A 104035-nucleotide genomic window follows, 5' to 3' on the forward strand; every position below is an offset into this window, starting at 1 on the left:
TGGTGGCCACGATCCTGATTCCTTTTCAGGTGGTGATGATTCCGCTGTATCTGCTGATGGTTCAGTTGGGGTTGCGTAACACCCTGCTGGCCTTGGTGATCCCCCAGGCGGCCACCGCTTTTGGCCTTTATCTCCTGCGCCAAAGCTTTCTTGGCGTTCCCAAGGAACTCGAGGAGGCGGCACGGATCGACGGTTGCAGTCGCTTGGGGGAATGGTGGAACGTGATGATCCCGGCTGCCAAAGCTGATCTCATCACCCTGGCGATGTTTGTCTTCATCGGCACTTGGAGTGATTTTCTCTGGCCTCTGGTGATTCTTGACGACCCATCGCTTTACACACTCCCTTTGGGGCTGCAGCAGCTGTCCAGCAGCTTTTCACTGGATTGGCGGATCGTTGCGGCCGGATCGGTGGTGTCAATCCTTCCGGTTCTATTGCTGTTCGTGCTGTTGCAGCGCTTCATCCTGCCCAATGCCAGCGGGGATGCTGTGAAGGGATGAGTTGATGGACGTGCGCATGGCCGCAAAGGCATCCATGCGTTCCTGCATCAAGCCCATCTGTTGGCTGAGCAGGTCGCTGTGGGCATGGTCTGGTGTTTGTTGCTCCAGCTGATGGATCCGTTCTTGCAGCGCATGGATGCGTTGATCCTGCTGTTGCAATCCCTTCAGCAGCGTTACGACGAGAACACTCACAAGAGCGAGGCTGCCGCAGCTGATCAGTTTCAACAGCATTCGACCTCCCGAATCAGGCTGATGCTGACTTGAATGGGATGTTCCAACAAGAGCTGCTCTGATGTCTCTCGACGATCTGGATCAATTTCTGAACCTTCGGGACAGCGATCCTGGACTGGCCCAGGCCTTGGCACAGCCCATGGATCTTGAGCAGTTTCTTGCACTCGCTGCCGAGCGCGGATACGTCTTGACCGAGGCGGATGTCTTTGCGGCACAGCAGCGTGAACATCGCGTCAGAACAGCTGCGGAGCTTCAGCAGGATCAGGCCTCGGAATCGCGTCGCCTCCGCAATTTCATCAACGGCTGACCACCAACGCTTCACTTTTCATTGATCGAGTTTCACGACGTCCGGTGTTTCGCCGTGCACTTCTCCAATCCAGCGGGCGTGGGTGACGGCACCATCGTGGGTGTGGAAAATCCAGGCCTTGTCCAGGGATGGCTGCCGCTCGATGTGTTGATCAACGGCATTGACGCCGAGGTAACCGCCGGCTGAGGAGGACCGCAGCACGTAGCGCTCGGCGTACTTGGTGTGCATTAGCTGAGAGGGGGCTCTAATTGATCGCTAGCGGTGCGTTCTTGCAGCCTGCTTCGATCTGCGGAATTACTTTTCTTTTCCCTCCTGGAGAGTTAATAGGGTTTGTTGTTGCCAGGCCAGCCCGACCGGTGCTGCAAACCGGCTCTGATGACCGCCGTCACGGAACCAGGGATCGCTGAGAGCCGTGATCTTCAGTTCGTCCGTGTTGAGATCCCAGGTGTTTTGGAGGTAGCTGCGGAGTAGTTCCGTCTCAGGGGGATCGGGCTGTTGCCAGTGCACCACGGCCAATTGCCCCGGTCGTGACTGGAGAATGGCCAGACGGTGGTTCGGGTGGCCGTCGTTGGCGGGCTGCACGGATTCCTGAAGCTGCTCCTCGCAGACGTAAAGACGCAGTGGGACATTGCTGTCAGGTTGGGGAAGTGGATATTTGTTGAGATACAGGGCACGAGCTTTCTGAAACGCTGCCCCCGGGGCCTTGGCCATCAAGCTGTTGTAGGCCTGCTGCAGCTGCTCACTCATGTCGTTGCCGCCATGTTGCTGGCTCCAGTGTGTGGATGATTCGGGGCCATGAACATGGGAGAATGGTGACACTTCCGGGATTGGATCGCGATGGCCAAACATCGCTCCCGCTACCGGTTGGTTGGCCTTGACGGTCAGCCTCATCCGGTGCTCGATGCCCCTTACGAAACGTTGGAACTGGCCCTCGCCGAGGCCAGTGATTGGTGCACTGGACAAGGGGCTCGATGTTCGATGGGACAGCAGGGAATTGCAGTTGAAGTGCGAACCGACAGCGGTAGTTGGCGCACCATTGACTATCCGGTCAGCTGCTTGAGCCAATCCAGCGTGATGGTGGATTGATGTGGGTCAGTGTTGACCTCTGCGTTGTGCCGATCGGCGTTGGCGTCAGTCTTTCCCCGTACATCGCCGCCTGTGAACGCGTGATTGCTGCCACGGGCCTTAAGCATCAGCTGGGTCCCAATGGCACCGCGATCGAAGGCCCCTGGGAGGAGGTCATGGCTTGTGTGCGTGCTTGTCACGTTGAGTTGCACAGCATGGGGGCTCCACGGCTCTACACAACGCTCAAGCTCAACACCCGCACCGATCGGCAGCAGTCGTTCTCCGAGAAGGTCGCTTCCGTTGAGAACCTCCTCAGTGATTGAAAATCTATAGATCTTTGGTGGGTTTCGGCTCGACTTGAGTCGCTTTTGGGATCAATGAGATTGTTTAGCGCTGCTCTGCCCCATGCGTCGAGGTTTCGGGGGGGTGTTGTTGGCTCTGCTGGTCATGAACCTGACGGGAGGAGCCGTTCAGGCGTCAACGTGGGATCGCATCGCCAGTTACCTGCGGCTGCTGCAGCGGGCGGGCGTGAATGCGCTGGTGGCGCCTGACTGTCCTGCGGGCTTGCTGGGGGCCTTTCATGAGGGCAAGCAGGCCCTCTTGATGTGTGGCAATAACCTTCCCGACGATCCATCGGTTGTTTGGGTCGTTCTGGCCCACGAATCAGCCCATGTCATGCAGTCGTGCAAAGGCGGAAACTTGATGCCCGCGCCGTTGCTTGCCAAAAACATGGCGGAGGCCCGCCGTCTTGAGCCGGATACTTTTCACGAGTTGCAGCTGTATCACACGAGTCAGCATCACGTTGAGGCGGAAGCCCGGCTGGTTCAGGCTCTGCCGCCTACCCAGGTGGTGGCCTTGTTTGAAAAACACTGCGCCACTCGACTCTCCCCTTGAAGCTGCTGATGCTCGACCCTTGGCTGATGGTGGTCGACAAGCCCGCCGGCCTGCTGACGCAACCGGGCCTCGGGCCTGATCAACAGGACTCCGTGATCACCCGATTGCAGCGCAAGGAGCATGGTCTGCGATTGGTCCACCGCTTGGATCGCGACACCTCGGGTGTGCTGCTTCTGGCCAGGAGTGCCGATGCCCTACGACGGCTCAGTGCCCTATTTGCCGAACGTCGGATCAACAAGCTGTACCAGGCGGATGTTGAGGGGGAGCTCCTTGGCCGCGGCTGCATTGCTAGCCCCTTGGCACGACTGTCACGCCAACCCCCGCGCTACGGCCGCCATCCCGAGGGACGTCTGGCGCTAACCCTTTGGAAAGTCTGCGCTGCTTGTGCCCACGGCACGCGGATCTGGCTGCGCCCGCTCACGGGGCGCTCCCATCAGCTGCGGGCCCATTTGGCCGAGCTCGGACACCCCATCGTTGGTGATCCGATCTATGGGGATGCCGCTCGTTCGTTCCGCTTGCATTTGCATTCCCAGGCCTTGAGCTTTCGGCATCCCTTCACCCACCGACGCGTTCGTTTGATCTCGCAGGAGGTTCCCTTTGCAACTGAGTTCTGAACTCGTTGGCTACGTTGCCGCGGGCTTGACGACGGTCAGCTTCTTTCCGCAGGCCATCAAGACGCTGCGCAGTGGTGACACCAAGTCCATCTCTTTGGGCATGTATGGCCTATTCACCAGTGGCGTTGCGCTTTGGTCGCTGTACGGCTTGCTGGTCAAGGATGGCCCTGTGCTGGTTGCCAACCTGATCACCCTGGTTCCGGCTGCCGTTGTGCTGCAGCGCAAGATTGTTGGATGCCGATGAAGGAGCAGCCGATCAACGTCGCGCTGGAATCGGATAGGGAATGCGGCGGTGGCGCATCCGTCGCCACACCTGTACGAAGGCACGGATCACCAATTCCACTTCGCTGCGGTTGAGGCTGCTTTTGCGCAGTTGTCCATCCCGCTGTCGTGACTCCACGATTCGCCGCACCGTATCCACTGCCTGCGCATCAGAGGTGTCGGGAGGAAGGGATCGCAGGGCTGCCTCACATCCGTCAGCCAGCATCAAAATTGCTGTTTCCTTGGAGCGAGGTTCGGGGCCTTTGTACCGAAAGCGGCGTTCCTCAACCGCTGCACCGCGCTCCTTGGCCTTGTGAAAGAAGTACCCCATTTTCAAGGTTCCCTGATGTTCAGGGATGAAATCGGCGATAGGCCTGGGTAGGCGGTGGCGCCGCGCCAGCTTCAGACCCTCATCCACGTGGGCTTGAAGAACCGCCGCGCTCGCCTGGGGGTCGTCGAGCGCGTCATGGGGATTGGGGCCGTCTTTCTGGTTCTCGATGAACCAGTCAGGAGCATGCAGTTTGCCGACATCGTGATACAGCGAGCCGGTCCGGATCAGATCCACGTCAGCACCGATGGCGCGCGCCCCTTCCTCCGCGAGTCCGCAGATCATCAGGGTGTGTTCAAACGTTCCAGGGGCTTCGCAGGAAAGGCGGCGGAGCAGGGGACGTTCTTGATCCGCCAGTTCAAGCAGCCGCGCCCGGGTGAGCAGTCCAAAGGATCCCTCGAGAATGGGGATCAGCAGCAGGCTGAACATCAGGAGAATCCCGAGCAGCAAGGCGTCGGTGGCCAATTCATCAAGGCTGGGATTCAGGCTTCCCCAGAGCCGCAGACCGGTGAAGGGCTGTAGTTGCAGCAGCAGCCACTGGCCAACAAGGGCGCCGATCGGCAGCAGCACCGTTAATTGCAGGAGCTGTCCGCGGCTGCGTTGACGGCCCGCGATCAAGGCGCCAGCTGCAGCGACCGTTGCTGCCACAAGAAGACGACCATCTCCCAGACCCTGCACGGGTTCAGGCCAGAGCAGAGCGGCTACACCCATCCAGACCAAACCGCAGCCGGTACCGAGACCTTCAGCCAGCACCAGGGTGGGTGGCACCAGAACGGCGAGCGGGCTCACGGTTCCCTTGAACCAGAGTTTGGCGACCTGCACCAGGAGAAGAAGTCCCACCGCCAGCAGGGCATGGCGGACCTCCAGGCCAGGCCGTTCTCGCCGCATCACTAACAGCATTGCTGCGCAGCCAGCAGCAGCTTCCACGAACCGCTGAAACCAAATCAAAGGTTGGGGTTCGCGGCGCACGCGGCCGAAATAATCGAGCACGTCGTAGGCCTGGGGACTGATCGGTTCGCCTTTGCGGGTGATCAGATCTCCCTTGCGCACTTGGATCGTCGGGATGGCCTGTTTGGTTAGCTGCTCTTCGATCAGCTGTTTACTCAGGTTCGGGTCGGTGCGCAGGTTGCTGCTCCCGCGCAGGGTGCTGGTCAGCACCTTGGCGGCTAGGGATCTGGACGCCGGCTCCTGCAGTGCGACAGCCTTCAGTTGAAGGTCGGCGGCCCGGCGCAATTGCTCAACGGCCAGATTGCTGACCAGTCCTTGGCTGAGCATCCGATTGGCAGTGCTTCGCACCGCGACATCCCAGGCGAGATGCTCCTGTTCGCTGCGTTGTTCCAGCCACTTCTGCTCCGGCTCGGACAGGTTGACCGGCCCGATTCGGGCTCCCGAACCGGTGTTGGTGACCTCCTGCAGCTGAAGCAGTTGCTGCTCCAGGCGTTGTTTAAGTCGTTGGTTCTGGTCTTGATCGATGACCTGGACCACTGATCGCGCCACCAGAGAGGCGCGCTGCTGCTCAAGGGCGGTGTTGTCCTGAACCAGGACATCTTTCGGCGCGATGGCGTCAAATGGTGCCAGCGATCCCGGCTGGAGTTCTGGTTTGATCAGCCAAGGCAGGCTTGAGACGGCCGCCACAGATAGGCACAACAGCAGAACGATGAGGGTTTGCAAGCGCGTCCAGCGCAGCAGTCGGCTCCCTGGGCCCTCGAGCCGCAGCCAGTTCCTCCTGAGGCTGCTTAGCCGTGGAACGCGAACCAAAAAGGACCCCGTAGCGGCTTCACGCTAGCTCTCTCCAGAGGGCATGCTGGACGCAGTGGACTGAGATGCCATGGCCCTGCGTTTGGATGGCAAGGTGCTGGCAAGGGATGTGGAGCGTCGTCTTCAATCCCTGATCGAACAGCGTCTGGCTGAGGTGGGGCGACCGCCAGGGTTAGCGGTGCTGCGTGTCGGAGATGATCCGGCCAGTGCTGTCTACGTCGCCAACAAAGAAAAGGCTTGTGCTCGGATTGGTGTGGCCAGCTTTGGCGATCACCTCCCCGGCGACACTCCTGCTGCGGACGTGCTTCAGACCATTGAACGGTTGAATGCCAACCCGGAGGTGGATGGGATCCTGCTCCAGCTTCCGCTTCCTGGAGGCCTTGATGAGGGGCCGCTGCTGATGGCCATTGATCCCGAGAAGGATGCAGATGGTCTACATACGCTCAATCTCGGCCGGCTGCTTAAGGGGGAACCGGGCCCGCGCAGCTGCACCCCCGCAGGAGTGATGGCGTTGCTGCGCAGCAATGGAATCGACCCGGCGGGCAAGCGCGCTGTGGTGATCGGTCGAAGCATTCTTGTCGGACAACCGATGGCCTTGATGCTTCAGGCGGCCAACGCGACCGTCACCATTGCCCATTCCCGCACGGCAGATCTGGCGGCGCACTCCCAGGAGGCTGAGATTCTGGTTGTGGCGGCAGGGCGTCCCCAGTTCATCGGGGCAGACCACGTGCGGCCGGGTGCGGCTGTGGTGGATGTCGGTATTCACCGCAAGCCTGAAGGCGGTCTATGCGGTGATGTTCGCGCTGATGAAATCGAGTCGATCGCCGGTGCGATCTCACCTGTTCCAGGAGGTGTCGGACCGATGACGGTCACGATGCTTCTGGTCAACACCGTGGTCGCCTGGTGCAGACGCCACAACATTGACCATGATTTGGACGATCTCGTGCCCTGATCGATTCAATGGCGCTGCACTGGCTGTTTCCAACACCCGTTCTGCAGGCGGATCTTGAACCGGATGTAGCCACGGCCGCAGCCATGCAGCAACAGCTTGAGCAGTTCGACGCGCAGGTGTATCAGCACCCTGAGTTCAGCGATCGCAACAACCTCACGGGAGATTTGTTAGGCCACGCCGGCCTGGATCAATTGCATCGTATGGATGCATTCCAGTGGCTGAACGCTCAGTTGTCTGTTCACGTGTCGGACTATCTCCGTGCGCTCCTGGGGAACGATCACGGCCTTGTGGCGCACATCCAAAAGGCCTGGCCCGTGGTTTGTGCCAGAGATGGCGGAACAATTGATCTGCACAGCCATCGCAATGCTCAGTTGAGTGCGGTGTTTTATGTGTTGGCAGATCCGGCAAACGAGAGTGGGGAGCTTGAATTTGAGGCTCCCGATGATTACTTCAGCCATGTGATGGCGATTCCCTATCGCGATGCCGCCGTCTCCGGTGGTGTTTTTGCGCCGACGCCCCACCGACTGTTGTTGTTCCCTTCGGATCTTCGGCATCGGGTGCTCCCCTATGAAGGGGCAGGACCCCGCTATTCGGTCTCCTATGACCTGGCCATCACCACGGCGCCAGGGAAGGGACGCGAGATGCGAACACCCCACCCCATGGATTGGGTCCCACTCGGCATCAAGGACTCGGCCTGAGAGAATCCCGCCAGCCAGGGTCCACCCATGAGCGCCGAGTTTGATTTCAAGGCCTATCTCGGCAAGGCCAAACAGCGGGTGGAAACGGCACTTGATGGATCCCTAGGTCCTGAGAGGCCGGAGTCCTTAAGGGAAGCAATGCGGTATTCGCTGCTTGCCGGTGGAAAGCGGTTGCGTCCAATTCTTTGCCTCGCCGCCTGCGAGTTGGCCGGGGGGGACGCATCGCAGGCTCTGCCGACGGCGGTGGCGCTTGAAATGATCCACACCATGTCGCTAATCCATGACGACCTGCCGGCCATGGATGACGATGACTTGCGGCGTGGTCGTCCCACCAATCACAAGGTCTACGGCGAAGCCGTTGCCATCCTTGCGGGTGATGCACTGCTGACCCGAGCCTTTGAAATGGTGGCTCTGCGCAGTCCGGATGTTCCTGCTGAGCGTCTGCTCAAGGTTGTGGGAGAACTGTCGTTGGTGGCCGGTGCGCCAGGTCTGGTGGGCGGCCAGGTGGTGGATCTGGAAAGCGAAGGAAAGGAGGTGGATCTTGAAACCCTCGAATACATCCACCTCCACAAAACAGGAGCCCTGTTGAGCGCTTGTGTCATTACTGGGGCCATGATTGGCGGCGCCGATGATGCGCTGATCAAGGCCCTCCGCATCTACGCGAGGGGGATCGGCTTGGCGTTCCAGATCATTGACGACATTCTCGACATCACCGCCAGCAGCGAGGTGTTGGGCAAAACCGCCGGCAAAGATCTCATCGCCGATAAGACCACCTATCCCAAGCTTCTGGGGTTAGAAGAATCCCGCCACAGGGCTGACGCGTTGGTCAATGAAGCGAAAGAAGCCCTCCAGCCTTGGGCCGAGAAGGCGGTTCCCTTGCTCGCATTGGCCGACTTCATCACCAGCCGCGACCGATGATCGAAGCCATTTCCTCCCACGCTGTTGTGCGGGAGATGTTCGACAACAGTGCGCTGACCTGGGGTTTGATGGCCTGCGGTGTGGCTCAGTTGTCCAAACTGTTCCTCGAGTTGCTGCTGCACCGCCGTTGGCGTCCGGCGGTGCTGATTGAAACCGGTGGCATGCCTTCCAGCCACTCCGCCCTGGTCACAGGGACGGCGGCGTGTGTTGGATGGACCCTTGGCTTTGATCACCCCCTGTTCGCCCTCGCGGCGATGGTGGCGTTTGTCGTGATGTACGACGCCAGCGGCATTCGTCGCGCTGCCGGGTTGACGGCGGAACGGGTCAACGGCCTGCCTGATTCGCTTTGGCCGGAGCCCCATGCGAAGCCGCTTAAGGAAAGCCTGGGCCACAGTCGGCTGCAGGTGCTGGTGGGCAGCCTGATGGGCCCCGCTATCGCCTTGCCCGGCTTGGTGTATTTGGGATCACCGCTCCATCTGGTAGCCCTTCTTGGAGCGGGGCTGGGGTGACCGCAGCCGCCGAGCTCACCGCTGATCAGCAGGCGGCGGCAGATGCCTTTGCGGCCTGGCTCAATCAGCCGGTTGATGGCACGCCGTTTGTGCTCAGTGGTTTTGCCGGCAGCGGCAAGACCTTCCTCTCGATGCGGCTGTTAAGGCAGGTGGAAGCCAGCGGATTGTGTTGGACCGTTGTGGCGCCGACCCACAAAGCGGTTGGCGTTTTACGCCAGGCGCTGGAGTTGGAGGGTCTCCAACCCACCTGGTATCCCTCCACCATCCATCGTTTGTTGCGGCTGAAGCTCAAGCGATCCGCTGACTCTGAACTCTGCGAACCCACAGAGCAGACGGCCATGGCCCTGGAGAACCTTGGTTTGGTGCTGATTGACGAAGCTTCCATGGTCGACAGCACCCTGCTGGGCATTGCCCTCCAGTGCGCCCATCCGTTCAAGACCCGTCTGGTGTTCGTTGGCGACCCCGCCCAGTTGCCACCGGTGGGAGAGGAGAACAGCCCCGTTTTTGCGATGCAACGGTCTTGTTCCGCCACGTTGACCGAGGTGGTTCGTCATCAAGGACCTGTGCTCCAGCTGGCCTCTGGTCTCCGGGAGGGTCGCTTGCCCTGCCAGATGCCGCCGCTGATGCCTCCGATTCGATCACCGCAGGGCCAGGTGTGCAGCTTGATCCAACGCGAGTGGCTGGATCAGGCCCGGCGTGCCTTGCGGGAGGCTTCGGTGCAAGACAACCCCGACGCCGCACGCATCCTCTGCTACACAAACCGCACCTTGGATCGTTTGGTGCCCCATGCGCGCCGTGCCATCCACGGGGAGATGGCGGATCAGATGCCGGTACTGCCGGGTGAGGTGCTGATCAGTCGTACTGCGGTGATGGCACCGGCCTCAAGGGATGGTGAAGAGGCCGGTGAAGAACCCGACATGGTGTTGGGCTCCAACCGCGAAGTGACTGTGCGTGACATCAAGCCGGAAGCCTGTGATCTGGCGGATTTCGGCCTGTCGTCAGCCGACGGTTCCGTGCCTGTGATCGAGACGCTGTCTGCGACAGTGAATGCCGGGGATCTGGAACTCACCCTGCGCCTGCAGCCTCCGATCGGGAGTTCCGGTCGTCAGGAGCTTGATGCTGTGATGCACCGCCTGCGCAAGCAGGCCCGTGATGCCGGTAAAAAAAACGGGCGAGCAATCTGGCGTCAGTACTTTTTGATTCGCGATGCTTTCGCTTCACTGGGGCCGGCGGCGGTGCTCACGGTCCACCGCAGTCAGGGCAGCAGTTTCGGAGACGTCTTTGTCGCTCCTGATGTGTTTCGGGCTGATCCTTCGATTCGTCAGCAGCTCTGTTACGTCGCTGTGTCCCGTGCTCGCACGGGGGTCTGGTTGCTCGGGGGGGAGACGTCGTCTGACCTGCGCGCCTCGTGGCAGCGCGAATTCGACAACGCGAGAGAACCCAAATGAATCAGCTCATCATCAGCCCACTGAGGCCCTGCCAGCCCAGATAGGCCCCTAGCCCGAAACTCAGGCTTCCAACTACTAGTTCCCCGCGTCGGAGAAGGGCTGCTTTGCCGTTTTGCAGAAGCGGCAGGACCCGCTGACGTCCGGCTAACACAGCCAAAAATGGAATCAAAAGCAGGGCACTGGCCGCGGCGCTGAACCCTGCGCTGCAGGCAATTTCTTCACGCAAAGGCAACTGTGCGGCGAGAATCACGGCTGCGCTCTTGGCGAACAGCAGCAGGTCGTCGGGACTGATGACTTCTGTGACGCTGCTGATCAGTAACAGCAAGGGAAGTGGCATTGCCGCAAAGCGATCCACGGCACCGCTCCAGGACGGGGCTTCTCCGTTTTCCAGCACGCCTCGAACCAGTTCACGCCCGCCCAGGGCGATTAAGGCTCCTCCGCCAATCAGATCCAGGCCTGTCCGGTGGTCGGATCCCTGGGTCATGTCCAGGAGTAGTCCATGTCCAAGAGTCAGCAGCCCGATAACTGCAAGGGCGCTGGTCAGCAGCCATCCACCCAGAAACAAGCCACCTCGCCGCAGTGGCGACGCACCGAGCAGTAGCAGCATCATCAGAACGATATGAATGGGGGAGAGTGCCACGCCAAGCCCGTAGGTCAGCAGCTCCGTCCAGATCCTGGGTTCTGCCATTCAGGCCTGCAGAGTTGTCGGGCAATTCCAGCGCTGAATGGCCCGGATGTCGCGTTCCCATCCCAGGATGCTCACGGAGGCTGTCCCTAAAGGCAGCAGTTGGCCGCCGCAGGTTCCCAGGCCCAGCCATGTTCCAGCTAGTGCCCTGAGGATGTGGCCATGGGCGAACAAGGCAACATCCCCTGCTCCTGGAACGGCTAGCGCTGTGCGGATCGCTCTTTCACAGCGAGCCTCAACTTGCTGAGCGTCCTCTCCCCCAGGGCAGCCATGGCTCCATACGGTCCAGTCCGGCACGGTTTTGCGGATCGTGGTGGTTGTGACCCCTTCATAGTCGCCGTAATTCCACTCGATGATGTCGTCGCAGATCTGCATCTGGTCGCCAAGACCAGCTAGTTCACAGGTTCGTCTGGCCCGTTGGAGGGGAGAACTAAACACGGCTGCGAAGGGCTGTTGACCGAGGATCGGAGAGAGGGCACTGGCCTCGGCTTCCCCCTCGGGCAGGAGTGGCAGATCTGTGCAGCCGGTGTGCCGACCGTTCAGTGCCCACTCTGTTGCTCCATGGCGCAACAACCAGAGCTGGCGTGACATCAGCTTGATCGCAGCGTGGCCCGCTCAGGTTGGGCAGTGTTGGCCGACAAGTCAGCAGCCTGCATCACAGCTTCAGGATCAGGGCAGCCAGGCCAATACTTATCCCTAGGCTCACAACGCCGAGAATGGCTCTCCAGAAGGCTTTGTCTTTGGTGTCAAGGAAGTTGCTCAAGGAACGCCAGGTTCATAGTCGTCAGTTTTGCCACCTGTTAGCAGGTAAGGAAAGGTGCGATTGATCGGGCGGTGCAGCGACCGCAGTGTTTTGTTGTAGTGAACGTTGGCCACAACGCTGTAGCGGCGCCCCAGAATCAGTGCACGGTCTAAATCGGCTTCACAGCTGCGGATGTCGGTGTGTACTTCGCGTGCCTGATCTGACACCGGTTCAGCAGCAGGAATCAACGCCGAAAACTGTCCTTCCCTGTGCCTCCAGCTCTGACAGGCCTCGAGGGCCTCTGTCGCTGAATCGAACACCTGCTTCGTCGTCTCCCGTCGCGTGCTCATCGCCTCCATGCCGAGCAGGGGCAGTGCTGTGATCAAGAGGACAAATCCGAAGCGGAGCATGCGTCAGGCGCGAAGGTCCTGCTTCAGCCGTAGCTAGGTGGGCTGAGCGTGGCAGCGTCCTTCCCAATGTTTTCGCTTGTACGTTTCAGTACCGCACTTCGAACCAGTCATCGCCTGTGACAGGGAGCTGGCTTGGTTTCACCCGAAGCACTCGCGCGCCCGGAGGTCCGACCTCACACCAGGCCCGAAGTTCAGACAAGGCGAGTGGTGGGCCTTCGGCTTGCACTTCGACACTGCCATCGCTTTGGTTGCGAACCCATCCGCTGATCCCAAGATCCAGGGCGCGCCGACTGCAGCTGGCGCGGAATCCCACCCGTTGGACGCGTCCCTCGATCACCCAGCGCCAGCGTTCGACGAACAGTTGGATCCGTTGGTGTTGCTGGCGGCTGACAAATCGTTTGGCGATCGCTTCTCCCCGGCTTCGAGCGCGGCGCGCCATCGGGAGCAAATCGTCGTAGAGCTGGCCCAGTGCAGGTGTACCCAGCTCGCGTGAACCGTCTGATCGACCCATCCTTCCGAATGTCGATGGACTTTCCATCCCTCAATGTCCCACAGCACTGATCGGTCGGAGGGCTGCCGATTGGTGTGCAGCTCCCAACGGTGAAATTCGTGACCAACGAGCTTTTGACCGTTTTGAACGACAGGGCTGTCCCGCCTAGCCTGCAGGCGGCGGTAGCCCACTTGCAGCCGGCCACGCTGGGCCTTGAACGGAAGAATGCCCGTCATGTTGTGCCCGTTGCCATTGAGGTCCTGAAGCCTCTGTCCGAGCACGAGCATTCCACCGCATTCGGCGTAGACCGGCCGATGCTGCACGAACTGTCGAAGAGATCTCAGGCTTTGTTCGCAGCCGCTGAGTTGGGCTGCATGCTGCTCTGGGAAGCCGCCCGGCAAGATCAGCCCCTTGGCTTCGGCAGGGATGGGCGCATCGGCAAGGGGACTCCAACGGAGCACGGGCATGCCCATCTGCTCCAGCAGTTCAAAGGTTTCCTGGTACCGGAAGTGAAAGGCAGCATCACTGGCAAGAGCCACAGGAAGGGGTTGCCCCTTCACCGCTGGGATGTCGGCCAGAGGGTGCGGCCCTTGGCGGGGTGCCAGAAGCAAGGGCTCCAGGCGTTCCATGTTCAGATGCTCGCTGGCCAGAGCGGCCCAGGCTTGGCGTCGTTGTTCGGGAGCTTCCACTTCATGGGCAGGGGCCAAACCGAGATGACGGCCCGGTAGTGCAAGGGCCTCGGTGCGCGGTAGACAGCCCAGCAAGGGCACCTGCATGCGGTCAAGGACCTCGCCGAGGAGCTCCCGGTGCCTGGGGCTGCTGACTTTGTTCAGTACCACTCCGGCGATTGCCAGGTTGGGATCGTGATCGCGGAATCCGCGAACGAGGGCGCCGAGGGAGGCGGCCTGCCCCCCGGCATCTAGCACCAGCACCACCGGCAAGCCCAGCAGGCGGGCCACGTCGGCGGTGCTTCCCGTTTCACTGCTGCCGATGCCGTCGAACAGGCCCATCACTCCCTCCACGAGGGTTAGGTCAGCGACTCCGCCGTAACCGTGAAATGCCTGCCGAACCCAGTCTTCCCCGCACAAATTGAGATCGAGGTTGCGACAGGCCTGACCGGAGGCTTGGCTCAGCAGCTGGGCATCGAGATAGTCCGGTCCAACCTTGAACGGTTGGATCCGTCGTCCGTTCTGATACGCCCAGCTCAACAGCGTCAGGCTCAGCAGGGTCTTGCCGCTGCCACTGGCTGGTGCAGCAATGACGGCGGCCATGGCTTAAACGCGGCTCAGCCCAGCAGCCTGGCAGCTAATGGTGCAGCAGCGGCCAGGAGGGGGTTGGTGCTGTCGTGACCGCCGCCGAGCAGTCGGGCGACATCCATTTCCGGGGTGTCGTGCTGAACGGGAACAACTTCTTCATGCAGCTCGAGGTTGGCCATGCCGCCGCCTTCCAAACGCATGCACCCCCCGGATTCAGCGCAGAGAATCACACAAACGCCTTGCCCGTTCTCCGGCTCAGCAATCAGTCGAAGCCCCACCATCTGTCCCGCATGCACATTGGGCTGGCCCGTCGGTACAGCCATCAGTTGAAAGCGCACCTCCGTGTCATCGGAACGCTTGAACAGGGCTGATGTGCCGTCGTCGGTCGCGGCAGACGAGACCAACGTCCAGCCGAGCCGATCGGCGATCCAGGCGGCAAGCAGCAGCCCTTGGGCGGGATGATGCCCCTCGACATCGATGTCCAGGCGCGTGATGTGGATTAAGGCATCACGTTGTTGCGGCGGGTCAAACACCATGGCGAGGGTCTCGCGCCAGCTGCGCAATCGCAGCCAGTTGAGATCGTTCACCGCCTGGCCGTTCTCCACGCGGGAGCGCAGCAGGTCAAGGCACTGATGCGGATCACCCATCGCTGTATCGATGATCAGACGACGGGGCGCGCTGGTCAGCCGCTGCATCAGGTCCGGCGCTTCGTCCATGCATCCGTTCCACCAGACCCAGGCCGGCATCGATGACGGCAGCAGCGGTTCGAGAATTGACAGTCCCTCATTGAGGGCGCCATGGCCGCCCCGCAGAACCACAACATCCCCACACGCGGTGGTGCCTCCCCCTTCTTCAGGCAGCGGGCAGTAGGCGGCCACGAGTGTTTCCAACGACTGCTCCGCATCAATCGTTGGTGCCAGGGTGATCAGGCGACGAGGCATCAGTGCACTCAGGGCCGGATCGATGTACTGCCCACGCAGGTCTTCTGCGCTGGCCTGTCCCCCAAAATCAGCCACCGCCTTCACCACGGACCCATCGAGGGGAGGTGTGCTGAGGGGGAGGTCGGCATCCATCACCGCCTGGCGACCCGCAGCGATCAAGGGGGCGGACTGCTGTCCGGTGATGGGCCCAGGCAGGCGGCCACTGCGGATCAATTGCTGCTCGGCCCAGGCGGGTTGCCAGATCAGCAGACAGAAGGTGTTCGCACCGGTGCCCGTGCTGCCCTGCTGCTCGGGGGACCAGAGTTGCTCGAGGTAGTGGGGTACCTCCGCAGGTGCCAGTTCAAGCGGGGTTTGCAGGGTGAGCTGAGGGGACATCGTGACGGAGCAGCAAGGAGTGGAGCGGGACGTGGAGAGCTGAGAAACAGGGCAGCTATGGGCGTCGCCAGAGCAGTCCGTCTTTCGCCAGTAGGGCATCCGCTGCGGCAGGCCCCCAGGTGCGTGATTCGTAGGGATGGACTGGCAGCTGCCAGGGGCTGTCTTCAATCAGCTCCAGCAGAGGGGTGTAGAGACGCCAAGCGGCTTCCACTTCATCGCTGCGGGTGAAAAGGGTGGGGTCGCTGAGCATGGCGTCAGCGAGGAGCCGCACATAGCCTTCATCGGAGGGTTCTCCGAACGATTCGTCATAGGAGAATTCCATGTCGATGGGGCGACTTCGCATCCCAGACCCTGGTGATTTCACTTCGAAGCGGAATTCAGCACCTTCATCCGGCTGGATGCGCAGGATTAGTTGATTGGCGGTGGGCCCTCCGGTGGCAGCATCAAATAGATGCACTGGCGCCTCGCGGAAGGTGAGCACCACTTCACTCATGCGCTTGGCCAGGCGTTTGCCGGTGCGCACATAGAACGGAACGCCCTGCCAACGCCAATTGTCGATGAACAGTTTCATCGCCACGTAGGTCTCGGTGGTGCTGTTGGGATCCACACCGGGTTCATGGCGGTAACCAGCCAGGGGTGATTCCGCTGAACCACCGGGACCGTACTGGCCGCGGATGCAGCAGTTCCAGGGCTCGAGCTCGTCAGCGAGGCGGGCGGACTGGAGCACCTTGGCTTTTTCGTTGCGGATGGCTTCCGGATCAAAGCGACCTGGAGGTTCCATGGCGGTGATCGCCAGCATCTGCGTCAAGTGGTTCTGCACCATGTCCCTCAGGGCACCTGCCGATTCGTAGTACCCGGCGCGCTCCTCCACCCCGACGGTTTCAGCTGCGGTGATCTGAACACTGGAGATGTAATTGCGGTTCCAGATCGGCTCGAAGATCGTGTTGGCAAAGCGCAGAACCATGATGTTCTGGACGGTTTCTTTGCCCAGGTAATGGTCGATGCGAAAGATCTGGTTCTCCTGCCCACAGGTCTGGACCACACGGTTGAGGGCCTGGGCACTGCCGTAGTCACGACCAAATGGTTTCTCGATCACCACCCGGCTGCGTTTGGGATCTTTCAACAGGCCTGCGTCGGCGAGTGAGCGGCAGCCACTGCCGTAAAACTTGGGCGACACAGAGAGGTAAAACGTGCGATTACCGCGGGTGGCGCACTGTTGATCGATCTGCTCGAGCCGTCCGCTGAGCCGAACAACATCCTCAGGTTGTTGAAGGTCGACGGGCTCGTAGAAGAGTTTGCCGACGAATTGCTCCCAGGCCTGCGGGTCGTCCTTGATGGTGCTGGAGAGCGCTTCCGCCATTTTTCCGCGGAAGTCCTCATCGCTCCACGGCCGTCGAGCACAGCCCAGAAGGGCAAACTCACTGGGAAGTCGCCGTTGCTTGAACAGCTCGAAAAGGGCTGGAACAAGTTTGCGGTGGGTCAGATCCCCGCTTGCTCCGAAAATCACCAGACACTGCGGCGCGATCACGCGCTCTTGTCGCAGTCCAACCCGTAGCGGGTTCGTCATCGTGGCGACCATGGAGCGTCCAGGCTTCTGACGCTGGTTTAGGCACGGAACAGCCAACAGACACGGACTTGCTGCTTTGTTTCCGTGTTGGTTTCAGCGTTTGTTCCCAACCCCAAAAAAAAGTCCACCCCTAAGGGTGGACCGGAAACGATGAGCGGGTGATCGCTCAATAGGTTTCAACATGCCAGCGGTCGGCCTTCTTGAGTTGAGGACGGAGTTCGGCCCAATCCAGACCCTTGGCGGCCGCGGCGGCGGTCATGGCTTCGTCGATGCCCGGCTCCATGCCGCGCAGACCACACATATAAACGTGGGTCTTGGGATCTTCGATCATGGCGAAGATCTCTTCGGCGTGCTCCAGAACACGGTCCTGGATGTACATCCGGCCGCCCTTGGCGTTCTGCTCTTCCCGACTGATCGCCTTGGTGTAGCGGAAGTTGTCGGGGTATTCCTTCTCGTAGTGGAGGAAATCCTCGTCATAGAGAAGGTTGGCTGTTTTGGGCGCGCCCATGAACAGCCAGGCTTTGCCGCGGAACTTCCACCCGTTGGTGTCTTGTTCGCGGGGCTCGAACATGCGGCGGAGATAGGTGCGCATCGGGGCGATGCCTGTGCCCGTCGCCAGCATGATCACGTTGGCCTCTTCATCGTCAGGCAGGAGCATCTCCTTGCCAACCGGTCCAGTGATTTTCACCTTGGTGCCGGGTTCGATGTCGCAGAGATAAGTGGAGCAGACCCCGTAGATCTGTTCGCCGGCATCGTTCTTATACTCGAGCTGGCGGACGCACAGGGAGACGGTGTTGCCCTCGAGGTTGTCGCCGTGGCGTGTGCTTGCGATGGAGTACAGCCGCAGCTTGTGAGGTTTTCCTTTGGCGTCTTCACCCTCGGGAATGATGCCGATGCTCTGGCCTTCGATGTACTTCAGCTGAGGATCACCACCCGCGAGATCAAAGGTGATGTGCTGAACACGACCGATCGCACCGTCCTTAAGCAGGGAGTAGTTCTCGGTCACCGTTCCCATGAACGGTGTTTTGGGTTTGTATGTGTTGACCGGTACGTCGGCGTGGGGCTTTTTCTTCGGGGCGCTTGACGTCACGGCTTTCTTAGCGGGTTTTTTGGCGGTTTTTTGGGCAGGTGCCGGGGTGGCGGCAACGGGAGCGGCTGAATGCTCTACTTCCACACCATTCACCGAAACGATTTTGGCGCCGCTGGCCCCCAATCGCTTGAAAAGTGCGGAAAACTGGTTCATAGCAACGGTGTAGGTCTGAACCACCGACGCTTGTGAGCCGACCTGGGGACCACTTGCCACAACAGTGAACAGAACCTCATTGCAATGTTCTGTTGCTGCATTGGACACCCGCATTGAAATTACCTGCTTTTTGTGGCGCGACTATAGGCGTGGCCTTCGATTTCACACAAAATGGTTGCTCTTTGGAACAGAATTCGATGTGATTCAGGCGACCTCCTTAAGATCCCCAAGTTCGGTCTCTCGCTTCGGCGCCTCTTTTGGTTCTCCCCCAGACAATGTTTGGACGTGGGCTTCAAACCTCCAGCGATTCAGCGACTGCGATTGAGCAGACCATGGAGCGGCTGCCCCAGGGTGCGCGTCGTCTCGCTGCGGAACTGAAATCTTCGATGCCTGTTCAGCTCCTCTGGGATGTGCTGACGGATTACGAGAATTTGTCCCGGTTTATCCCCAACCTCAGTTCCAGTGAGCTGATCCAGCGCGAAGGCCAGACGGTACGGCTTCAGCAGGTGGGCAGTCAGCAGCTTCTGGGGCTTCGGTTCTCAGCCCAGGTTCAGTTGGAGTTGACGGAGTATCGCCAGGACGGACTGCTGCAGTTCCGCATGGTGAAAGGTGATTTCAGGCGGTTCGAAGGTTCGTGGCAGATCCGTCAACGGCCAGACGGCAGCTCACTGCTCTACGAGCTGACAGTTCAAGGCTGCCTAGGCATGCCGATTGGTTTGATTGAAGAGCGTCTGCGCGATGATCTTTCCAGCAATCTGAGCGCTGTGGTGCAGGAAGCGCACCGAAGAAACTGCTGAAGTCGCTGCTCAACTCATCGCGAATTGAATTCGCGATGTTGTCTATACCCCCAAGGGGATTCGAACCCCTGTCGCCTCCGTGAAAGGGAGGTGTCCTAGGCCTCTAGACGATGGGGGCGAGGCCGTGATGAGCGAGCAGTCTGTGCTCCTGATCACTTGTGAACACTAGGGCTTGGTCGGACCCTCCGTCAAGACAGCCTGTCCCCATTCGACACCTTGTCCTTGCCAGATCGGCACCGTGAAGGTGAAGCAGGCTCCTTCTCCAGGGTCTGAGACAACCCAGATCTTGCCGCCGTGCACTTCGACGATGCGGCGGCAGACCGCCAGACCCACGCCGTACCCGGTGGTTTGGTCGGAGGTTTGCGGTAAACGAACCCGATCCAGAAAAATCCGCTGTTGTTCCGCTTCCGGAATACCGGGACCACTGTCACAAACACTGACCTCCACTCGCTGGCTGGTGCGGTGCAGCATGGTGAGCGAGATGTGCCCTCCGTCCCCGGTGTACTTCAGGGCATTTTCCAGGAGATTCAGGAGCACCTGACGCATGCGGCGTTGGTCGGCAAAGACCTTGGGAAGATCAGCGGGGATATCAGTTTGTATTTCGACGTTTCGGCCCAACCACAATTTTTCGAGCTCGAGAATGACCTCGGCAGAAACGCTGGCAAGGTCGAGCCGTTGCGGGTTGAAAAGCGTTTCCCAACGGGTGGTTCCCACTTCGAGCAAATCCTTTGACAGTGCCTCCATCTCCTGCAGGCGGCGGGTGATCACATCCTGAAAGCGATCCATGTCGATCTGTCCCAAGCGCTGGCTTTGCAGGGCTAACGCCGCTGCGGTGAGCGGTGTCCGCAGTTCATGGGCCACCATGCGCAACAAGCGTTCCTGGGCATGAACGCGATCGATCAGCGTCTCGTTCTCTTGACGCAGCACCAAGAGTTGATCCTCGAGTTGGAGTTCCTTTTGGGTCCGACTCCCATCAAGTTCCGTGGGTCTGAGGCTGAGGCCGAGACCGCTTACCACCCCATCCTGTTTCCAGCGCGGCACCCACCCTTTGAGTTGCTGAAGGATGTTGCTTCCTGCAAAAACCTGTTTCGGGTTTGGAGCAAGTTTGATGAGGGCTGGCGTCACCACAAGGCGATGCAGTTCCAGAAGTTCGGGTTGGTGCGAGGGATCAGCGACCTGCAGGGTGACTTCGAAGCCCAGGTCTTCCCGTTCCAGAAACTGCACCACGGAACGAAGATCCTGGCCAGACAGGTGGTGTCGCGCTGCGACCAGCAATAGCTTCAACGGCTGATGGGTCTTGGGACCGTCCTTCACCACGCGGACTCAAGACCACAAAAACCGATGCTTACCTTATGGGTTTTTGACTGAACCGCCATCAGAGCTAAGACGATGGAGAACACTCCATGGCGTCATCGACGCGGTCCATGTCGCTTTTTTCCGCGCAAAACCGTGTTCCTCTGACCGCTCCCGGCGGAGTGGCTGTCCAGCCGACGATTCAGGTCGACAGCAGCCTGCGTCGCTGGTTCAACCGCAATTTGGGGGTCTGGCGTTCCAGACGGCAATACACCTTCAGTGACGACCAGGTGCTGCATTTGGATATGAACCTCAAGATGGAGGCCTTCGCCCACCCCGAGGCCGGCGAGAGTCGGTACCGATTTAGCTGGTGGTCCGACCAGGAGGACCAGCATTCCGACGAATTTTTTGCACGGAAGCCTTGGTTTGAGCGCACTGGGGTGATGGAGGCCACGCTCTGGGGCCATCAGCTCCAACGAAGTCGTGGTTATCTCACTGGAGACCCTGTGAGAACCAGGATCCGGCAAGTGGATGAGCACGAAACCATCCTCGAATCCCACTATCAGCAATGGGACATCCTTGAGCACATTCGGCTTGTGGATCAGGACCGCTACCGCTATCGCGCCATTTACAGCTGGGAGAACGGTGATCTCTCAATCGTTGAGCACCATCACGAGATTCGACTTTCCGATTCCCTGCCGCCGATCGAGGACGAATAGAGGGATTCGTTCTGCTGTTGTCCCAGTTCAACAACCGCGCCCAACCCTCGTGAAGCCTTTGCTTGGGCGGTAAGTTGCAAAAAAGTGAGCCGTCCGAGAACTAAGGTGATTCGTCGTTCGTTAGCCACCGCTGCACTGTTGATGGCAGCTCCGTTGCTGTTTCCAGCCACGGCTCAGGCTCAGGCGTCAAAGGCCAAGCCCACCCCTGCTACGGCCATGGAAGTCAATACGTATGGGGTGATGTCGATCGCCACCTTCTGTGAGGCGAGGGCCCAGAAGATCGATTTCAGCAAGTCTCTTGCGGTTGCTCTTGCCGCTCAGTTGCATGTGATCTACGGCAAGCATGGCGGTCTGCTCCCCGGCTCCAAGACTCCTTTGCCTGAGAAGCAGTTCCTTAATAATGCTGGCTTTATGGTCGTAGGCGGCGCTTTGAAGTTCTGTCCTAAATCAGTTCCTGCCGCAGAGAAAGCACGCTTTGAGAAAGCAGCCGCGTCCTTGAAGCCCGCCAAGAAATAGGAAGAGCTTCTCTCCCGTTCTTGAAGTGACAAATATCTCGATTTGCTTGGCTATGAAAGATTCCGATCTTTGGATTAGTCGATAATATTTAGTTCTATCATTCGTGGCTTAAAGGCTCAGCTTTTGGTTTAAGAGCCTCAGTTGTGGGTTCTGTCCGTCAGGATTGTTGTGTCCTTGTGTCGTTAGCCCATGACTGCAGCTGCTTCGATTCGTTTAGCGGACTACACGCCATGGGCCTTTGATCTTCCCGACATCGCTCTTGATGTGAATATCCAGAGCGACCATGTCGTTGTTAACTCCAGGCTCAGCCTTCAACCGCGTCATTCCAGTGAGCCCCTCGTGTTGTGCGGCGTCGATCTGGACATCGAATCCCTCGCGATCGACCAGACGCCTTTGAAGCCTAAGGATTACAGCTTCGCTGACGGACTTCTGACCATCCCAGATGTTCCGACTCAGCCTTTTGTGCTGGAGACCTGCTGCCGTTTGGATCCTTACTCCAACAGCTCTCTCGAGGGGTTGTATGCCAGCGGTGGTCTCCTAAGCACTCAGTGCGAGGCCGAAGGATTTCGACGCATCAGCCTGCATCCTGATCGTCCGGATGTGCTCAGTCGTTGGAGGGTGCGGATTGAGGCCAGCTGCAGCAGTTGTCCTGTGCTGCTCAGCAATGGCAATGCAATAGAGACCGAGCGCGTTGGCGCTGATCGTCATGCTGTGACCTGGGACGATCCTTACCCCAAGCCCTCTTACCTGTTCGCCCTGGTGGCCGGAGACCTGAGGGAGATTCGTGATCAGTACACAACGACGTCGGGCCGGCAGGTCACCCTGAGATTGCATGTTGAGGAGGGGGATGAACCCTTCACGGCCCATGCCATGGCGTCGCTGAAGCGATCCATGGCATGGGATGAATCTGTTTATAACCTCGAATACGACCTTGATGAGTACAACATCGTTGCAGTGCGTCACTTCAACATGGGCGCAATGGAAAATAAGAGTCTGAATATCTTCAATTCAAAGCTTGTTCTCGCCGATGCGGTGACTGCAACCGATGCCGAGCTCGAACGAATCGAAAGCGTCATTGCGCACGAATATTTTCATAATTGGAGTGGGAATCGCATTACATGCAGGGATTGGTTTCAGCTCTCACTTAAAGAAGGTCTAACGGTTTTTCGTGATCAATGTTTTACTGCAGATTTGCATTCTGAAGCGGTTAAGCGCATCGAGGATGTTGCCATGTTGCGTAATACCCAATTTCGGGAGGATGCAGGCCCCACAGCGCATCCCGTGAAGCCATCGGAATACCAGGCGATCGATAACTTCTACACAACAACCATTTACGAAAAGGGCGCGGAATTGATCCGCATGCTGCGCACCTTGCTTGGGCCTGAGCGTTTCATGAAGGGAATGCAGGTGTACGTGGAACGTTTTGATGGCACGGCCGCCACAACTGAGGACTTTGTCCAGGCGATCGCCGATGGGGCGACCAGCCAGGGAGAACCCCTGGGATTTGATCTGGAGCGGTTTCAGCGCTGGTATCACCAGGCTGGAACACCGGAACTCAGGATCGACCGGCGCTGGAATTCCTCACTTGGCCAGTTGACCGTCGACTTGCACCAGACGACGCCCCCCACGCCGGGACAAGCTGAAAAACTGCCGCTTGTGTTGCCGATCGCCATCGCGCTGGTCGGAGATCAGGGCCGTGTTGGTGAGGAAGAGCTGCTTGTGATGGAGGGTGAGCAAGCCAGCATCACCCTGCAGGGCCAGCCCGGTGACAACGCCCCTGCCCTATCAGTGCTGAGGCGGTTCTCGGCGCCGGTCCATGTGCGTTTGGACCAGTCGCTGGAGGAGTGTTTGCAGCTGTTGTCTTCCGATGATGACCCCTTCTGCCGTTGGGATGCGGCTCAGCGTTTGGCACGTCAGGTGCTTCTGGCACGGGCTGAAAACCAGCCGAAACGTGCCGTGGAGGAGGCTCTGATTGAGGCTCTGGATCAGAGGATCTCCGCTTACGACGGTGGTGATGGCATGGACCTGGCGGCGCTGCTTTCACTTCCAGGAATGGCGGAACTGGAGGCATTGCAATCGCCAGTGGACCCCCTTTCGCTGGATCAGGCGTTCCGGGAGTGGACCCAAGAGATGGGTGTTCGATTGCAGTCGTCCCTGCGACGACTCCTGGACTTGACGCGGGCTGACTGGGCCATGGCTTGGCCAGCCGGTCAGGGCGGCCGTGCACTGACGGCTTTGGCTTGGCGCTGGCTTGCAGCTGCTGGGGACGCAATGGTTCAGGCTGAGGCACTGGCGGCGGTCTCCGGGCCTTCGATGACCCTCGCGCGGGGAGCACTGCGCGCGTTGCTTCCGCTCGACAGTGCTGAGCGTGAGCAGGCGCTGGCCTTGTTTTACGACCGTTGGAAGGACAAACCCGTGATCCTTGACGCTTGGTTTGCGATGGAAGCGTCAGCCCCCAGGTCGAATGCTCTGGAGCGGGTTCAGCAGCTTTTGGAGCACCCACGCTTCGATCCGCTCGCTCCTAATTCCTTGCGCGCCGTCCTGGGCGGATTCACGGCCAATGTGCAGGCATTTCATGCCGCCGATGGCAGTGGCTATCGGTTCATGGCTGAGCAAATCGCAGCGGTTGATTCCCGGAATCCGATCACAGCTTCACGGATGGCCAAGGTGTTCAGCCGCTGCAACAGTTACGGATCCGGCCGTCAGAAGGTGATGCGTCAGGCCATCGAACAGCTGGCATCAGAGCCCCTATCTGCAAACACGGCCGAGGTTGTTCAGTTGCTCATGACGTGATCACCACGAGCACGATGATCGCCAGCAGCAGGATGACCAGCCAGAACTTTCTGTTGCTGCGCCGACTGCTCAGAGGCGTTGGGCGCGTGGCACGGCTCCCTGCCGCAAGACCGCAGTTCTGACAGACCAGCCGTCCGGCCATGGATCGATCGGCACGAAACCGACGGCTTCCGCAGTTCTGGCAGACGGTGACGGCCAAGGTCTCTCAATCATCGTTCCACCAGCTTGCCTGGCACCAGTTAGTCCCGTTCCCAGCCTTCGCAGCCTGCTTTGGAGCGCTGGCGCTTTGTGCGTCGATAGCTCTCGTTCTGTTGGGCAAGAGCTTCGCTCGCAACAGCAACAGCCTTGCTGTCACTGCTTTCAGCGATGATCGCTCGATTGATTGCCATGGCGTTGCCCAGGCGATTCAGCACCTGATCCATCAGCTGGCACTCATCGAATGCGGCGCGTCCCGTGGCCGGTACTCCAAGCAGCAGCAAGGCCCAACACAGAGCAAGCAAGCCTTTCATTGATCTGCTCAGGGGCTGTAAGTGATGGTGCACTGATAGCGGCTGCTAAATCCCACATCAATGCTTTTGCAGGTTGTGTCGGTGATCGTTGCCCCTTGTGGGACCACGCGCATGGCCTCTGCGGTGGCGAATTGCTCTGAGGGGCCCTGGGCTGTGGCCCGATTCCCTCCTGCGAGAGCCGTGGAGCCCCAAAGGATTGTGGCCATCAACAGAGCCGTATGTCGCATGACGGGAGTCAGAAGTGATGTCTTCGGTTTACACAAAACGCGTTTGTGCGACAGCGGTGGTGGCATTAGCAACGGCCACGGCACCAGCGCTGACCCTGATGTCTCGGTTCACTTTTGGATTCCGCGTCCCGATTCACTTTGGGGACTGGCGGTGGGGGCAGAAGCGCTGCTGGCTGGATAGGAAGACGTCGCGATCCCCATGCCGCGTCAAAGGGAACCACCACGAGGGGAATCGGTTCCGCACTCCGCACCGGCAAGACCAATGCCCATGACGCGACAAGAGCTGTGATCAGAAATCTCATCACACCATCTTTGCTGATGCTTGATCTTCTTGCCGTAGTTTCTGCTGCCCCATTAGGGCTCAGGCCGGCGGCGACAGGGCAGGGGTGGAACCTGAGCTTGTTCAGTCCTTGGAATAGGAGACGCCGCGATAAGTCAGAACAACGGAATTGCGAACCGAATTGACTTGATCAGCTCGATAGGATTTACCCATGTATTTGAGTTGGATTGTTGGCCTGATAGTTGCTTTCTCTGACTTTGCATATTTGTTGCCCAAGAAGGTGAGTTCCATGGCTTAGTAGGGAGTGAATAAAATGTTTTCAAGTTCTACATCGTTGCTGTAGGCCCGCAAGGTTCCACTGGATACTTCATTCTTTAGCCATTGTTAAAATGACCTCGGCTTGATACAGGCGCCGTCGTCTGGCCTTGGCCTGACAGGGGAAAGCGTCTATTGCTTGTTATCGACTGTCGTCTGAGTTGTCGTGAAGGGCGCGAAGTATTAGCGATTATTTCTCTTTGCTGCACCGTTGACATGCAGAAATTCTGTCTTTGTGATGCTCTGGCAATGTTAGCCGAAAAGGGTCAACATCAAATTCATAACCACATGTGCATCTTGCGTGAAATCTCAGTTTTTTTGATTTTGTGAGTCGTTTTAAGAGGGTGATCTCTCCATAGATTTGCTCTGGTTTGAACCGATCAAGCTTGATACGTTCTTCGTGTGCATTTTTGATTCGTGCCTTGTGCAGTGCGTTGCGCACTGAGTTTTCACTGCCTTTGCCAAGGATCTTGGGGATCTGGAGAATCGATCGACCTTCCTTCAGATACAGACGCTTGATCTCCTCGATCTCTGCACTGGTGAAGCCAGACTTTTTGCCCACCTGCTTTCTCCCTTTGGTTTGATTCTCTCAGGGCGTGCGCAAGGCAAGGTCTTATGGAACCCTTCCGCCCAATCTGATGACTAGAGATCTGGATTGAGCCGGATGACCTGAAAGCCATCGGGCGCTGGTCGCTGCTCTGACTCCTTGTCAATGAGAGGTCTTGGAGTCAGGCCAGCATGATTCACTGAAGGCGAGTTAAGCCACAACATTGCTGCGGCTCATATGGTCGCTGCTTTCGCCTCAACGGAACAGCATTGAACCCATAGCCGGGTGATGGTGTTGTTGGAGGATCCACACCTCCATCCATTGGCCCCTGCATGGTCATTGGGCGCTGAGTGTCAGCGATCTTTCCCACGCCGACACCGCATGCACAGCCTGGCTCCTCTTTTGAAGGGGAGGAGTCAGATCAGCGTTTCTCAACGGTGGTGAGCAACTCTTCCAGCCTGTTTTAAGCATTTGGGTTCTTTCTGAGAGCATATGGCCGAATCATTTCCCCATTTCCGTTTTAAAGCCAGCTGTTGCTCAGGGCTCACTAGCTAACCTTTACCGATCAGCTCCGGGCAGTATGACCCGGGAGCATCAAGCATTGAAATAAACATCAGCTCTTTAGTTGAGCTCTTCAAAATCGACCCAATGAATGCAATCGACAGGACAGGTGTCAATCGCTTCCTGGATTCGATCCATTGAATCTCCGTCTTGGCGATTCGCACGACAGCGACCTGTTTCTGGAACCATTACAAAAGTATTGGAGGCTACATGTGCGCAATAACGGCAGCCAATGCAGTCAACTTCCTCAACCCAAACTGCTTGGTCGCGAAGTTCTCCGCCTAAAGATGGTTCGGATCCTGTACGAAGCTGCCCAGGATGTGATAAAAAAGCTGCATCAACCGGACTTTTTTGTGTGTACATCTGTATCAAGCTTCCATAAAAATTTCAGCGAATCGTAAACATTTGGCTGAAGATTAAAAGCACTAAGTAAAGGCTTCCAGCGCCACCAACAATTAAGAAAAGAAGCCAAAGCTTGAGAAGACGACCCTTTGGCTTTTCGTAAATCAGACGGGATACCGTCATTGGACGACTGATTTTATTGAAAGCATCTATAGACAACATCAACCCATCACGAATCAAGCGCTCGCGCCAACTCTCTCCGTAGCGAGGCAGGCGCTGATAGATGGGCATCTCACCCTGAGAACGGCCTGGCAAGGTTCGATTAACTTGTTCAGGTATCTCATCATTGCCAAATCTCTCAAAATACTCAGGAGAGGCAAGAACAGCATCAACAAATCCTGAAAATCCTTGCTCAGCAATAACAATAGACCAAGACCTCTTTTCATCTGACCCATAAACAGGACGGCCCAAAACCCGCCCTACAACCTGCTCGACTATTCGTTCATTGCTGTTGCATGCAACATATCCATTATAAAAACGCTCTGAGAGGAGCAAGCCCCTTACGAAATCCCTTACTGTGATACTGCCAGACTTAAATTGCGATTCCAGAAAAGGATCGCGATCAAACGACATCGCATGAAAGAAAATCTGGCGATAGCACTTTCCGATTATTTCAGAGGCTAATTCTGATGTTAGATCTGATCGACGCTGAGGTATGAGACCTGAAATAGCGTCAACTCGGGAGTTCTGGCTTGATGGATTGAATCCTAAACGAGCCCTGGAAGAAAGGGATGCCAATTAACACGAAAAGCTTTAATGTAAGAATTAACATCAAAAAAATCAGAGGCAAGACAATAAGTGACAGCAAAGCGAAGGATCAAAGCATTTGACAGGCAAAAAAGAGTCGAAACTTTGACCATTTGATACTTGCGCATAGTGCGTTTTGAAATCCTGAAATGCTTTTATCGTGCAGTATTGCAAGTGTATTTGCTTAAATGAAACGTGGCTCTTAGTGGATTTGAAATTGCCATGGGTGGTATTGCTTCGATCCCTGTGGTCGGCGGACTGGTCTTGCTGGGTTATAAATCATTTGGTGAAAGTGCTCTGGATACAAGCAATTTGAAACCAAAAAAGAAGCCAGCAGTCAAGCAGAAAACAGCGGTCAAACAAGAAAAATCTGTATCTGAGAAAAAATCATCTGCAACAAAGAGCGAGACTTCAGAGGGCCAAAAGAAGCCGTCCGCAACTGTGAAAGAGCAATCTGCTTTGGCCGATCAGTCAGCTGCAACAAAGAAATAGGCTTTCATTTTAAGTAAAAGAAGCCTGAAATTACTTTAGAAGCTTCAATACCAGGCCAAATGCCGTGGTTGGCAATGAAATTGCTACCCGGTAATTAAATGGCCTGTGAGTAAGCAGTAAGTAATAATCAATCAAAGCCAGTTGAGTTTGGTTTTTATGTGGTGCTTTAGGGGCGTTTTTCCGAATGATTCGTATAAGGTTAACCAGGTTGCCCTTTCTGAGTAGCAAATTTATGTGCATATTGCATCCATTCTTGCCCATATTTGCCAAAAATCATCACAGGAATGGAAGATATATTAGCGCGACTGCGATCAAAGTAATAGCCGCTCAAGAAATCAATTGACAGAATATGCTTTTACTCCAATGGACTATCTGAACCTCCTTGTATGCATTCCAGTAATCTTTTGGATTGCTATTGGTATTCGCGCGCATAGTAATTGGATACAGTCTGTTTTTATGGCCGAGAGCAAAAAAATTAAGCAGCAATCGCAAATGATTAGTGAGTTTGGCTACGGCTCGCTAAATACTCGTGACAAGCTTGTGGCCAAGAAGGGTTTGGTCTTCGCCTATTGGGAGGGATCTCGTCAAGATCAAAAGCCGACGGCACAGTTGGAATCGCTGCAAAGCCCGGTAATTTTCCAATTGGTTAATTTTAGTTTGGTGGCTGGAACCTCAATTTGCCTGTTAATGATTCTGAGCAAAGGCCTATTCGCTAGTCTTGGACTTATTTGATGGCTTCTTGCCTTTGGCGTAGATTTTACTCGTTCTCCCGATAAAAACCTCACACACACCACCCCGTCAGCAATGGCGGTGTTTTTTCTGGAAAATTGGCATTAAGCGCCAACTACAATTAGGGGGTCTATCTGGGACATTGCAGCCCGCCGCTTATCCCTACAAAGGTTCAACCCTTGAACAATTCAGTGCGGTGATAATCCAAATACGCCCGATGACGCCCATCGAGTTTGAGCCTACTGATAGCCATATCCGAACGCACACCTAAAACGCCTGGCGATTCCAGAGAACCTGAAATCATGATTGACCCATCACCCGCAAAGGATACGTAGCCCTTATCAAACAACTTGTCCAAGTTGGGGGTCAGCAGTAGCCCGTTAAAAGGGTCAAGCCTTTCGTTATTCGATCTTTCTGCCCATGGCTTGATGTGGGAACCAATCAAGATACTTTCATCGGCGGCGTCCAGGTAGCCAGTAACAGAGCATTTGTTTTCCCAGTACTCGTTGAGCTGACGGCGAAAAACACCCTGCCCAACCCTCGACCCCCGCAATGCAAGCGAAGACGTAGTCAATACGACTTCCTTTTCCTGGACGATTTTCGTCAGAACACTGTTTTGCCTCAAAAATCTTTCATACCAATCAAGGGCACAGCTAAACATCTTTCTGCTCCTAACATTACGAACCACAAATTCATTAGTCCCAGACGCCAGCTCTTTTACTTCTATATAAGTCGATAAATCAACAACGTCATAAATAGAACCAGTCAAAACGTCCTCTTCTTCCGCCCATCGTGAAATAGTAGAAATCGCACCGCAGTAAGACTTACAGCTCTTTTCAGCCAAGCTGCCTTCAGCAAGCATCCATTCATAAAACTGCTGCTTGGTATCAAGATTTTGTAGAGACGTCATTGCGGTTAGGACTTCACAAACAAATCAATCAATCTGGCCGTATGTCTCTTCGTATAAATCATCGAGAAGGCGACCGTTATAAGACCAGTGACCTGGTCCTCGGATAGGCCTTCCGGGAGTGTTACGCAGCTCAGCAGTCAGCTTTGAAATTGACATGGTCTGGCCTTGATATTCCACTCTGCGGCCATCGGAAACGGTACAAACCGTTTCACCATCACCCTCGTAAAGCAGCGTTGCTCCAACTGGAATGCCCATCTCCAGGTAATTCAACGGTGGTCGGCGTGACCGCTTCAACTTGTCAGCGCCAGCCTTGGCTTCAACATCAACCTGACTGGCTTCCTCCTGCAACGCGGGTGTCATGTCCTCCAGAGCCATTAACTCCAACAGCGCTATCGCCTGTTCTGGCTCAATGTCGAAGAACTCCCGCCGTGGATTGATGCGATACGGGCCAAATGCCTGGTGAAACGCACGCTCAACCTTGCTTTCGTCATCAACCCTGGTGGCATAGGCGCACTCAAACGGCAGCGGTACCCCAGTCGAATACAGCTCATTGAGGCGGGCACCCATGCCACGGGTGGTCTTCCCGATTTTCACGATGCCTGGCATGGCCGGGTTCGTGAGGACGTAAACGATGCCTTCAGTCATGCTCACAGGCTGCCTTTATGCAGTCAAAAGCGCATCCCTCAACTGATGGACTAATAGGCAGTCAACGCCGGTTTTCCTCATCCCTCACCTTGGGGATGTGCTGTTGAGCCAAGACGGGGATGGTGATTCCAGTTGCACCCACTCAATGGCACGACTTGCACCTGGGCATTTTTCATTTCATCCGGACGACCTCAACGGACGCGAGATGGTCACAACAGTCAGGACCGCCACGGATGGAGAGCTAAACGTTGAGTTCAAGGCAACAATCCACATGGAGATGACGGCTTTTCAGGAGTTAGCCGAGAAAAAATTCAAAGGGGTTTATTGGCTCACTGACGATCCGCATATAGAGCAGCACCAGGAAAGACAATCCAAATACCTCAAGGAAAGAGAGGAGTCTTTAGAAAGAGTTGCAACCCTTGAGGAGCGAATTAAAGAGGGAAAATCAAGAAGAATGTATGACGTTGTAATTCCAAAAGTCGATCACTTGAACTGTGAGCAAATGGCCAAGAAGTTAATGCTAGCAATGCCTTGGATGGATCAAAAGGAAGCGTCTGAACTCGCATGGAGGATCCATGAGAATGGTGAAGCCACCGTATTCACCACAACTGACGAAAAGATGAAAGGCATTGTGGGAAGCCTGCTGTTGTCATCAATCAAAAGACTGAAAAGCACTGGCAGCAGAATTGAAACTGTTGAAGAAAGCACATAGAAATTTCAGCAGTTTCTACTCTTCAAAAGTGATATGCCTATGCCGTAACTAGCCCGTTACCTCACTGGCGGCCTGCACCGCCGCCAGCCTGTTTTGAGCATCTTGTCCCACGCGTCGATGGCGTTATGTCGAAGCATCCGCCTGCGGGTTTGCGGCACTGGTGGACGTGGTGGCACCCAGCTGTAGGTGCGCACTGCAACCCATTGGGCATGAACCGTTGCCGAGTCGGGTTTGAACTGACAAAGCAACTGCTGTTCAGGACTCACCAACCAACCCTCACCGCCCGGTTTTTCCGGCGGGGGTTAGTAGCGCGGTCTTTATTCGGAATGGGGTGGAGTCTGACTAGAACCACCGCCAAACTGGAGGATTGCGACTGAGCGCCGATGCCCGAGGCGACCACGTCCGACGTCGAGTTGACGTGTCTGCAGGGGCTGGCAGATCTGGAACGACTGGAAGGGTCGTGGCTTGAGGAGATGCAGGCCGGCGACCCTGAAACGGTGGCGATCACCCTGCGCCTGCTGATGGCTCACATGGCCTCAATGAGCAAACGATTGATGGGGGCGATGGTGCTGGATCGCCTGGACGTGGAGCTGGCCATCACCCGGCTGGATGCCGATGTTTGCCACGCTGCCGTTGACAACAGCCCTTTTTGTCAACATGGCAATGATTCCAGTTCAGCCACTGCTTGAACGACTTGCTGAAAACCCTGACATGGCAACGGGTTCTAAGCGCCTGGTCGTTGTCATGGGACAGCTTGGGGACTTTGACTCAATCGAATATGCCCAGGCGTTGGTGCCGACGCTTCCTCAGTTAGCGGCGGCCGGGGTCAAGGTGCAATTGTTCGGTATTGGCAATGCTGCTGGCGCTGAGCACTTCGCTGCTTTCACGGGGTTTCCCCTGCTGCAGCTGATCGTGGATTCTTCACCGGTGTTGCATCACTCTCTTGGTTTGGAGTCCGGGCTGCATCTGCCTGGTGGGCCATGGCCTGGTTTTCTGCTCATGTGTGCTGGTGTGGGGTCCCCAGGCACTCTGCGTGAGGTGCTGCGTGGTTACAGCGGTGATCGCTCAGCTGCCCAGATCTTCGATGACGAGGAGTGGATCGAGGCGTTTCCTCTGCCGCGCTTTCGTGGAGATCTGTTCCGCCGGGCCGGTGGTGATGGCTTTCAGAGACCTTTTGAGCTTGCGACCAAGCGTCTGCGCAACATGAACGAAGTGCTCCGGCACTGGCGCACCTATGTGCCTTGCGATGACTACATCACCCAGCGCGGTGCCACGGTGCTGCTTGATGCTGACGACAGCGTGATTTACAGCCATCGCGATCAAAGTCTTCTGGGTTACTCCGCCACCATGCATCGCCCCCTGGCGTTTCTCGATGCTGTCTTGTCTCACCCCTGACCTCAATCGGCAGAGGGCTCGCGATACACCGCTAGGGCCGCCACCAATCCGCCGATGAAGCCTGCGCTGTGGCCGATCCAGCTCACGCCGGCGGGTGAAACGCCGGGGATCAAGGCGATCAGGGCTGAGCCGTAGAGCCAAAACGCCACAAGCCCCAGGACGATGGACAGGATGCGACGTTCAAGCCAGCCGATCAGCAGCAGGTAGCCCAGGAGCCCATAGACGACACCGGAGAGTCCATGACTCCGTGTGGGCCAGAACAGGGCGATCGGAATGTTGATCACCAGCACGGACAGCCAGACGCTCAGGTAATCGCGTATTCCCCTGCTGAGGACCAGCCAGCTCAGGGGCAGAAAGGCCAGGCTGTTGGAGATGAGATGTCCAAAACCAGCGTGACTGAATGGGGCGGTGACGATCCCCCACCAGGGTTGATCCGGGCCCATGGGCAGGTTCCACTGCCCCGCAAAGATCAGCTGGTCGATCAGCTCCTGCCCCCAGGCCACCGCCAGGATCAGCAGGGGAAGCAGCAGTCGACTGCGCATCGTCCAGCGCCAATGACCACAATGATGACGCTCGTGCTGCACGAATGCTCAGAAGCCACGTCGACGTCCTCGTGATCGGCAGCGGCATCGGCGGACTATGCGCCGCTGGCCTCTGTGCCCGCGCTGGCCGCGACGTGCTGGTGCTGGAAGCCCATCACCAACCCGGTGGTGCCGCCCACGGCTTCCAACGCCAGGGCTATCACTTTGAATCTGGACCGTCCCTCTGGAGTGGTCTGGGGCGCTGGCCCAGCAGCAATCCATTGGCCCAGGTGCTGCGTGCGCTAGGGCAGACCGTCGAAGTGATTCCCTATCGCACCTGGGATGTGCTGTTGCCGGAAGGTGATCTGCGCATCGCCGTGGGGCACGACGATTTTGAGGCAGTGGTACGCGGCTTGCGCGGTCCCGAGGTGGCCGCTGAATGGCGGCGTTTTGTCGAATTCCTTCGGCCGATTGCCGCCGCCGCCGATGCCCTGCCCCTGCTGGCCCTGCGCCCCGGGGTGGATGGCATGGCGCAACTGCTGAAGCGAGGAGGGCGCTTGTTGCCGCACCTCGCGGCAATGCGCCATCTCTCCGGTTCCTTCGGCCCCCTGGTGGATCGTCACCTCACCGATCCCTTCCTGCGCCATTGGGTGGATCTCCTCTCCTTCCTGATCAGTGGCATGCCGATGGGAGACACCAATGCGGCGGCCATGGCCACGCTGTTCGGCGAATGGTTCGAACCGGAGGCCCATCTCGACTACCCCGTTGGTGGAAGTGCTGCGGTGGTTGAGGCCTTGGTGCGTGGATTGAAGGCCCATGGCGGCAACTTGCACACGGGTGTGGCAGTGCAACAGCTGCTGGTGGAGGGGGATCGCGTCGTGGGTGCGACGCTGGCGGGTGGGACGTCGATCACGGCGCGGCAGGTGATCTGCAATGCCGATATCTGGTCCACCCTTGCGCTGCTGCCAGACTCCGTCGCGCCGAAGTGGCAGCGTCAGCGCCAGGCGACGCCGGCCTGCAATGGCTTTCTGCATCTGCATTTGGGCTTTGATGCCACGGGGCTGGAGGATCTGCCGATCCACACCGTCTGGGTTGATGACTGGGAGCGTGGGATCGACGCCGAACGCAATGCCGTGGTGTTGTCCATCCCGTCGGTGTTGGATCCTTCCATGGCACCGGCTGGGTGCCATGTGCTGCATGGCTATACCCCGGCCAGCGAGCCGTGGGAGCTCTGGGCTGATCTGGAGCGCGACAGTGCGGCGTATCAGCAGAGGAAGCAGGAGCGATGCGCTGTGTTCTGGCGCGTGCTGGAACGACGTATCCCCGACATTCGCGACCGCTGCGAGGTGATCATGGAGGGAACGCCGCTGACCCACAGCCATTTCCTCAATGTGCATCAAGGCAGTTATGGCCCTGCGCTTTCAGCCGCTGAAGGGTTGTTCCCTGGGGTGTCGACGCCCCTCGCCAATCTCTGGCTTTGTGGGGCCAGCACCTTCCCCGGCATAGGAATCCCTCCCGTCGCAGCGAGTGGCGCCATGGCTGCCCATGCCGTGCTTGGTCGGGAGACGCAGAACGCTCTATTGCGTGAGCTGGAGCTCTGAAACAGCTGCGTCATAACCTCCCTTCGGAACGTCCTCTCAGTCCATGAATTCCAACGCTCGGATTGATTCGCTTCAGCTGATGCTGACCGATCTGCGCATGCGCAACGAGCCGATCCGTCACAAGGCGGCGTTTCGTGGCTGCCAACCGGAATTCCAGGCGTTGGTCAGCCGTTTGATTGAACAGCTGGAGGCAGAACTGCTCGAGGAGAAGCAGCGTTCCCGCGCAGCGTCACGCCAGGTGTGATGCTGCGCGGTGTGCCCTCTTAGGGGGAAGCGGCTGAGGACGTCCTTGTCCTGCGAGGGTGAATAGGGCCCCTGTTTCAGTTCAAAAATCACGCTTTCTGCGTCTAGGGCCACCAGGGTGTGGAACTGATCTTCTGCAACTACAAAGCCTCTGCGGCAACCCGTGCGAACAGCTGCTGGTCGATGCAGCGAAAGGGTGAAGACGTCATCCTTGCGGTTCCGCAGCGGATCGGTAGGCGGCGGGGACGAGCACCAGAAACAGCAGCCACCAGGCCAACACGCCCACGGCCAGGGGAAGGCTGATCCATAGGCGATGCAGGAGTCCCCAGGACCCGCCAACCACCAGCACCCCTGTGGAGACGATGGACCAAGGCTGGCACCACCAGGGTTTCAGAGACCAGAACGGCGGCTGCTCCGGGGGTTGCTGTTCCGGCGGTTCAGCGGAGGGCGTCGAGTTCACCGGCGGCTTGCATGGCTGCGAGGTTGTCGTAGCCACCAATCACGGATCCGTCGATGAACACCTGGGGGAAGGTGGTCATTCCACTGCGTTGTTGCACGGCCTGGAAGGCTGCGTCGTCGTTGACGGTGGTGACGGTGTGCGGCAAGTCCAGGGTTCTCAGGATGCGTAGGGCACGGCTGCACCAGGGGCATCCGGGAAGAACGGCGATCTCCAGCCGTGGTGTGGAGGATTGATGCGCAGGGCTGCCTTCGCGTTGTTCAAGCACACCAACGAGCAGGTCGACGCCTTTCTGCACGATGGTCCCTGGCTCCAGGTGGCCTCCCCAGACCTGGCAGGCCCCATCCGACAGGCTCAGGTGCAGATGAACGCCCTCAGGGGAGAAGGTTCCATTGAGGGTGATGACTTCGAGGTCGCCCTCCAGCACCGTGGGTTCGGCCTGGCCGGGGCATTGAAACGACGCCTTGGTGAGGTTGCCGACCACGCCGAGAACAAAGCCGCTGATGCCGTCCCGCTGGGCCAGCTCTTCAAGGCTGAGGCGCAGATCACTGCCGGGAGCAAGCTTCAGCGGCAGGGAACGCATGGCGCCTCAAAAGGGTGCTCAACATTACGCAACCCTGTTTTGCACGATATTGTGCTTATATTGAGTGAATATATTCACGTTATCGTGTCCCTCCTTCAAGACCTGGTCCAGGAGTTGCAGCAGCGGATCGAGGGTCAGGCCATGGCCCCAAGCACGGCTGCGGTGGCGGATGCCGCTGGTTCGGAGCGCATCAATGTCACCCTGCCTCGGGGGGTGATGGATGACCTCAAGCGGCATGCTCTCGCCGAGGGGCGCAGTTGTGGAAATTTGGCCGCCTATCTGCTGGAAGAGGCCCTGCGTCGTCATCGTCCGCTGGGCTAAGCAAAGGATCAATCCAGAAACTTGTTGGCGATGTTCTCCGCCTCTCCACTTTGTTGAAGCTTCAGAATCGACACACCCATGGGCGTCCGCAGCGGGCTCGTTGGCTTGAGCACGAATCCGTAGGTTTCGTCCGACACGTTGAATGGTGCCAAGCGCACCGCAAGATCCGGGTTGTTTTTGAGGTGATAGCGGATGGAGTGTCGATCGAAGATCAAGGCATCGGCCTTGCGTGACATCACCAACTGAACGGCGCTGTCGAGGTTGGGAGCTGGGACAACGCGCATCTCCCGGTTTTCTGCTAATTCCATTCCATCGGTGCCTTCAACGACGGCGACCCGTCGGTTGCTGAGCTGTTGAGGACTGTCGATCGCTGTTTCGGTGGCGCCTGAGAGAAACAACGTGAACGCCGACGCGAGGCTGGCGGTCAGGGAGGACACCGCAATCAGCGAGATCACCATCCAGGCTCCCGTGATGCCACGGCCGGTGCGCGTTATGGGCGCTTTGTCGCCATAGCCCACCGTCGTCAAGGTCACCAGGGCAAACCACATGCCGCTGCTGATGCCGGGAAGCCAATCGCGGGGAAATTGTTCACTGTTCTTCTGCCGCTCGGCCATCCAGATCAGGCTGCCAACCACCAACAGCACGCTGATCAGCACCAAAACCGAGGAGATCACGGCCCAGCCGAAGAACACCTGAACGCGACTGAAAATTGAGGGCGTTTTGAGGGGAAGAAGGATGCCCTCCTTGCTCAGGAAGTAGGGCTGGGTGAAGTCAATCCCTGGGATGGCAAGTCGGCGGGAGGTGATGCTGATCGGGCCGACGAGCACGTCGATGTTTCCGTCGTCCACCGCTTCAATGCCGGCTTTGGGCGTCGGTTGCTGAATCAGCTTGTAGCTGATGTTGTTGTCTTCGGCGACGCGCCTCCAGATTTCGAGGCTGATGCCGCTGAAGTGACTTCCGTCCTTGATCACGAAAGGAGGTGAGCCACTGATCCCAACCTTCAGCTGCTCGGCCTGCGCAGGAACTGCGCTGCTGATGCAGGCGAGCGCTAGTACGAAGGACCAGCGTCGAAGGGTTGGCATCAGCGCTGTTCCAACCGACGCACGATCACTGCCATTGCAGCCAGGGAACCCGCTAGCGCGATCAGCAGGGCAATGGTCATCGAAGGCTTAGGGGTGGAGTGGTGCAGTCAGATTGGCATCTCTGGCTCCGAGTATCCAGTCGGCGACTTCCATCCTCAGGGCATAAGCACATTCGTAACGGCCCGCCTCTTCCAGAACCCTTAACCGTTGTTCGAGTGTTCGAAGAGTTGAAATCGCGAGCTGGTGTGGACCCTCGCTTCGCGCCACAATGAGTCTCCTGGAGGTCTCCAAAGCTTGAGGCACGACGTCGGGAATCAGATGCAGCCAGCGCTACAGATCCGACATCTGAACCATTCATGACCTCATTGGAGTGGTCCTGGGGCAAGAGCTCCCTGACGTTTTTGCCCCAGCGGGCGTTATGGCGGGCTGAGGGTCGTGAGCTGTTCGTGGCCGATCTGCATCTCGGCAAAGCCGAGGTGTTCCAGGCCCATGGGGTCCCCATGCCCAGTGACGGTGATCAAGGAACCCTGAATCCACTGCTGGCCCTGTGTCACGCCTGGTTGCCTGAGCGATTGTTTGTTCTGGGTGATCTGGTGCACGCCCGGATTGGCATCACAGCTCCGCTGCGGGACACGTTGTTGGCACTGCCTGATCTCTGTGGTTGTCCGGTTGTGCTGATCGGTGGGAACCATGATTGCGGCAGCTGGATTGAAGGCATGCCCCAGCAGCCATCACAGCGGCTTGGCAATCTCTGGTTAAGTCATGCCCCTGAACGGGTTCCGGAGCCAGGTTTGTTGAATGTGTGTGGCCATTTGCATCCCATGACCCGGCTTCGCAGCCGTTCTGATCAGTTGCGTTTGCCCTGCTTCGCCTTTGATCCGGATGGTCCGCGTCTTGTGATTCCCGCTTTCGGACAGTTGACGGGAGGCCATGACTGCGGCGACCGTTACCGGCAATGGCTGGTTGCTGAAGGCTCCATCATTCCTTGGTTCGAACAACTCCCCCACCACCGAGAGCGAAGGATCGCGTGACTCAGCCTGCTGAGTTGCGGACCGGATTCAAGCGGAGCAGGCAGCTCCGCAAGAGATGGCTGCTGCTGGCGATGCCGTTCGTGGTTTTCGGCGGCTTGATCGCTTTGGCGCCTGTCGCTCCCGAGCGCTCCGATCGCGGTGCACGGGATGTCAGCCCTGCTCAACAGAGACGGTTGGATGCTGAGCCTTTCAGCTACATCCCAGACGACGAGGTCTACGCCCTAGATCTTGATCCAAGGCGGGTGCGGTTCGGGTTGCTGGAAGGCTGGGATCGTGAACAGGACGCTTACGAGGACAGCGCTGCTCTGGCCTATGTCTCAGGCCCCATGTACGAGCGCCATGTGGACAATGCTGGCCGTGAAATCACTGTGCCTCTAGGCGATCTCAAATTCGGTAGCAAGGTCTGGCGTGGGCGGAACCGCACGGCCTCACGGCAGCGTGCCTATGTCGGCATCCGCCATGACGGCAGCATTGATTTCGGCTATGGGGAGCTGACCGATACCCGCAGCCAGACCTACGACACCTTCATCGGTGGCCTCCACAGTCTCTACAACGACCTCGAGGCGCCACCCGAGAGCTACAAGGGGGCTTACAGCATCAGCATGGGCCAGCGAATCCGTTATTACCTCCCGCGGATCCGCATGGTGATGGGATTGCGGCAGGACGGTCGCATGGAAGTGTTGATGAGCCGTGACGGCCTGACCCTCGAACAGAGCAAGGAGCTGGCCCATCGCAGGGGCTACCTCGCGGCTTACATGCCGGATCATGCGTCGAAGAGTCGGTTCATCATTCCTGGGGTCAAAGGATTCACCGAAGAGGACGCGAACTGGATCAGTGGTGGGGCCACCAGCTTTGTGCATGTGCCCTACATGCTGCGGTTGAGCCCGCGCCAGATCCCTCTGCAGGGCAACCTGATCGCTGGTCTGACGCCAAAACTGGTGATGGACGAGGCCTGCAATGGCCCGGCCGACTGTGTGTCGTCCTTCGGCAACCATCTCGCTGATCGTGCCCTGGCGGGCTTGAACAGGGTGATGGAACAGGGTGTCGAACCCTTGGCCAGGATGATTTGGGGACCATCAACCCCCATCAAGCCTGGGGCCCCTGCCGATGCCGGCGACGCTGGGGTCGATGTGGATCGAGCTCCTTTGCGGGAACCCCCCATCACGGCGGATCCGTTGGTCTTGCGGGAGCAGCCTGCCTTGATTCGGGAGCTGGAACCTGCCGAGCCCGATCCGGATGACAGTTGGATCGAGCCGCAGCCTTTCGCGCCGTTACCCCCCGATCTGCCGCCGCCGATCGTCCTCGATGAGCCCACGGCCAATCCCTCAGAGGTTCTCCTGGCGGAGCCTGCGTATGCAGTGACCTCTGATCTCCTTCAGGAGGCGCCGCTGCCACCTGATCTGCCGCCCCTCCCGCCGGTGCCCCTATCGGTTGAGCAGGATTGAGTTTTGGAAACCGCGTGGTCCTGGTGGCCCATTCCCGGCACGCAACGGCGGGTCTTGGTGGCGCGTCTGCCCCAGCCCTCGACGCGAGCCGTGCAGCGGGCGTTGAGTGACACACTCACCTGCCGGCTGTTCGCCGATGCAGGACACGTCGTTGCTGTGGATGACATCGGCCGCACGATCTACGGAAAGCCCCAGGTGCGTGATCACCCCTTGCACCACAGCATTTCCAACACCAGGTCACTCACCATCGGGGTGTTGGGACCTGGTCCGATTGGTGTTGATGTGGAAGTGCTGGACCGGCCTTTGCGCGTGGCGCCCGATCTCCTGACGCAACGTCTGTTTGCCTCTGCCGCTGAAGCAACGGACTGTTTGCAGCATTGGACGCTGATTCAGGCCTGGACGGCGAAGGAAGCCGTGTTGAAGGCAGCGGGGCTGGGGCTCGCTGGAGGCCTTGCCAACGTGAGGATTGCGCCGGACCGGGCTGCGGCACGGCTGCATGGCTTGCGCTATTCGCTCAGCCTGTTGAAGCAGGAGGGCTTCAGCGTTGCTGTCGCAGAGTGCATCCGTGGCTAGAGGAAGGGATGGAGCATCGGAAAGCAGCGTGGTAACTCGACTTCAGCAACGTCTCGCCGAGGCCAACAATTTTCAGAAAGCGTTGATCACGTCCCTTCTCGCTTGGATGGCCCTGGGAGTTTGGAGCTATCTCATCGTCGTCCCCATCCTGTCGGCCGTGGCATTTCTTTGGCTCGGGGTGACCGGCTGGCTTGTCTGGCGGATCTGGCGCAAACCAGCTTCCTGAAGCTAAGAAATGAGGTTCAACAACTTATAATTCTGGACGATTTTTGGTTCGGGTTCGGTGGAATTCACGGTAGTGATTCTGAGTGAGCACGTCGGCTCATATCCACAAATTATTTGGACTGAATGGAAAGATCGCAATCGCAAGCAGATGAAAAGTCAGGGAGATGTCTGGTCGATGGCAACACTTTCTGGACCCACAATCTGGGATTGTTTGGAGAGCAATCAAATTAATCGCCTCCATCTCGTTCAATGGAAGCCTGCCGAGGATTCGATGTATCAGGTCAGCCTTCCGCGCAGGTGAAGTCTCTGTTGGCGTTGCAACCCCTGTGGCTCATCAGCCTTTGGCTGGCTTCGTGAGCTTGTAGATGTTCAAGGCAAAGAGGGCCATTCCAAAGCTGCCGAACAGGACGAGCAGGTCTTGGGTACTGACAGCCATGGCTCTCGTTACAAAACTATGTTGACTAATGTAACGGAGGCGCAGGGATGCGTCGTCTAGTCGTTCCTAGGGGGCCGTGGGCGGTCCTCTTTTTCATGACCTACCCCTTTGGTGCCACAAAGACAGACCTCGAGAAAGCTTTTCGCCTCCCAGACGCCCCTTCCTCTTTGGAAAGTCTGGATCATGAGCCTGCTGACCTGTCTGAGTCAGAGTTTGCAGTCGTTTTGCACGAACACCCAGGCGTCTGAAAGTCGTATTAATGGGCTGTGTGTGCATCAGGAATGAGCTCAAACAAACTTCGCCCTTATTGAGGGCACGCCTCTGAACTGCATCGGGGCCTTTGAACCGGTGATTCGATTTGTGGGCAGATTGTGGGCAGATTTTGATCCCAGCGTGATTGTTGATGGCATGCACGTGCCATCTCGTACGCGTGGGCAAGCTTTGTCAGCCGGTGTCGGTGATGTGTGGTCTAGAAGTTCACGAGGAGAAGCGGTTGAATTTTTTCCTCTTGATGACACAGCCGGCAATGCCGCAAATCACTTCGTGCGTCTCGTCGCTGCGTTGGATGTCGGTTGCTTTGTCAACAGGTGCAAGGCGTTTGCCGATCCTGCGAGCTTCCTTTAGCCACTGAAATGTCATCTGGTCAAAAGCCAAGAGGTGGACAGTAAAAAGGCAAGGTCCCACCCCTGCCTCTCCTTCTCACGACGCATGAGGAAGACCTATGAGCTACCTCATCTCCACTGTCGACCGATTTGATTCAAAAGAAATCGGTTCAACAGCTCATTGCCAAAGGGTCGTCAGCCAGTGCGCTCTTTCTGGTCGCTGACGGGTGGTTGTTGATGTGCTTTCTTCTTATTTTTTTGGTGGCAACCAAGAAACAGAACGTTCGTATCGAGTCTGGTTTCTCCTGCGCTTCACTGGGTTTACATACCTGATCGGAGAGCTACATCGTTCGCGATGTCTGGTCTTTCCACCCGTCTTTGGCTTCTAGGCCGCGGTAAACCAGGAGCAGCACGTTCCAACGCGGTAGGCCAGGAGGATGAAGACCCCGATGGCTGCTGTGCTGAACGAAATTCCCATGGCTAGCTGACGGTTCTTCTCTTCAGCGGCCAAGTTGAATTGGGATTCGTTCAATGAAGATCTTCCATTTGAGGGCAGCGTAGGCCAATTTGTATCGGTCGCGACACTTTTGAGTGGAAATACTGATGAACGTTGCAGCCCGATCTGGCAGGGTTTTGATTCTGCGCCATGTCGTTGCCCGGGAAAGCTCGCCGTTCATAGGGCTGAGTTTTGAACAGCAAGGTTGGTTTTAGAGGGGACAGACCCTTTGCATGCGCTCCATAGGCCAATGCAATGCCTTTACTCAATACCCGGGGGTTAACCCAATAACCCAAGAAAGTCACGTCTCCGCGAGGTTGATGCCTGCTCTTGCCAGCGCAAGACGTCGAAATTTAGAGCTTGCGGCGATTGATGCACCTGACGGGAACGAACGCAGGCGAGCAGGATGCTCGACTCGCTTCCGCTTTGATTCTGTGGGCTGACATATCGATGGTCTCAAGCGGCCACATCGACATCCTCGTAGCCCAAGAAATTCACCACTTTCCTCTCCTGTCTTGAGGCAAGTGCTTCTTCTGCTAATCGAATGAGCTGTTGCTCTCTTGCTTTGATAGCGGTTTGCCACCTCCTCTTCGGCTTCTGATTGACAATCATGATCGAGCCCCTGGGCGGCAGGTATTTAGCTGGATTCATTCGAATCGCTTGGACGATGGAGATTAAGGATCTATTTCTTCTCAAATCGATTGTTTACATACTTGTTTAAGTAGGTTCGTGGTGATACCTAACTTTGGTATCTCATTGAACACTTGAGGGGCTGAGGTCTTGTTGTTGCAGGATCCTCGGCCAGCTTGTCATCGCTTGACGCATACCAACAAACTCTGAACCCTCTCCACGGCATGGCGTTGGCATTGCTTTGGGGTCATCGTCATTTCACAATCGGGAGCCCACGATGATGCCTTCGTCAGAAGAGCTATGTAATGCGCCGACAGGTGTTTGAGAACTAAGGCTTGGTCTATTTTTTCTACAAAGTCCACCACGGAAGCTGGCGATACACACTCACTTGATCGAGCCAATCCAAACGCTCAATGCTGCCCCCAGACGAAGCCGAATCGCTTTTGAGCGGCGGTCTCCATCTCTTTCCGGATTTGTTGCATTGCCTCGCGGGCAAAGGCCTTCTCATTCTCCTGGGCGGTAATGATCTGCTTCGTGAGGGCACGAAGCTTTTCAATGTCCTTACAACTGTCAATCTCCCTGAATGCGGCTTCTAGATGGAACCTTTGTTCAACTGATAGATGGTGGTTGGTCATCAGAAAAAGTGAGGCTAGATACAGCCCTGGATTGAAGCCAGGGCCGCTTGGGTGTTAACGACTAATCAGGCTGCAGAAATGCTAAAAGGTGCCGCCGGATAGCTTGTTGGCATTGGATCGGATTCGCCCGCAGCAAGAGCTTTGGCACGACGATACATGTCGCTGTTGGTTGCACCTCGGGCTTCCATTGCTGCAGCAACGACGGCCCAGTTGCGGATTTCAGTTGACATCTTTTGAAAAATATTGACTGCACAAATGTCGCAAGAACTGCATTCAACTGTGAGGTGGATAGCCGCCTGCAGGCCGAACCACAGTGACGGCAAGTTACTGCTAGCAAATATGGATCCAGCTTCTCATTTCAGAAGACCCCTGTTGCGCTCAAGCAAATCAATGTTGTTGCGAGCAGCACCCAGGCAACCAACTGGAGCCACTGTGTTAGTGGAGTTCCCATGGCTCAGTTGAGTGGGTCGTCCCATAGAGGTGGCTCGTCAAACTCCTCCAAAAGGGAGTTGGCTTCCAACTCTTTGCCCATCACAAGGAGGCGCACAATTCTGTCCCAAATAAAACGAGTCAGGTGTTCTGCCTCTCTCCCCTGGTGCCCGGTCTCGAACTTGATGGGCGGGACATCGCCTGTGTCGTCATGGAACTGTGTGGTCAACGCCACGCGTTAGGAGGCTGCTACATCTCCGTCGTAACCCTCCTCGATTTGCAGATGACGTATCAACGGACCCCGTTCCCTTCGGCAAGTTGAAAAGCAGACATTGCTTCGCCCTCTGCAAAACAAGGAGGCATGCTTAAGGTATGCAAGCCAAGACGTCAGAAGGTTTAGAGGTCCTCGTTGCTGTGGTTGTCACTGCTGGCTTGGTGGCGGGCAACCTCGTTTTGTTCTCGCCGTTGCGCGTTGATAACCGTATACAACCTGCCTCTGCAGCCCAAAAGATTGAATCCCCACCGCGGTGACTTCAGTCTTGGTTGGATCGTTCACCAGTACATCAGCCAATCTCACTGGCTTGACCAGCATGGGGCAGGTGACTGGCTCCCTCTCATGGCGGCAAGACAGTTCAAAACGTTCCGATTTTCCATCCGATTCACAAACTGATGAAAGTCAATCTTGGTCTTCTGATAATCGGGGTGTTGTCTGAAAGGAGCACACATCAGCTTCACAAGTTCGTGTCGTTCTGGCTTTAGTTCTTGGTTGGGTAGTTGAATCATGTCCCTCTGGTGACCTACCACCAGTGTTTCCAGAGCTTCGAGAGATGACATCCCTGGGATAGGGGAGCAGTCCAAATGAATCAATCCCTCAGATGGGGGAAGTCATTCCCTATTGATGCGGCAATGGTGTGAATACAGGGGAAAACCTATCAAAAAAGCCAATAAGAACCACATAAAAAATTTCACACTGCCTTTTCTGGCCGGTGTGGCTGGTGCCTTTGTTGCTCTCGGTGTCGCTATCTCCACTCCCCCCAAAGCAGAAGCTGGCGGGATCTATTGGAATAACAATGGCGGTGGCGGTGTTTTGTTTGATGCAGCTGACCACTGCCCAGCTTGAGATGAGTAATTCCAACTACAGCGAGTCCGGGGAATCAGGCCGATACTCCGTCCAATGGCAAACGGCTTGTGACCCCTGAGGAGCAGTACGTGAAATGTATGGATGCTGCCTATGCCGCTGCTGATAAAGAGACTTGCCACAAGATGATGCGAAAGGCAGAAGGTGTTCTGCGAGGGGAGTTTGGTGCTGAACAAGCAGCCGATGGTGCTGGAGAGGAAGCGTTCGCAGTCTGAAAGGACGATCCCCTTCTTGGTTCTAAAAGAACGAATTCAAATCTCGACCCTGTGTGGCCTTGCAGTTGTTGCTAGGCAGTGGTGGCGGTTTTAATTGATTTACTTTGAAAAGAGTCGTCAGCCTGTCAATGGGACTTCTGGTGAGTGCATTAATTGTGGCTCCCGCTCTTGCCCAAAAAGTTTCGAAGGAAAACGTAAGTGCAATCAACACCGCCAGGATTCGCGCTGAATCCATTAATGGTGGACTAAGCAACTACAGAGCAGCGAAATGTATGTACGCCACAGGCAAGGGAGGGGGCGACTGCTTGAAGAATGCCAGCGACGGCTTCTTGTTCGTCTTTGATGGTGGCGCTCCAGGCTGGCAAGAGGCAGGTGAGCCACCAACGGTTGAAACTGAAATCCTTATCTCTGATGACGGAGCTTCTGTCTTGGAGGTCGTTTACAACGGCGATCCGCGTTAACCGAGAACCACCACCACATGTAGTGGCCTGACCACAAAAAAGCCCGCTGCTGGAGCGGGCCGGGTGATGGGGGCATTCAGAATACCCCCAATAGCCGCTACATGCAGGGTCGCACTCTTTGGGAAGACAATCGTTATGCAACTACACCACAGCATTAAGTGACTTTGTAGAGCACCACATCTAGGGCATCTATGAGTACTATTCATCCAACGCATCAAGATTTGGTGCAGATAGCCGGGTGATGGGGATTGCTACGGCTTTGAGAACCACTCCACATCTGGGGTGGTTTTTTTGTCTGCACCGAGCGTTTTATACCGACCCTGAATTTTGGATCAAGGCGAGGCAGCCGCCGTTTGGTCAGCTGTTGAGCTGCACCCAATGACCTTGCGAATTTCAACCGCTCTCCATTGCGCCCCTTTGGTGCCAGTCAGCCTGGCCTCAGAAGTGCTGGCTCTGGTTTAGGGGCAACCCACTTGAGTCTGGTGGCAGGAGATGCGAGCGCTTCGATGTCGTTCCCTGCCGCCTTCCTCCATGACCTAATGCTTGGGAAGAGCTGCAGGGATCGACGAGCTGCACACGAGATTCCCGAAGCGGCTGAGTGGATGCACTGGCCGGTGGGTTGAAGAAGGTGGGGCGGTATCCCTACGCCCCGCACTCATGTTCAAGGCTTTGCCCTATGCACCGTGGCTTTTGCGCAGAAAAAAGCCCCGGTGTTCGATGCCGGGGCTACCGCCTCTCATGACGTGACTCAGGTCTAGCAGGTTGCGTAAGTATTTATGCGTACGGTTAATACGGTCTTCCGGCGCAAAGCCTTCGCTGACGAAGCGAGGGCGGGCATTGAAGTGGGCGATCAAGCTGGCAGCGCTCGGAGGGGGTGATGCTGAGGTCGCTACGAGGTGCACAAGGGGAAGGCAGCGGTCGTTGTTGCGATCCTCGATTAGATCCGACATGAAGCTCTGAGCAAAGCCATCTGGCAGAAAACGCTGCAGCACGGCTAGCGGCAACAGGAGATGGGCTGCGCTCGTGAAGCGGCTTCAAGTCACACTGGCGACATGGCAAATAAACCCTGGTTCCAAGCCAACATCCATGCTCCCGGCACAGGCTATGCGCTGTTGGTCATCGCGTTCTGCTTGCTGATGCAGACCATTCCATCGGCGATCTGCGTATTGATTCCAAGAAATGGATGGGATCCACCGCTGTCTCCAGAGAGGGTCAGATACTGCAAGGGCGGTTAATTGAGCGGCCTTTGAAGCGGGAATGTTCCGTTAACAAATCCAGAGCGGAACACTTCAGGCAGTCACGTTCAAGCCATGACCTGCGACGCCCGCTGTAGCCCTTATTGGGTTGACAAAGGGTGCATCATCAATATGTTCGCTGTGAACTTTTCCATGACAAGCGTCCGCGAGATGGTCAACCTCCATCTGCCAGTTGTGCTCAAGGTGATCAACAGTGCTGCATTGGTCGTCATCGCATTGTCTTCCCTCTGCGCGGCTGACTCTCTGAAAGAGATGGCAGGCGAGGGTGCTGCTTCAGCAGTGATTGTCGAGACGGACTGAACGTCTCAGTAAGAAAGGGGGCGTTTCGCTCGCCCCCTTGAAGGCCGTCGTGAGTCCTGCTTCTCAGGCTGAATCAGTCATTCAACTCATCTGTTGTCTAAGCCGCATCAGAGCAGATGGGATGAGTACCTAAAGAGAGGTAAAGCCTGGTTGCTTTTGTAGTAGTGCGCTACAGACTTCAAATTGTGCGGTGCAGAGACCGTGCGCTGGAGGGTCGGGGGTGGTGCCTCGGCCTTTTTCTTTGGTCGGCCTGCCGAGGTTGATCCAGAGTGCTCAACCAGGATTGAGTGGCATGGCACAACAAAGCCTGTTACTGCGCTGGGCCGAGTGATGTGTGACCACTTCTGTGGTCACGTCTGATCCATGCCTCAAGACTCCCTGCATTGCCCAGCTCCTGCTGGGAGAACTTGTCGCAGCACTACGCTCCAAGGATCTTTACAGCTTTAAGTGTTGGCTATGTGGCGGCATCCAAGACCTTGAGGAGTCAGTTGTGACCGAGCTGCTGTTTGGTTGGTATTTGGGGATAAGCCTTTAATCAGATCGAGGCATAAAGCTTCCTGGAAAAATCCTTGTCTCAGCTGATTTGACTGTCGGCGATGGCAAATTCACATAGCTCTTTCTTGTTTATCTTTTTTGGATGAGTGTTGAGCTTGCATTTGAAAATTTCCTGGTCTTCTTTGCTCCTAGAGACAAGTATTGCATCAGTCCGATGTGTCGCCAGAGGGGTATTTCCTTCGCTCGTTACCCGTCTGGAATGAAGGTTTTTTGTTGTTTTGACGTCGCCAGTTTTCGGGGGCTTGCTTTCGCTTTTAAATAGTCTTTGAGAAGGTATTCCTGGAGCGCATATAGACCAGATTCATTCCTGACTGCATCGCCGGGTCAATGCTATTTCGCGGTCAATGCTATGCCCTTTGTTTCGCCTCTTCGATAATCAAAACCGATCAGCGCTTGAACACGCCGTTGCAATCTCCAGGGGCGGGTTTCACAAAACAGTGACCCTCTGGTGACCAATATCCAAGGGCCGGAAACGAAAGGCCTTGGGCCCTTGCTTCGGCGTTGACAGCAGCAACGCCTCGGGCCTGGATCAGCACGTTTCCGTCGCCATCAACAAGGTCAAGGAAGTCATTTTCTTTGGTTTCCTCCGTCGGGTTGGCATGCCCATGAAGGGGAACAACCGCAACCACACAAGCAATCAGTAGGAAGCGCAGCATCGAACTTGAAAGGGAATAAAGGAGATCAGTTGCTGGTGACGACTACAGGTGTGCCCACCTTGATGCGGTTGTACACCTGAATCACGTCGGTGTTCAGCATGCGGATGCAGCCAAGGCTGACTGCGGCTCTTAATTTCACCCAGTTGGGCCATGCAGTGCCGTGGATGGCGTATTCGCCTGTCCCGATCTGCACGTAAGCCACGTAGCGCACTCCCACGGGGTTCTTCGGACCGGGAGCAATGACCTTGCCTTTCTTGTGATAGACGGGCTGCGGGTCCATTTTGGTGACCGAATAGCTTCCCGCTGGAGTCGGTGATTCCGGTGCGCCGATCGCCACGGGGTACTTGCCAATCACCTCGCCGTCATCAAGGAGGGTGAGATATCGGTCTTTGAGGCTGATCTGGATGGAGGTTTCGGCTTGCGCCGGAACCACGGCCATCGCGCCAAGGCCCAACGCCGCCGTCAGGAGGAGTGAACGAAGCTGCATCGGTTTGCGCAACAGGCGACCGCAGGCATTTTGACCTATTCGAAAGGGGCTAGCGTCATCTCGTCGCTTTGCCCGTGTCTGAACGATGACCCGCTGCTCCTCAATCAGCCGTGTCTTGGCCGCTGGGGCCGCTGCTGTTGTGTCTGCCCTCGCGTTCAACATGCCCTCCAGGGCTGGCTTCACGGCAGAGCAGCTGGCCGGTTTTGAAGTCACCCATCTGCGTGGTGTGGTCAATGCCGTGCTGCCGAAGCAGAAGGTGATCGAGGTGATCGATCCAGAAGGTCATAAGGAAATCGTCACGGTCGGAATTGACATGGCGCCGCTTCGCCTTCGCAAGGGAGATCGCGTGGATGTTTCCGTGTTGGACGGCCTGGTGGTTGATCTAGATCGCAGCAAAGAAACAACGCTGAGCTTCAATCGCGAAGACATCTACATGCCAATGGACATGGGTCCCTTGAAGAAAGGCATGCGGGTGGCCCTGGCTTCAGGTACAGCAAGGGTGTTGAAGGTGTCGGCGACCGACCGCAGCCTGAGCCTGATGGGACCGCTCGGCGGCATCCACAACCTGGATGTTGTGGTGCCCAGTGGCAGTGATCTCTTCCCTGCGCTTAAGGCAGGCGATCTGGTCGATTTTCGCTTGATTCAGCCCGTGGCCGTGGGCATTGATCGGGTCTCTTCACCCGCTCAAAAGGCAGGGTCGTCACAGAAACAACCCTTGTTGAGTGCCGTTCCTGCTCGCACCACCAGCTTGAAGGCCGAGCTGCTGGAGGCATTTGAGCTCTCGCAGGTGAAGGGAACGCTGTTGCAGTTCAAGCCTGGCCAGCAGGTGATGGAAGTGCAGAGCCCCTACGGGCACAACCTATTGATCACCATGGGTGGTGAGCTCAAAACAGCCGGTCTCAGCAACGGTGATGAGGTCATCATCGACATCCTCGACGGGCTGGTGGTGGATCTGCGCAAAAGCTCAGTGAATACCCTCACCTTCACACGCCAAGACGTGATCTTGTCTGAGGATTTCGGTGAGGTGCGCCAAGGCGCCCGGGTGGCGATGGCCACCGGCACCGCTGAAGTTGTGAAAATCTCCGAACAAGACCATGAACTCAGCCTGAGGGGGCCTTTCGGAGGGGTCCACAACCTTGATGTTCGCAATGGGCTCAATGGCGATCCGCTCGCCCAGCTCAAGGTGGGTGACTTCGTCAGTTTCCGTTCGATTCAACCCATTGCGATCGGGATTCGGCCGGCCCTCTGATTCAGCCCGCGTTATGGGAGGCGAGGGCACGCACCACATCGCCTCGGGTGATCACTCCGACGGGACGTTGGTTCCCATCTAGGACGAACAGGCGTTGCGTTCCCCGTTCATGGAGCTGGGATGCAGCCTTTGGGAGCGCTAGGTCGGTCCCACAGCTATGGGAGTCCTTGCGCATGAGATCGCTCACGCTCGTGCCGAGGACTTGGTGCACTTGCTTGTCCCAATTCAGGGGATTGCGCAGGTAGATCACGCTGTCCAGCAGCATGACGTAAGGGCCGGCATCAACGCCACTCTCCCGAACCATTAGATCCTGCTCTGTCAGTTCGCCGATCAGACGCCCTTCCGTATCCACCACCGGCAAGCCGCTGACGTGGTGGTCACTGATCATTTGGACGGCCTGCTGCAATGGGGTCTCGGGCGTGACAGTCAGAACGGGCTGCGTCATCACATCAGCCACCGTGAGCTGCAGGACCATGATCGGAGTTGAGCTATCCGCATTCTGAGCGTTGTCTCTGCCTTTGCGTTCGATCGCCAACGGACTCACCGTGGCGCGAGCGGTTGCCGGTCTACCTCTCGTTATCGCGTTGCAGCTGGGCTGGCAGGGCTGGGCCTGGTGGTTGCTGCTGCTGGCGGGTCTCAGTGATGCGGCCGATGGCTGGCTCGCGCGCCGCGCTGGGGGTGGAAGCAGCTGGGGAGCGCGTCTGGACCCCCTGACCGACAAAGTGCTGATCGCGGCTCCGTTGCTCTGGTTGGCGTCGTCCGCTGTGCTCCCTCTCTGGGCCGTCTGGTTGCTGCTTGCCCGTGAATTGTTGATCTCGGGATGGCGAGCCCAGGCCAGTGATGGGGCGCCTGCATCGTTGTCGGGAAAAGCCAAGACGATTCTTCAGTTCGTCAGCTTGCTGTTGATGCTCTGGCCCTCCGGCTGGATCGGTTCTCCCTGGCTGCCGAGCCTGGGCTGGTGGCTGTTCTGGCCATCCCTCGCCCTGGCTCTGAGTTCAGCTCTCGCTTACATCACTCCCCGATCAGCGCCACGTCAGAACTGAAGTCCGGCTCAGCGGTGGGGTTCAAGGCGTAGTCATTGGTGTAGCTGTCGGCCAGGCCCTTGGCCAGGTCAAAGCTTGGTTGCCAGGCCAGTTCGCGTTCGACCCGAGTGATGTCGGTGAGGAAGTGATTGAGCCGTAGAGGGAAGGCCTTTCGGGCCTTCGGGTCGAGCTCGCTGGGATTGAAACTGCGCAGGTCGAGGCCGTCGGGATCACGACCGCAAGCCACCGCTGCTGAGCGAATCAGGCCCCGGAAGGTGATGCCCTGTTTACCGGAACAGTTGTAGATGCGGTTGGCTGCAGCATCCACCTCGATGCAACGGGCCATCGCTTCAGCCAGATCCTCTACATGGCCCAGTTGGGTGATGGTGCTGCCGTCGCCGGGGAGCGGAATCGGTCGGTTGTGAACGATGCGGTCGAAGAACCAGCGTTCGACGGGGTTGTAGTTGCCAGGGCCGTAGATGTAGGTCGGCCGGAAGCTGGTGAAGGCAATGCCTTCACGCCGCAGCCAGGCTTCGGTGTCGGCCTTGCCGGCATGACGGCTCTGCGGGTCGGTGGGGCTGGACTCATCCAAGGGCCACTGATCGGAGTCGGCATAGACCCCGGCCGAACTCACGTAAACGAAGCGATGGCCTGGGGCCCCGGTGATGTCCACAACCCGGCTGCTGTCTTCTTGCTTACGGCCGGAACTGTCGACGATCACATCGAAGCTGCGGCCCTGAAGCGCGCTCAGTCCTTCATCGCTGCTGCGGTCGCCACGGAGGTGTTCCACCCCGGTGGGGACAGGGTTCTTGCCGCGGGTGAACAGGGTGAGTTCATGACCCTGGGCCTGCAGGCGGGCCACCAGGGGCCTGCCCACGAAGCGGGTTCCCCCCATCACCAGGATCTTCATGCACTTGGGCCCGAAAAGCGCAGCCATTGAAGCGTGGCGCTGCAGGATGGTGGGTCTCTGGTCCGACCCCGATGGAGATCATCCCCGCCATTGATTTGCTCGATGGAGCCTGCGTCCGGCTTCACCAAGGGGATTACGACCAAGTGACGCGCTTCAGTGAGGATCCCGTCGCTCAGGCCCTCAGCTGGCAGAGCCAGGGGGCGACACGGCTGCACCTGGTGGATCTCGATGGAGCCAAACGGGGTGAGCCGATCAATGACGCAGCGGTGCGGGCCATCACCGCCGCCCTCGACATTCCTGTTCAGCTCGGTGGTGGCGTGCGCTCACTCGAACGCGCCGAAGAGTTGATCGCCTGTGGCCTGGACCGGGTGATCCTCGGTACGGTGGCCATCGAACAGCCGGAGTTGGTCCAGGAGTTGGCCCAACGCCATCCCGGCCGCATCGTGGTGGGCATCGATGCCAACGACGGCCGGGTGGCGACCCGGGGATGGATCGAGCAGAGCGATGTTCTGGCCACCGATCTGGCCCAACAGTTCAGTGCTGCCGGCATTGCTGCGATCATCACCACCGACATCGCCACCGATGGAACCCTCGCCGGCCCCAACCTGGATGCCTTGAGAACCATGGCGCAATGCAGTGCTGTTCCTGTGATCGCTTCGGGTGGCATCGGTTGCATGGCTGACCTCCTGGCGCTCTTGCCGCTCGAGCCCCTCGGTGTTTCCGGGGTAATCGTTGGGCGGGCTTTGTATGACGGCCGTGTCGCCCTAGGCGAGGCCATCGCTGCGATCGGTGCTGCCAGGCTTCAGGACGTCACCGCAGTGGCTGCAGACATCGCCTGAGCTGGTCTTGGGCCTTATGGTTGATGGAGCAGGCACCTTTTGTGGTAAGAGCAGCCGCCACTCAGACCAGCACGCTGTCCCCTCCGGGCAGCTTGCAGCAGGTGTTTGAGCAATGCCGACGGCTGGGAATGCGTCTCAGCCGCCAAAGACGCATGGTGCTGGACCTGCTCTGGAGTGAAAAAAGCCACCTCAGTGCTCGAGATATTTTTGAACAACTGAATCTGAGGGGCCGCAGCATCGGCCATACTTCGGTGTATCAGAACCTCGAAGCTCTCCAGTCGGCGGGAGTGATCGAGTGTCTGGATCGTGCGAGTGGTCGCTTGTACGGCTACAGGAGCGATCCCCACAGCCATCTCACCTGTTTGGACAGCGGTTCGATCGAAGATATCGATGTCGTTCTTCCGCCGGATTTGTTACGTCAGATCGAACAGCGCACCGGCTTTCATATTGAGTCGTACACGCTGCAATTGAACGGCAGGCGCGCACTGGAGGATTGAGCAGAAGCTCGTTACCTTGAGCCCAACTGCTTGGGTTCAGCGCTTGGCCTCTCCTTCACCGGTGCGGATGTTGCTGCTCGCTCCGGATCTGCTCGGAGAGTCGCTGGCGCTAAAACTCACGTCCGCCCATGACGATTGGGAGGTTGTTCTTCGCCCAGAGCGACTGAAGGGGTCTCCGGCCTTGGTGATTTGGTCGATCGACCGCGTGGCCTCGTTGGCGGCGATTCAACAGGAGCTGTTCGCATTGCAGGAGCGCTGGCAACCCGCCCCGGTTCTGCTGCTGTTGCCGAGCGAGATCCGGTTGTCGCGGGAGCAGCTGCTGGGTCTGCCAGCGGCCGGCTTGCTTCAAAATGCCGATTCTCAGACCCTGCAGAACTCGATTGAAATCCTGCTGCAGGGGGGACGGGATATTCGTCTTGAGGCCCCTTCGGAGGGGAGGCGCCAAGACCAGACCATGGGCCTTGGGCAGTGGCTGTTGGTGAGTGGGTTGCAGCAGGTGAGCCGCGAGCTCGAGTTGGTGGAAGCCATGCTGAATCCGCCCCCGCAGCAGGCGTTGCTCTTCGCGCTGCTGATGGGTCGTCGTCGCGAACTTCAGTTCGCCAAAGGGCTTCTGCTCTGGCTCTGGGGGCCACTCCAGCTCGGTCTCGAGGATGCAGAACCCCTGACCTCAACTGCGTCATCTCCCCCTGGATCACCGACGACCACGGCGATCAGTCTCAGAGAACGCAATGCCGTTGCTGTCTGGGATGCCATCCGCGACCGCATTGATGGCTCGGTTCAGGCTGGACTGACCAATTCCACCGGTCGTCTTCTAGCGATTGAGGGATTGCACCCGGAGCGGCGCCGGGAGTTGCTGCTGGCCTTGCTGCAACAGCTCGATCAGGTTTTGCAGCGTCTGCGCACCCGCCAGGACGGTAAGGCGGTGGCGCAGGCCTGGGATGCCCTGCAGCCGGAGTTACGCCAGCAAGCGCTAACCGCCCTGGCAGGCAGCTATGTCCAGATCCCCTGCAATGGGGAGCTGCAACCGGTCGTGGCGTCACTGCTGAGCCGTGCTGATCTCACCGGGGAGGATGGAGAGATGCCGGATCCAATGGGGATGCTGGCTCCTCTGGTGGCAGATCAACCGATGCTGGTGAACGGGTTGCTGCTGCCGGCGGATGACCCCAGGGCATTCCTGCAGCTCGAAACGCTGGTTAGCAATTGGCTGGTCAGAACGGCTGAACTGATTGGGGCAGAACTCCTCGATGCTTGTGGTGACTGGCCTGAGCTGCGTCGTTATCTCCTGCGCGATCCCCTCCTGGCGACACGAGAACTGGATCGCCTCAGAAATCGCTTGAACACCCAGCTGCGTTGGGCCGACTGGGTCGAGCGCCCGATCCAGCTCTATGAGAGTCAGCGCACCTTGTTTCAGCTTCGGGCTGGTCGCATCGAACCTCTTCTGCTGACCGAACCCCGTGACAACGAGTTGAATCAGCTCGGTTGGTGGCAGCGACAGGTGGCGTTGCTGTTGGAGGCCAGGGATGCCCTCGCACCGCAGGTGCAGGCCGTGGTGCGTCGAATTGGCGATCTTGCCGTGATCCTTCTAACCCAGGTGCTGGGCCGGGCCATCGGACTTGTTGGGCGTGGCATTGCCCAGGGAATGGGTCGCAGCCTCGGCCGCAGTTAGGGCTCCGGGTCCACAATGGCGATCCGCTGCTTCGGCTTGATGCTTGCTTTGGTGCGCTGTCTGATCACCGTGTCGATCGCGCTGCTGCTCCATGTCGCCCCAGCGTCCGCTGTGTTGAACAGCGACAGCTACGACGGCAACATCTATGCCCTTTATGCCGGCAACGGCTCTTTGGTTCCTCCTCCCAACACCCTGGAGGACTCCCTCGCGGAGGGACGGACAGCTGTGATCGTTTATTACCTCGACGACAGCGCCGTCAGCAAACGCTTCGCCCCGGTGGTGTCGGAGCTGCAACGGCTTTGGGGACGCAACATCGATTTGCTGCCTCTCCCCACCGACCCGCTTCAGGGACGAGAAGCGCTGGGGGCGGGTGACCCCGCCACCTACTGGTCCGGAGCCATTCCTCAAGTGGTTGTGATTGGCACGGATGGCCGGGTTGTCTTCGATCAGAACGGCCAGGTCCCTCTGGGTGTGATCAATAAAGCCATCAGCGCATCCACCGGCCTTCCGGCTCCTGATTTGGGCCGGATTGATCAGGAAGGCAGTTTCAACGAAGTGAACATTGAAGTCACGGCGAACTGAGACGCCCACAGCCACGCCGCCTACGCTGCCGCCCAGTTGTCCCGGTCGTTGAGCCGGATCCGCTGTGTCGCTGCTGTTTGCTCCGCTTGGCCTTGGACTTGTTGTGGCCTGGCTTGAGCTCCGTCATCGTCTCCGGCCAGCGTCTCCGTTGCGGATGACTCCCCTGGACTGGCGCGTGGACGAACTGGGCGGCCGTCTCCGCGTTGAAGGTGTGCTGGAGATCAGCAACCCCCATCCACGCATGGAGGTTTTTGTGCCGGAACTGCGGGTCGAACCCGTGCTTCTGGGCTCGTCAGACCCCGCCTGTCTGGAGGTCAAAACGCGGATCATTGCTGACCATCCCGATGAGGAAACCCGGGCAGATGGCTACTGGCCGGCTTATATCGTCAAGGGCCGTAAGAGCACACGCGCCAAGGTCTCGATCGAGATCACCGGTCCTTCTCCCACCGCTCGGGTCGACAGCCTCTGGGTTGATGCTCACTGGCTGAATTACGGACCATTTGGTCGGTTGCAGCGCCGTCAGGGTGTGCTGGTTCCACTTCGGCGTCCTGAACCACTGCAGCCCGATCAAGCCCGCTTCAGAGAAGGAGAGGGGTGCCGTGTACTGCCGCTTCGAACCCACTTGCTCGGTCCGCTGGATGATGCCATTGCGGTCTTGCGCACCTATGCCGCTGACCTGATTCAGCCCGGTGACATCCTCACCATCGGTGAGACCCCCGTTGCGGTGATCCAGGGGCGCTACCGCCATCCCAGTGAAGTCGAGCCTGGAATGGTCGCGCGTCTGGCTTGCCGGGTGTTCCACCCCACCAGCAGCCTGGCGACAGCTTGCGGGATGCAGGCGTTGATCGATCTGGTGGGGCCGACCCGGGTTCTTGCTGCCTTGCTGGGGGGGCTGTTGATGAAGCTGGTTGGTATTTCCGGAGGGTTCTATCGCCTTGCTGGTGATCAGGCCCGTTTGATTGATGACATCACAGGAACCACGCCCCCTTATGACCAAACCATTGTTCTCGGTCCATCCCGTGCCGAGCAGTTCTGTCGTGATGCCTCTGCCGAACTCGGTGTTGACGTCGCCATCGTGGACGTCAACGATCTCGGCCGCGTGAAGGTTCTGGCCTCCAGTCCCGGTTGTGACGAGGGATTGCTGGGGAGGGCCCTGCGTCCCAATCCCGCTGGCAATGCCAATGAGCGCACCCCACTGGTGTTGGTGCGGCCAGGGCTGGAATGAGCGATACATTGTGATCAGTTGGGGTTGGAGGGTGTCCGGTGACAGAGCCCAAGACAACCTCAATTCGCATTGAGCCCCTTAATCCGGCCCATCTGGCGCGGTGGGTTCAAGATGCGCCGGTTGAGCAGCTGTCGCGTTTTCAGGGCTTTTTGATCGGTGAATGGCTCTCTTCAGTGGAGCAGCGCTTCCCTGATCTGCTCCCCAGTCGCTCGCCGCGTTGCTTGCTGGCCCTCGATGGTGACCGACCAGTGGCCAGCGTTGTTGCCCGGCCGTTCAACCGTCGTGGCAGCTGCTGGATCCTCCAATTGCCGGAGCTGCTTGGCCCGGTTGATGATCACAGTCATCGCATGGTTCAGCAGGCCCTGCTTCAGCAGGCCCTGCACTCCTGGACGGCCCAGATCTGCAGTTGGGTGATCCGATGCCCTGCAACGGATGCCGAGGCCATCGCTCTGTTGCGGGAACTCGGCTTTCAACCGCTTCGCCCCTACCAGTGCTGGCATCCACCGAGCACAGATGCTGAACTGAAGAGCACCGACCAGTTTCCCGCTGGTCTGCGCTGGGCCGCTCTCAACCGTCGCACAGCCCAGTTGCTTTGGCCCATTGAGCAGGGCGGCAGCTACAGCCATCTCCGACAGATCACAGACCGTCATTGGCTAGATCTGTTGGATCGGCATGGGCCAGGGTGCGGCGTGCTTATGGCCGGAGACGCTGTTCTGGCGGGCTGCATTCGACTCCCCGATGCAGGAGAGGCCGGTCTTGTGGAGCTGATGCGGGACATTGCCTGGGATCCACGGCTGGATCAGGCCCTGCCCAGCGTCTTGAAGGGAATCCTTCAACGCGGCCGCCCCAGTGGGCTGCTCACGGCTTTTGACGATGCACCCCTCAGCAAGATTCTGGAGGCAGAGGGTTGGACCCGCGGTGATGAGCAGCTGTTGCTGGGACGCAGCATGTGGCGTCGTCAGTCACCCCAGCGCAACCTGCAGCTGACGCGATCGCTGGATCAGGTGCTGGGTCGTCTGCGGCCCCAGGGCACACCCCTTCCCACACCAAGCCTTGGCGATCGGCGTTGATGCGGCCGCGACCCTGTTCGATCCTCAGCCTGGATGTGGGCCGGCGGCGCATCGGTCTGGCCGGTTGCGATGCTCTCGGCATCAGCGTGACGCCCCTCACTGCCCTGCGTCGAGGTCGGTTTGATGCCGATCTGAGTGTTCTGCGTGCCCACTGCCGTGAACGTTCGGTGCAGGGCCTCGTGGTCGGATTGCCCCTGGATGCTGCGGGCCAGCCCACGGCCCAGGCGGAACACTGTCGGCGCTACGGCCTCCGACTGGCCACTGCCCTTGACCTGCCCCTGGCTTGGGTGAATGAGCACAGCAGCACCTGGGCGGCCGGGGAACAATTCGGGCTGACGGGGGACCGCAGCGGACGTCTGGACAGTGCTGCCGCTGCCCTGCTGCTGGAGCAATGGCTGGCGGAGGGTCCGGAGCTCAAACCGGCCCAACAGAGTGCTTCAAGGTCGGGCGCCGGGGCGGCCGATGGTGGATCCTGAGCCCAGTCAGAGTCGCGTCGATGTCTGAGTCGGGACCCGGAAAGAGCAGCGATCACCCCACCCTGCTGGTCCGCGATCGCGAGGGCCATGACCTGCTTTGTTTCCTGGAACATCTGATTCCCCTCGAGGGGCAGGACTACGCCTTGCTGTCACCGGTTGACACGCCGGTTTCCCTGTTTCGGCTCAATGACGATGCTGAGCCGGTGCCGATCACGGAAGTCGCCAGCAGTGAGCCGATTCTTTCGGTGGCTGATGTGGTGCTCCAGGAGCACGACCTTGTCTTGGTGCGATCGGCGATCACCCTCACGGTGAGTGGTGAATTGGATGAGCCGGATCAAGATGATCTCGATGAGCTGGAAGAGGACGACGACGTTGACGAGGACGCCGAGACCTTTGAGCTGTTGGTGAGCTTCATGGTCGAAGCGGAGGAATACGGCCTCTACATTCCGCTCGACCCGTTCCTCGTTCTGGTGCGGATGGTGGACGGCCAGGCGGTGCTGCTGAGCGACGATGAGCTGGACCGTGTTCAACCTTTGATTGAGGCGGAACTGGAGGAGCGTGAATGGCCGGATTAACGGGACAGCACTGGTTGACTCCTGATTGGGATCCACGGCTCACCATTGCCCAGCTCTCGCTGCCCCACCTCACTGCCCATGGTCTGCGGGCCGCGGTTATTGACGTTGACCGCACCCTTCTGCCCGGTCGTGATGTGACCCTGCCCGGCCCGGTCCACGACTGGTTGGTCGATGCAGGCCGCCGCATGCAATTGCACCTGTTCAGTAACAACCCCTCCCGCGATCGGATCGCCGCAGTGGCCGATCAGCTGGGGGTCAGCTTCACCTCCGGGGCTGGAAAGCCACGCCGTGGAGCACTGCGCTTCGTTGTTCGCGATCTCGCGGTGCCACCGACCGCGATCGCAATGATCGGTGACCGTCTGTTTACAGATGTGCTCTGCGGCAACCGCATGGGGCTCTACACGGTGTTGGTCCGACCCGTTCGGGATGACGGCAAGCCCTGTCGCCATGATCGTGTACAGCGGCTTGAACGCGCCTTGGCGCGCTGGATGGGGGCGCCTTCAGCATGACCCTGTGGGTCGTGAAAATCGGCACCAGCCTCCTGAGGGGTGAGACCGCTGCAACCATTGAGGGCTACGCCCGTTGCTTCGCAGCGGCCATGGCCCGTGGGGATCAAGTGGTGCTGGTCACCAGTGGTGCCGTCGGGCTGGGATGCCAGAAGCTGGCCAAGTCCAGCCGACCGGACACAGTTGTGGCCCTGCAGGCTGCTGCGGCCATCGGCCAGGGCGTGCTGATGGCTCTCTATGAACGCGCCATGGCCCGTCATGGTTGTTCGGTGGCGCAGGTGCTGCTGACCCGCTCCGATCTGGTCGATCGACGTCGTTATCAGAATGCTTCGGGCACCTTGAGGCAGTTGCTGAGCTGGGGGGTGCTGCCGGTGATCAACGAGAACGATGCCTTGTCGACGGCGGAGTTGCGTTTCGGCGATAACGACACCTTGTCGGCCTTGGTCGCCGCAGCCGTTGAAGCGCAGCAACTCATCTTGCTGACGGATGTTGATCGGCTGTACTCATCGGATCCCCGGGTCGATGCCGACGCCGAGCCGATCTCGGATGTTCGCCACCCCAGGGATTTGGACCAATTGGAACAGGGGGCTGGGGATGGTGGTCGCTGGGGCACTGGGGGCATGACGACCAAGCTGGCGGCAGCCCGAATCGCCACCGCCAGTGGCATCACGGTGCAGCTCGCCGATGGCCGCAATCCTTCCCGCTTGGAGGCCTTGCTGCAGGGGGAACGAGGTGGAACGGTGTTCCATCCCCACCCCGAACCCCTGGGCAATCGACGCAGTTGGCTGGCCCACGTGCTCCGGCCTGAGGGTGAAATCCAGCTGGATGCGGGGGCTTGCGACGCTCTGAAAAACCGTGGCGCGTCCCTGCTGCTCGTGGGTGTGACGGCGGTGCGTGGCCACTTCGCTGCCAATCAGCCTGTTCAGTTGCTTGACCCCAATGGTGTGGACGTGGGCCGTGGCCTTTGCTCGATGGACAGCGACCAGCTGCGGGCCGCCATGAACGCCGTATCTCCGGGTGAGGCTTCCCCGGTGGTGGTGCATCGCGATGTTCTGGTGTTACGCGGTCGTTAGCCACGTCTACGATCCGCGCGACTGTCGTGGCGGCCATGCGTTTCAGCACCCTGATCAAGGTTCTGCAGACCGGTGATGCAGGCTTGCGCTGGAGCCAACCCGGATTGGATCCATGGCTGGAGGGTGCCGCTTCTCTCGACCAGGCCTCGTCCTCGCAACTCAGCTTCCTGGAGAAGGGCAACGCCTTAACTGCTGCGCTTGGCGCCAGTGGAGCGGGCGCTCTCTTGCTGCCCGACCAACAGGACCTGATTGATCTTGCTTCGGAGCATGGCATTGCCTTTGCCGTCTTCGCTGACCCCCGTCTGGCCTTTGCTGAAGCCCTCGACCAGTTGCATCCCCGTCGCCGGCCGTTGGCGGAGATTCATCCCTCGGCGGTCATTGATGAACGGGCGGTGGTGGGGCCAGGTAGTGCTGTAGGGCCGCGGGTCTGCATCGGCGAGGGGAGTCGTGTCGGCTCCGATTGCATCCTTCATCCCGGGGTTGTGATCTACGACGATGTGGTGGTGGGTGATGGCTGTGAGCTGCACGCCAATGCGGTGCTGCACCCTGGGAGCCGTCTCGGAAAGAGATGCGTGGTGAATTCCAACGCCGTTGTCGGGTCCGAGGGCTTCGGCTTCGTGCCGACGGCGAAGGGATGGCGAAAAATGCCGCAGACCGGTCAGGTGGTTCTTGAGGATGGCGTTGAGGTGGGTTGTGGAAGCACCATCGACCGTCCATCGGTGGGGGAGACCCGGATTGGTGCCGGCACCAAGATCGACAACCTCGTCCAGATCGGCCACGGCGTCACGACAGGACCTGGCTGTGCCTTCGCCTCCCAGGTTGGAATTGCTGGAGGAGCCCGGATCGGTCAGGGAGTGATCCTGGCGGGCCAGGTGGGTGTCGCCAATCGAGCCGTGGTGGGCGACCGTGCCATTGCCAGCTCCAAGAGCGGCATCCACGGTGAGGTGGCCCCCGGTGAGGTGGTGAGCGGTTACCCCGCGATTCCGAATCGTCTCTGGTTGCGTTGCTCTGCCGCCTTCAGCAAGCTGCCGGAGATGGCGAAGACCTTGCGCGAGCTCAAACGCGACTCCCCTCAGTAACCTCAGCGGTCGACCTGCCGCACCGCACCGTCATGGCTCAGCACCGCGTTGTTCTTCTGCCAGGTGATGGGATCGGCCCGGAGATCACCGCTGTCGCCCGACAGCTGCTGGAGGTCGTCAGTGAGCGCCATGGCTTTGCCCTGAGCTTCGAGGAACAGCCCATCGGCGGCAGCGCCATTGATGCCACCGGTGAGCCACTTCCCGCCAGCACCCTGGACGCCTGCCGGTCAGCGGATGCTGTCTTGCTGGCAGCCATCGGCAGCCCTCGTTTCGACAGTCTTCCCCGCGAAAAGCGTCCGGAAACCGGTCTGCTCGGTTTGCGATCCGGCATGGAGCTGTTCGCCAATCTTCGCCCGGTCAAAATTGTTCCGGCCCTCATTGATGCCAGCAGCCTCAAGCGGGAGGTGATTGAGGGTGTGGATCTGATGGTGGTGCGTGAACTCACTGGTGGGATTTACTTCGGTCAGCCCAAGGGACGCATCGAGACCGAGGGAGAAGAGCGTGGCTTCAACACCATGACCTATTCCGCCTCGGAAGTGGATCGGATCGCAAAGGTGGCCTTTGAGATCGCCCAGGAGCGGCGTGGACGGCTGTGCTCGGTGGACAAGGCGAACGTTCTCGACGTGAGCCAGCTCTGGCGTGATCGTGTGGATGCCCTGGCGCCCGCTTACGCCAGTGTTGATGTGAGCCACATTTACGTGGACAACGCAGCGATGCAGTTAGTGCGTGATCCCCGTCAGTTCGATGTGCTGCTCACGGGAAACCTCTTCGGCGACATTCTCAGCGACGAGGCGGCGATGCTCACCGGCTCGATCGGCATGCTGCCTTCGGCCTCCCTCGGCAGCGCAGGGCCTGGACTGTTTGAGCCTGTGCACGGTTCGGCCCCGGATATCGCTGGTCAGGACAAGGCCAATCCGATGGCCATGGTGCTCTCGGCGGCGATGATGCTGCGCACTGGTTTGAAGCAGAGTGCTGCTGCCGATGATCTCGAAGCCGCTGTTGATGCCGTTCTGGCCGGCGGATTCCGTACCGGTGATTTGATGGCAGAAGGCTGCACACAACTGGGTTGTCGCGCAATGGGTGAGGAATTGCTCAAAGCTCTTTGAACTTCGGATTGGTGTAATTGGGCCCTGATCTGGCAAGATCGCCGGGCCTCTAGTCCCCGCGTCGATGTCGAAGCGTCATCCGGTTGTCGCTGTTACCGGTTCTTCCGGAGCTGGAACCAGCACCGTCAAGCGCGCCTTCGAGCACATCTTTGCGAGGGAGGGCATTACCCCTGCAGTGGTGGAAGGCGACAGCTACCACCGCTACGAGCGGATGCCCATGAAAAAGGCCATGGCGGATGCCCTGGCCAAGGGTGAAAACTTCTCTCATTTCGGCCCTGAGGCCAACTTGTTCGACAAGCTTGAGGAGCTATTCCGCACCTATGGCGAGACCGGTGCCGGTCAGAAGCGGTACTACCTCCACAGCCCCGAAGAAGCTGCCGAACACAACGCCCGTCTCGGCGTCAACCTTGAGCCGGGTCAGTTCACGCCTTGGGAAGACATCCCCTCAGGCACTGATGTGTTGTTCTACGAAGGCCTTCACGGTGGCGTGAAGGGAGAGGGATACGACGTCTCGGCCCTGGCTGATCTGCTGGTGGGTGTTGTGCCGATCACCAACCTCGAGTGGATTCAGAAGATCCATCGTGACAATGCTGAGCGCGGCTATTCCGCTGAAGCGATCGTTGACACGATCCTGCGCCGGATGCCGGATTACATCAACCACATCTGCCCCCAGTTCAGTCAGACCGACATCAACTTCCAGAGGGTTCCCACGGTCGACACCTCCAACCCCTTCATCTGCCGGAATATCCCGACGCCTGATGAAAGCTTCGTGATCATTCACTTCCGCAAGGGTGCTCGCGAGAAGTGGGGAATCGACTTCGGCTATCTGCTGAGCATGATCCACGATTCCTTCATGTCCAGCCCCACCAGCATCGTGGTGAACGGCGGCAAGATGGGCTTTGCAATGGAACTGATTCTCACTCCGATCATTCACCGCATGATCGAGGAGAAGAAGAAGGTCAGCTGATCGCTTCTCGATACAACATTCATCTCTACAATGAGTCCATCTGAGTGATCAGGTGGGCTCTATTTCTTTGTCAACGCCCTCCTTCGAAATTCGTGGAGCTTCGGGTGTGCCGTCGGCTCCACGCTGGGATCGCATTGACAGCCGTTCGCTGATTGCTCAAGCCCGTCGGGTCTACTTCGCTTATCTCTCCAATACGCCTGCGGGGCATGAGCCTCTTGGGGTTGTTGTTGATGCGCAGCAGCCCGACGGTCGGGTGGTCTTCGAGACGCCCGTCCTGCTGCCGGATGAAGAGTTCATCGCGATCGATCTGATCCGTGGCCGCACGAGCCGTGGCCGGACCCGATGGAAGGGTTGATCTTGCTTTGGATCGCTCTGCTTGGCGCCTGCGTCGGCAGCTTCACCAACGTGGTGGTGTGGCGCTTGCCCCGTCAGGAATCGGTGGTGTTTCCTGGCAGCCACTGCCCCAAATGTGGCCATTCCATCCGCTGGTATGACAATCTCCCGGTGCTCGGTTGGCTTCTGCTGAGAGGGCGCTGTCGCGACTGTCATGCCCGGATTAGCTGGCGCTATCCAGCGGTGGAGGCCCTGAGTGCCGGCTTGTGGATGACAGCTGTATTGGTGTGGCCTGGTGCTGGTGCCGGGCTCCCCGATCTCTGGCTCCCCTGGGCTGGTCTGCCTCTGATCGCCCTGCTGCTGCCTCTGGTGTTGATCGATCTGGACCACCTTTGGTTGCCGGAGCCCCTGTGTCGCTGGGGTGTGGTGCTGGGGTTGTTCGTCAGCAGCGTTGCTGGGGTCTCCGTTCTTGCAACCCATCTGATCGCAGCTGTACTGGCATTGCTGCTGTTGGAAGGTCTCAGTGCCCTGGCCGAACGGCTTTTGGGCCAACCTGCGCTGGGCCTGGGTGATGCCAAGTTGGCTGCGCTGGGTGGGGCATGGCTGGGACTTGGGGGTATCGCAGCCGCGATGGCCATTGCGATTGCGGCGGGTGCCGCTGTTGGGGGTGCAGCTCGTTTGAGTGGGCATCTTGGCCCTAGGGAACCCTTCCCCTTCGGTCCGTTTATTGCTCTCGGCATCTGGTTGGTCTGGCTGACGGGCCCGCTGTGGTGGTGGAGCGAATGGGTGATGCTGCTGGGTGGCTGAACCGATCAGGGCTCAAGCTCCCGCGCTACTTCCCTGGGAATCAAAGGCTCGGCCTGCTTTCACATTGGCCAGCAGCGTTCCATCGAGGAATTGTTGATCCAGAAGAATCAGCGCTGCGCTGTTCGAATCGGCCAGGCGCAACCGTTTGATCACAAAACGAGCTTCTGATTCTTCCTGTAGTTGTTCTTCGATAAACCAATCCAGCATGGCTGTCGCGGTGCGATCTCCTTGCTTCTCTGAGAGGTTGTAGATGTCGTTGATCGAGCGTGTGACGTCTTTCTCCATGCTGTAAACCATGTCGAAGAGTGCTTCAACGGAATCCCAATCCCTTTGCGGTGACTTAATCGTCGGCAATTGGACCTCGCAATCACTGTCCACCAGATACGAGATCAGCTTGGAGGCATGTCCACGCTCTTCAACGCTTTTGTTCAGCATGTAGCTGGAAAAACCGATCAGATCTTTTTCCCGCAGCCAGATCGACATGGCCAGGTAAGTGTGGCTGGCTTGGAATTCAAGGGATAAGTGGGTATTGATGGCAGCTGTGTGGGAGCTCATGCCTGACGTTGCTCAATCTCGTTATCGGCAGGCTAAAGACAGCATCTGTCGGGTTCAAAAACGAAAAAACATTGCCCCAGAACATGGATCACGTTCTGAGGCCGCAGAGCGTGGTTCGTTCTGCTGTGAGCCATCTGGAAGGTCTTCCCCCGGGCAGCTTTTAATGGAGAGAGCTGACAGCCCTGTGTGTCTCTGTTCGATTGGTTTGCTGATCGCCGCAAGGGTCAGTTCGTTGCCAACGTCAAGCAGGAACCCGATGAAGGCGATGGTCTGTGGAGCAAATGTCCTGAGTGCGGTCAGGTCGTCTATCTCAAAGACCTGAAGCTGAATGCAAGTGTTTGCGCTAACTGCGGCTACCACCACCGGATCGACAGTGCTGAACGCATTGCACTGATTGCCGATCCCGACAGCTTCCAGGTGCTGAATGCTGATTTGGCACCGGTGGATCCACTGGGATTCAAAGACCGGCGCGCCTATGCCGACCGACTGCGGGAAAGTCAGGCCTCGACTGGGCTGCGGGATGGCGTGGTGACGGGGCTGTGCCGGGTTGAAGGCATCCCCATGGGGTTGGCGGCGATGGATTTTCGCTTCATGGGTGGCTCGATGGGCTCCGTGGTCGGGGAAAAAATCACCCGTCTGATCGAGGAGTCCACAGCCCGAAAGCTGCCGCTTTTGATCGTCTGTGCGTCCGGTGGTGCCCGGATGCAGGAGGGGATGCTTAGCCTGATGCAGATGGCGAAGATTTCCGGAGCACTGGAACGCCACCGCGAAGCCGAGCTGCTCTACATGCCCTTGCTCACCCACCCCACCACCGGGGGGGTGACGGCCAGTTTCGCCATGTTGGGAGACTTGATCCTTGCGGAGCCGAAAGCGCTGATTGGCTTTGCTGGTCGTCGCGTGATTGAGCAGACCTTGCGCGAGAAGTTGCCTGACAATTTTCAGACGGCTGAATATCTGCAGGAGCACGGGTTCGTGGACACGATCGTTCCACGCACCCAGCTGCGCTCCACCCTGGCCAATCTGCTGCGCTTGCATGGCTGCAAACCGATGGAGCTCACCAGCGCATGATCAGGTTCGGACTTGCCCTAATTCTGGGTTTGATCTGCTGGGCTGCACCCGTCTTGGCCGCTCCTGTCGAATGGATCGAGGTTCCATCCACCGACGCTGGCCAGCAGTGGTGGGATCGCGGCAGTGTCCGCATCGATCGGGATGGATTCCGAACGGTGCTGAGCCGCTTCACACCAGCGGCAACTGACGATGGCAACCAGCCTGCTGGGGAGCTTTATGTGATGCAACTGGACTGTGCGCAAGGTCTCTTTCGCGACAAGCAGGTGAATGGTTTGCCGCGGTTTCGTGCCCAATGGCAGCCTGCCGGCGACGACGGGTTAATCACCTCTGTGATTGAGGCTGTCTGCACCGAACCCCTCTCCAGCTGAGATGCCTCCACAACCCATTGGTGTTGCTATTGCCGGTCTCGGCTTTGGTGAGAAGGTGCACCTGCCGGCGCTTGCCGCAGCTCCCGATCTGAAGGCGGTCGCCCTCTGGCACCCACGTCAGGAGCGGCTGGATGCCGCCACCGCCGCGCATGGGCTGAAGGGGTACAGCGACTGGGACGCTCTGCTTGCGGATCCTGCAATCGAAGGCGTTGTGATTGCCACACCGCCTGCACCGCGCTTCGAGTTGGCTCGTCGAGCCCTTGAGGCGGGTAAGCATCTTCTGTTGGAGAAGCCCATCTCCTTGCATGCCGATCAAGCCCGGGAGCTTCAGCGGCTCGCGATGGCAGGGGCTCTATCGGTTGGTGTTGATTACGAATATCGAGCCGTCCCCTTGTTCATGCAGGCGGATCGTCTGCTTCGGGCCGGTGCTGTTGGTACTCCCTGGCTGGTCAAACTCGACTGGTTGATGGGCAGCCGTTCCGATCCCCGGCGCAGCTGGAATTGGTATTCCCAGGCCGATCAAGGCGGCGGTGTGATTGGCGCTTTGGGAACCCATGCCTTCGACATGCTCGCCTGGTTGGTTGGTCCCCTGGGGTCTGTTCAAGCCTTGAACAGCGTGTCGATTGCTCAGAGACCTCATCCCAATGGGGGCTTGGCCTCTGTTGATGCACCGGATGTGTCATTGATTCAGGCCAATCTGCAATGGCAAGGCCGACCGGACGTGACGGTGCCAGCCCAGGTCAGCTTGAGTTCGGTCTCCCGCTGCGGACGTGGGTACTGCCTCGACATCACTGGATCAGACGGATCCCTGGTGCTCAGCAGCAGCAATCAGAAAGACTATGTGCACGGATTCGAACTTCAGCACGCACCGTTGGGTGAGGGCCTAAGAGAGGTACCTCTAGATGCGGACCTCGCGTTTAAACAAACCTGGAGTGATGGTCGGATTGCGCCCGTTGCCAGAGTGTTGGGTTGGTGGGCTGAAAGCATTCGCAGCGGCAATCCGATGATTCCTGGCTTGGCTGAAGGAGTGGTGAGCCGCGACGCATGCGATCGGGTTGAAGTATCGCTTTCTCACACTTGATCGCTTCAAATGATGCAATCTCTTGGCCTAATTTATAGACCTGCACTTATCTCACGTGTGTTTGTTCATCAGTTCAGATTGAAAAATTGATGTTGCTAGAACCGACTCGACGGTTCTCGTGGATTACACCTTGGAACTGATGGCTACAGCGCAAGCCCTTGCCGCTCCAGGGAAGGAGATCTTGGCTGTTGATGAATCCAGCCAAGATGCTTGATAAGCGTCTTGGTCCCATCGGTGAGGGCCTGGACAGTTAGCAAGCCTGTGCAAGGGTTTTGTCGCCACGATGATCTGGCCAGCAAACCGCTTGATTGCAATCCTGTATCAACGGAGACGCCTTGTCGTGTCTTTGAAAATGTCTCGCATTTTTTTAATCGCTTTAATAAGTAAATAGCTCTTTGATCAATGCTTAGAAAAGTAACTTGCATTGCTGCCCTTCTCCTGATGGCGGCATGCTCCTCTGGATCGGTCGGCGAGGATTCATCCAAGGAAAAACATGATGTGAAAACCAGTGAGGTTGAAGCCTATGAGCAAAATGACACCACCCTTTCTGGAGAACAGAACAACAAAGATTTCGTCAACAAAGTTGAGGGTAAAGATCTCGCCAGTGCCCTCAGGGATGGTGGTTATGTCATCTACATCCGTCATGCCAAAACCACGAAGGACTGGGGCGATCAGGTCAGTCCTGAGCTGAATCTTTTGGATTGCACCACGCAGAGAAGCTTGAGTGATGAAGGCAAGGCTGATGCTAAAAGAATTGGTGAAGGCATCAAGGCTGCAGGTATTCCTGTAGGAGATGTCATCTCAAGTGATTACTGCCGTGCGTACAACACAGCTGAGTTGGCTTTCGGCAGCTACACCAAGAACTCAAATCTGAATTTCTTGCCTTGTGTTGAGTGCACTCCTGAGGATTACAAAGAGTATGCGAAGCGCGTTGCTCCCTTGATGTCCGCGAAGCCTGAAGCCGGGGAAAATACATTCCTCGTTGGACATGATGACCCTTTCCAGGGTGTGACGATGTCGATTGTTCCAACCAATGGAATTTATCCCGCACCCATGGGCGTCGCATACGTTGCAAAGCCTCTCGGTGATGGCAGCTTCGAATTAGTTGCCAAAATTCTGCCCAATCAGTGGCAGGCCCTCTCTCAGCTGTGAATCGGTCTGCTCAAGATTGAGGCTTGGTTCGAAAAAAGGCTGGCTCTTTTCAGAGTCAGCCTTTTTTGTTGAAGATGAGCATTGAACGACGCGACCCAAAAGGGTGAGGTCACCAGCAACGATGCGCATCGGAAGCCTGAAATCGCACAACCCATGCACACAAATGATCCAATCTCGCACGCCCTCAAAAAAACAAAAAATACAAATAGCTCGTAGCAAATATTACTCAAATGCGTAATGAGAGAGGCCAGGTTCTCCTTCGAGGCCCCGAGACTCCCTCAATTCCGATAAGTCAAATGGCACTGTCTGATTATTCCTCCGAACTGATTGCAACCGCACAATCCCTCGCCTCACCTGGCAAAGGAATTCTTGCTGTTGATGAGTCCACCAAGACCATCGGCAAGCGTCTTGGCTCCATCGGAGTGGAGAACACCGAAGCCAATCGACAGGCCTATCGGGGGATGCTCTTCACCACAGCGGGGCTCGGAGATTTCATCAGCGGAGCCATTCTTTACGAAGAGACTCTCTTCCAAAACCATGCTGACGGCGAGTCCATGGTGAACAAGCTGGGCAAGCTCGGAATTATTCCCGGCATAAAAGTCGATATGGGCCTGAGGCCTCTGGGTGGTGCCAACGCCGTAGAGACGCTCTGCACTGGTCTTGATGGGTTGGTCGAGCGTGCTGCTGACTATTACGCCCAGGGCGCTCGCTTCGCCAAGTGGCGTGCTGTGCTGCAAATCACGGCAGATGGCTGCCCTTCAGCCCTCTCTGTTCGCGAGAATGCTTGGGGTTTGGCCCGCTATGCCCGCTCGGTTCAGGAATCCGGCCTTGTTCCCATCGTGGAGCCCGAAATCCTGATGGATGGCAACCACATCATCGAAACCACCGCTCGAATTCAGGAACACGTCATTCAGGAGGTGTATCACGCTTGCTACGCCAACGGTGTCTTGCTTGAAGGAACCCTGCTGAAGCCCTCGATGACGGTTCAGGGCGCGGACTGCCCAGACAAGGCAGACCCTGCAAAAGTCGCGGCCATGACGGTGCGAACCCTCGAGCGCAGTGTCCCTGCCAGTGTTCCCGGCATTGTGTTCCTGTCCGGAGGCTTGAGTGAGGAAGCTGCTTCGGTGTACTTGAACCACATGAACAGCATTGAGCGCAAGGCCAAGTGGAACCTCGGTTTCTCCTATGGCCGTGCTCTCCAGCACTCTTGCCTCAAAGGTTGGGCTGGTACTAACACCGAAGCTGGCCAGAAAGCACTGTTGGCAAGGGCCCAAGCCAACTCTGAAGCCTCACTCGGCAAATACGTGGCTGGCTCTCAGCCTTCGTCGGATGAACAGTTGTTTGTCGCCGGTTACACCTACTGATACTGAATCGAATTTCACCAAGCCCTGTCGTTTGTTTGGATGGGCTTGGTGACAATTTGAACACAAATAGGTAAAGTCTTCGCCCGGCGGAGTCTTTCCGTCAAGGTTCCGTATCAGATTTTTCCTATGGCGCTCGTTCCGCTTCGGCTTTTGCTCGACCATGCCGCCGAAAACGGCTATGGCATCCCTGCGTTCAACGTGAACAATCTCGAGCAGGTCCAGGCCATCATGGAAGCGGCTGACGAGACCGACAGCCCCGTGATCCTCCAGGCGTCCCGCGGTGCCCGCAGCTACGCCGGCGAAATTTTCCTTCGTCACCTGATCCTGGCCGCGACCGAGACCTATCCCCACATCCCTGTGGTGATGCACCAGGACCACGGCAACGCTCCTGACACCTGCTATTCCGCTGCCATCAACGGTTTCACCTCCGTGATGATGGACGGTTCCCTGGAAGCCGACGCCAAGACTCCCGCCAGCTACGACTACAACGTCAACGTCACCAAGCAAGTTGTTGACTTCGCCCACTCCGTCGGTGTGAGCGTTGAGGGCGAGCTGGGTTGTCTGGGCTCCCTGGAAACAGGTAAGGGTGAAGCCGAAGACGGCCACGGTTTCGAGGGAGAGCTGTCCAAAGACATGCTGCTCACCGATCCTGCTGAGGCAGCTGACTTTGTCGCTAAGACCAAGTGTGATGCTCTGGCTATCGCCATCGGTACCAGCCACGGCGCTTACAAGTTCACCCGCAAGCCCACGGGTGAAGTGCTGGCCATCAGCCGCATCGCTGAGATCCACAAAGCCATCCCCAACACCCACTTGGTGATGCATGGCTCCTCCTCCGTTCCTCAGGAATGGCTGGAGATGATCAACAAGCACGGTGGTTCCATCCCCGAGACCTACGGCGTTCCCGTCGAAGAGATCCAGGAGGGCATCCGCAATGGTGTTCGCAAGGTGAACATCGACACCGACAACCGTCTGGCCTTCACCGCCGCTGTGCGTGAGGCAGCCATGGCTGACCCTGCCAACTTTGATCCCCGCCACTTCAACAAGCCGGCTCGGAAGTACATGAAGCAGGTCTGCCTCGACCGCTACCAGCAGTTCTGGGCTGCCGGCAATGCCAGCAAGATCCAGCAGCAGAGCATCACCCACTTCGCCGGCTTGTACGCCAAGGGTGCTCTCGATCCCAAGGCTGCTGTCGCCGCCTGATTCAGAGATCAATCTCCAGCAGGGGCCCTTCGGGGCCCCTTTTTTGTGGATGATTGATGCCAGAGCTCATGGAATCTGGACTTCCAAGTCCAATCGATTGTTGTTCTTACGGTTCTCCGCTTCGATCACAATCTCCTCAGGATCTGCGATCACTGTGATCAGCTGCTTGCCACTTGGGAGGGATAACGACAAGGTGAATTCCTCAGCGTCACCTGCACTTAACCAGGGGATCCTGATGTAACGACGACTGCTGTAGCGGTCATTAATCACAACGGCCACGCCAACGTCGCTCACGTCCATTTCCCCTTCATTCACAACACGAAAACGAAGCATTCCGTTCTCGAAGCTCAAGTCCTCAATGGCCATATCGCTTCCAAGGGCACTGAGGGTCTGGAGTGGATACAGCCAAAGGCGATCCAATTGTTTGAGTCTGGTTGAAGCATGTTCATGGTGAAGATGTCCTCCATAGGCCAGATCAGTGCTGCATCCATGTAGATGCAAGTGGGCTCCTGGCTGAGGAACGGTGACGCGCCCCAGCTCCGGTTCGGTGTCAAAAAAGCCACAGCAATCCCACTGCATCGCGCGTCCCAGATAGCGGATTGGATCGTTGGTTTTCTCTGTAGGTTGCGGCGCCAGTCGGTAGTGCTGAAGCATGTCGTAGATGCTTTGACCTGCGGTTGATGATCCCGCTTCACTTGCGGCGACCTTCATGTTGCGCCGCTGCTGACCCATGCAGAGCTTGGAGGCCACGGTGATCACGAGTTCATGCCAGTGGGTCAACATCCGCACTCCGTAGATGGGAGCCGACTCAAGGGTTCCGGAGCGTTGTCCCTGGGCGATTGCTTCTGCCACCAGTCTTTGCAGAGGCGCTTCCTCCGTGGGGCCTAGCGATTCAATCGCTACAGGGCGACGCAGGGTGGAAGCATCCCTTGTGAAGCACACATAGGGGAAGTGACCACTCCCATCGCCAGAAGAGAGTTTGATGATGCTGCCGTCGTGGGCAACGCAACGCCATATGGCTGATGTCGATGCGCTGTCCTGCAGAAAGGTCAGCTCTCCGTTGTCAATGCTGGTCGTGGTCCCAAGCCCAAGCACGTCGCCTTGCAGGGGAATCTTCTCCAGCGGCAAATGTTCGCGGACATCACCCTGGATCAGATCGGACACCGTGTTCGCGATGGTGAGGTCGGCCACGAGGGTTAGATGCTTTGGTCCATCGCTAGCGGCAAAGCCACCGAAGGACCAGCGTTTTGCCAACAGATCAGGGAATCAGGCTGAGAAGGCCCCGCTGGCCATCCAGTTGTGCTTGTGATCCCAGAGGTAAAGCCTCGTTGGGGCGACCATGGCCCACCGGCAGATTGAGCACTAGGGGAATACCGAGATCGCCCAGGCGTTCCTCAAGGATCTCCTCCATGGTGAAATCACCGGGGAGGATGTCGTCTTTTGCCCAGCTGAAGCGACCGCAGGCCACCCCCGCCAAGTGCTGCAAAAGGCCAGCGCTGCGCCATTGGGTCAGCATTCGGTCCACCCGGTAAGGCGCTTCTCCAACGTCTTCCAGCACCAAAATGGCCCCCTTCAGGGAGGGAAGCCAGCGCGTTCCGATCAGATGGGTCGCCACGGTCAGATTCGTGACAACCAAGGGGCCGCGAGCGATCCCGCGCCGTCTTGGTTCTCCCTGCAGAGGTTCCACCGGACGTCCACGGAGCAGATCCACCGTCCGTTGCCACTGCGCATCTGTGCCGCCGCTGGATCCATGGATGCCCCCAGGCAGGCCGGCGGCCCATTGGGCCAGCAGCAGGGAGCTGGTGTCAGAGAACCCAAGGCTCCATTTTGGATGTTGTGGAAAGCGGAATCCGGCTTCGAGCACGCGGGCGGCCCCCCAGCCACCTCCAACGGTCAGCACAGCATCAACTGTTGGATCATTCCAAGCAGCGGTCAGATCGCTGCTCCGCTCCCGGTCGGTTCCGGAGAAATAGCGCCATTGACGGGTGACTGCTGCTGGGATCTCCAGATGCCAGTGCTGTTCATCACAGCGCTCGAGCAAGAGTTTCAGATCGGTGTCTGGATCCATCCATGTGCCGGGGTTCACGGCACGGATGCGTGCTCCAGGTTTCAGCGGTGCCAACCTCCGCTGGGCGCTCATGGCCCGGGGGGAGAGCAGGGCCGTGACGACAGTGGATGCAATGGTGGATGCCCCTGAGATCAGCAGCGTCCGGCGGCTCTGCATCAGCCCAGCAGGGCTTCCAGCATGCGTCGGCCGTCGGTTCCTCCAGTTGCAGGATCACAGGCCCGTTCCGGGTGGGGCATCAAGCCCAAAACGTTGCCGCTGGGGTTGGTGATGCCGGCGATGTCTGCGACTGATCCATTGGGATTGTTGCCGTAGCTGAGGGCAATGGCGTCTTCGTCCTGAAGCTGTTTCAACGTGTCATCACTGCACTGATAACGGCCTTCCCCGTGGGCGATCGGCAAGGTCAGCGTTCCGCCCCCGTCGCTGTACCCCTGCATCCAGGCCGAGCGCTGACTCACAACCTTGAGGGGCGTGTCCTCACAGATGAAGTGCAGATCCCGGTTTCTGGTCAGTGCTCCGGGCAGCAGCCCCAGTTCCGTCAGTACCTGGAATCCGTTGCAGATCCCGAGCACGCGACCGCCCCGGGCTGCAAAGTCAATCAGCGATTGCAGGGCTGGTGCGAAGCGTGCAATGGCACCGCAACGCAGATAGTCGCCGTAACTGAACCCTCCAGGCAGAACGATGGCGTCAAAGCTGCTCAGGTCGGTCTCTTCATGCCAGACCCGGCGTGTGCTCAAGCCCAGGCATCCCTCCGTTGCCCATTGCACGTCCCGATCACAGTTCGAGCCGGGAAAAACGATGACCCCGATGCTCATGAGTGGTTCAGCTCCAGAGTCCAGTCCTCGATCACTGGGTTGGCCAGCAGTCGATCACTGAGCAATTCCAACTTGCGGCGTGCCTCCGCTTCATCGGGGGCCTCTATCTCCATCTCAACGGCTTTTCCGATCCGCAATTTGCTGAGGCCTTCCACCCCAAGACGTTCAGCGGCACCACGCGCGGCTTCTCCGGCTGGATCGAGCACAGAGGGGCGCAGACGCACAAGGACGCGGGCTTGAAAACGCGGCACGATCAGCAACTGGTCTGATCGAATCCTGACAGACACCAAACCCTGAAGAGATCTGGTGACCCCCAGGTGCGTGACTGTCGCCCGTTCGCATGGTGAGGAGGAGTCCTTTCGCCAGCGTGCTGCCCAGCGAGTGTCTGTGTTTCACATCAAGCTCTGGACAGCTGCTCTACTGATGATCGGTAGTTCAGTAGGCGGCACGTCCGTTGCAGCGGCATCGATGCGCTGCCGGATCGGACAGCAGGCCTGGAGTCCATGCCGCATGGTCGCCGCGAGTCCTGGACAGCGCTGGGTGTTGACCTGGGATCAGCAGCGCGTCGAATTCGTCCATGACGGAACTGGTCAGATGATGATGCGGGTCGGTCAGAACCAGGCGTGGCTGCAGGTGCAACCCTCCTGGACGGCGGATCGCAGTCTCTGTTGGGGCGCTGTCTGCGCCCATGGGGCCATCCCTCTGGAATGAATCATGGTGATAGACCTGTGGAGAGGGCAGATTCCCGATGGCTGTTTTTTCTCTCCCCTGTTCCAGCTGCGGAACACCTGTTGAGATTCCAGGCCGTTACGGCTTCAAGTTGAAAAATGCAGGGATTTCCAACACGGTCTGCACCAGCTGTCGTCAGGGATCATTTCTGGCGTCGCGGCGCGACAACATCTCCCAGCAGATCACTCTCGGAACAAGTGCGGATCAGCGTCGCTTGATTCCTTTTACGGCTGCTGTGGCTGCGTTGGCCTTGTTGATTGGTGGTGTTGTCTGGCGTTCGGCAGCCCCGACCCATCAAGACGCTTTGCCAGTGAGTGAATCTCCCTCTAAGTAGAGCGTCTGGCTTGGGAAGGCAAATTCAATGCCTGCTCGGGCAAAAGCATCCATGATTGCGAGGTTGATCGCTTGCTGATCATTTAATGCAACGGTGAAATCTCGGGTGTCGATGTAATAAACAAGCTCAAAATTCAGACTTGAATCAGCAAATTCGGTGAAGTGACAGCGATTGAATGTGCTGTGCTCCTGAGAATCGATGATGGTTTGAATCATGGTTGGGATGGCCTTCATCTGGTCGACAGTTGTGTCGTAGGTGACGCCAATCGAATAGATCATGCGGCGTTGCACCATTTCGGCGAAATTAAGGATGGTTGAGCCTGTGAGGGTTGAGTTGCTCATCACCACTTGTTCGCCACGCAGGCTTCGCAGATGTGTGGAGCGAACACCGATTCTTTCCACTGTTGCTGACGTTGAGCCCACCGAGATGAATTGACCAACGGTGAATGGCTTATCCAGAAGAATCATCAAGTAGGCAAACAATTCCTGGGCCGGCTCTTTCAAGGCCAAGCCAATGCCGATACCGCCGGCGCTTAACAAGCCCCAGATCACGGTCATCTTTACACCGAGGCTCTGGAGCAGCACCAGGGTGCCGATGCCCCAGATCACTGCTCTTAGTAGTGGGAGAAGGCTTTGAAGCAAATGCTCAAGATCTTCTGCACCCGAACGTCGGGCGACCCCCGCCAGAAAGCGTGCGCCGACACGATTTACAAACCTGATCAGAACGATTGTTCCAACAATTCTTAGTGCTGTGTCGTAGGCACGTTCAACGTTGATGGGCAGGCCAAGTTCTTTTTGCGTGAGGATCAGGACGACGACAATTCCGAACGGAATGATTGAATCCGCAAGGGCAATAAGGACAAAGTCGTCGAAGTTGGTTTTGCTTCTCTTGGTGAAGCGAGGAAAGATTTTCCTGCACAGAAAGGACAGGACCAGGGTGGCAGCGATGCCGATCGGGATTTTCACCAAAAGCTCACCAAGACCCATGCCTTCCGCCGTTGTTAAGGCTGAATTGTGGAGTGCCTGGTGGGCGCTGGCAAGAACCTCTTCGCTCAACGGCGGCGAAGCACCAGAGTCAGGTTGTTGGCGGGCATGGGCACTACGTCGTCGATTTTCAAACCAGCGCTGGCGGCAAGAGACGTGACCAAGCTCACCTCTCTCAACCCCCACTGGCTGTTCCGCTCCCTTAGCGATCTGTCGAAGGCGGCATTGCTCGCGCTCGTGTGGGCGCCATTGCGCATGAAGGGGCCGTAGATGATCAGTGGGGCGCCGCTGGGCAGCAGCACGGCAGATTCTTCGAGCACCGCATTGGTGCAGTTGGCTGGACTGATGTGCAGCAGGTTGATGCAAACAACAGCGTTCAGTGACGCTCTAATGGTTTGGGGGAGGGGCCAGGGTCGTTCCTCAACATCAAGATTGAGGGCTGCTGGCATGACATTGCTCAGGCCTTGGTGGCGGATCCAGGCGTCGATGCTGGCGCGATGGTCTGGATCCGGATCGCTGGCCTGCCAGAGCAGATTCGTAAACCGTTGCTGAAAGCAGACGGCATGTTCTCCACTACCACTGGCCAGCTCCAGCACAGCTCCTGTAGCGGGCAGCAGCTGGCTCAGCAGATCCCCGATGGGTCTGCGATTGCGTTCCGTTGCCGGAAAAAAAAGCCGTTGGTCCATCGTTATTCCTGACAGGGGACTGCGTCTTGGCTGCAGTGCAGGCGCAGCTCAGCCAGCCAGGCTTCCAGCGCTGCAAGGACATCCGGTTGCAGCCGGTAGTAGATCCAGCGGCCGCTCTGCCGATCGGTCAGCAGTCCTGCTTCGCGAAGCACCTTGAGGTGAAAGGAGAGTTTGGACTGGGGGAGATTGAGATCCCCCGTTAAATCACAGACGCAGCGTTCGCCTTGCGCCAGTGCATGAATCACCTTGAGGCGGATGGGGTCGGCCAGTGCTTTGAGGATCTGTCTGGATTGGTCGGTGCTGAGGGTGTTCTGCATCACAAGAGCCGCACCGCCCGATCTGCTTGGATCAACATAATTTGATTGATCATTGGGGGCTGGCATGCGCATCGGCATCAACGGGTTCGGGCGGATCGGTCGTCTGGTGTTCCGGGCCCTTTCGGGCCGGCCCGGCATTGAACTGGTGCATGTCAATGATCCCGCTGGTGATGCTGCAACGGCGGCCCACCTGCTGGAGTTCGATTCCGTGCATGGTCGCTGGGATCGGGCAATCACCAGCAGCGCTGATCGATTCAGTGTGGAGGGATCCGAGCTCACCTGGTCCAGTGAAAACGATCCCACCGCCGTGCCCTGGATCGATCGGGGTGTGGAGATGGTGCTAGAGGCCAGTGGCACGATCAAAACGCCGGAAACCCTCAATCCTTATTTCGAGCAGGTGGGTCTGAAGCGAGTGGTGGTGGCCTGTCCGGTGAAGGGTGTTGTTGCCGGTGAGGAGGCGCTCAACATTGTTTATGGCATTAACCATCAGCTGTATGAGCCGGCGCGGCACAAACTGGTGACCGCTGCCTCCTGCACGACCAACTGTCTGGCGCCTGTGGTGAAGGTGGTGCACGAGAACTTCGGCGTTAAGCACGGACTGATCACCACCATTCACGACATCACCAACACCCAGGTGCCGATCGACTCCTTCAAAAGCGATCTGCGTCGGGCGCGCTCCGGACTCACCTCGCTGATCCCCACCACCACCGGGTCAGCCAAGGCGATCGCCATGATTTTCCCCGAGCTGAAGGGCAAGCTCAATGGTCATGCCGTCCGCGTTCCCCTGCTGAATGGATCACTCACCGATGCGGTGTTCGAACTCCAGCAGAGCGTCACGGTGGAGCAGGTGAATGCTGCTTTCAAGGCTGCTGCGGCTGGGCCGCTGCAGGGAATCCTTGGCTATGAGGAGCGCCCCTTGGTGTCCTGCGACTACACCAACGACAACCGCAGCTCGATCGTCGATGCCCTGTCGACGATGGTGGTGGATGGCACCCAGCTGAAGGTGTTGGCCTGGTACGACAACGAATGGGGCTACAGCTGCCGAATGGCTGATCTGGTCTTTCATCTGGTGGGGCTCGAGGCATGAAGCTCTCGCCGCTGCAGCAGTACGGCATCGTCACCGCCAACTACTGGGCCTTCACCCTCACCGATGGCGCCCTGCGGATGTTGGTGGTGTTCCATTTCCATCAGCTCGGCTTCACCACCCTCGAGATCGCTGCTCTGTTCCTCTTTTACGAGTTTTTCGGGGTGGTCACCAACCTTTATGGCGGTTGGATCGGTGCCCGCTACGGGCTTCGGCTCACCCTTTGGATGGGCACGTTGCTGCAGATCCTTTCACTGTTGATGCTGATCCCTGTCGCAGCTGGGTGGCCGAAGCTGCTGAGTGTGATCTACGTGATGGCCGCTCAGGCCATCAGCGGCATCGCCAAAGATCTCAACAAGATGAGTGCCAAAAGTGCCATCAAGACGGTGGTGCCAGAAACACCGGATGATCAGCAGCAGGGGCAGAAGCAGCTGTTCAAGTGGGTTGCGATCCTCACGGGCTCCAAGAACGCCCTGAAGGGTGTGGGTTTCTTTCTCGGTGGGGTGCTGCTCACCGCCTTTGGCTTCAACGCCGCCGTGGGCTGGATGGCCGCGGGCCTTGCCCTCGCCTTCCTGCTGACCCTGGTGCTGCCGGGGGAGATCGGAAAGATGAAGTCAAAACCAGCGTTTGCAGCCCTGTTCTCCAAATCCCAGGGCATCAATGTGCTGTCTCTGGCGCGCTTCTTTCTGTTCGGTGCCCGAGATGTCTGGTTCGTAGTGGCCTTACCGGTGTTTCTGGAGGCTTCCTTGGGGTGGAGCTTCTGGGAGATCGGTGGCTTTCTTGGCCTTTGGGTGATCGTTTACGGCATCGTCCAGGGAACAGCTCCTGGTCTACGAAAACTCTGGGGTCAGACCGCTCCGCCTGGCGTGTCCGCCGTGCAGTTCTGGAGTGCGCTTTTGACGGCGATCCCGGCTCTGATTGCTGTTGCGCTTTGGCGAGAGGTTGATGTGGCGGTTGCTATCACCGCCGGCCTTGCCGCCTTCGGGGTGGTGTTCGCCATGAATTCGTCCATCCACTCCTACATGGTGCTGGCCTACACCGATGCGGAGAGTGTCAGCCTCAACGTGGGCTTTTATTACATGGCCAATGCTGCCGGGCGCTTGGTGGGAACCATGCTCTCTGGAGCGGTGTTCATGCTCGGGAAGACGGAGTTCGCTGGCATGCAGGCCTGCCTCTGGGCATCGTCACTGCTGGTGTTGTTGTCATGGTTCAGCAGCCTCAGACTGCCGGCTATTCGAAATGTCCCAGGATGAAGAGGATTGCTGCAGCACTGTTGATGGCTTTGGCTCTGCCGCTTTCGAGTCGCGCAGAGTTGCAGCCGGTTCGGGTGTTGAGCATCAGCAACGCACAGCAGCTGCTGGTTGAGTTGGATGGTCAGGGGAGAGCGGTTCGGCTGGCTTGTCTCCAGGCTCCGCGACGGAGTCAGACGCCATGGTCAACACGTGCATCGGTGGCCATCAATGCCTTGGTGAAGGTTGGAGACCAAGCTTTGTTTGAGCTCCGCTCACGCGATGTGTACGGACGCCTGGTGGGACGCCTCCTGATCGATGGGGAGGATCTCGGTGCTGCCTTGATTCGTCAAGGTGCGGTTGTTGCCTGGGATGGCTTCCTTGGACGTTGTGATGATCTTGATTATTCCGTTCTTGAAACGGAGGCGGCCTCTGCAGAGCTTGGGGTCTGGTCAGCGCAACCTCCGCTCGAGCGTCCTTGGGATGTGATGGAACGGGAAGGTGGTGGTGAACCCTGAATTTCTGCTGAATATCGCTGCATTGGTAGGGATTTTGACACCCGAGTGCCGGGATTTTCTGCTGAATGGAATTATTCGCTTCCGATCTGATGCGCGATGAGCCTGGCAGCCCTGATTGTCGTTTGGTGATCGACGCCAAGCGATCCCTGGAAGATGTGCTGCGTTTGATCGCTGATCTGCCCCACACCGATCACATGCGGCGGCAGCTGCTGTCGGTGTACAACCAGTTGGAGGGCATGCACGACTTAAAACGGAGTGGTGGTGCCAATGTGTCGTTTCGCTCTGCCGATTGGAGCTCTTCGGCGAAGTGATGCTGTTTCGGCCGCTGCTGATCAGACTTTGAGCCACTGATTCCGTTCAGTGGTTTGGGGGGTCGCTTTTTTCTGTGTTCTGGCGATCGGCAGTTGTCATTGGCTGGTCAGTTTGGTCGTCTCGCGTCCAGAGCAGCATCAGCAACGCTGGGCGTCGGTTGGAGGTGGGGCTGGCTTGGCCTATGTGTTTCTCCATCTGCTGCCGGAGTTGGCAACGGGGGGATCTGAACTTTCGGACGCTCGGGGGCTGATCGATTACGTGCCGACACCTCTGGTGGAGGCTTTGCTGTTCCTGGTTGCCCTCTTGGGCGTCCTGGTGGTTTTCAGTCTGAACGTGGTGATGAAGCAAAGGGAAGATGCACCTCCTTTTGCGGTGTGGATGCAGCTCTTCAGCTTTGCGGCGATCAACTATCTCTATGCCTATTCCCTGCCATCACTCATCACAACCGGGATTGGTTATGGCGTCTTGTTCACTGTTGCGATCAGCGCCCATGTTCTGTTGACAGACCGCTACGCCGCGGCGCACCATCCTCAGCGATTTCGCCGTCGGAATCGTTGGATTGGAAGCGCCGCCCTTGTGGTGGGGCTTCTGCACGCCTTGGTGTTTCATCCGCTGGATGCGCTCACCCTTGCCATGGCGACGGCATTCCTGGGAGGAGGGCTTTTGATGGCGGTGTTTCGCGATGAATTGCCTGACGCTCGGCAGGCTCGCCTTCCCTGGCTCTTGGTGGGATGTGGCGGCATGGGAGGGCTGCTGCTGCTCCAACTCCTTCGCCATGGCCATTAATGCGCGTCACCGATAAGGTCAGGTGTCGCCTTCGCTTCCCTTAGAGATGTTTGAAAACGACCGCCGTCCCGCTTGGCTGAACTGGGTATTTCTCGGGATGTTTCTCTGGTCGTCTTGGCAGCTCTTTGGCTTTTGGTCCCAGCGGCTCAGCGGTTGAGCGTTTGAACCTTTGATTGATGCGGTGCTCTTAGACAAGGGCGCCTGTGAGACGCAGGGTTCCCCACAGGTCGAAGACACAGAAAATCAGTCCGATCACGATGATGTCCCAGGCCTTATGACGCAGGGCCCAAGGAGCGAGAAACAATTCAGCAATCCCGTGGAGTGCCGTGCCCATCGCGATGTGCTCAAGCACCAGCAGGCCATGGGCCAACAGGAACAACGCACTGGCGATACATCGCATTAGGACTTGCCAGGAACCGAGCAAAACCCGCAGGACTGGATGGTCCGACACCTTAAAGCGTGCTACGTCTCGACTCAAGCGCAGTGAGCACTTCGGGTGAAGCCTGCTCATTTGCTGTCAGCACTTAATGATGAGATGTTATTTCTCCTGGGTTGAGGCAAAACTTTTGATCGCTAAATTTCAGGTATCTCTCTTCGAGTTCTTCGATGCGTCTTCAATACTGGATTGGAGAGCAACTTAGAAAGCACAAAGAGTTGCTCTATAACCTCGGGGCGATTTCGTCCTATGCATCCATGCTGACATTCTTTTGGCATGGGATCGGCATGATTCTTGCAAAGGAACATCCCAAACACACTTTGGTTGTGTATGCCGGGTTGACGTTATTTTCGATTTTGGTGATGGCACCCTATAAGTGGGATAAGAAATGGATGCGTATCAAGACATCGGTTGGAATGTTGGTCTTTGGCTTGTCGCTGCTGATCTATTTGTTCTGCTTCATTGTTTATTGACGAGGCTTTAGGTATCAGGGATCAGATTGGTGTATCCCGAGTTGTGGTTCGGTTTTGTTCGATTGCAGTTGCTTTGTCTCAGTGAGATCGGGTTGGGCTCCCATTGGTTTCCCATGTTGACTGTTCTGATGGGGGGATTCAGGGTTTGGTGAAGCCACTCGGGTGCACAGAGGCGGTCGATATGCGACGGTCCCTGTGCACCCTAATGCTGTTTTATAGAAAGAGTATTGATTCGAATTGAATATTTTTTAGCTCTGCTTTTGCGCAGGAGAGCCCTTCAGTCTTTGTAGGGATAGTGGTTGGGAACAAAGAACTGTTCGTTGAAGGGAGGTCGCTTGTAGCCGCCTTGCTTTGGACGTTTTGGCATCTTGATCGGTTCTGGTGTCATGTCTTCATAGGGCACCTTGCTGAGAATGTGGCTTAGGCAATTCAGGCGAGCACGACGTTTGTCATTGGCTTCCACTGTGAACCAAGGTGCTTCTGGAATATGCGTCTTGGAAAACATGATGTCTTTCGCTTTGGAGTACTCCACCCAGCGATTGCGCGACTCGATGTCCATAGGACTCATTTTCCAGCGCCGCTCTTCGTTATCAATGCGTTCCTGGAAACGCTTCTCCTGCTCGTCATCGTTGATGGAGAACCAGTATTTCAGCAGCAGAATTCCGTCCTGCACCAGCATTTGCTCAAACCGGGGGCAGGACACATAGAACTGTTCGACCTGTTCGGCGCTTGCAAAACCCATGACCTTTTCCACCCCGGCCCGGTTGTACCAGCTGCGATCGAAGACGACGATTTCTCCAGCACCGGGGAAGTGCTCGACATAACGCTGGAAATACCATTGGCTTTTCTGATGCTCTGACGGGGTACCCAGGGCAACCACCCGACAGCCCCTTGGGTTCAATGGTTCCGTCAGACGTTTGATCGATCCTCCCTTGCCTGCAGCATCCCGTCCTTCAAACAGGATGATCATGCGAAAGCCCGTGGCTTTCACCCAGTACTGCATCTTGACCAGTTCCGTCTGGAGTTTGGCCAGCTCCTTTTCGTAGACCTTTTTGCTCAGCCGTTTGTGCTTGTTGGAAAAGCCCTCTTGTAGCTCCACCATGAGTTCCTGTGGATGGTCGATATCGCCATCGCTGTAGTGATCTATGGCCTCGAGTACACCTGTGAAGTCATGTTCTTTTGACTGGCTCATGCTGGAGATGGATCTTTCTTCTGTTTTGGCAGGAACGCCGTCAGCGGGCACGATCCGGGCCGATTTTTTACGGAATTACGGTGCTTTTCGTCTCATACCTGGGGAGGTTGATGATGACGCCAAATCGTCCTGGGTCGCCGTTCCCTTGCCGGAAATTGATCCTTCCCTCGTGGGTGCGGACCACATGATTAACGATGGCCAGCCCTAGGCCGCAATGGCCTTGACGTCCCCGTGCCGAATCCAGGCGTTGAAAGGGTTGCAGAGCACGTTCCCAATCACTGTTGGGTATTCCCTGGCCCTGGTCCCAGACTTCAATCGCTACCTCTGATCCCGTCTTTCGTAGGCGAACGACAACTGGTGTGGTGCCATAACTGAATGCATTGTCGACCAGGTTGCTCACGGCGCGCCCCAGGGCAATCGGTCGAATTCGCGCGCTGATGGAACTGAGTTGGAGTTGCAGCTCGTTACTGGGTTGTCCAGCAACCGTTTCAGCCAGCCACTGATCCAGCGGACAGACGACATACTCCTCGCGTTCACCGCCCCCGGCGTACAGCAGAAACTGGCCTGTGATCCGCTCGAGTGCATCCAGATCGCTTTGGCAGCGCGTTCGCTCATCTGCGTTCAGCTCAGGCATCGACAGACGGAACTGCAGCCGCGTCAAAGGTGCCCGCAGATCGTGGGCGATTCCCGCCAGCATCGTGACGCGCTCCCTCTGAGCTTCCGCGAGCCGACGCACCATGGCGTTGAAGCGTCGCGAGATTCGCCGAACCTCTGGAGCCCCCTGCTCCGGGACTGGATCGCGGTCGTTGTCCTCCCCCACGCGGGAGACCGCGTCCTCGAGCTTTCGAAGGGGACGGGCGACATCAAGGAGTAGGTAGAGCACCCCAGTAATCACGACAGCACTCACCAGGGCCAGCAGCAGGAGCATCGGTTGCGGCGGCCAGGCGCGTGCCATCGGGAGGGGTGTGCGCAGCCAGACCGGTTCCAGCGGAGAAAACAGCTCAATCCAAACTTCGGGCGTTCCAGACCTGTTGGGGGCTGGTCGGAGCTCAGGGCAGTGCGTCAGGCGAGAGCAGAGCACCTGTTGCAGTTCTTGGCGCCGCTGGGCCATCCCCTGCGTCTCTTTGGTTGGTCTTGATGGTTGTTGGCTGACCAGCAGTTCCAGACCGGTGAGCTCGCTGATCAGTGCGGGGGGATAGCGCTCCAGGGTCAATTCGGTGAGGCGCACGTTCAACGCCAGATCTCGACCAAGCTGCAGGGTCTGGATGCGTTCCAGTTGCCGCCCGAACAGCACCTGCAGCACCAGTAGGGCCAGCATCCAACTGGCCAGAAGCGTCGTACCCCAGACACCGAAGCGGGCTAGTCCGCGTGTTATCCCCCGTTGGCTGGGCATCTCAGCGGGATCTCGGCGTGCCATCCGGGACAAAGACATAGCCATATCCCCAAACCGTCTGCACGTAGCGGGGGCGGCTTGGATCCGGTTCCACCAACTTGCGCACCCGTGACACCTGAACGTCCATGCTGCGGCTATCGGTGTCGCTGCCGGGACCTCGGGCGAGTTCGATTAGGCGCTCTCGGGAGAGGGGCCGATGCGGGTGGCGAACAAAGGCGGCCAGAAGACTGAACTCACCACTGGTGATCACAACCGGTTGATTGTTCTTCAGCAACGTGCGCGCGGAGAGATCCAGCTGGTTGTCGCCAAAACCGACGCACTCTCCACCTTCCACCGGTGTTCCTGCAGGCAATGCGTTGCGCCGTCGCAACACGGCTTCGATCCGGGCTGTGAGTTCCCGAGGTAAGAACGGTTTGGCGATGTAATCATCTGCGCCCTGCTCGAGGCCGATGATCCGATCAACACCGTCGGCACGGGCGGTGAGCATCACCACAGGGAGATCATCTCCGGCATCCCGCAGTCTCCGCAGCGCCGTCAGCCCATCATCGCCAGGCAGCATCAGATCAAACACCACCAGGTCTGGGCGTTGGCACTCCAGACGCGCCTCGAATTGCTTTACATCGCAGAGACTGCGCACGTCGTATCCCTGATCCATCAGGTACGTGCCGACCATCTTTCTCAGTTCCGGGTCGTCATCCACCACCCAGATCATGGTGTCCTTGGCCATGTCCATCAGCGGTTGGGCTGATGGTATGCAGTGGCTAAGCCTCTGTCCCTTTTCGGTAGGACCCAGTCACAGCTGATCAGGTGTCGGTCATCCATTAGTCATCGTCAGAGATGCCCAAGCTCCATAGGCTGGCGTCATGAATGCGCTGACCGCCATCCGTGTGCTCGGGCCGTTGGCATTCGTGGTGAGTCCCTTGGCGCTGCAGGCTGGCCCGGGCAACAAGACCATGCGTGTTTACAGCGCCAGGATGGAAACATTGTTCATCCGCTTGGACGTCAACAGTGATGGTCGACTGGATGCGTCTGAAGTGCAGGGACGCCGTGGGCTGAGCCGTCGGCTCAAACGCCAGAACAATCGTTCCTATCTTCTGCTGGAGGATCTACGTCTCCAGGATTCATCGCCCAGTGGGCCAAGGCTCAAGCAGCATTTCAGCCAGGCCGACCGCGACCGGAACCGTGGCTTGGATCGAAGGGAAGCCAAACGCATCCCTTGGATCAGTCGCAACTTCAACGTTTTGGATCGTGATCGGGACGGAACCGTGACGTTGCAGGAGTTGTGGAATCATCAGCGCTCCTTAGCTCCGCGTCAGCGCCTTCCCTGATTGGGGGGAGACACCACCAGTCGGATGATGCGAATCAACCTCCAGAGAGCACCAAGCAGGAGGACGCCAGCCAGAAGCGCAATAGCAGTGATCAGCACGATGGCGGCGAGCCCGAGCATGGCTTCCAACAGTTGCTGAACGCCGCGAATCAGATCAGCGATGGCTTCGCTGAGCAACAGCATGATGTCGACCTGCTGGGGCAACTGATGCAGGACCACGGCGAGGCCCGCTGCAGCAGCCAGCATCAGCACGACGACAGTGAACTGACGCAAGACGGGCCCGTAGGGAAACCGACGCCGTGGCCTGAAGACCCGACGCTGATCGAGTTTGCTGCTCCGGCGTGCCTTCTTCATGGCCTGGTGCGGATCAGGATGCCGTCACTCCGGCGATTCTGAAGCGTGTTTCCTGCACGTCAACGGTCTGACTGCGTTTCTGGCTTCTCTACGGGCGCTGGAGCTGGTGATGTCTCCTTGATCTCCTGAGGCAACGGAATCAGCCATGCGGTCGCAATGGAGCACGCCAGGGCGACCCCAGCAAGAAGTGGCGGTCCTAGACGTTTTTGCAAAGGAATGCGATCGACGATCTCCTGGCGCTGCAGGGGCCGGTCCTCGGGAAACGTCCAGGTCAGCTTGACCCTGGTGTCGATCCGCAACTGATCGAGGCAGCGCACCAGGTCAGCCAATTCAGCGTCATCGAGCTTGAGCTGAAGCGGCTCAACGCCCTCTCGGCTGCTGCGTAGTTCCAGCAGATGGTTTGTCTGATTCGGCCCGATGCTCACAAAACCGCTCTCCTGGCCAAAGCGGCGTTGCACTCCAGATAGGCGATGTCTGGCGTAGGGCATTACTGCTGCCATCAGGGCCTCGAGATGATCCCGGGTGCCTTCCAGTTCCGGTGCTCCCACCAACTGCAGCCGCCAGGACGAGAGGATTCCGACCGCATCACTGGAATGGCCGGCAGAGAGATCTGGAAAGCCCTCCACCACAAGCCGTGCTGCCGTTTGTTCGTATTGGTATGTCGTTTTCAACATGGTCGGCCTATGGAGTGGGATCGAGCAAGGTGGCGCGGAGCCGATTGATTCCGCCTGGGCCTGCACAGAACGCCAGGGTGCTGATCAGCTGACGGTGCAGAGCTCCCGCCGGCTCCATCTTGAGAAGGCGAACAACGGCTTCCCGCCGCAGATTCATTCGCTCCTCAATAAGGTCCCGCAGACGCTCGTGGAATAACTGCCACCGCTGTTGAGTGAGCTGTTCCGGCTCGCGGCTCGACAGGAGTTGGTGGAGCATCGGATACAGCCGCTCCGCCATGGCACAGACCAGGCAGATCAGGGATTCGGCATCGACAGGGTCGAGCTGGTCCCGACAGGTGGTGCGCCTCAGGGGGTTGTGACAACGCCGCTTCCAGAGCTCAACCCGGTTGGGGAATTGAGCCTGGAGGCCCATCTGCTGGCTGGTCCAGACCATCGCCTCGCCACCATTGAGGTCGAGAGCCTCGATGGTCAGCAACAGCAGATCAAGACGCTCAACGCCCCGCCGGCTAAGCCGTGCGCCCCCTTGGAGAATGCTGGACGATGGAGCTTCAGTCATGGCTGCGATGATGCCAGGGGCCATGCCATTGCGTCACCTGGATTTGAATCTTCAGTCGCACATTCGCTCAATTCCCGACTTTCCCAAGCCTGGAATTTTGTTCCGAGACATCAACCCGCTTCTGCGATCACCAGAGGCCATGGCTGAAGTGATCCAGCAGCTGGGCCGGGTGTGCGATGAGGTGAAGCCTGATCTAATCGTGGGGATCGAATCCCGGGGTTTCATTTTTGGGGCTCCTCTGGCCAGCGACCGACGCCTTGGCTTCGTGCCTGTGCGGAAACCCGGAAAGCTTCCCGGTGAGGTGGTTGGTCTGGATTACGCCCTGGAGTACGGCACCGATCGGCTAGAGATCCAAGCCGATGCTTTTGAGAATTCTCCGCGGGTGCTTGTGGTGGACGATCTGCTTGCAACGGGTGGAACGGCTGCAGCAACCGGACAACTGGTGGGGCAGGCCGGTGGTTGCTTGGTGGGTTTTGCGTTCGTGATCGAGCTGGAGGGGCTTGGTGGGCGCCAAGCGTTGCCCGCAGGTCAACCCGTGGAAGCGTTGTTGCGTTACGGCTGACTGTTCTGCCAGTCGAAGACCTCTTCGAGCTGGTTCAAACTCAACAAGCCAAAGCTCCAAAGCACGATCGGCAGTGGGGCCTGTTCCAGTTCCGCCTGGCGTTGCCCCAGTTCAAGGGCACTGGGGCTCAGTCCCAGCCGACGCTGAAGAAATTGCAGCAGGGAGTCGGCTGGTGGGGGCTGCCGATGGCTGCACAACACCATGGTCTTGACCGGCGCTGTTGTCAGTTTGGCAAGGCCTGCCAAAGCTGCATGGGGCCGTCACTCATGGCCCGCAGGCTGAGTCTGCGCAGACCAGAAAACTTTTTCAGCAGCTGCAAAGCCAAGCGCCGCAGCGGCACCAGCAGCGGTTGGCGGTTGGAAAACACACGCACCAGAAGATCAGTCGCCAAACCCACTTGGAGCACATCCAGCCAGCGGCTCATCCCGTAGTTCCTCGCGATCGTTGCGGCGCTGCCGCCCCTTTGCACGGCGCACAGAAGACCATCAACATCGCGCCAGCACAGATTGAGCCCCTGACCTCCTACGGGATGGCAGCGGTGAGCGGCTTCTCCGATCAGCACGCCTCTACCGCGGTGAAAGCGCCGTGCTAGCAGCCATTGTTGAGGGAAAGCTCTGGGTTGATCGAGCAAACGATCTGGCTCAATTCCTGGGGGAAGAACGGCGGCCAGCTGATCCAGAAACTGACTGCGCTTCAGGGTGCTGCGCTGTTGGCAACGATGCCAGGGTGCGCTCCACACCACCTGGAAGCGTCCCTGCCCCAAAGGCAGGACAGCGAATGGTCCTTCCGGCCGAAACAACTCACAGGCTCTGTCGTGGGCGAGTCCCCGCAGAACGACCTTGGCAGTGAGGCAACCCTGGCGATAGCGCATCTGCCAGTGACGGATTCCCCAGGCTTCTCGAGTGGGGGAGGCAGGTCCATCAGCCGCAACGACCAGGGCGTCTGAGCTTGGGTCAGGGCATGGTTCTGCCAGATGCAATTCAACGTTGTTGTGGCCCTCCAGTCGGGCCAGCAACAGCTCCATCAATGGACGGTGATCCAGGATCCAACCAATCCCATCGTGGTTCCTGTTGGCGGCAGCGAGATCGGCCTGGCCGAACAAAACCTGAGAATTCGTGGCGCCGTCCCGTAAATCCAGTTCTCGGAAGGGCACCAAGGAATCGGAGAGGTCCTCCCAGAGCCCGAGGGTGGTCAGCAGCCGACGGCTGGAATGTGTGATTGCATAGGCCCGACTTCTTGCTTGAAGCTCGGAAGCTGTCAACGGGTCAAAAAGGACCACACGCTGACCATTCAGACCAAGGGCTAGTGCTGTGAGGGCACCGGTTGGACCAGCACCCAGAACGCGTATTTCAGGAAGGGATGGAGCCATTCATCAAGTTTGGCCAGCCATCCCTCCCGAGCGCGAGAGGATCAACCCAGGCCGAGCAGACCATGAACGAAGGATTCGCCGCCGAGTGCCAATTCAGTGGCCAGCAGGGAAATGAAGCCGAGCATGGCCATGCGGCCGTTCAGCTTCTCGGCGCGGTCATGAAACCCCCAGCCTTGTTCAGCTTCAACAACTTCCATGCGGGGTTCGGATGCAAAGGCGTTGAGACGACCACCGTCTTCCGTTGTGACCGTTGCTCCACGGATGACCGCAGCATTGGATGAGGGGGCCTGGGACATGGGGACCACGGGTGAATTGCTACGAAGTGTAAACCAACTTTAAGAAATATTCACTGATGTTTGCTCGTGGGCCGTTTTAACGGCGGTTGATGCGGAGCTGGCACAGCTCTTCAAAGGCGGGTCTCAACAAGAAGGGGTATTCACCTACCCACATCTTCAAGCCAGGCAGCCAGGCATCGCTGAGCGCACCGATTTTTGAGAAATCCTTGCGCTCGCTCAGCACCAGACAGCGGATCAGGCTGCCGCGGCGAATCGATTGATGTTTTTTGTCCATCGGAAAAGCCACCCGACCGAGATAACCCTCCTCGTCCTCGAGTTCAAGAAGCATCCAGGTGCGTCGGTTCTCCACAAGTTCAAGCCGGCCGCGGCTATCGGCCTGTTCGTGGCGGTTCTCGATGCGCTCTCGGGTGATCACGTCTGACACCTCTCCTTCGAAGAGGGCTGCCGCCGGATAGCGACGCAGGGTGGCATTGCGTTGACCTGCCTGAAGGATCGGTCCCCAGAGCACGTAAAGCAGAAACACCACGCCTGTCACCAGCCAGAAGGGGCCCCAGCGGCTGGACATCTGGCTCTGACTGATCAGCAGGGTGATCACCCCGCCGATGGCGGCGACCATCAGGCGTTGCAGCACCTCCTGGGGCGTGCCGAGGGAGACGCGGAATTGGTTGCCGGTTGCAACGGCTGGAATCAGTCGTTGCAGTTCACCGGGGCGGAGGGGAATGAGCATGGTGTCGCCTTCAGATCAGACGCTCGAGGCCATAAACAAGGCTGCTCAGGCTCCCCACTTTGCGCACCGTGAGCAGCACGCCTGGCATGTAGGCAGAACGATCGATCGTGTCGTGACGGAGGGTGTAGGTCTCCCCGGGGGCGCCGAACATGACCTCCTGATGCGCCACTAGCCCTGGCAGGCGTACGGAGTGAAGCCGCAGGCCACTATCCCGTTGCCCGCCGCGGCAACCCGCCAGGGATTCGTGCTCGTCCACCTCGTCCGGATTGAACGTCTTGACGAGTTCTTCCATCAGCTCAGCGGTTTTGATGCAAGTGCCGCTGGGTGCATCCGCCTTGCGGTTGTGATGCAACTCCGTCAGTTCTGCGTGGTCGTAAAACCGCGCCGCGGCTGCTGCCGCTTGCTGCAACAGCACCATGCCCACAGAAAAATTCGGAATCACGGCTCCACCCACGGACGCTTTCGAGGAAAACTCGGTGAGGTCGTTGAGTTGCTCAGGGGATAACCCGGTTGTGCCGATCACGGGATGAACGCCGTAGGCAATCGCTGCCCTGGTGTGCTCGTACACAACCGAGGGGTGGGTGAAGTCCACCAGGACGGCACCGCTGCCGCTGTCACGTACCGACTGGCTCACAGCACAAAGACAACCTTCGAAATCGGCTGTGACGGCCACCTCCATCTCGCCCAATCCCAATTCCAGCCCAACATCCACGCCTTCTTTGCCAGGAGTGTTGTCGATCGCTCCAGCCAGGCTGCAGTCCTGGGCTCCCACCACAGCCTTGATGACTTCGGCTCCCATGCGCCCCAGGGCGCCGGCGACAACGACGGGAATGGTTTTTTCCAAGACAGAGCGCCTCAGGCTTAAAGCTTTAAGCCTATCGATTGGTCACAACGCGATGGAAGCAAGAATCATGTTGTCATCGACTTCATCACGCTGTTCCTGCGTGAGATAACGATTGGCATATCGATGATGTATCCCTTTCTCGACGAATAATCGGAACAGATCACCATCAAGATGATGTTGATTGACCATCGACACCATGATTTTCATCACCACGGAAAGTGGCTTTGCTGATTTGTAAGGGCGATCGCTTGCCGTAAGCGCTTCGAAGACATCAGCGATGGCCATCATTCGAGCTTGAGGGGGCATCTCGTCGCACTTCAAGCCTTTCGGATAACCCTTTCCGTCCATCCTTTCATGGTGTGCACCTGCAATGGCAGGCACAGTGGAGAGATGGTCAGGCAGTTGGAGAGATTCCAGAATGCGAATCGTTTCTACAATATGCAAATTAATAATGTATCTCTCTTCATTATTGAGCGTTCCACGGCGAATGGTGAGGTTGTAAATCTCTCCATTATTTTGAAGGAGATCAGGTGTTTTAAGATTGAAGTCATGCGGATCATTGGCTTCTGTATTTGGTTGCTCTGTCCGATCAATCTTTTGGCTAGATTGATCAGACAGGAGGGGTTCATCGCATGGGAGTGCCTGAGCAGGCTCGTGAGACATCCGTTCGCGTTCTGCGGATGAAACGCCGAGTCGATCGTCGAGAGTCCGAACCCAGGTGCGTTGGCCGATTTGCTGGACTCGTTCTACATCTTCATCAGACATCATCTCTCCTCCCATGTTGCAGGCTGCAATGAATGCAAACTCGTTATCAAGTTCCCTCTTGAGTTGATCCAGTTTTTGTCGGGACTTGTCGGTATGAGAAGTACCCCAGTATTGCTTCCAGTGGTTGGCCTCTGCTTGCGATTTGATCAGTTCGAAGCGCATTCTGATCTCATGAATACGGTTATGAATCGTTTCGAGCTTTGTTGATTTGTCAACGACGTATTCTGGAGTGATGATTTTTCCGCAATCGTGAAGCCAAGATGCAAGCCGAAGAACTTCTCTGTCGTTCTCGGTCATGCTGAAGTCTGAAAAAGCTGGCTCTTGGCAATCACAGGCAGCTTCTGCAAGCCATTGGGTCAATTCAGGGACCCGTGAGCAGTGGCCTCCTGTGTAAGGGCTTTTGGCATCTATTGCTCCTGCAACAAGACGGATCAGAGAATCGAAGATGTTTTTTTGACTTTGCAGCAGGCTTGCATTTTCCAGGGCAACTGATGCGCTACTTGCCAGTGCTTGGCAGAACGCAATTTGATTGGTAGTTGGCTTCTGGTCAAAGACCAGGGCCATTGACCCTTGTTTGGTTTGTTTTCGACTGTCCAGATCAAGTTTGAGTTGCTTAGCATGGCTGGGTGGAACGAAACCATCTGGATATGAGATCGTTTTTGGCTCTCCTTCTTTCTTGGCTGAAAATATTGTTAAAATAACCCCGTTAGCTCCACTGCTGGAGATAGAATTTTTGAGAATAAGTTCAAGTAGGGTTTCGAAGTCGAGTTCTGAGGCAAGGGCGTTGGATGTTTTTAAAAAACTTTGAATTGTGTTGCTCATGGCCCACACGGTGCCGCCAAGATCCTCGATCTCCCTGATGTTTGATGGTATCGGATTTGTTCTTTCGAAATTGAAATTTCTTATTTTCGAGGCCTCCTTGGCTAGGGCTTGAAGCTGTTGCGTCACACTGCGTGAGACAAGCCAAGTGACTGGTATGACTGCGATGACAAGCAGTAGCGTGATGAATTGAGCCTGCCGAACCGAAGCCATGGCTGGTGCCAAGACAGTGTCCCGGGGAAGGACCATCGTCAATAAGGCTTTTCTGCCATCGAGAACGGAGTCGATCTCTGAAATCTCGATAAACCATTTTTGGCCGGCGAGGTTGACATTTTGCAGTTTTGTATTGTCTTGTTGTGTTCCTAATTTGTTGGCGTGAGATTTTAGTATTGGGTCAAGGTCTCGGATTATTTTGTCTTTTGCTTGATTAATCGGCGTGCCTGTTTTGTCTTTGGTTGACGCCCCAGAGCTGAGGATGAGTCGGCCTTGTAAGTCGCTAAGAAGGAGTTTGGTGTCTTCGGATTCTATGAGGCTGGCGAGGATGTTTTGTGTTTCCTCTAAGTTAAGTCCAACTTGAAATGTATTTCCAGATTCGAACGTTTTAGATAGCGTTGCCATGCTTCCAACTCTTACATTCCATCCGGTTTCGTTGGCGACCATTTTCCCGATAAACCTCTTGGATTTCAGGATTGAAGGCCAATTCGCGGGAGGGGTGGTACTCCAGTGTTGTGGCTTGGCTTCGCTCCACCTGGAAAGTTCGACTCCGTCTTTGTCGAATGCTGCCACTATTGTTGTTGGGCTATTAGGAGTCCATTTCTGAATAACTATGCGCGTTTCGTTGGGTATTTTTTGGCTGAAGGAAGACTTTATATTTCTGGGTGTAAAAACTTGGTACACATCGCCATTCGTCAGAACTGCTGCGAGTGTTTTTATTTGAAAATCCTTGGTTATTTTACCAAGTTCTTTGATTGTTTTGACTTCAGCCCTGCTTGGTAGTATTGGAGTTGTTTGCAGTCGCTCGTCAAGTCGCAGGAAATACTGAAAAGCTTTGGACGGCCCTCGGATGCGCATCCAGCGCTCGGTGACTGCATCTAATTTTGCCTTGATTTCCTTCTCGGCGCCTCGAATGGCCATTGCCTCCATTCGGCTTGCCATCACCGCTGAAACGGTCAGTCCTGTTCCTGCGACGACGGGCAGGAACAGGCACAGCAATGCTGTTTGTAGGCCGACCCGGGGAAGTTGGACTTTCACACGCTCCGCCTTGCCTAGCCAAAAGGGTATGGACCCAAAAGACCGCTGGCCACAACGCCGTCAAGCCGCCTTTGTGAAAAGGGTTTTAGATCCTCGCGCCTGGGCGTCGGATCGCCGTAAGGTTCTTCACATTGCTCAAAGCGCAGATGTTCACACAGGTCCGCTCCGCTGATCGCCGCGTTGCTCCTGTGGAGGGTCAAAACCATAAGTCGGTGATGAAGGCTGTGTATGTGGTTCTTGAGCCCCAGTACCAAAACGCCCTTACCCAGGCAGCCACTGCTCTGAATGCTTCTGGTGGAGATCTTGGGATCGAGCTGAGCGGCTATCTGATCGAAGAACTTCGCGACGACGACAACTACGCCGGCTTCTGTGCTGATGTCGCCGAAGCCGACGTCTTTGTAGCCTCCTTGATCTTCATTGAAGATTTGGCGCAAAAGGTTGTGGACGCCGTTGCTCCGCACCGCGATCGTCTCAAGGCGGCTGTCGTCTTCCCGTCCATGCCGGAAGTGATGCGGCTCAACAAGCTGGGCAGCTTCTCCATGGCGCAGCTCGGTCAGAGCAAGAGCGCCATTGCTGGCTTCATGAAGAAGCGGAAGGAAGCCGGAGGCGCCGGTTTCCAAGACGCCATGCTCAAGCTGCTGAACACGCTGCCCACCGTTCTCAAATACCTGCCTGTTGAAAAAGCGCAGGATGCCCGCAGCTTCATGCTGAGCTTTCAGTACTGGTTGGGGGGGACGCCCGACAACCTGCGCAATTTCCTGCTGATGCTTGCTGACAAGTACGTCTTTCCTGCAGCGGAAGGAGATGAACGTCCAGCGATGGAGGTGGCGGAGCCCGAGGTCTTTCCTGACCTTGGCATTTGGCACCCCCTTGCCCCTTCGATGTTTGAGGACCTCAAGGAGTATCTGAACTGGACATCAAGTCGTACGGATCTTTCTGAGAAAGCCCTTAAGGGGCCCGTGATTGGTCTCGTGTTGCAGCGCAGCCACATCGTCACCGGTGACGATGCCCACTACGTCGCCATCATTCAGGAACTGGAGTTTCGTGGTGCTCGAGTCCTCCCGATCTTCTGCGGTGGTCTCGATTTCTCCAAGCCGGTCAACGCCTTCTTCTTCGACCCCCTGAATCCCGAGCAGCCCTTGGTTGATGGGATCGTCTCCCTCACGGGCTTTGCACTGGTCGGAGGGCCTGCTCGCCAGGACCACCCGAAAGCCATTGAGTCCCTGAAGAAGCTCAATCGTCCATATATGGTCGCGCTTCCTCTTGTGTTCCAAACCACCCAGGAGTGGGAACAGAGCGATCTCGGTCTTCACCCTGTGCAGGTGGCCCTGCAAATCGCCATCCCTGAATTGGATGGCGCGATCGAGCCGATCGTTCTCTCCGGCCGCGACGATGCCACCGGCAAGGCGCATACCCTCCAAGATCGGGTGGACGCCATCGCTGAGCGCGCGATTCGTTGGTCGTCACTACGGATCAAGCCCCGGCTCGACAAGAAGCTGGCGATCACGGTGTTCAGCTTCCCTCCCGACAAGGGCAATGTCGGAACGGCGGCCTATCTCGACGTCTTCGGTTCCATCCATCGGGTGATGCAGGAGATGAAGGCGAAGGGCTACGACGTGCAGGGCTTGCCTTCGACGCCTCGTGAGCTGCTGGAGGCGGTGATTAACGACGCCGATGCCATGCAGGGCTCGCCGGAGCTTTCCATTGCCCATCGGATGAGCGTTGAGGAATACGAACGCCTGACGCCTTACTCCGAACGTCTGGAAGAGAACTGGGGCAAGCCTCCCGGCAATCTCAACAGCGACGGCCAAAATTTGCTGGTCTTCGGTCGTCACTTCGGCAATGTCTTTGTCGGCGTTCAGCCCACCTTCGGCTACGAAGGCGACCCCATGCGCTTGCTCTACTCCCGTAGTGCAAGTCCCCATCATGGCTTTGCTGCCTACTACACCTACCTGCAGAAGATCTGGAAGGCCGATGCGGTGCTCCACTTCGGCACCCATGGCTCCCTGGAGTTCATGCCCGGCAAGCAGATGGGCATGAGTGAAACCTGCTACCCCGATTCATTGATCGGTGCCCTCCCAAACCTCTATTACTACGCCGCCAATAACCCTTCGGAAGCCACCATCGCCAAGCGTCGTGGCTACGCCTCGACTATCAGCTACCTCACCCCACCGGCTGAAAATGCAGGCCTCTACCGGGGACTCAAGGAGCTGGGTGAGCTTGTTGGTTCCTACCAACAGCTGCGTGAAGGTGGCCGCGGCGTTCAAATCGTCAACACCATCATTGAGACGGCGCGTCAGTGCAACCTCGATAAGGATGTCGACCTCCCCGAAGATGACGCCTCTTCCATCGATCTGGAAGGACGCGACGCCTTGGTCGGTGCCGTCTATCGACAGTTGATGGAGATCGAGAGCCGTCTTCTGCCCTGTGGTCTCCACACCATCGGAAAACCTCCCACTGCAGAGGAAGCCATTGCCACTTTGGTGAACATCGCTGCTCTTGAGCGTGAGGAGGATGGGCTGCGCTCACTCCCCGGCCTGCTGGCTGAGGCGATGGGCCGCTCGATCGAAGACATCTACAAAGGCAACGACGAGGGCGTCCTCGTCGATGTAGAGCTCAACCGCACGATCACGGAGACATCCCGCGCTGCTATTGGCGCCATGGTTCGCACCCTCACCGGTCGTGATGGTCGCGTCAGCCTGCGCAACAGCTTCGGTTGGTTCTACGACCTGCTGGCGAAGTTCGGCTTCAAGCTTCCATCGCCTTGGCTGCGGGCCTGTTGCAGTGCTGGCTTCGTGCAGATCGATGCCACCGAGCTCGACAAGCTCTTTGCCTATCTGCGCTTCTGCCTTGAGCAGGTGTGTGCCGACATGGAGATGGAGAGTCTGCTGAAGGCTCTTGATGGTGAATACATCCTTCCGGGCCCCGGTGGTGATCCCATTCGGAATCCTGGTGTGCTGCCCAGCGGCAAGAACATCCACGCCCTCGACCCGCAGGCGATCCCCACCCGGGCCGCGGTGGCTGCAGCCAAGAGTGTTGTCGACAAGTTGATTGAGCGTCAGCGCGAGGAGCAGGGCACCTGGCCCGAAACCATCGCCTGCGTGCTCTGGGGAACCGACAACATCAAGACCTACGGCGAATCCCTGGCTCAGATCCTCTGGTTCGTCGGCGTCAAGCCGATGCCAGACTCCGTGGGTCGTGTCAACAAGCTTGAGCTGATTCCCCTGGAGGAACTCGGCCGCCCCCGCGTTGATGTGGTGGTGAACTGCTCTGGTGTGTTCCGCGATCTGTTCATCAACCAGATGGCGCTGATCGATCAGGCCGTGAAGATGGCTGCCGAGGCCGACGAGCCTCTGGAGCAGAACTTCGTTCGTAAGCACGCTCTCGAGCAGGCGGAGAAAGAAGGCACGAGCCTGCGGGATGCGGCCTGCCGTGTGTTCTCCAACGCCAGCGGCAGCTACAGCTCCAACGTGAACCTCGCAGTGGAGAACAGCACCTGGGAGGAGGAAGGTGAGCTGCAGGAGATGTACCTCTCCCGCAAGACCTTCGCCTTCAATGCCGACAACCCCGGTGAGATGAACCAGAAGCGGGAGGTGTTCGAGAACGTGATGAAGACGGCTGATGTCACCTTCCAGAACCTCGATTCGGCTGAGATCTCCCTCACCGATGTGAGCCACTACTTCGATTCCGACCCCACCAAGCTGATCGCTGGCCTGCGTGATGACGGCAAAGCTCCTACCAGCTACATCGCCGACACCACCACGGCCAACGCTCAGGTACGTTCCCTGAGTGAAACGATCCGCCTGGATTCACGCACCAAGCTGCTGAATCCCAAGTGGTACGAAGGCATGCTCGATTCCGGCTATGAGGGTGTGCGAGAGGTGGCCAAGCGCCTCAACTTCACGCTGGGTTGGAGTGCCACCAGCGGTGCCGTTGACAATTTCGTTTACGAAGAAGCCAACGAAACCTTCATCAACGATCCAGAGATGCGCAAGCGTCTGCTTGAGCTCAACCCCAATAGCTTCCGTCAAATCGTGGGCACGTTGCTCGAGGTGCACGGTCGTGGCTACTGGGAAACCTCAGATGAAAACATCGAGCAACTGCAGGAGTTGTATCAAGAGGTTGAAGATCGGATTGAGGGTGTAGTTACTGAGAATTAATTATCTTTAGGTTATGGCTGTTGTCTGAATGATTAACCCAATCGTTCGTTTAGTTGAATGCGACCTTGGATACTTTTTTATCCTTAAACACGATACAGTTATATCGAAGCAGGTAAGCGAAACTGGCGATTACGCTAAAGAAGAAAAACAATATCTTTCTAACTTTTTATCATCAGGCATGACTGTACTTGATGTTGGATCAAATATTGGTACACATGCGGTTTATTTTTCTAATTTGGTAGGAGGCAGGGGCAAGGTTTATTGTTTTGAGCCACAGAAAACTGTATATTCGATTTTATGTTCAAATATTCTTCTGAATACCTGCAACAATGTTGTTGCTTATCCCTATGCTGTTGGAGAGAAGAATACAGATATTCTTGTGCCGTCTCCTGATTACACGAGGCCAAATAATTATGGTGGATATTCGCTTCTTCATAGCGTTAGAAAAGAATCCGGAAAAATGATTACAATTGATTCCCTCCAACTGGATCAATGTGATCTATTGAAGATTGACGTAGAAGGAATGGAGCTTGATGTCTTAAGAGGAGCTCAAGCTCTTTTGAGGAGTTATTCTCCTGTCATTTATTTAGAATGTAATAGAGCAGGCAAAGAAAGACCTATTGTTCTTTTTCTGGAGCAATTTGGATACAGAATCTATCGCCATGGTTGGAAATTATTGGCAGTACTATCTCCAAATGATTTTCAAGGTTTTATTGACGAAAAGAAGCAAGTCAACTCACGCATATTCGTTTCGATTGCATGTTTATCTGATCTAGATGTCTTCAATACTATTGAAGATGCAAAACAAAAAGCAAGTTTTCCTGAAAGAATTAACTTTGGAGTTTGCCTTCAAATAAGTGATGATAATACTGAATTTGATCTACTTAAAGACTTGGACAATGTCTCGGTAGACCGCTTGAGTATTGAAAATGCTAAAGGGCCAATTTACGCAAGGTGGCGCTGCGAGCAACTTATGAAAAGAGAAGATTATTATCTTCAAATTGATTGTCACTCAAGGTTTGTGCAGGGTTGGGACTCAATCTTGGTGGAAGAGCTTTGTAAGGCCGAAGATATTAATCAAAACTGTGTCATATCTAATTATCCTATTAGTATAGATAACTTGCAAAAAAAACATTGGTTAGACAGAATTGGACATGTCAATAGATATAGGTATATTGATGCCGATGGAATTAAAAGCCATGGTTCTCTGATTAAACTCCCTTCAAAGCCTCAACTATCACTTTCAATAAGTGCAGCCTTACTTTTTATGCGTGCTGATCTGCGTCGAAAGTTTCCCTATGATCCAGATTTGAATTTTGGCTTACATGCTGCTGAACAAGTACTTTATTCTATACGTCTTTGGACGCATGGTGTTGACATTTTTTGTCCTACCACACATACCGTAGCTACAGAATATCAAGGAGCTAGAGATAGAGTCCCGCATGATGTGAAACAAGTCCAAAGCAAAAATAGAAAAAATTGGCCTAAGGCTACATGGACGAAGGTCAAGTATTTACTTGGCTTAGATGATATTCATAATGTTGACAAAATATACCAAGAAAATGTTCAAAATCTTGACAAGAAGTATCAGTTGGGCTCAATCAGAAGCGTGCAAGACTACTTTGAATTTGCTAAAATACATGATCAAATCAAAAAGACTTTTGACGGGTATATGCCAAGTAACGACTCTTAGTTTAGTTTCTTAGGAGTTATCATTTTAAGATTGAGGCCTTTGACATCTCTATGATACAAAATCCTATTGCAATCATCTTTTTCACCCCTTTGTTCGCTATTAGTGAATAAGAATGAGATTAATGACCATCTTTCTCCTTGTTGGATTTCACATATTTCATGAAAAAGAGATCCTGGGAAAACAATTGCATCTCCAGTGTTAACTCTAAGAATTTTATTACCGTATTCTGGAAATCTAAGGCCACCCCCAGAAAAGTCTGTATTTAGAGCAATTGATAGGCCGAAGCGTCTATGCCGGTAGGGATCAATAGTGTCTCTATGTACAGAAAACTTACCTTGCTCTAAAGAATCGTATTTGCATATTTTGTATTTTTCTCTATATCTAACATTGACGAAATAATTTTTTTCTATCTCGGGAAGAAGTGATTTGGTTATCTTGTCATCAATCTCTGAGGCAAGTGTTTCGTTTGGGTGTATATGAAATCTGGATTTATTTTGTCTCTGATCATTAGTTCCTTTTCTGAAATTTTCCCGTGAGAACAAAATGAGGTTATTGCACTGGATTGTAGACAATACATCTGGCACTATTAAGAGCGGAGGTGAATCCAAATGATTCTCTTGATCCTGGTAGAATAATTTTGGTTTGCTCAAAAAATCTGAAACGAGCATCATCGATTTTATTTTAAGATTTCTTCCTATCAATAGAATAGTTGGTTTAAGATTAACCTTATTTATTAGCCTTGCAAATGAAGGACAACTAAAGTAGTGTCCTGGTATTTGCATGGTTGAATACTCTTCAAGAATAATGTATAGCTTAAATTGCTTTAAATCTAGAAAGTCTTTGCATTTCTCCTCAACCTTCATCGCCTCGTCTGATGTCGAGCAGGTAATAAGAATAAATTCTTTATTTGCTTTTGCTTGTATATCAAGTTTAGAGGTTTGAGATTCTGCAATGAAATATGGCAGGTAATCTCCCTTTTCAAGAGATGATGAAGGCTTCGTTTTGATCTCTTTGAACTTATGCGAGTTCCAATTATGTATCTCGTTTAACAGTGGTTGGTAATGATCGGGATTGACGTTGCCCCCATTTTTCACCTTGATTGCTTTAGACATTGATTTAATTTCTTGTGATATAAAGTCATAATTACAATGAGCTATTTTAATGAGATCTGTGAGTCTATTAGGGTCAACTCCCTGCAAAAGTAAATTACTTATAATTTGCCTTAATTGATCTCTTAGTTGGTCTTCTGTATTATTGTTTTTGCCTTTTTCTTGCTTGCTTGTTGGAGAAACTAAGAAATATTCTGATGCATGATATTCCTTATTGACTTCAAACTGTCTAAACCAAAGATTTACCGCCCATTTTTCTCCTTCCTCGACTGGTAAGCCTCCATGAAGGCTAAGTGGATGACGCAACAAGCCGTTTTTGATTGTATTTTCAAAGATTACTAGTCTTCCTTCCTTGGCTTCTACAATAATATTTAGTTCAGGGAAAATAGTTCCTCCGCCCTTTTGTACATCATTTAAATACATTAAGGCCGTTAAAATTCTTTGTCCACCCTTTTTCGTACACCGTTTACCACGCTCAGATTCAAGATCAAATGCATCAAAATGAGGCTTATATTCTTGCTCTGGTTTGTAATTAATTACTTGCATATTTTCGCAGTGTTCAAGTGGAATTTGAACATGTTTGCTTATCGTTTTGCATATTGTATGAAGTCTTATATCATTCTCAAATGGTATCCAGCAATTCGAACCTGTTCGTCCTGAGCTTTTTGTGCCGCCTGAATTTGAGCTTACTAGTGCTCTCTTTAGCTTTGCCTCACCATTTTTTATTATGAAGTTGCATTCGTCTCTAGAAATATAGTTGTCGATGACTTTAACTAACGGATCATCGGTCAACGTTATCCATTTTTCTAAGCAAGTATTTCTTGAAATGATTTTCACGATTGAATCTCGCATTTCATCAATAATACCTCGAAAGCTTTATTTTTTCCTTGCTCTTACATATAATTTTCTTCTATCTCCTCTTCGTCCGTCGACAAATCGTCAATTACTTCATTGGCGTTAATATCCGATAAAATTTGATCATCATTGTCTAGTTCAGGGTAATTTCTTTCTGCTTCTCTTTCTTCATTTTTTATGTCATCTCTTTCTTCCATCCCTGATTCTTTGATGATGGTTCTCAAAAGATTTTCCCAGGAAGTATTTCCCTCTATGGTTTCTTCGTCGTTCATATCATTTGCTTCATCCAGGCTTTCCTGGTTCTGAATTGAGCTTGTATTGTTTTGAATTGCTATTAACTGTTCTATTAGGCTGCTAAAAGACTCTTCTGTTGCTTCGTTTGCCACATTTTCAATCTTGAACTCAGTGTCTTGTGCTGTCACGGTTGATCCATCATTCAACATAACCTTTGTTTCCCCATGTATTAAGACATCCTCATATGGAGACCAGGTTTTGGGTCCAGTGCTTTCATATTCAAGTGAAATTTCAACAATCCCTAGATCGTCGAGTGTAATGAATTCACCAAGATCGCTAAATCCATCCGTATCAGAGTCAATCCAGACCCCAAATTTACCCCATTCTAAATCTGCCGGATCGAGTGAGCCGCTTTTGTTGGTATCAAATACTTCCAGTAATGCCTCCATATCTGTTGTTGCATCTTCACTCCATCCGGTGAATACGTATTCTTTGTTCAGATTGATAGATTTTGAGTTGTCAGTATCTATTCCAAGGATTCCATCTGTAGGCCCTACCCATGCTGTGCTGTACGTATCACCGGAATCCTCCGGAGTGAATGTAATGTCGTTATCTAGTGATAGATATTCAATGCTATCTCCGTCCAAGTCGATGACGACTGGTGCATTTGAATTAACTGCTGGGTTGGGTGTGAAATCAGTCGATGTGAAATCATCTGTGTTATCAATATTGCCGTTATTTTTGAGTTCGTAGCCCAAATTCGTTAGATCTGATCTCCAGAGATCGTTTCCATCGCTGTCATGGTATGCACTATCTGTCGAGCTTTGGTTTGTACTCCCCGTTTTAATAACACCGGATCCGTTGACATATGAGTATCCAGAATAAGCGGTCTCTTCTAATACTCGATCAACAACTTCGTTGATTTCTTCTGAATAGTCATACGAACTTGTGTTATTCCCACTGTAATCAACCTTGACCGCAATTGTATTCGAACCATTTGTGATTTGAATCACGACATGTGATATGTCGCCGTCAGGATCAGGTTCCTCTTCTGGCTCCGGTTCAGGTTCAGGTTCGGGTTCTGGTTCCGGCTCGGGTTCGGGCTCCGGCTCTGGCTCCGGTTCGGGTTCTGGTTCCGGCTCGGGTTCGGGCTCCGGCTCTG

128 protein-coding genes and 1 tRNA gene (1 of these 129 running past the window's edge) are annotated in these 104035 nt (G+C 56.8%); 68 read left to right on the forward strand and 61 right to left on the reverse strand.

The window, feature by feature from the left end; all coding sequences use genetic code 11:
* Window positions 1-497 carry the 3' portion of a carbohydrate ABC transporter permease gene (locus DXY30_RS12585; protein WP_115095253.1) on the forward strand. It extends 328 nt beyond the left edge of the window, so the window shows 497 of its 825 coding nt (coding positions 329-825); its start codon lies beyond the left edge, outside the window; its stop codon occupies window positions 495-497.
* Here the strand turns inward: DXY30_RS12585 and DXY30_RS13705 are convergent.
* Entirely contained in the window at window positions 429-728 is a 300-nt protein-coding gene (locus tag DXY30_RS13705; RefSeq protein ID WP_137006872.1) for a hypothetical protein, read from the reverse strand. The genes DXY30_RS12585 and DXY30_RS13705 overlap by 69 nt on opposite strands.
* Before the next feature lie 61 nt (window positions 729-789).
* On the opposite strand from DXY30_RS13705, the gene DXY30_RS12595 reads away from it, so the two are divergent.
* Window positions 790-1035: a Nif11-like leader peptide family natural product precursor gene (locus DXY30_RS12595; RefSeq protein ID WP_115025305.1), complete on the forward strand. Its 246-nt coding sequence runs from the start codon at window positions 790-792 to the stop codon at window positions 1033-1035.
* Window positions 1036-1053: 18 nt separating this feature from the next.
* Here DXY30_RS12595 and DXY30_RS12600 read toward each other — a convergent pair whose 3' ends face one another.
* Both DXY30_RS12600 and DXY30_RS12605 read right to left on the reverse strand, forming a co-directional pair.
* A complete protein-coding gene (locus DXY30_RS12600) occupies window positions 1054-1263 on the reverse strand; it encodes a hypothetical protein (RefSeq protein ID WP_115095255.1) in 210 nt (69 codons plus the stop codon).
* 66 nt (window positions 1264-1329) lie between these two features.
* Window positions 1330-1782, reverse strand: a complete 453-nt coding sequence (locus DXY30_RS12605; RefSeq protein WP_115095256.1) for a hypothetical protein — start codon at window positions 1780-1782, stop codon at window positions 1330-1332.
* Window positions 1783-1872: 90 nt separating this feature from the next.
* Here DXY30_RS12605 and DXY30_RS12610 point away from each other — a divergent pair, with 90 nt between their 5' ends.
* From DXY30_RS12610 to DXY30_RS12630, 5 genes are all read left to right on the forward strand, one after another.
* The gene (locus DXY30_RS12610) at window positions 1873-2121 is read left to right on the forward strand and encodes a hypothetical protein (protein ID WP_115095257.1); all 249 of its coding nucleotides are present in this window, start codon (window positions 1873-1875) and stop codon (window positions 2119-2121) included.
* Window positions 2121-2423 (forward strand): MTH1187 family thiamine-binding protein, encoded by a 303-nt coding sequence (locus DXY30_RS12615; RefSeq protein WP_115095258.1) that lies wholly within the window; start codon window positions 2121-2123, stop codon window positions 2421-2423. Before DXY30_RS12610 ends, DXY30_RS12615 begins: the two co-directional genes overlap by 1 nt.
* Before the next feature lie 82 nt (window positions 2424-2505).
* Window positions 2506-2994 carry a hypothetical protein gene (locus tag DXY30_RS12620; RefSeq protein WP_115095259.1) on the forward strand — a complete coding sequence of 163 codons (489 nt, stop codon included), beginning with the start codon at window positions 2506-2508 and terminating at the stop codon, window positions 2992-2994.
* 8 nt (window positions 2995-3002) lie between these two features.
* Window positions 3003-3608 carry an RluA family pseudouridine synthase gene (locus DXY30_RS12625; protein ID WP_244281409.1) on the forward strand — a complete coding sequence of 202 codons (606 nt, stop codon included), beginning with the start codon at window positions 3003-3005 and terminating at the stop codon, window positions 3606-3608.
* Complete coding sequence (locus DXY30_RS12630; protein WP_170951261.1) at window positions 3592-3852, forward strand: SemiSWEET transporter; 261 nt, start codon at window positions 3592-3594, stop codon at window positions 3850-3852. Before DXY30_RS12625 ends, DXY30_RS12630 begins: the two co-directional genes overlap by 17 nt.
* Window positions 3853-3864: 12 nt before the next feature.
* Here DXY30_RS12630 and DXY30_RS12635 read toward each other — a convergent pair whose 3' ends face one another.
* The gene (locus tag DXY30_RS12635; RefSeq protein WP_115095260.1) at window positions 3865-5955 is read right to left on the reverse strand and encodes an HDIG domain-containing metalloprotein; all 2091 of its coding nucleotides are present in this window, start codon (window positions 5953-5955) and stop codon (window positions 3865-3867) included.
* Between the two features lie 70 nt (window positions 5956-6025).
* On the opposite strand from DXY30_RS12635, the gene folD reads away from it, so the two are divergent.
* Genes folD through DXY30_RS12660 form a run of 5 tightly spaced genes read left to right on the forward strand, consistent with a single transcriptional unit; the run spans window position 6026 to window position 10480 of the window.
* The gene (gene folD, locus DXY30_RS12640) at window positions 6026-6907 is read left to right on the forward strand and encodes a bifunctional methylenetetrahydrofolate dehydrogenase/methenyltetrahydrofolate cyclohydrolase FolD (RefSeq protein WP_115095261.1); all 882 of its coding nucleotides are present in this window, start codon (window positions 6026-6028) and stop codon (window positions 6905-6907) included.
* An 8-nt stretch (window positions 6908-6915) separates the two neighbouring features.
* Entirely contained in the window at window positions 6916-7605 is a 690-nt protein-coding gene (locus DXY30_RS12645; RefSeq protein ID WP_115095262.1) for a TIGR02466 family protein, read from the forward strand.
* A 27-nt stretch (window positions 7606-7632) separates the two neighbouring features.
* On the forward strand, window positions 7633-8523 hold the full coding sequence (gene crtE / locus DXY30_RS12650; protein WP_115095263.1) for a geranylgeranyl diphosphate synthase CrtE: 891 nt from the start codon (window positions 7633-7635) through the stop codon (window positions 8521-8523).
* Window positions 8520-9032, forward strand: a complete 513-nt coding sequence (locus tag DXY30_RS12655; RefSeq protein WP_115095264.1) for a divergent PAP2 family protein — start codon at window positions 8520-8522, stop codon at window positions 9030-9032. The genes crtE and DXY30_RS12655 overlap by 4 nt, the downstream gene beginning before the upstream one ends.
* On the forward strand, window positions 9029-10480 hold the full coding sequence (locus DXY30_RS12660) for an ATP-dependent RecD-like DNA helicase (RefSeq protein ID WP_115095265.1): 1452 nt from the start codon (window positions 9029-9031) through the stop codon (window positions 10478-10480). Before DXY30_RS12655 ends, DXY30_RS12660 begins: the two co-directional genes overlap by 4 nt.
* A 1-nt stretch (window position 10481) precedes the next feature.
* Here DXY30_RS12660 and DXY30_RS12665 read toward each other — a convergent pair whose 3' ends face one another.
* The 8 genes from DXY30_RS12665 to DXY30_RS12700 form a co-directional block, all read right to left on the reverse strand.
* On the reverse strand, window positions 10482-11168 hold the full coding sequence (locus tag DXY30_RS12665) for a GAP family protein (protein ID WP_115095266.1): 687 nt from the start codon (window positions 11166-11168) through the stop codon (window positions 10482-10484).
* The gene (locus tag DXY30_RS12670) at window positions 11169-11756 is read right to left on the reverse strand and encodes a histidine phosphatase family protein (protein ID WP_115095267.1); all 588 of its coding nucleotides are present in this window, start codon (window positions 11754-11756) and stop codon (window positions 11169-11171) included.
* A 168-nt stretch (window positions 11757-11924) separates the two neighbouring features.
* A complete protein-coding gene (locus DXY30_RS12675) occupies window positions 11925-12317 on the reverse strand; it encodes a hypothetical protein (protein ID WP_115095268.1) in 393 nt (130 codons plus the stop codon).
* 85 nt (window positions 12318-12402) lie between these two features.
* Window positions 12403-12723, reverse strand: coding sequence for an acylphosphatase (locus tag DXY30_RS12680; RefSeq protein ID WP_371638813.1), 321 nt, complete (start codon window positions 12721-12723; stop codon window positions 12403-12405).
* Window positions 12651-14078, reverse strand: coding sequence for a cobyrinate a,c-diamide synthase (locus DXY30_RS12685; RefSeq protein WP_115095270.1), 1428 nt, complete (start codon window positions 14076-14078; stop codon window positions 12651-12653). The genes DXY30_RS12680 and DXY30_RS12685 overlap by 73 nt, the downstream gene beginning before the upstream one ends.
* A gap of 14 nt (window positions 14079-14092) precedes the next feature.
* Window positions 14093-15379 carry a glucose-6-phosphate dehydrogenase assembly protein OpcA gene (locus DXY30_RS12690; protein WP_115095271.1) on the reverse strand — a complete coding sequence of 429 codons (1287 nt, stop codon included), beginning with the start codon at window positions 15377-15379 and terminating at the stop codon, window positions 14093-14095.
* Window positions 15380-15434: 55 nt separating this feature from the next.
* On the reverse strand, window positions 15435-16958 hold the full coding sequence (gene zwf, locus DXY30_RS12695) for a glucose-6-phosphate dehydrogenase (RefSeq protein WP_115095272.1): 1524 nt from the start codon (window positions 16956-16958) through the stop codon (window positions 15435-15437).
* A 154-nt stretch (window positions 16959-17112) separates the two neighbouring features.
* The gene (locus DXY30_RS12700) at window positions 17113-18303 is read right to left on the reverse strand and encodes an FAD-binding oxidoreductase (RefSeq protein ID WP_115095273.1); all 1191 of its coding nucleotides are present in this window, start codon (window positions 18301-18303) and stop codon (window positions 17113-17115) included.
* Between the two features lie 161 nt (window positions 18304-18464).
* Between DXY30_RS12700 and DXY30_RS12705 the strand changes: the two genes are divergently transcribed.
* Window positions 18465-18986 carry an SRPBCC family protein gene (locus DXY30_RS12705; protein WP_115095274.1) on the forward strand — a complete coding sequence of 174 codons (522 nt, stop codon included), beginning with the start codon at window positions 18465-18467 and terminating at the stop codon, window positions 18984-18986.
* Between the two features lie 45 nt (window positions 18987-19031).
* Here DXY30_RS12705 and DXY30_RS12710 read toward each other — a convergent pair.
* Window positions 19032-19104 (reverse strand) — tRNA-Glu (locus DXY30_RS12710).
* Window positions 19105-19151: 47 nt separating this feature from the next.
* The gene (locus tag DXY30_RS12715; protein ID WP_115025285.1) at window positions 19152-20303 is read right to left on the reverse strand and encodes a histidine kinase; all 1152 of its coding nucleotides are present in this window, start codon (window positions 20301-20303) and stop codon (window positions 19152-19154) included.
* A gap of 107 nt (window positions 20304-20410) precedes the next feature.
* Between DXY30_RS12715 and DXY30_RS12720 the strand changes: the two genes are divergently transcribed.
* The 3 genes from DXY30_RS12720 to pepN all read left to right on the forward strand — a co-directional run bounded on the left by DXY30_RS12720 (window position 20411) and on the right by pepN (window position 24307).
* Window positions 20411-20998 carry a hypothetical protein gene (locus DXY30_RS12720; RefSeq protein ID WP_115095275.1) on the forward strand — a complete coding sequence of 196 codons (588 nt, stop codon included), beginning with the start codon at window positions 20411-20413 and terminating at the stop codon, window positions 20996-20998.
* Window positions 20999-21103: 105 nt separating this feature from the next.
* Entirely contained in the window at window positions 21104-21514 is a 411-nt protein-coding gene (locus tag DXY30_RS12725) for a cAMP phosphodiesterase (RefSeq protein ID WP_115095276.1), read from the forward strand.
* 189 nt (window positions 21515-21703) lie between these two features.
* Entirely contained in the window at window positions 21704-24307 is a 2604-nt protein-coding gene (gene pepN, locus DXY30_RS12730; RefSeq protein ID WP_115095277.1) for an aminopeptidase N, read from the forward strand.
* Here the strand turns inward: pepN and DXY30_RS12735 are convergent.
* From DXY30_RS12735 to DXY30_RS12745, 3 genes are read right to left on the reverse strand one after another with little or no spacing between them, the layout of a single operon-like run.
* Complete coding sequence (locus DXY30_RS12735) at window positions 24297-24506, reverse strand: TFIIB-type zinc finger domain-containing protein (protein WP_115095278.1); 210 nt, start codon at window positions 24504-24506, stop codon at window positions 24297-24299. The two genes, pepN and DXY30_RS12735, sit on opposite strands and share 11 nt — an antisense overlap.
* 40 nt (window positions 24507-24546) lie before the next feature.
* The gene (locus DXY30_RS12740; protein WP_115095279.1) at window positions 24547-24816 is read right to left on the reverse strand and encodes a hypothetical protein; all 270 of its coding nucleotides are present in this window, start codon (window positions 24814-24816) and stop codon (window positions 24547-24549) included.
* 8 nt (window positions 24817-24824) lie between these two features.
* A complete protein-coding gene (locus DXY30_RS12745) occupies window positions 24825-25043 on the reverse strand; it encodes a hypothetical protein (protein WP_115095280.1) in 219 nt (72 codons plus the stop codon).
* Here DXY30_RS12745 and DXY30_RS13710 point away from each other — a divergent pair.
* Window positions 25042-25224 (forward strand): hypothetical protein, encoded by a 183-nt coding sequence (locus tag DXY30_RS13710; RefSeq protein WP_137006874.1) that lies wholly within the window; start codon window positions 25042-25044, stop codon window positions 25222-25224. The genes DXY30_RS12745 and DXY30_RS13710 overlap by 2 nt on opposite strands.
* A 222-nt stretch (window positions 25225-25446) precedes the next feature.
* Here DXY30_RS13710 and DXY30_RS14700 read toward each other — a convergent pair whose 3' ends face one another.
* The 4 genes from DXY30_RS14700 to DXY30_RS12765 form a co-directional block, all read right to left on the reverse strand.
* Entirely contained in the window at window positions 25447-25614 is a 168-nt protein-coding gene (locus DXY30_RS14700) for a DUF4278 domain-containing protein (RefSeq protein WP_115095281.1), read from the reverse strand.
* A 214-nt stretch (window positions 25615-25828) separates the two neighbouring features.
* Entirely contained in the window at window positions 25829-26200 is a 372-nt protein-coding gene (locus DXY30_RS12755) for a hypothetical protein (RefSeq protein WP_115095282.1), read from the reverse strand.
* A 606-nt stretch (window positions 26201-26806) separates the two neighbouring features.
* Window positions 26807-27109 carry a ferredoxin gene (locus tag DXY30_RS12760; RefSeq protein ID WP_115095283.1) on the reverse strand — a complete coding sequence of 101 codons (303 nt, stop codon included), beginning with the start codon at window positions 27107-27109 and terminating at the stop codon, window positions 26807-26809.
* A 24-nt stretch (window positions 27110-27133) separates the two neighbouring features.
* On the reverse strand, window positions 27134-27721 hold the full coding sequence (locus tag DXY30_RS12765; RefSeq protein WP_244281410.1) for a phycobilisome rod-core linker polypeptide: 588 nt from the start codon (window positions 27719-27721) through the stop codon (window positions 27134-27136).
* A 369-nt stretch (window positions 27722-28090) separates the two neighbouring features.
* Between DXY30_RS12765 and DXY30_RS12770 the strand changes: the two genes are divergently transcribed.
* Window positions 28091-28387 (forward strand): hypothetical protein, encoded by a 297-nt coding sequence (locus DXY30_RS12770; RefSeq protein WP_115095285.1) that lies wholly within the window; start codon window positions 28091-28093, stop codon window positions 28385-28387.
* Window positions 28388-28726: 339 nt separating this feature from the next.
* Complete coding sequence (locus DXY30_RS12775) at window positions 28727-29119, forward strand: hypothetical protein (RefSeq protein ID WP_137006876.1); 393 nt, start codon at window positions 28727-28729, stop codon at window positions 29117-29119.
* Window positions 29120-29288: 169 nt separating this feature from the next.
* Here DXY30_RS12775 and DXY30_RS12780 read toward each other — a convergent pair whose 3' ends face one another.
* Window positions 29289-30026 carry an HNH endonuclease gene (locus DXY30_RS12780; RefSeq protein ID WP_115095287.1) on the reverse strand — a complete coding sequence of 246 codons (738 nt, stop codon included), beginning with the start codon at window positions 30024-30026 and terminating at the stop codon, window positions 29289-29291.
* 24 nt (window positions 30027-30050) lie between these two features.
* A complete protein-coding gene (locus DXY30_RS12785) occupies window positions 30051-30671 on the reverse strand; it encodes a GIY-YIG nuclease family protein (RefSeq protein ID WP_115095288.1) in 621 nt (206 codons plus the stop codon).
* A gap of 145 nt (window positions 30672-30816) precedes the next feature.
* Here DXY30_RS12785 and DXY30_RS12790 point away from each other — a divergent pair, with 145 nt between their 5' ends.
* Window positions 30817-31383 (forward strand): ATP-dependent Clp protease adaptor ClpS, encoded by a 567-nt coding sequence (locus DXY30_RS12790; RefSeq protein ID WP_137006878.1) that lies wholly within the window; start codon window positions 30817-30819, stop codon window positions 31381-31383.
* Window positions 31384-31439: 56 nt separating this feature from the next.
* On the opposite strand, the gene DXY30_RS12795 is transcribed toward DXY30_RS12790, so the two are convergent.
* The gene (locus DXY30_RS12795) at window positions 31440-31649 is read right to left on the reverse strand and encodes a DUF1651 domain-containing protein (RefSeq protein WP_371638811.1); all 210 of its coding nucleotides are present in this window, start codon (window positions 31647-31649) and stop codon (window positions 31440-31442) included.
* 117 nt (window positions 31650-31766) lie between these two features.
* Here DXY30_RS12795 and DXY30_RS12800 point away from each other — a divergent pair, with 117 nt between their 5' ends.
* On the forward strand, window positions 31767-32072 hold the full coding sequence (locus tag DXY30_RS12800) for a hypothetical protein (protein WP_115095291.1): 306 nt from the start codon (window positions 31767-31769) through the stop codon (window positions 32070-32072).
* The gene (locus DXY30_RS12805) at window positions 32047-32778 is read left to right on the forward strand and encodes an AhpC/TSA family protein (RefSeq protein WP_115095292.1); all 732 of its coding nucleotides are present in this window, start codon (window positions 32047-32049) and stop codon (window positions 32776-32778) included. The genes DXY30_RS12800 and DXY30_RS12805 overlap by 26 nt, the downstream gene beginning before the upstream one ends.
* Window positions 32779-32780: 2 nt before the next feature.
* On the opposite strand, the gene DXY30_RS12810 is transcribed toward DXY30_RS12805, so the two are convergent.
* Complete coding sequence (locus DXY30_RS12810) at window positions 32781-33320, reverse strand: rhomboid family intramembrane serine protease (protein ID WP_115095354.1); 540 nt, start codon at window positions 33318-33320, stop codon at window positions 32781-32783.
* Between the two features lie 44 nt (window positions 33321-33364).
* On the opposite strand from DXY30_RS12810, the gene DXY30_RS12815 reads away from it, so the two are divergent.
* Window positions 33365-34900 (forward strand): NAD(P)/FAD-dependent oxidoreductase, encoded by a 1536-nt coding sequence (locus tag DXY30_RS12815; RefSeq protein ID WP_115095293.1) that lies wholly within the window; start codon window positions 33365-33367, stop codon window positions 34898-34900.
* Between the two features lie 43 nt (window positions 34901-34943).
* A complete protein-coding gene (locus DXY30_RS12820) occupies window positions 34944-35144 on the forward strand; it encodes a hypothetical protein (RefSeq protein ID WP_115095294.1) in 201 nt (66 codons plus the stop codon).
* Window positions 35145-35348: 204 nt separating this feature from the next.
* Here the strand turns inward: DXY30_RS12820 and DXY30_RS12830 are convergent, their stop codons facing one another.
* Both DXY30_RS12830 and DXY30_RS12835 read right to left on the reverse strand, forming a co-directional pair.
* Complete coding sequence (locus tag DXY30_RS12830; RefSeq protein ID WP_115095295.1) at window positions 35349-35603, reverse strand: DUF6737 family protein; 255 nt, start codon at window positions 35601-35603, stop codon at window positions 35349-35351.
* Window positions 35581-36183, reverse strand: coding sequence for a PCC domain-containing protein (locus DXY30_RS12835; protein ID WP_115095296.1), 603 nt, complete (start codon window positions 36181-36183; stop codon window positions 35581-35583). The genes DXY30_RS12830 and DXY30_RS12835 overlap by 23 nt, the downstream gene beginning before the upstream one ends.
* A gap of 84 nt (window positions 36184-36267) precedes the next feature.
* Here DXY30_RS12835 and DXY30_RS12840 point away from each other — a divergent pair, with 84 nt between their 5' ends.
* On the forward strand, window positions 36268-36504 hold the full coding sequence (locus tag DXY30_RS12840; protein ID WP_115025268.1) for a CopG family transcriptional regulator: 237 nt from the start codon (window positions 36268-36270) through the stop codon (window positions 36502-36504).
* 8 nt (window positions 36505-36512) lie between these two features.
* Here the strand turns inward: DXY30_RS12840 and DXY30_RS12845 are convergent, their stop codons facing one another.
* The gene (locus DXY30_RS12845; RefSeq protein ID WP_115095297.1) at window positions 36513-37586 is read right to left on the reverse strand and encodes a transporter substrate-binding domain-containing protein; all 1074 of its coding nucleotides are present in this window, start codon (window positions 37584-37586) and stop codon (window positions 36513-36515) included.
* Between the two features lie 356 nt (window positions 37587-37942).
* On the opposite strand from DXY30_RS12845, the gene pdeM reads away from it, so the two are divergent.
* The 4 genes from pdeM (at window position 37943) to DXY30_RS12870 (ending at window position 40861) form a co-directional block, all read left to right on the forward strand.
* Entirely contained in the window at window positions 37943-38617 is a 675-nt protein-coding gene (gene pdeM / locus DXY30_RS12855; protein WP_115095298.1) for a ligase-associated DNA damage response endonuclease PdeM, read from the forward strand.
* Between the two features lie 71 nt (window positions 38618-38688).
* Window positions 38689-40062 (forward strand): hypothetical protein, encoded by a 1374-nt coding sequence (locus DXY30_RS12860; protein WP_244281417.1) that lies wholly within the window; start codon window positions 38689-38691, stop codon window positions 40060-40062.
* 3 nt (window positions 40063-40065) lie between these two features.
* Window positions 40066-40635 (forward strand): 4'-phosphopantetheinyl transferase superfamily protein, encoded by a 570-nt coding sequence (locus DXY30_RS12865; protein WP_115095300.1) that lies wholly within the window; start codon window positions 40066-40068, stop codon window positions 40633-40635.
* Window positions 40628-40861, forward strand: coding sequence for a hypothetical protein (locus DXY30_RS12870; protein WP_170951262.1), 234 nt, complete (start codon window positions 40628-40630; stop codon window positions 40859-40861). Before DXY30_RS12865 ends, DXY30_RS12870 begins: the two co-directional genes overlap by 8 nt.
* Window positions 40862-41773: 912 nt before the next feature.
* Here the strand turns inward: DXY30_RS12870 and DXY30_RS14225 are convergent.
* The 5 genes from DXY30_RS14225 to DXY30_RS13720 form a co-directional block, all read right to left on the reverse strand.
* The gene (locus tag DXY30_RS14225) at window positions 41774-41935 is read right to left on the reverse strand and encodes a hypothetical protein (protein WP_206749532.1); all 162 of its coding nucleotides are present in this window, start codon (window positions 41933-41935) and stop codon (window positions 41774-41776) included.
* A gap of 348 nt (window positions 41936-42283) precedes the next feature.
* Window positions 42284-42430, reverse strand: a complete 147-nt coding sequence (locus DXY30_RS14230; protein WP_170951264.1) for a hypothetical protein — start codon at window positions 42428-42430, stop codon at window positions 42284-42286.
* A gap of 420 nt (window positions 42431-42850) precedes the next feature.
* A complete protein-coding gene (locus DXY30_RS13715) occupies window positions 42851-43045 on the reverse strand; it encodes a hypothetical protein (RefSeq protein ID WP_136987770.1) in 195 nt (64 codons plus the stop codon).
* A gap of 389 nt (window positions 43046-43434) precedes the next feature.
* Window positions 43435-43659, reverse strand: coding sequence for a hypothetical protein (locus DXY30_RS12885; RefSeq protein WP_115095303.1), 225 nt, complete (start codon window positions 43657-43659; stop codon window positions 43435-43437).
* A 65-nt stretch (window positions 43660-43724) separates the two neighbouring features.
* On the reverse strand, window positions 43725-43982 hold the full coding sequence (locus DXY30_RS13720; RefSeq protein WP_137006879.1) for a hypothetical protein: 258 nt from the start codon (window positions 43980-43982) through the stop codon (window positions 43725-43727).
* A 1004-nt stretch (window positions 43983-44986) separates the two neighbouring features.
* Between DXY30_RS13720 and DXY30_RS13725 the strand changes: the two genes are divergently transcribed.
* From DXY30_RS13725 to DXY30_RS12895, 3 genes are all read left to right on the forward strand, one after another.
* Complete coding sequence (locus DXY30_RS13725) at window positions 44987-45208, forward strand: hypothetical protein (protein WP_137006881.1); 222 nt, start codon at window positions 44987-44989, stop codon at window positions 45206-45208.
* Window positions 45209-45306: 98 nt separating this feature from the next.
* Entirely contained in the window at window positions 45307-45441 is a 135-nt protein-coding gene (locus DXY30_RS14620; protein ID WP_256359559.1) for a hypothetical protein, read from the forward strand.
* A 128-nt stretch (window positions 45442-45569) separates the two neighbouring features.
* A complete protein-coding gene (locus tag DXY30_RS12895) occupies window positions 45570-45902 on the forward strand; it encodes a hypothetical protein (protein WP_115095305.1) in 333 nt (110 codons plus the stop codon).
* Between the two features lie 674 nt (window positions 45903-46576).
* Here the strand turns inward: DXY30_RS12895 and DXY30_RS12900 are convergent.
* Window positions 46577-46906, reverse strand: coding sequence for a hypothetical protein (locus DXY30_RS12900; RefSeq protein WP_115095306.1), 330 nt, complete (start codon window positions 46904-46906; stop codon window positions 46577-46579).
* Window positions 46907-47212: 306 nt separating this feature from the next.
* Here DXY30_RS12900 and DXY30_RS12905 point away from each other — a divergent pair, with 306 nt between their 5' ends.
* Window positions 47213-47458, forward strand: a complete 246-nt coding sequence (locus DXY30_RS12905) for a hypothetical protein (RefSeq protein ID WP_137006883.1) — start codon at window positions 47213-47215, stop codon at window positions 47456-47458.
* Between the two features lie 941 nt (window positions 47459-48399).
* On the opposite strand, the gene DXY30_RS12910 is transcribed toward DXY30_RS12905, so the two are convergent.
* Both DXY30_RS12910 and DXY30_RS12915 read right to left on the reverse strand, forming a co-directional pair.
* The gene (locus DXY30_RS12910; RefSeq protein ID WP_115025254.1) at window positions 48400-48669 is read right to left on the reverse strand and encodes a hypothetical protein; all 270 of its coding nucleotides are present in this window, start codon (window positions 48667-48669) and stop codon (window positions 48400-48402) included.
* 25 nt (window positions 48670-48694) lie between these two features.
* Window positions 48695-49156, reverse strand: coding sequence for a L,D-transpeptidase (locus tag DXY30_RS12915; protein WP_115095357.1), 462 nt, complete (start codon window positions 49154-49156; stop codon window positions 48695-48697).
* 85 nt (window positions 49157-49241) lie between these two features.
* Here DXY30_RS12915 and DXY30_RS12920 point away from each other — a divergent pair, with 85 nt between their 5' ends.
* Window positions 49242-50405, forward strand: a complete 1164-nt coding sequence (locus DXY30_RS12920) for a hypothetical protein (RefSeq protein WP_115095308.1) — start codon at window positions 49242-49244, stop codon at window positions 50403-50405.
* Between the two features lies 1 nt (window position 50406).
* Here DXY30_RS12920 and DXY30_RS12925 read toward each other — a convergent pair whose 3' ends face one another.
* On the reverse strand, window positions 50407-50880 hold the full coding sequence (locus tag DXY30_RS12925; RefSeq protein ID WP_115095309.1) for a CBS domain-containing protein: 474 nt from the start codon (window positions 50878-50880) through the stop codon (window positions 50407-50409).
* A gap of 31 nt (window positions 50881-50911) precedes the next feature.
* Here DXY30_RS12925 and DXY30_RS12930 point away from each other — a divergent pair, with 31 nt between their 5' ends.
* Complete coding sequence (locus tag DXY30_RS12930) at window positions 50912-51448, forward strand: CDP-alcohol phosphatidyltransferase family protein (protein ID WP_115025251.1); 537 nt, start codon at window positions 50912-50914, stop codon at window positions 51446-51448.
* Here the strand turns inward: DXY30_RS12930 and DXY30_RS12935 are convergent.
* Window positions 51417-52337 carry an NAD-dependent epimerase/dehydratase family protein gene (locus tag DXY30_RS12935; RefSeq protein ID WP_115095358.1) on the reverse strand — a complete coding sequence of 307 codons (921 nt, stop codon included), beginning with the start codon at window positions 52335-52337 and terminating at the stop codon, window positions 51417-51419. The two genes, DXY30_RS12930 and DXY30_RS12935, sit on opposite strands and share 32 nt — an antisense overlap.
* A 71-nt stretch (window positions 52338-52408) precedes the next feature.
* On the opposite strand from DXY30_RS12935, the gene hisA reads away from it, so the two are divergent.
* From hisA to DXY30_RS13010, 15 genes are all read left to right on the forward strand, one after another.
* Window positions 52409-53176, forward strand: a complete 768-nt coding sequence (hisA, locus tag DXY30_RS12940; RefSeq protein ID WP_115025385.1) for a 1-(5-phosphoribosyl)-5-[(5-phosphoribosylamino)methylideneamino]imidazole-4-carboxamide isomerase — start codon at window positions 52409-52411, stop codon at window positions 53174-53176.
* 128 nt (window positions 53177-53304) lie between these two features.
* On the forward strand, window positions 53305-53673 hold the full coding sequence (locus tag DXY30_RS12945) for a Fur family transcriptional regulator (RefSeq protein ID WP_226408286.1): 369 nt from the start codon (window positions 53305-53307) through the stop codon (window positions 53671-53673).
* Between the two features lie 67 nt (window positions 53674-53740).
* Entirely contained in the window at window positions 53741-55339 is a 1599-nt protein-coding gene (locus tag DXY30_RS12950) for a DUF3685 domain-containing protein (protein WP_115095310.1), read from the forward strand.
* Window positions 55340-55354: 15 nt separating this feature from the next.
* On the forward strand, window positions 55355-55921 hold the full coding sequence (locus DXY30_RS12955; RefSeq protein ID WP_115025249.1) for a thylakoid membrane photosystem I accumulation factor: 567 nt from the start codon (window positions 55355-55357) through the stop codon (window positions 55919-55921).
* Window positions 55922-55985: 64 nt separating this feature from the next.
* Window positions 55986-57146 (forward strand): F420-0:Gamma-glutamyl ligase, encoded by a 1161-nt coding sequence (locus DXY30_RS12960; RefSeq protein ID WP_115095311.1) that lies wholly within the window; start codon window positions 55986-55988, stop codon window positions 57144-57146.
* Window positions 57147-57184: 38 nt separating this feature from the next.
* On the forward strand, window positions 57185-58216 hold the full coding sequence (locus tag DXY30_RS12965; protein ID WP_115095312.1) for a hypothetical protein: 1032 nt from the start codon (window positions 57185-57187) through the stop codon (window positions 58214-58216).
* Window positions 58216-58692 (forward strand): Holliday junction resolvase RuvX, encoded by a 477-nt coding sequence (ruvX, locus tag DXY30_RS12970; RefSeq protein ID WP_115095313.1) that lies wholly within the window; start codon window positions 58216-58218, stop codon window positions 58690-58692. The genes DXY30_RS12965 and ruvX overlap by 1 nt, the downstream gene beginning before the upstream one ends.
* A 20-nt stretch (window positions 58693-58712) precedes the next feature.
* Window positions 58713-59267 (forward strand): DUF3727 domain-containing protein, encoded by a 555-nt coding sequence (locus tag DXY30_RS12975; RefSeq protein ID WP_115025245.1) that lies wholly within the window; start codon window positions 58713-58715, stop codon window positions 59265-59267.
* Window positions 59255-59776 (forward strand): YqeG family HAD IIIA-type phosphatase, encoded by a 522-nt coding sequence (locus tag DXY30_RS12980; protein WP_115095314.1) that lies wholly within the window; start codon window positions 59255-59257, stop codon window positions 59774-59776. The genes DXY30_RS12975 and DXY30_RS12980 overlap by 13 nt, the downstream gene beginning before the upstream one ends.
* A complete protein-coding gene (proB, locus tag DXY30_RS12985) occupies window positions 59773-60846 on the forward strand; it encodes a glutamate 5-kinase (protein WP_115095315.1) in 1074 nt (357 codons plus the stop codon). The genes DXY30_RS12980 and proB overlap by 4 nt, the downstream gene beginning before the upstream one ends.
* Window positions 60847-60881: 35 nt before the next feature.
* Entirely contained in the window at window positions 60882-61925 is a 1044-nt protein-coding gene (gene lpxD, locus DXY30_RS12990) for a UDP-3-O-(3-hydroxymyristoyl)glucosamine N-acyltransferase (RefSeq protein ID WP_115095316.1), read from the forward strand.
* Window positions 61926-61957: 32 nt separating this feature from the next.
* On the forward strand, window positions 61958-63031 hold the full coding sequence (leuB, locus tag DXY30_RS12995) for a 3-isopropylmalate dehydrogenase (RefSeq protein ID WP_115095317.1): 1074 nt from the start codon (window positions 61958-61960) through the stop codon (window positions 63029-63031).
* A 64-nt stretch (window positions 63032-63095) separates the two neighbouring features.
* Window positions 63096-63998, forward strand: a complete 903-nt coding sequence (locus DXY30_RS13000) for a phosphoribulokinase (protein WP_115025240.1) — start codon at window positions 63096-63098, stop codon at window positions 63996-63998.
* A 67-nt stretch (window positions 63999-64065) separates the two neighbouring features.
* Entirely contained in the window at window positions 64066-64353 is a 288-nt protein-coding gene (locus DXY30_RS13005) for a hypothetical protein (RefSeq protein WP_115095318.1), read from the forward strand.
* Window positions 64341-65138 carry an A24 family peptidase gene (locus tag DXY30_RS13010; RefSeq protein ID WP_115095319.1) on the forward strand — a complete coding sequence of 266 codons (798 nt, stop codon included), beginning with the start codon at window positions 64341-64343 and terminating at the stop codon, window positions 65136-65138. Before DXY30_RS13005 ends, DXY30_RS13010 begins: the two co-directional genes overlap by 13 nt.
* Before the next feature lie 12 nt (window positions 65139-65150).
* Here the strand turns inward: DXY30_RS13010 and DXY30_RS13015 are convergent, their stop codons facing one another.
* Window positions 65151-65693 carry a ferritin gene (locus DXY30_RS13015; protein WP_115095320.1) on the reverse strand — a complete coding sequence of 181 codons (543 nt, stop codon included), beginning with the start codon at window positions 65691-65693 and terminating at the stop codon, window positions 65151-65153.
* 186 nt (window positions 65694-65879) lie between these two features.
* Between DXY30_RS13015 and accD the strand changes: the two genes are divergently transcribed.
* The 6 genes from accD to fba all read left to right on the forward strand — a co-directional run bounded on the left by accD (window position 65880) and on the right by fba (window position 71926).
* Entirely contained in the window at window positions 65880-66761 is an 882-nt protein-coding gene (gene accD / locus DXY30_RS13020) for an acetyl-CoA carboxylase, carboxyltransferase subunit beta (RefSeq protein WP_115025236.1), read from the forward strand.
* A complete protein-coding gene (locus tag DXY30_RS13025; protein WP_115025235.1) occupies window positions 66758-67129 on the forward strand; it encodes a hypothetical protein in 372 nt (123 codons plus the stop codon). Before accD ends, DXY30_RS13025 begins: the two co-directional genes overlap by 4 nt.
* Window position 67130: 1 nt before the next feature.
* The gene (locus DXY30_RS13030; protein ID WP_115095321.1) at window positions 67131-68210 is read left to right on the forward strand and encodes a Gfo/Idh/MocA family protein; all 1080 of its coding nucleotides are present in this window, start codon (window positions 67131-67133) and stop codon (window positions 68208-68210) included.
* A gap of 402 nt (window positions 68211-68612) precedes the next feature.
* Window positions 68613-69362 (forward strand): histidine phosphatase family protein, encoded by a 750-nt coding sequence (locus DXY30_RS13040; RefSeq protein ID WP_305791157.1) that lies wholly within the window; start codon window positions 68613-68615, stop codon window positions 69360-69362.
* A gap of 296 nt (window positions 69363-69658) precedes the next feature.
* On the forward strand, window positions 69659-70726 hold the full coding sequence (locus DXY30_RS13045; RefSeq protein WP_115095324.1) for a class I fructose-bisphosphate aldolase: 1068 nt from the start codon (window positions 69659-69661) through the stop codon (window positions 70724-70726).
* A 126-nt stretch (window positions 70727-70852) separates the two neighbouring features.
* Entirely contained in the window at window positions 70853-71926 is a 1074-nt protein-coding gene (gene fba, locus DXY30_RS13050; RefSeq protein ID WP_115025231.1) for a class II fructose-bisphosphate aldolase, read from the forward strand.
* Window positions 71927-71992: 66 nt separating this feature from the next.
* On the opposite strand, the gene DXY30_RS13055 is transcribed toward fba, so the two are convergent.
* Genes DXY30_RS13055 through purS form a run of 4 tightly spaced genes read right to left on the reverse strand, consistent with a single transcriptional unit; the run spans window position 71993 to window position 75057 of the window.
* Window positions 71993-73180: a CARDB domain-containing protein gene (locus DXY30_RS13055; RefSeq protein ID WP_244281413.1), complete on the reverse strand. Its 1188-nt coding sequence runs from the start codon at window positions 73178-73180 to the stop codon at window positions 71993-71995.
* Between the two features lie 4 nt (window positions 73181-73184).
* Window positions 73185-74150 (reverse strand): LD-carboxypeptidase, encoded by a 966-nt coding sequence (locus tag DXY30_RS13060; protein WP_115095325.1) that lies wholly within the window; start codon window positions 74148-74150, stop codon window positions 73185-73187.
* Window positions 74150-74806 carry a phosphoribosylformylglycinamidine synthase subunit PurQ gene (gene purQ / locus DXY30_RS13065; RefSeq protein WP_115095326.1) on the reverse strand — a complete coding sequence of 219 codons (657 nt, stop codon included), beginning with the start codon at window positions 74804-74806 and terminating at the stop codon, window positions 74150-74152. The genes DXY30_RS13060 and purQ overlap by 1 nt, the downstream gene beginning before the upstream one ends.
* Window positions 74803-75057 (reverse strand): phosphoribosylformylglycinamidine synthase subunit PurS, encoded by a 255-nt coding sequence (purS, locus tag DXY30_RS13070; RefSeq protein WP_115095360.1) that lies wholly within the window; start codon window positions 75055-75057, stop codon window positions 74803-74805. The genes purQ and purS overlap by 4 nt, the downstream gene beginning before the upstream one ends.
* A gap of 55 nt (window positions 75058-75112) precedes the next feature.
* Here purS and DXY30_RS13075 point away from each other — a divergent pair, with 55 nt between their 5' ends.
* Window positions 75113-75517, forward strand: coding sequence for a hypothetical protein (locus DXY30_RS13075; protein ID WP_244281414.1), 405 nt, complete (start codon window positions 75113-75115; stop codon window positions 75515-75517).
* A gap of 37 nt (window positions 75518-75554) precedes the next feature.
* Window positions 75555-75869 (forward strand): Tat pathway signal protein, encoded by a 315-nt coding sequence (locus DXY30_RS13080; RefSeq protein ID WP_115095327.1) that lies wholly within the window; start codon window positions 75555-75557, stop codon window positions 75867-75869.
* On the opposite strand, the gene DXY30_RS13085 is transcribed toward DXY30_RS13080, so the two are convergent.
* Genes DXY30_RS13085 through DXY30_RS13095 form a run of 3 tightly spaced genes read right to left on the reverse strand, consistent with a single transcriptional unit; the run spans window position 75830 to window position 77855 of the window.
* Window positions 75830-76924, reverse strand: a complete 1095-nt coding sequence (locus DXY30_RS13085) for a mechanosensitive ion channel family protein (RefSeq protein WP_371638812.1) — start codon at window positions 76922-76924, stop codon at window positions 75830-75832. The two genes, DXY30_RS13080 and DXY30_RS13085, sit on opposite strands and share 40 nt — an antisense overlap.
* Entirely contained in the window at window positions 76921-77538 is a 618-nt protein-coding gene (locus DXY30_RS13090; RefSeq protein WP_115095328.1) for a DUF938 domain-containing protein, read from the reverse strand. The genes DXY30_RS13085 and DXY30_RS13090 overlap by 4 nt, the downstream gene beginning before the upstream one ends.
* 2 nt (window positions 77539-77540) lie before the next feature.
* Window positions 77541-77855: a helix-turn-helix transcriptional regulator gene (locus tag DXY30_RS13095; protein WP_115095363.1), complete on the reverse strand. Its 315-nt coding sequence runs from the start codon at window positions 77853-77855 to the stop codon at window positions 77541-77543.
* Between the two features lie 64 nt (window positions 77856-77919).
* On the opposite strand from DXY30_RS13095, the gene DXY30_RS13100 reads away from it, so the two are divergent.
* The 5 genes from DXY30_RS13100 (at window position 77920) to DXY30_RS13120 (ending at window position 81784) form a co-directional block, all read left to right on the forward strand.
* Complete coding sequence (locus DXY30_RS13100) at window positions 77920-78942, forward strand: ArsJ-associated glyceraldehyde-3-phosphate dehydrogenase (protein ID WP_115095329.1); 1023 nt, start codon at window positions 77920-77922, stop codon at window positions 78940-78942.
* Window positions 78939-80192, forward strand: a complete 1254-nt coding sequence (gene arsJ / locus DXY30_RS13105; protein WP_115095330.1) for an organoarsenical effux MFS transporter ArsJ — start codon at window positions 78939-78941, stop codon at window positions 80190-80192. The genes DXY30_RS13100 and arsJ overlap by 4 nt, the downstream gene beginning before the upstream one ends.
* The gene (locus DXY30_RS13110; RefSeq protein ID WP_115095331.1) at window positions 80189-80686 is read left to right on the forward strand and encodes a thermonuclease family protein; all 498 of its coding nucleotides are present in this window, start codon (window positions 80189-80191) and stop codon (window positions 80684-80686) included. The genes arsJ and DXY30_RS13110 overlap by 4 nt, the downstream gene beginning before the upstream one ends.
* Before the next feature lie 89 nt (window positions 80687-80775).
* Window positions 80776-80997 (forward strand): hypothetical protein, encoded by a 222-nt coding sequence (locus DXY30_RS13115; RefSeq protein ID WP_041435027.1) that lies wholly within the window; start codon window positions 80776-80778, stop codon window positions 80995-80997.
* Window positions 80998-81109: 112 nt separating this feature from the next.
* Complete coding sequence (locus tag DXY30_RS13120; protein WP_244281415.1) at window positions 81110-81784, forward strand: hypothetical protein; 675 nt, start codon at window positions 81110-81112, stop codon at window positions 81782-81784.
* A gap of 187 nt (window positions 81785-81971) precedes the next feature.
* Here DXY30_RS13120 and DXY30_RS13125 read toward each other — a convergent pair whose 3' ends face one another.
* The gene (locus tag DXY30_RS13125; protein WP_170951270.1) at window positions 81972-82184 is read right to left on the reverse strand and encodes a hypothetical protein; all 213 of its coding nucleotides are present in this window, start codon (window positions 82182-82184) and stop codon (window positions 81972-81974) included.
* Between the two features lie 206 nt (window positions 82185-82390).
* Here DXY30_RS13125 and DXY30_RS13130 point away from each other — a divergent pair, with 206 nt between their 5' ends.
* Window positions 82391-82693 (forward strand): hypothetical protein, encoded by a 303-nt coding sequence (locus DXY30_RS13130; RefSeq protein ID WP_115095332.1) that lies wholly within the window; start codon window positions 82391-82393, stop codon window positions 82691-82693.
* A 277-nt stretch (window positions 82694-82970) separates the two neighbouring features.
* Here the strand turns inward: DXY30_RS13130 and ppk2 are convergent, their stop codons facing one another.
* The 3 genes from ppk2 to DXY30_RS13145 all read right to left on the reverse strand — a co-directional run bounded on the left by ppk2 (window position 82971) and on the right by DXY30_RS13145 (window position 86005).
* Window positions 82971-83885, reverse strand: a complete 915-nt coding sequence (gene ppk2, locus DXY30_RS13135) for a polyphosphate kinase 2 (RefSeq protein ID WP_115095365.1) — start codon at window positions 83883-83885, stop codon at window positions 82971-82973.
* Between the two features lie 67 nt (window positions 83886-83952).
* Window positions 83953-85278, reverse strand: coding sequence for an ATP-binding protein (locus DXY30_RS13140; protein WP_115095366.1), 1326 nt, complete (start codon window positions 85276-85278; stop codon window positions 83953-83955).
* A gap of 1 nt (window position 85279) precedes the next feature.
* Window positions 85280-86005, reverse strand: coding sequence for a response regulator (locus DXY30_RS13145; protein WP_170951268.1), 726 nt, complete (start codon window positions 86003-86005; stop codon window positions 85280-85282).
* Window positions 86006-86141: 136 nt separating this feature from the next.
* Here DXY30_RS13145 and DXY30_RS13150 point away from each other — a divergent pair, with 136 nt between their 5' ends.
* Window positions 86142-86606: an EF-hand domain-containing protein gene (locus DXY30_RS13150; RefSeq protein ID WP_115025221.1), complete on the forward strand. Its 465-nt coding sequence runs from the start codon at window positions 86142-86144 to the stop codon at window positions 86604-86606.
* Here DXY30_RS13150 and DXY30_RS13155 read toward each other — a convergent pair.
* The 3 genes from DXY30_RS13155 to DXY30_RS13165 are packed head-to-tail and all read right to left on the reverse strand — an operon-like array spanning window position 86591 to window position 88189.
* Entirely contained in the window at window positions 86591-86959 is a 369-nt protein-coding gene (locus tag DXY30_RS13155) for a hypothetical protein (RefSeq protein ID WP_115095333.1), read from the reverse strand. The genes DXY30_RS13150 and DXY30_RS13155 overlap by 16 nt on opposite strands.
* Window positions 86960-87018: 59 nt before the next feature.
* Window positions 87019-87633, reverse strand: a complete 615-nt coding sequence (locus DXY30_RS13160) for a DUF4335 domain-containing protein (protein WP_115095334.1) — start codon at window positions 87631-87633, stop codon at window positions 87019-87021.
* 7 nt (window positions 87634-87640) lie between these two features.
* Window positions 87641-88189: a DUF3038 domain-containing protein gene (locus DXY30_RS13165; RefSeq protein ID WP_115095335.1), complete on the reverse strand. Its 549-nt coding sequence runs from the start codon at window positions 88187-88189 to the stop codon at window positions 87641-87643.
* Between the two features lie 7 nt (window positions 88190-88196).
* On the opposite strand from DXY30_RS13165, the gene DXY30_RS13170 reads away from it, so the two are divergent.
* Window positions 88197-88751, forward strand: a complete 555-nt coding sequence (locus DXY30_RS13170) for an adenine phosphoribosyltransferase (protein WP_115095368.1) — start codon at window positions 88197-88199, stop codon at window positions 88749-88751.
* On the opposite strand, the gene DXY30_RS13175 is transcribed toward DXY30_RS13170, so the two are convergent.
* From DXY30_RS13175 to DXY30_RS13200, 6 genes are all read right to left on the reverse strand, one after another.
* A complete protein-coding gene (locus tag DXY30_RS13175; RefSeq protein WP_115025373.1) occupies window positions 88742-88954 on the reverse strand; it encodes a DUF2949 domain-containing protein in 213 nt (70 codons plus the stop codon). The two genes, DXY30_RS13170 and DXY30_RS13175, sit on opposite strands and share 10 nt — an antisense overlap.
* A gap of 20 nt (window positions 88955-88974) precedes the next feature.
* Window positions 88975-90120: an FAD-dependent monooxygenase gene (locus tag DXY30_RS13180; protein ID WP_115095336.1), complete on the reverse strand. Its 1146-nt coding sequence runs from the start codon at window positions 90118-90120 to the stop codon at window positions 88975-88977.
* Between the two features lie 41 nt (window positions 90121-90161).
* The gene (locus DXY30_RS13185; protein WP_115025216.1) at window positions 90162-90416 is read right to left on the reverse strand and encodes a high light inducible protein; all 255 of its coding nucleotides are present in this window, start codon (window positions 90414-90416) and stop codon (window positions 90162-90164) included.
* A 76-nt stretch (window positions 90417-90492) separates the two neighbouring features.
* Window positions 90493-91143 (reverse strand): hypothetical protein, encoded by a 651-nt coding sequence (locus DXY30_RS13190; protein ID WP_115095337.1) that lies wholly within the window; start codon window positions 91141-91143, stop codon window positions 90493-90495.
* 10 nt (window positions 91144-91153) lie between these two features.
* Window positions 91154-91987, reverse strand: a complete 834-nt coding sequence (dapB, locus tag DXY30_RS13195; RefSeq protein ID WP_115095338.1) for a 4-hydroxy-tetrahydrodipicolinate reductase — start codon at window positions 91985-91987, stop codon at window positions 91154-91156.
* Window positions 91988-92029: 42 nt separating this feature from the next.
* Window positions 92030-94822, reverse strand: a complete 2793-nt coding sequence (locus tag DXY30_RS13200; RefSeq protein ID WP_137006884.1) for an HD-GYP domain-containing protein — start codon at window positions 94820-94822, stop codon at window positions 92030-92032.
* A 146-nt stretch (window positions 94823-94968) separates the two neighbouring features.
* On the opposite strand from DXY30_RS13200, the gene DXY30_RS13205 reads away from it, so the two are divergent.
* A complete protein-coding gene (locus DXY30_RS13205; RefSeq protein ID WP_115095340.1) occupies window positions 94969-98982 on the forward strand; it encodes a magnesium chelatase subunit H in 4014 nt (1337 codons plus the stop codon).
* Window positions 98983-99010: 28 nt separating this feature from the next.
* Window positions 99011-100675, forward strand: a complete 1665-nt coding sequence (locus tag DXY30_RS13210) for an FkbM family methyltransferase (RefSeq protein WP_115095341.1) — start codon at window positions 99011-99013, stop codon at window positions 100673-100675.
* Here DXY30_RS13210 and DXY30_RS13215 read toward each other — a convergent pair.
* Together DXY30_RS13215 and DXY30_RS14265 are read right to left on the reverse strand one after the other, a co-directional pair.
* Window positions 100672-102576: a 2OG-Fe(II) oxygenase gene (locus DXY30_RS13215; protein ID WP_170951269.1), complete on the reverse strand. Its 1905-nt coding sequence runs from the start codon at window positions 102574-102576 to the stop codon at window positions 100672-100674. The genes DXY30_RS13210 and DXY30_RS13215 overlap by 4 nt on opposite strands.
* Before the next feature lie 101 nt (window positions 102577-102677).
* On the reverse strand, window positions 102678-104035 hold a 1358-nt coding region (locus DXY30_RS14265), incomplete at its 5' end, for a hypothetical protein (protein WP_179948971.1).

Origin of the sequence: Synechococcus sp. UW106 (assembly GCF_900474015.1) — a bacterium.
Lineage (GTDB): Bacteria > Cyanobacteriota > Cyanobacteriia > PCC-6307 > Cyanobiaceae > Parasynechococcus.

Coding starts and splice junctions, on each gene's coding strand:
- DXY30_RS13705 (WP_137006872.1), bottom strand. CDS start 728: ATGCTGTTGAAACTGATCAGCTGCGGCAGCCTCGCTCTTGTGAGTGTT.
- DXY30_RS12595 (WP_115025305.1), top strand. CDS start 790: ATGTCTCTCGACGATCTGGATCAATTTCTGAACCTTCGGGACAGCGAT.
- DXY30_RS12600 (WP_115095255.1), bottom strand. CDS start 1,263: ATGCACACCAAGTACGCCGAGCGCTACGTGCTGCGGTCCTCCTCAGCC.
- DXY30_RS12605 (WP_115095256.1), bottom strand. CDS start 1,782: ATGAGTGAGCAGCTGCAGCAGGCCTACAACAGCTTGATGGCCAAGGCC.
- DXY30_RS12610 (WP_115095257.1), top strand. CDS start 1,873: ATGGCCAAACATCGCTCCCGCTACCGGTTGGTTGGCCTTGACGGTCAG.
- DXY30_RS12615 (WP_115095258.1), top strand. CDS start 2,121: ATGTGGGTCAGTGTTGACCTCTGCGTTGTGCCGATCGGCGTTGGCGTC.
- DXY30_RS12620 (WP_115095259.1), top strand. CDS start 2,506: ATGCGTCGAGGTTTCGGGGGGGTGTTGTTGGCTCTGCTGGTCATGAAC.
- DXY30_RS12625 (WP_244281409.1), top strand. CDS start 3,003: ATGCTCGACCCTTGGCTGATGGTGGTCGACAAGCCCGCCGGCCTGCTG.
- folD (WP_115095261.1), top strand. CDS start 6,026: ATGGCCCTGCGTTTGGATGGCAAGGTGCTGGCAAGGGATGTGGAGCGT.
- DXY30_RS12645 (WP_115095262.1), top strand. CDS start 6,916: ATGGCGCTGCACTGGCTGTTTCCAACACCCGTTCTGCAGGCGGATCTT.
- crtE (WP_115095263.1), top strand. CDS start 7,633: ATGAGCGCCGAGTTTGATTTCAAGGCCTATCTCGGCAAGGCCAAACAG.
- DXY30_RS12655 (WP_115095264.1), top strand. CDS start 8,520: ATGATCGAAGCCATTTCCTCCCACGCTGTTGTGCGGGAGATGTTCGAC.
- DXY30_RS12665 (WP_115095266.1), bottom strand. CDS start 11,168: ATGGCAGAACCCAGGATCTGGACGGAGCTGCTGACCTACGGGCTTGGC.
- DXY30_RS12670 (WP_115095267.1), bottom strand. CDS start 11,756: ATGTCACGCCAGCTCTGGTTGTTGCGCCATGGAGCAACAGAGTGGGCA.
- DXY30_RS12675 (WP_115095268.1), bottom strand. CDS start 12,317: ATGCTCCGCTTCGGATTTGTCCTCTTGATCACAGCACTGCCCCTGCTC.
- DXY30_RS12685 (WP_115095270.1), bottom strand. CDS start 14,078: ATGGCCGCCGTCATTGCTGCACCAGCCAGTGGCAGCGGCAAGACCCTG.
- DXY30_RS12690 (WP_115095271.1), bottom strand. CDS start 15,379: ATGTCCCCTCAGCTCACCCTGCAAACCCCGCTTGAACTGGCACCTGCG.
- zwf (WP_115095272.1), bottom strand. CDS start 16,958: ATGGTCGCCACGATGACGAACCCGCTACGGGTTGGACTGCGACAAGAG.
- DXY30_RS12700 (WP_115095273.1), bottom strand. CDS start 18,303: ATGCGGGTGTCCAATGCAGCAACAGAACATTGCAATGAGGTTCTGTTC.
- DXY30_RS12705 (WP_115095274.1), top strand. CDS start 18,465: ATGTTTGGACGTGGGCTTCAAACCTCCAGCGATTCAGCGACTGCGATT.
- DXY30_RS12720 (WP_115095275.1), top strand. CDS start 20,411: ATGTCGCTTTTTTCCGCGCAAAACCGTGTTCCTCTGACCGCTCCCGGC.
- pepN (WP_115095277.1), top strand. CDS start 21,704: ATGACTGCAGCTGCTTCGATTCGTTTAGCGGACTACACGCCATGGGCC.
- DXY30_RS12740 (WP_115095279.1), bottom strand. CDS start 24,816: ATGAAAGGCTTGCTTGCTCTGTGTTGGGCCTTGCTGCTGCTTGGAGTA.
- DXY30_RS13710 (WP_137006874.1), top strand. CDS start 25,042: ATGACGGGAGTCAGAAGTGATGTCTTCGGTTTACACAAAACGCGTTTG.
- DXY30_RS12745 (WP_115095280.1), bottom strand. CDS start 25,043: ATGCGACATACGGCTCTGTTGATGGCCACAATCCTTTGGGGCTCCACG.
- DXY30_RS14700 (WP_115095281.1), bottom strand. CDS start 25,614: ATGGAACTCACCTTCTTGGGCAACAAATATGCAAAGTCAGAGAAAGCA.
- DXY30_RS12760 (WP_115095283.1), bottom strand. CDS start 27,109: ATGTACACACAAAAAAGTCCGGTTGATGCAGCTTTTTTATCACATCCT.
- DXY30_RS12765 (WP_244281410.1), bottom strand. CDS start 27,721: ATGTCGTTTGATCGCGATCCTTTTCTGGAATCGCAATTTAAGTCTGGC.
- DXY30_RS12780 (WP_115095287.1), bottom strand. CDS start 30,026: ATGACGTCTCTACAAAATCTTGATACCAAGCAGCAGTTTTATGAATGG.
- DXY30_RS12785 (WP_115095288.1), bottom strand. CDS start 30,671: ATGACTGAAGGCATCGTTTACGTCCTCACGAACCCGGCCATGCCAGGC.
- DXY30_RS12790 (WP_137006878.1), top strand. CDS start 30,817: ATGGCACGACTTGCACCTGGGCATTTTTCATTTCATCCGGACGACCTC.
- DXY30_RS12800 (WP_115095291.1), top strand. CDS start 31,767: ATGCCCGAGGCGACCACGTCCGACGTCGAGTTGACGTGTCTGCAGGGG.
- DXY30_RS12805 (WP_115095292.1), top strand. CDS start 32,047: ATGATTCCAGTTCAGCCACTGCTTGAACGACTTGCTGAAAACCCTGAC.
- DXY30_RS12810 (WP_115095354.1), bottom strand. CDS start 33,320: ATGCGCAGTCGACTGCTGCTTCCCCTGCTGATCCTGGCGGTGGCCTGG.
- DXY30_RS12815 (WP_115095293.1), top strand. CDS start 33,365: ATGCTCAGAAGCCACGTCGACGTCCTCGTGATCGGCAGCGGCATCGGC.
- DXY30_RS12820 (WP_115095294.1), top strand. CDS start 34,944: ATGAATTCCAACGCTCGGATTGATTCGCTTCAGCTGATGCTGACCGAT.
- DXY30_RS12835 (WP_115095296.1), bottom strand. CDS start 36,183: ATGCGTTCCCTGCCGCTGAAGCTTGCTCCCGGCAGTGATCTGCGCCTC.
- DXY30_RS12845 (WP_115095297.1), bottom strand. CDS start 37,586: ATGCCAACCCTTCGACGCTGGTCCTTCGTACTAGCGCTCGCCTGCATC.
- pdeM (WP_115095298.1), top strand. CDS start 37,943: ATGACCTCATTGGAGTGGTCCTGGGGCAAGAGCTCCCTGACGTTTTTG.
- DXY30_RS12860 (WP_244281417.1), top strand. CDS start 38,689: ATGCCGTTCGTGGTTTTCGGCGGCTTGATCGCTTTGGCGCCTGTCGCT.
- DXY30_RS14225 (WP_206749532.1), bottom strand. CDS start 41,935: ATGACATTTCAGTGGCTAAAGGAAGCTCGCAGGATCGGCAAACGCCTT.
- DXY30_RS13715 (WP_136987770.1), bottom strand. CDS start 43,045: ATGAATCCAGCTAAATACCTGCCGCCCAGGGGCTCGATCATGATTGTC.
- DXY30_RS12885 (WP_115095303.1), bottom strand. CDS start 43,659: ATGACCAACCACCATCTATCAGTTGAACAAAGGTTCCATCTAGAAGCC.
- DXY30_RS13725 (WP_137006881.1), top strand. CDS start 44,987: ATGCGGCAATGGTGTGAATACAGGGGAAAACCTATCAAAAAAGCCAAT.
- DXY30_RS14620 (WP_256359559.1), top strand. CDS start 45,307: ATGGATGCTGCCTATGCCGCTGCTGATAAAGAGACTTGCCACAAGATG.
- DXY30_RS12895 (WP_115095305.1), top strand. CDS start 45,570: ATGGGACTTCTGGTGAGTGCATTAATTGTGGCTCCCGCTCTTGCCCAA.
- DXY30_RS12905 (WP_137006883.1), top strand. CDS start 47,213: ATGACCTGCGACGCCCGCTGTAGCCCTTATTGGGTTGACAAAGGGTGC.
- DXY30_RS12910 (WP_115025254.1), bottom strand. CDS start 48,669: ATGCTGCGCTTCCTACTGATTGCTTGTGTGGTTGCGGTTGTTCCCCTT.
- DXY30_RS12915 (WP_115095357.1), bottom strand. CDS start 49,156: ATGCAGCTTCGTTCACTCCTCCTGACGGCGGCGTTGGGCCTTGGCGCG.
- DXY30_RS12920 (WP_115095308.1), top strand. CDS start 49,242: ATGACCCGCTGCTCCTCAATCAGCCGTGTCTTGGCCGCTGGGGCCGCT.
- DXY30_RS12925 (WP_115095309.1), bottom strand. CDS start 50,880: ATGGTCCTGCAGCTCACGGTGGCTGATGTGATGACGCAGCCCGTTCTG.
- DXY30_RS12935 (WP_115095358.1), bottom strand. CDS start 52,337: ATGAAGATCCTGGTGATGGGGGGAACCCGCTTCGTGGGCAGGCCCCTG.
- hisA (WP_115025385.1), top strand. CDS start 52,409: ATGGAGATCATCCCCGCCATTGATTTGCTCGATGGAGCCTGCGTCCGG.
- DXY30_RS12945 (WP_226408286.1), top strand. CDS start 53,305: ATGCGTCTCAGCCGCCAAAGACGCATGGTGCTGGACCTGCTCTGGAGT.
- DXY30_RS12950 (WP_115095310.1), top strand. CDS start 53,741: ATGTTGCTGCTCGCTCCGGATCTGCTCGGAGAGTCGCTGGCGCTAAAA.
- DXY30_RS12955 (WP_115025249.1), top strand. CDS start 55,355: ATGGCGATCCGCTGCTTCGGCTTGATGCTTGCTTTGGTGCGCTGTCTG.
- ruvX (WP_115095313.1), top strand. CDS start 58,216: ATGCGGCCGCGACCCTGTTCGATCCTCAGCCTGGATGTGGGCCGGCGG.
- DXY30_RS12975 (WP_115025245.1), top strand. CDS start 58,713: ATGTCTGAGTCGGGACCCGGAAAGAGCAGCGATCACCCCACCCTGCTG.
- DXY30_RS12980 (WP_115095314.1), top strand. CDS start 59,255: ATGGCCGGATTAACGGGACAGCACTGGTTGACTCCTGATTGGGATCCA.
- proB (WP_115095315.1), top strand. CDS start 59,773: ATGACCCTGTGGGTCGTGAAAATCGGCACCAGCCTCCTGAGGGGTGAG.
- lpxD (WP_115095316.1), top strand. CDS start 60,882: ATGCGTTTCAGCACCCTGATCAAGGTTCTGCAGACCGGTGATGCAGGC.
- leuB (WP_115095317.1), top strand. CDS start 61,958: ATGGCTCAGCACCGCGTTGTTCTTCTGCCAGGTGATGGGATCGGCCCG.
- DXY30_RS13000 (WP_115025240.1), top strand. CDS start 63,096: ATGTCGAAGCGTCATCCGGTTGTCGCTGTTACCGGTTCTTCCGGAGCT.
- DXY30_RS13010 (WP_115095319.1), top strand. CDS start 64,341: ATGGAAGGGTTGATCTTGCTTTGGATCGCTCTGCTTGGCGCCTGCGTC.
- DXY30_RS13015 (WP_115095320.1), bottom strand. CDS start 65,693: ATGAGCTCCCACACAGCTGCCATCAATACCCACTTATCCCTTGAATTC.
- DXY30_RS13025 (WP_115025235.1), top strand. CDS start 66,758: ATGATCAGGTTCGGACTTGCCCTAATTCTGGGTTTGATCTGCTGGGCT.
- DXY30_RS13030 (WP_115095321.1), top strand. CDS start 67,131: ATGCCTCCACAACCCATTGGTGTTGCTATTGCCGGTCTCGGCTTTGGT.
- DXY30_RS13040 (WP_305791157.1), top strand. CDS start 68,613: ATGCTTAGAAAAGTAACTTGCATTGCTGCCCTTCTCCTGATGGCGGCA.
- DXY30_RS13045 (WP_115095324.1), top strand. CDS start 69,659: ATGGCACTGTCTGATTATTCCTCCGAACTGATTGCAACCGCACAATCC.
- fba (WP_115025231.1), top strand. CDS start 70,853: ATGGCGCTCGTTCCGCTTCGGCTTTTGCTCGACCATGCCGCCGAAAAC.
- DXY30_RS13060 (WP_115095325.1), bottom strand. CDS start 74,150: ATGCAGAGCCGCCGGACGCTGCTGATCTCAGGGGCATCCACCATTGCA.
- purQ (WP_115095326.1), bottom strand. CDS start 74,806: ATGAGCATCGGGGTCATCGTTTTTCCCGGCTCGAACTGTGATCGGGAC.
- DXY30_RS13080 (WP_115095327.1), top strand. CDS start 75,555: ATGGCTGTTTTTTCTCTCCCCTGTTCCAGCTGCGGAACACCTGTTGAG.
- DXY30_RS13090 (WP_115095328.1), bottom strand. CDS start 77,538: ATGGACCAACGGCTTTTTTTTCCGGCAACGGAACGCAATCGCAGACCC.
- DXY30_RS13095 (WP_115095363.1), bottom strand. CDS start 77,855: ATGCAGAACACCCTCAGCACCGACCAATCCAGACAGATCCTCAAAGCA.
- DXY30_RS13100 (WP_115095329.1), top strand. CDS start 77,920: ATGCGCATCGGCATCAACGGGTTCGGGCGGATCGGTCGTCTGGTGTTC.
- arsJ (WP_115095330.1), top strand. CDS start 78,939: ATGAAGCTCTCGCCGCTGCAGCAGTACGGCATCGTCACCGCCAACTAC.
- DXY30_RS13110 (WP_115095331.1), top strand. CDS start 80,189: ATGAAGAGGATTGCTGCAGCACTGTTGATGGCTTTGGCTCTGCCGCTT.
- DXY30_RS13115 (WP_041435027.1), top strand. CDS start 80,776: ATGCGCGATGAGCCTGGCAGCCCTGATTGTCGTTTGGTGATCGACGCC.
- DXY30_RS13125 (WP_170951270.1), bottom strand. CDS start 82,184: ATGCGATGTATCGCCAGTGCGTTGTTCCTGTTGGCCCATGGCCTGCTG.
- DXY30_RS13130 (WP_115095332.1), top strand. CDS start 82,391: ATGCGTCTTCAATACTGGATTGGAGAGCAACTTAGAAAGCACAAAGAG.
- ppk2 (WP_115095365.1), bottom strand. CDS start 83,885: ATGAGCCAGTCAAAAGAACATGACTTCACAGGTGTACTCGAGGCCATA.
- DXY30_RS13140 (WP_115095366.1), bottom strand. CDS start 85,278: ATGCCCAGCCAACGGGGGATAACACGCGGACTAGCCCGCTTCGGTGTC.
- DXY30_RS13145 (WP_170951268.1), bottom strand. CDS start 86,005: ATGGCCAAGGACACCATGATCTGGGTGGTGGATGACGACCCGGAACTG.
- DXY30_RS13150 (WP_115025221.1), top strand. CDS start 86,142: ATGAATGCGCTGACCGCCATCCGTGTGCTCGGGCCGTTGGCATTCGTG.
- DXY30_RS13155 (WP_115095333.1), bottom strand. CDS start 86,959: ATGAAGAAGGCACGCCGGAGCAGCAAACTCGATCAGCGTCGGGTCTTC.
- DXY30_RS13160 (WP_115095334.1), bottom strand. CDS start 87,633: ATGTTGAAAACGACATACCAATACGAACAAACGGCAGCACGGCTTGTG.
- DXY30_RS13165 (WP_115095335.1), bottom strand. CDS start 88,189: ATGACTGAAGCTCCATCGTCCAGCATTCTCCAAGGGGGCGCACGGCTT.
- DXY30_RS13170 (WP_115095368.1), top strand. CDS start 88,197: ATGATGCCAGGGGCCATGCCATTGCGTCACCTGGATTTGAATCTTCAG.
- DXY30_RS13175 (WP_115025373.1), bottom strand. CDS start 88,954: ATGGTGTTGTGCAGCCATCGGCAGCCCCCACCAGCCGACTCCCTGCTG.
- DXY30_RS13180 (WP_115095336.1), bottom strand. CDS start 90,120: ATGGCTCCATCCCTTCCTGAAATACGCGTTCTGGGTGCTGGTCCAACC.
- DXY30_RS13185 (WP_115025216.1), bottom strand. CDS start 90,416: ATGTCCCAGGCCCCCTCATCCAATGCTGCGGTCATCCGTGGAGCAACG.
- DXY30_RS13190 (WP_115095337.1), bottom strand. CDS start 91,143: ATGCTCATTCCCCTCCGCCCCGGTGAACTGCAACGACTGATTCCAGCC.
- DXY30_RS13205 (WP_115095340.1), top strand. CDS start 94,969: ATGTTCACACAGGTCCGCTCCGCTGATCGCCGCGTTGCTCCTGTGGAG.
- DXY30_RS13210 (WP_115095341.1), top strand. CDS start 99,011: ATGATTAACCCAATCGTTCGTTTAGTTGAATGCGACCTTGGATACTTT.